This is a genomic window from Mycolicibacter senuensis (assembly GCF_002101885.1).
Lineage (GTDB): Bacteria > Actinomycetota > Actinomycetes > Mycobacteriales > Mycobacteriaceae > Mycobacterium > Mycobacterium senuense.
In genome coordinates, this window is the sequence record NZ_LQPS01000029.1 from 1 (window position 1) to 81,923 (window position 81,923).

An 81,923-nucleotide genomic window follows, 5' to 3' on the forward strand; every position below is an offset into this window, starting at 1 on the left:
TGCACGTCATCTGGCACTGCTGGCAAGACCACCTCGCCTACAACCCCGACAAACACCGAGCGCTCCAGAAAACCCTCGCCCAAAAAGGGGCGGCTTGACATAGGGCTTCTCATGCCGGGTCCTTTCCGAACAAGGTGCGGGCGGCACCGGCGGTGACTACCGAGCCGGTGATCACGATGCCGGTTCCGGTGGTGTCGCCGTCGGAGTCGAATTCATCGACCAGGGCGGTCGCGGTGTCGATGGCGTCCTCGAGCGTGTCGGTGGTTACCACCCGGTCTTCACCGAACCACCGTAGGGCGACCGCGGTCAGCGTCTCGACATCCAGGGCACGCGGGGAACCGTTGTGGGTCACCACGATTCGATCAAAAACCGGCTCCAGGGCGGCGAGGATGCCGTCGGCGTCCTTGTCCCCCAACACGCTGACCACACCGACCAGGAAGCGGAAGCCGAAGTCCTCGGTCAGCGCCTCGGCCAGCACGGTGGCGCCGGCCGGGTTGTGTGCGGCGTCGACGAAGACCGTGGGCGAGCTGCGCATCCGCTCCAGCCGGCCCGGACTGCGCACCGCGGCGAAGCCCGCCCGAACCGTGTCGACGTCGAGTTGGCGTTCCGCGCCCGCCCCGAAGAACGCCTCCACCGCCGCCAGGGCCAGCACCGCGTTGTGCGCCTGATGCTCGCCGTGCAGCGGCAGGAAGATGTCCGAGTACACCCCGCCCAAGCCTTGCAACTCCAACAGCTGACCGCCGATCGCCACTTGGCGGCTGCGCACCGCGAACTCGGAGTTCTCCCGCGCGACCGCGGCGTCGGCACGCACCGCCTGGCTCAGCAGCACGTCCATCACCTCGGGCGTCTGGCGGGCGATCACCGCGACGGTGTCGATCAGTTCGTCCGACGAGCGGTGGATGATGCCGGCCTTCTCCGCGGCGATCGCGGCGACGTCGTCACCGAGGTAGTCGACGTGATCGACCGCGATCGGGGTGATGACGGCGACCGGCGCCTCGACGACATTGGTGGCGTCCCAGCTGCCGCCCATCCCGACCTCCACCACGGCGACGTCGACCGGGGCGTCGGCGAACGCGGCGAACGCCATCCCGGTGAGCACCTCGAACTTGCTCATGGCCGGCCCGTTCTCGGCTTGCGACGACGCGTCGACCATCTGCACGAACGGTTCGACCTCGGCGTAGGTCTCCACATACCTGGCGGGACTGATCGCCGCACCGTCGATCCCGATGCGCTCGACCGCCGACTGCAGGTGCGGGCTGGTGGTGCGCCCGGTGCGGCGAGAAAACGCCGTCAGCAACGCGTCGATCATCCGCACCACCGAGGTCTTGCCGTTGGTGCCGGCGACGTGAATCGACGGATATCCGCGCTGCGGGGAGCCGAGCAGTTCCAGCAGGGCGTTGATCCGGGTCAGGCTGGGTTCGATCTTGGCTTCGCCCCAGCGCTGATCGAGCAGGTGCTCGACCTGCAGCAGCGCCGCGATCTCGTCCGGCGTCGGCTCGCCTGCGCCGACCGAGTGCTCGGTCATGCCAGGACCGAAAGACGCGCGGTGATCCGGTCGACCTCGTCGCGCGCCAACTGCTGGCGGGCCCGGATCTTGTCGACCACGGCTTCAGGCGCCTTGGCCAGGAACGCCTCGTTGCCGAGCTTTGCCGCGGTGGCGACCAACTCCTTCTCCGCAGCGGCGAGATCCTTTTCCAGGCGCCGGCGCTCGGCGGCGACATCGACGGTGCCGGAGGTGTCGAGCTCGACCACCACGGTGCTCGTGCTGTGGGCGGCGCCCAACCGGACCTCGACCGTGGCAGACGGTACGAAATCCGCGCCGGGCTCGGTCAGCCAGGCCTGCGACGCCACCGCGGCCACCTGGGTGGCCAGGTCGGCGTCGTCGATACCGGATAGCCTGGCAGGCACCTTCTGCCGGTCACGCAGCCCCTGGTCACTGCGGAACCGCCGCACCTCGGTCACCAGCTTCTGCATGTCGGTGATCCGTTGTGCGGCAACCTGGTCCAGGACTACTCCGGACGGCTCGGGCCAGTCGGCGATCACCAGCGACGCTGCGCCGGTGAGTTCCTGCCACAGCGTTTCGGTGACGAACGGGATCACCGGGTGCAGCAGCCGCAGCAGCGTGTCGAGCACCGCGGCCAGCACCGCGGTGGTGTGTGCCAGCCCTTGACCCAGCTGGGTCTTGGCCAGCTCGACATACCAGTCGCAGAACTCGTCCCAAGCGAAGTGGTACAGCGCCTCGCAGGCCCGGCCGAACTCGTAGCCCTCGAAGGACGAATCCACCTCGGCGCGAACCTCTTCCAGCCGTCCCAGAATCCACCGGTCGGCATCGGTGAGCTCGTCGAGCGGCGGCAACGGGGCCGGTCGGGCGCCGTTGATCAGTGCGAATCGAGTGGCGTTGAACAGCTTGGTGACGAAGTTGCGCGACGCGCGGGCATGATCCTCGCCGATCGACAGGTCACCGCCGGGGCTCGCGCCGCGGGCCAGCGTGAACCGCAGGGCATCGGCGCCGAAGGCTTCCACCCAGTCCAGCGGGTCGATGCCGTTGCCGCGGGACTTGCTCATCTTGCGTCCGTGCTCGTCACGGATCAGGCCGTGCAGGAACACGTTCTCGAACGGCACCGTGCCGCCCTGCAGGGCGGGATCGTCGGCGACGAAGGTGCCGAACATCATCATCCTGGCGACCCAGAAGAACAGGATGTCGTAGCCGGTCACCAGAACGGTTGTGGGATAGAACTTCTCCAGCTCGGCGGTGGCGTCGGGCCAGCCCATCGTGGAGAACGGCCACAGCGCCGAGGAGAACCAGGTGTCGAGCACGTCGGGATCCTGCTCCCAGCCTTCCGGCGGGGTTTCGTCCGGCCCGACACAGACCTTCTCGCCGTTGGGGCCGTGCCAGATCGGGATGCGGTGCCCCCACCACAGCTGCCGCGAGATGCACCAGTCGTGCATGTCGTCGACCCAGGAAAACCAGCGGGGCTCCAGGCTTTTCGGGTGGATGACGGTGTCGCCGTTGCGCACCGCGTCCCCGGCGGCCTTGGCTAGCGAGGAGACGTTGACCCACCACTGCATCGACAAGCGGGGCTCAATGACCTCGCCGCTGCGTTCGGAATGCCCGACGCTGTGCAGGTAGGGCCGCTTCTCGGCGACAATGCGTCCTTGCTCGGCCAGCGCTTCGCGCACCGCGACCCGCGCCTCGAAGCGGTCCATGCCGTCGAACTGCGTCCCGGTGCCGGTGATCCGGCCCTTGGTGTCCAGGATGGTGGGCATCGCCAGCTGGTGCCGCAGTCCGATCTCGAAGTCGTTGGGGTCGTGGGCGGGGGTGACCTTGACCGCCCCGGTACCGAATTCCGGATCGACGTGCGCGTCGGCGACGACGACGATCTCCCGGTCTGAGAACGGGTGCGCCAAGCTGGTGCCGACTAGGTCGCGATAGCGGTCGTCGTCGGGGTGCACCGCGATCGCGGTGTCGCCGAGCATGGTCTCCAGCCGGGTGGTGGCCACCACGATATGGGGTTGCCCGTCGTCGAGGGAGCCGTACCGGAACGACACCAGTTCGCCCTCGATGTCGTCGTATTTGACCTCGAGGTCGCTGATCGCGGTCTCCAGCACGGGTGACCAGTTGACCAGCCGCTCGGCCTGGTAGATCAGGCCGGCGTCATAGAGGCGCTTGAAGATGGTGCGGACGGCGCGGGACAGGCCGTCGTCCATGGTGAACCGCTCGCGGCTCCAGTCCACCCCGTCGCCGATCCGGCGCATCTGGGTGCCGATGGTGCCGCCGGATTCCCGCTTCCAGTCCCAGACCTGCTCGATGAAGCCGTCGCGGCCGAGTTCCTCCTTGGTCTGCCCTGCGGCGTTCAGTCGCCGCTCCACCACGCTCTGGGTGGCGATACCGGCGTGGTCCATGCCCGGCAGCCACAACACCTCGTAGCCCTGCATGCGCTTGCGACGGGTCAACGCGTCCATCAGGGTGTGGTCGAGCGCGTGCCCCATGTGCAGGCTGCCGGTGACGTTCGGCGGCGGGAGCACGATCGAATAGCCGGGCTTGGTGCTGCCCGGGTCCGCGGTGAAGTAGCCGGCATCGACCCAGCGCTGGTAGATCGCGTCCTCGACCGCACCCGGCTCCCAGGATTTGGGCAGGGGTTCGGTGTTGGCGGCGTCGGGGGTGGCGGTCACCGCTCAATTCTAGGAACGACGGCCCGCCGCACGGCAAAGCCCCCGGACCGGGCCCGGTCCGGGGGCTGGTACAGACTGGCTACTTCTTGCCGCCGAGCAGTCCACCGAGGATGTCGCCGATGGCGCCGCCGGTCTTGCCGCCGATCATGTTGCCCAGGATGCTGCCCATCGACTGGTTCTGGGCCCCGCCGCCGGAGCTCGCGCCGCCCAGGATGCTGCCGAGGATGTCCCCGAGGCCGCCGCCACCGGAGGCCTGCTCTTGGGCCGGCTCGGCCTTCTGGCCGGTCAGTTGCTTGCCGATGTAGGCGAGCACGATCGGCGCGATGATCGGGAGCAGCTTCTGCAGTAGGTCGTTGTTGCCCGCACCGGCGCCCGACAGCGCCGAGGCGACCTGGTTGGTGTCGTTGCCGCCGAAGATGGTCGAGATCACCTGCTGGCCCTCGGCCTGGTCGCCGGCGAACGCGTTGCCCAGCAGCCCCTGGGCCGCGAAGCTGTTGGCTTTGCTGGCGATGTCGTCGGCCTGGCCCGGGTCCTGGGCGTTCTGGCTCAGTCCGCTGACCAGCACCGGCACCAGGGTACGGATGGTGTTGTCCACCTCACCCGAATCGGCGCCGAGCTGCTTGGCGATGTCTTGTACGGGGATCTGCGCGAATAGATCGTCGAGGCCGGCCATGAGAGTTCCACCTTCGTTGCTGGGTGCTGTCGTGACAGCGGTCGAAAACGACATTAGCGGAAAGCGCCGCCGGCCCGCACCGGTCAGTTCAGCCGGGAAACGTCCAGCGTGACACCTGCTGCGCGCAGTCGGGTCAGCAGCGCGTCACCCATCGCGGCAGCGGGCGTGAGCACCCCGAAGCGGTCGGGCAATGCATCGCGGTTCAGCGCCAGCGCCAGCGCACTCTCGGCCAGCATCACCGAGGTCGCCTGGTAGCCGGGGTCGCCCTGCTGCGCCATGACCGCCAGGTAGCGGGCACCGGTGCTCGTGGTGGTGTAGGTCTCGACGCGGTAATAGCCGTTCTCGCGGCGGCTCTGGCTGGGGCCCGTACCCGGCTTGGGCAGCACCCGCTCCACCAGTCGGCGCGGCAGCAACCGGAAGAATCGACTCCCGAGTCCGACGGTGACCGCGCTGAGCCCGGTCGCCAATCCCGACAGCGCCGGAGCCACCGCCGACGAGCCGACGCTCATGTGCTCGGCGTAGCGGAACTGCCGGCCGTAGGCCCACTCCAACAGCCCGTTGCTGCGCCGCACGATCCGGGTGTTGTAGGGCGCCATGACGAAGCCGGCGGTCCAGATGCCGGTGAGTTCGGGTGCGATGTCACTGCCGCGACGCCATGCCAGGTCGGGCTGCGCGCCCAGATCGGGCTCGGCGCCGCGATCGTCACTGAGCGTGTAGGGGTCGAAGAGTTGACGTCGGGCGTCGGCGTCGGTGGAGGCGGTCCGCATCACCTCGGTCATCGAGGCGATGGTGCCGCCGGAAAGACCGCCGGAGAACCCCCGCACGACGAAATCGGTGTCGAGCAGTTCGCCGGCGTCGTCATCGCGGGCCGCGCGGTAGAGCGCGTAGACGCTCAGATCCGACGGGATGGAGTCGAAGCCGCAGGCGTGCACGATGCGCGCCCGGGTGTCGACGGCCTGTTTCTGGTAGGTGTCGATGCTCTCGCGCACGAACATCGCCTCGCCGGTGAGATCGACGTAGTCGGTGCCCGCCGCCGCACACGCCGCAACCAGTGGCATTCCGTATCGCGTGTAGGGGCCGACGGTGGTGATGACCACCCGGGTGCGGGCCGCCATCGCCTCCAGCGACGCCGGTTTGTCGGCGTCGGCCACCACGATCGGCCAGTCCTGCGCTGCGCCGCCGATCTCATCGCGGACGGCGCGCAGTCGCTCCGCCGAGCGGCCGGCCAGCCCGATCCGAGTCTCGCCGCCGGCGCGGGCCAGGTATTGGGCGGTCAGTTTCCCGACGAAACCGGTCGCCCCGTAGACGATGACGTCGAGTTCACGTGGCGTCTCAGACATGGGCTCGACGCTACCCGCCGCACCGGATCCCGGAGACGGCGACGGCGCCGGGCTCATTCGCCCGGCGCCGTCGTCTGGAGGGTCAGCCCCGGCGGCCGCAGACCGGCCACGCGCCGATGCCCTGGCTGCGCAGCACGTTCTCCGCCACCCGGATCTGCTCGGACCGGCTGGCGTTGTGCGGCATGCCGCTGCCACCGTTGGCACGCCAGGTGCCGGCGTTGAACTGCAGACCGCCGAAGTAGCCGTTACCGGTGTTGATCGACCAGTTACCGCCGGACTCGCAGGCCGCGATGGCGTCCCAGTTGACGCTGTCCGCCTTGGCGGTGGCGTCGGACAGCACGACCGCACCGGTGATCATGGCACCGGCGATCGCGGCCATGGTGAGGGGCTTCCGGACGTTCTTCAACATCGTTCCTTTCGCAATGCGCGCGCCGAAGTGCAGCTGGGATGGCCCTCAGGCGGGAGTGATCTTCGAGACGTGCCGTCTAGGTCGGGCACGACAGCGGGGACAGGGGCTGCCCGCCGAGATGACACCCGGCACCGCGGAAGCATTCATGGGGCCGCCCGCGGCCCCGCTCACACGCGGTTCCGTGAATTCAATTTGTTTGCCCTGCATGCGGGCCTGGGGAAACTTACGAAACGTTCATGCGAGAAGTCCAACCGAATGACGCGGGCATCTCGGATGAATAACGAAACCATCACGCCAGCGCTAGGAGCGGTTTTTGCAGGTCATCCGTTGCTTTTAGACTTTCTAAGTGTTGGCCGCGCGGATTGTTCTTCGTGAGTCAAATCACGGACATTTTGTGGGCTGGGCCACTGACGCCGCGCGCCGTTGCCGCGACGGTCCCGCCCCAGCCGTCTCATCTGCCCCGCAACTTGCAGGTCACGGCACATATGGGGTAGGGATCGTGCACGCATCACTGCGGGCGGGACAGTCGGCGATCAGCGTGGCGCATGGGCGAGATCACCGCCACTGCTGTGGGCGGACAATTCGATTGCAGCAGACATCGGCGAGGACGACCTCCGAGCGCGTCGCATACCGGAGAAGACCAGCGTGAGGCATGATTCCTGCTGCACTACAACAGTTTTCGGCGGACCGAGCGGCACTCGGCGGTCGACGACCACCGGAGATCGCCGAGTTTCGATAAAGGACCTATTTCATCGCGATAACACGAACGTCTATTGAAGGCCCCGTAGCGGCGCTGAATCCATTTCATCGCCTCTGCCACCGTATTTGCTGCCCTATTCTCGCCGCTACCGGCAGAAGGCACAGCGGGTGCGGGCTCAGCAGAGGCCGGCGATGTCATCCGGAGAGTTGAGGTTGACCAGCGGCGCCGGATCATCGAGTTCGATTCGCTGCACCGCGACCATGTCGACCAACGCCCCCATCCGGCGCTCCCCACCGGCCACCAGGGCGTCGATGGTGCCGGCCAGTTCCGTGCGATACACCGCGGCCAGGTAGTGGTCCCGGCCCGCCCGGGGCAGCACCACGTCGGCAGCGCGATGGGAGCCGGCGAGCAGGCCGATCAACGCGGGCGTCAGCGACGGCATGTCGACCGCGCAGACGAACGCGCGATCCGCGCCGGCGCGCGCGGCGGCACGCAACCCCAGTCCGACCGCGGGCAGCGGCCCCAGTCCGGGCACCTCGTCGCGCAACACCCGGGCGGGCAGTTCGGGAAGGTCCTGCCCCTGGGCGGCCACCACGAAGACCGGATCGCAGCGCTGGGCGACCACCGATGCCAAGTGCTCGATCAGAGTGCGGCCGTCGAATCGACCGGCCACGGTCAGGGTGGCCTTGTCGCGGCCCATCCGGCGCGATGCCCCACCGGCGAGCACCACGCCGGCCAACCGGCCGGTCATGGCGTCAGGCTCGCCTCAATCCACGGTCCAGGTGTCGCGGCCACGCAGCAGCGCCTGCAGCGCGGCGGTGTCGTGCGGGGCGGCTTGGCGGGCCTCGGCGACCTGCGCGCGTGCCAGGTCGTCGTAGGTGGGCTTGGTGATCTTGCGGAAGATGCCCATCGGGAAGTGCGACAGATCCTGCTCGGAGAGCCGTGACAGCGCGAACGCGTAGGACGAGTCGGCCAGCGTGGCGTCGTGCACGACGATCTGCTCGGCCGAGACGTTGGCGGTCTTGGCCACCTCGAGCCCGAAGCCGGACTTGATCACGCAGTACTCGCCCTCGGCGCCGAAGGTGACCTTCTCGCCCTGCCGGACGTTGATGATGCGGTTCTCCGCACCCTCCTTACGCAGCAGGTCGAAGGAACCGTCGTTGAACACCGGGCAGTCCTGCAGGATCTCCACCAGCGCCGAACCGCGGTGTTCCATCGCACCGCGCAGCACCTCGGTGAGGCCCTTGCGGTCGGAGTCCAGGGCACGGCCGACGAAGGTCGCCTCGGCACCGATCGCCAGCGAGACCGGGTTGAACGGGTTGTCCAGCGAACCGAACGGCGTCGACTTGGTGATCTTGCCGGTCTCCGACGTCGGCGAGTACTGGCCCTTGGTCAGACCGTAGATCCGGTTGTTGAACAGCAGGATGGTGATGTTGACGTTGCGGCGCAGCGTGTGGATGAGGTGGTTGCCACCGATCGACAGGGCGTCACCGTCACCGGTGATCAGGAACACCTTCAGGTCTTCGCGGGCGGTCGCCAACCCGGTCGCGAACGTCGGTCCACGGCCGTGGATCGAGTGCACACCGTAGGTGTTCATGTAGTACGGGAAGCGGCTGGAGCAACCGATACCGCTGACGAAGACCACGTTCTCCCGGCGCACCCCCAACTCCGGCAGGAAGTTGCGCATCGTGTTGAGGATGGCGTAGTCGCCACAGCCCGGGCACCAGCGCACCTCCTGATCAGAGGTGAAATCCTTGGACTTCTGCGGCTCGTCGGTGGTGGGCACCCCGGTCAGGGCGGTCAGCCCCAGCTCGGTGCCTACCAGGGAGCTGGCGGGTTCGGTCCCCAAATCTGATGTCATGAGTTCGCTCCTGCTGTACTGCCCGCGATAGTAACCGCCGCGGCCGTGGCCAGCGACGCCTTCTCGTTCTCCCGCTCGGCCAGCGTGCCGGCCAGCGCGTCGTCAATGATCGCCTCGACCTCGTCGGCGAGGAAGGCCTGACCGGCCACCTTGGTCACCGACTGGATGTCGACCAGGTAGCGGCCGCGCAGCAGCAGCGCCAACTGGCCCAGGTTCATCTCCGGCAGCACCACCTTCGGGTAGCGCCGCAGCACCTCGCCCAGGTTGGCCGGCAGCGGGCTCAGGTGGCGCAGGTGAGCCTGCGCGACCTTGACGCCGCCGCGCCGGGCCCGCCGGCACGCCTCGGCGATCGGGCCATAGGAGCTGCCCCAGCCCAGCATCAGCAGCTCGGCGTCACCGGTCGGGTCGTCGACGGCCAGGTCGGGCACCTTGATGCCGTCGATCTTGGCCTGCCGCAGCCGGACCATCAGGTCGTGGTTGGCCGGCTCGTAGGAGATCGCGCCGGAGCCGTTCGCCTTCTCCAGACCGCCGATGCGGTGTTCCAGGCCGGGGGTGCCGGGGATGGCGAACTGGCGCGCCAGGGTCTCCGGGTCACGCGCGTAGGGCGCGAAGTCCTCCCCGGCCTTGGCCAGGTTGCGCTCGATGGGCTCGATCGCGCTGATGTCGGGGATGCGCCACGGCTCGGAGCCGTTGGCGATCGCGCCGTCGGAGAGCAGCACCACCGGGGTGCGGTAGGTCAGCGCGATCCGGACGGCGTCGATGGCGGCGTCGAAGCAGTCCGACGGCGTGCAGGGCGCCACCACCGCGACCGGCGACTCGCCGTTGCGGCCGTAGAGCGCCTGCAGCAGGTCGGCCTGCTCGGTCTTGGTGGGCAGGCCGGTCGACGGGCCGCCGCGCTGAACGTTGATCAGCAGCAGCGGCAGTTCGGTCATCACGGCCAAACCCAGCGCTTCGGCCTTGAGGGCCAGCCCCGGACCGGAGGTGCTGGTGACGCCCAGCGCGCCGCCGTAGGAGGCGCCGATCGCCGCGCCGATGCCGGCGATCTCGTCTTCGGCCTGGAAGGTCAGCACGTTGAAGTTCTTGTGCTTGGACAGCTCGTGCAGGATGTCCGACGCCGGGGTGATCGGGTAGGTCCCCAGCAGCACCTGGGTGTCGGCCAGTTGGCCGGCGGCGACCACGCCGTAGGCCAAGGCGGTGTTGCCCGAGATCTGGCGGTACTCGCCCGGCGGCAGCTTGGCCGGTGAGATCTCATAGGTGGTGCCGAACGCCTCGGTGGTCTCGCCGTAGTTCCAGCCCGCCTTGAGCGCCAGCACGTTGGCCTCGGCGACATCGGGCTTCTTGGCGAACTTCTCCCGGATGAACTGCTCACTGGTCTCGATGGGCCGGCCGTACATCCACGACAGCAGCCCGAGTGCGAACATGTTCTTGGCCCGCGCGCCGTCCTTCTTGGTCGCACCGATCACCTCGACGGCGCCCAGGGTCAGCGAGGTCATCGCGACCGGGACCACCACATAGTCGGAGAGCGCTTCGGTCTCCAGCGGATTGGCCTCGTAGCCGATCTTGGCCAGGTTGCGTTTGGTGAACTCGTCGGAGTTGACGATCACCATCCCGCCGCGCGGCAGATCGCCGATGTTGGCTTTCAGCGCCGCCGGGTTCATCGCCACCAGCACGTCCGGGCGGTCACCGGCGGTCAGGATGTCGAAGTCGGCGATCTGGATCTGGAACGACGACACGCCCGGCAAGGTGCCCTGCGGGGCGCGGATCTCGGCCGGGTAGTTCGGCTGAGTGGCCAGATCGTTGCCGAACAACGCCGCCTCGGAGGTGAAGCGGTCGCCGGTGAGCTGCATGCCGTCGCCGGAGTCGCCGGCGAAGCGGATCACTACTTTTTCGAGTTTTTGACGCCCGGGCGCCGACCCGGCTCCGTTACCGCTCGGACCCACGGCCCCCGCCTTCCATCACTGTCTGACCACTGTCTGACCGGGCCCGCACAGCGCGGCTGGCGCAACCCACACGTTTTTCTGTCACTGGCAGTACCGATTATTGCACCGTTCTTAGAGACGGTTCGACGCCACACCGTATCGGAACCCCACCGACTTACCGGTAAACCCCGACGTCAGGATGGAGTTCGCGCCCGACCGGGACCAAGAATGTGGTTTTCATCACTATAGGGGGCGGCCGAACTTTAAGAGAAGTTCGCTACCGGCGAGTAACTGTTGTCAACGTCCCGTCGTCGCCAGCGCGTGAACGGCGACACGGTTCTACCGGGTTGGGTCGCAGAGCAATGCTGTTTACCAGCGGCTCCCGCGCCCGCCGCTCGTGTCGCCCCGAGGCGGATCATCGCGTAGGGTGCGGGCCAGATCGACAAAACAGCCCTGGCTCCCACCACCCTAGGACTCGTTACGTGGCAATCAGCCAGGTCGCTAGCTACGCCCATCTCAGCGAAGCCGACGTCGAAGCGCTTGGCCTCGAGCTGGACACGATTCGCCGCGCCGTCGAAGCCTCCCTCGGTGCCAAGGACGCTGCTTATATCCATCGCACGATCATGTTTCAACGGGTGCTGGATGTCGCGGCGCGGTTGGTGATTCACCGTAGCAAGACCGTGCTGGGCTGGACGGTGGGCACGGCCGCCCTCGCGGTGGCGAAGTGCGTCGAAAACATGGAGATCGGCCACAACGTGACTCACGGCCAATGGGACTGGATGAACGATCCCGAGATCCATTCCAACACTTGGGAATGGGATATGACGGCCGTCTCGTCACAGTGGCGCTACTCCCACAACTATTCCCACCACGTGTTCACCAACATCATCGGGATGGACGAGGACATGGGGTTCGGCATCATGCGGGTCAGTCGTGACCAGCCCTGGGGGCCGGGCAACCTCCTCCAGCCGCTGGCCAACCTGGTGTTGGCGGCGATGTTTCAATGGGGCGTTGCCCTGCACACCCTGGCCTCGGGGCGTAGCCGCGCCCTGACCGACGCCGAGAAGTCCGCGGCCACCCGAACGTTCTTCCGCAAAGCCGCCCGCCAGGTGACCAAGGAGTATCTGCTATTTCCCGCGCTCGGTGGACGGCGCTGGCGCCGGACCCTGGCGGCCAACGCCGGCGCCAACCTGATCCGGAACGTGTGGGCGTACCTGGTGATCTTTTGCGGCCACTTTCCCGACGGCGCCGAAAAGTTCGACCCAGCCGTGCTGGAGCGGGAGACCCGCTCCGAATGGTATCTGCGACAGATGCTGGGCTCCGCGAACTTCGACGCGGGACCTGTACTGGGATACCTGAGCGGCAACCTGTGTTATCAGATCGAGCATCATCTCTTCCCCGACCTGCCCAGCAACCGACTGCCGGAGATCGCGGTTCAAGTGCGTGCGTTATGCGACAAGTACGACCTGCCGTACACCACTGGTCCGCTGCCGCGCCAGTACCTGATGGTTGCCCGCACCATTGTCAAGCTGGCACTGCCTGACAAGCTCCCGGCAACCGGCCGAAAAGGCCGCGATTCTCGGCGGCGCCGACTGCGCGCCACCCTGAAACCCTGAAACGGAGCGCCGCGCCCGCTGTTCGACTTAGGCGCTCTTGTCGCGGCGCTCGGAGCGTGATGCCTTGCGGGGCACGATGGTCGGCAACACGTTGTCCTGCACCGTTTCCTTGGTGACCACGACCTTGGCGACGTCGTTGCGGCTGGGGATGTCGTACATCACCGGCAGCAGCACTTCTTCCATGATCGCCCGCAAGCCCCGCGCTCCGGTGCCGCGGTGGATGGCCTGCTCGGCGATCGCCTCCAGTGCGTCGGGTGAGAACTCCAGCTCCACCCCGTCCATCTCGAACAGCCGGGTGTACTGCTTGACCAGAGCGTTCTTGGGCTCCGAAAGGATCTTGACCAACGACTCCATGTCCAGGTTGGTCACCGAGGCCACCACCGGCAGCCGGCCGATGAACTCCGGGATCAGGCCGAACTTGATCAGGTCTTCGGGCATCACCTCGGCGAAGTGGTCGACGGTGTCGACCTCCGCCTTGGACCGGACCTCGGCGCCGAACCCCAAGCCGCGCTTGCCAACCCGGTCGGAGACGATCTTCTCCAGCCCGGCGAAGGCGCCGGCCACGATGAACAGCACGTTGGTGGTGTCGATCTGGATGAACTCCTGGTGCGGGTGCTTGCGGCCGCCCTGCGGCGGAACCGACGCCTGGGTGCCTTCCAGGATCTTCAGCAGTGCCTGCTGCACGCCCTCACCGGAGACGTCGCGGGTTATCGACGGGTTCTCGCTCTTGCGGGCGATCTTGTCGACCTCGTCGATGTAGACGATGCCGGTCTCGGCGCGCTTGACGTCGTAGTCGGCGGCCTGGATCAGCTTGAGCAGAATGTTCTCCACGTCCTCACCGACGTAGCCCGCCTCGGTGAGTGCCGTCGCATCCGCTATCGCAAACGGGACATTGAGCATCTTGGCCAGCGTCTGGGCCAGGTAGGTCTTGCCGCAGCCGGTGGGGCCCAGCATCAAGATGTTGGACTTGGTCAGCTCAACGGGCTCACCGGAGCGGGAGTCCCGGCTCTTCTCGCCGGCCTGGATGCGCTTGTAGTGGTTGTAGACGGCCACCGCCAACGTGCGCTTGGCCGTGTCCTGGCCGATGACGTAGCCCTCCAGGAAGTCCCGGATCTCAGCGGGCTTGGGCAGCTCGTCGAGCTTGACGTCGTCGGCGTCGGCCAGCTCCTCTTCGATGATCTCGTTGCACAGGTCGATGCATTCATCGCAGATGTAGACGCCCGGACCCGCAATGAGCTTCTTGACCTGCTTCTGGCTCTTCCCGCAGAACGAACATTTCAGCAAGTCACCGCCGTCTCCGATGCGCGCCATGGTGCGTGAGGACCTACTTCCTGTTCGCCGTCCGTCGTCGAGGTACCGGTGTCTGGCCCCGACGCTACCCGCTTGTTCCGGTGCGAGGCGACCGATAAGGCCGAATCGCGTCGTTGGTATTCGCTGCTGCCTGTGTGCTCCAAGAACATATCGCCCCAACTGCCCCACCCGGCGCGTGACGCGCTGGCGTGGCGTGAGCGAATCGTCGGCGTTACCCCGCTGTGAGGCGGGCGGCACTGCGGAGCCCTACAGTGGCGAACGTGGGGTTCGCCGTGCCCGACGATACCGTGATCGTCACCGATGGCGGGCTGGCCACCGAACTGGAGGCCCGCGGCCACGTTCTGTCCGGGGACCTCTGCGACCCGCTGTGGTCGGCCCGATTGCTGGTCGACGCCCCCGAGGACATCGCCGCCGTACACGCCGCCTTTTTCGCCGCCGGGGCGGTGATCGCGACCACCGCCGGCTACCAGGCGAGCTTCGACGGTTTCGCCGCCCGGGGAATCGACCGCCGGGCGGCCGCCGGGTTGTTACACCGCAGCGTGGAACTGGCCCGCCAAGCCGGCGGCGGGCCGGGGCACTGGGTGGCGGCGTCGGTCGGCCCGTACGGCGCCGCCCGCGCCGACGCGTCGGAATACGTTGGCCGGTATGGGCTTTCGGTCGCCGAGCTGACAGCCTGGCACCGCCCCCGGCTGGAGGTTCTGGCCGATGCCGGGGCCGATGTGCTCGCGCTGGAGACCATCCCGGACATCGACGAGGCCGAGGCACTGATGCGCCTGGTGTGCGAGGCGGACGCGCCGGCCTGGCTCAGCTACACCATCGATGGCACCTCAACCCGCGCCGGGCAGCCGTTGCGCGAGGCGTTCGCGGTGGCCGTCGGGGTGCCACAGATCGTCGCGGTGGGCGTGAACTGCTGCGCGCCGGGCGATGTGCTGCCGGCGATCGAGATCGCCCGCGAGGTCACCGGAAAGCCGGTGATCGTCTACCCCAACAGTGGGGAAAGCTGGGACGGCCACCGCTGGGTCGGGCCCAAGACGTTCTCGGCGCGGTTTGCCGCGCAGTGGGTCGCCGCCGGGGCCCGCATCGTGGGCGGCTGCTGTCGGGTCGGCCCGGCCGATATCACGGCGATAACCGCCGAAATTGCACTCACGCAGGAGAAGTTCGAGTAGCTACCTGCTTGAATGCAATCTCGCGCGAAAATCAGGCGGTCTGCGCCGAGAGCTTGCGGTACTCCAGCACGGTGTCGATGATCCCGTACTCCTTGGCGTCTTCGGCGGTGAGGATCTTGTCCCGGTCGGTGTCCTTGCGGATCACCTCGGGGTCCTTGCCGGTGTGGCGGGCCAGGGTGGACTCCATCAGGGTCCGCATCCGCTCGATTTCGGCGGCCTGGATCTCCAGGTCGGAGAACTGCCCCTGGATCACCCCGGACAGCGACGGCTGGTGGATCAGCACCCGGGCGTTGGGCAGTGCCATCCGCTTGCCCGGCGTACCGGCCGCCAGCAACACCGCGGCCGCCGAGGCGGCCTGGCCCAGGCAGACGGTCTGGATGTCGGCCCGCACGTACTGCATGGTGTCGTAGATCGCCATCAGCGAGGTGAAGGAGCCGCCCGGGGAGTTGATGTACATGGTGATGTCACGGTCCGGGTCCAGCGACTCCAGCACCAGCAACTGCGCCATGATGTCGTTGGCCGACGCGTCGTCGACCTGCACGCCGAGGAAGATGATGCGCTCCTCGAACAGCTTGTTGTACGGATTGGACTCCTTGACGCCCCAGCTGGAGTGCTCGACGAACGACGGCAGGATGTAGCGGGCCTGCGGTGCGATGGCTCGCAAGGTCTCGGGGTTCATGAGGCATCTCCGTTGACGTGGGCACGGGTGATGATGTGGTCGACGAAGCCGTATTCCAGGGCTTCCTGGGCGGTGAACCAGCGGTCCCGGTCGGAGTCCGCCTCGATGCGCTCGATCGGCTGACCGGTGAACTCGGCGTTGAGCCGGAACATCTCTTTCTTGATGACCGCGAACTGTTCGGCCTGGATCGCGATGTCGGCGGCGCTACCGGTCACCCCGCCCAGCGGCTGGTGCATCAGGATCCGGGCGTGCGGCAGGGCGTAACGCTTGCCCTTGGTGCCGGCGGCGAGCAGGAACTCGCCCATCGAGGCGGCCATCCCCATGGCGTAGGTGGCGACGTCACACGGCGCCAGCACCATGGTGTCGTAGATCGCCATCCCGGCGCTGATCGAACCGCCCGGGGAGTTGATGTAGAGCGAGATGTCCTTGGTGGGATCCTCGGCGGCCAACAACAGGATCTGCGCGCACAGCCGATTGGCGATGTCGTCGTCCACCTGCGACCCCAGGAAGATGATGCGTTCTCGCAGCAGCCGCTCGTATACGGAGTCGACGAGATTCAGACCGGGCTGGCTCACAGTTGGATACCTGCTTTCTCGAGATTCGTATGCCGAGACATGCTTAAGACCCTAACGAACCGGCGCGGCTGGAGGCGGCCCGAACCGGCTTCGTTCGCTTACAGCGTCACTCGTCGGATGCCGCCTCGGCTTCGACCGCGTCGTCCGCGGCCTCGGCCGGCTCGTCGGCGAGGGGCGCCTCGGCCTCATCGGCCTGGCCGTCGGCGCCACCACCGAAGAACTCGGCGGTGTCGATTTCGTTGCCGTCGGTGTCGCTGACGGAGGCGGCGCGCACCGCCGCTGCCAGCGCCATGCCCCGGCGCACGTCGGCGAAGACCGCGGGCAGTTGGTTGTTCTGCTGCAGGAATTGCATCAGCTGCTGCGGCGCGACGCCGTACTGCCGCGACATCAGCACCAGGTGCTGGGTGAGGTCGTTCTGGCCCACCTGGATCTCCAGCTCGTCGCCGAGCGCGTCGAGCAGCAGTTGCGTCTTGACCGACTTCTCGGCCTCGCTGCGGGTGTTGGCGTCGAATTCGGCGCGCGAGGAGCCCTGCTCGGCCAGCGACTCGGCGAACTTGTTCTCGTCGTGCTCGACAGCGTGCAAGGCGTTGTGCAGCGCATTGTCGACGTGGGCCTGCACCACGGCCTCGGGCAGCGGCATCTCCACCTGCTCGACCAGGGCCGCCAGCGTCGCCTCGCGCACCTTCTCGGCCTGCTGGATGCGCTTGGTCCGGCTCACCTGCTCGGTGAGGTTCTCCCGCAGCTCGCCCATGGTGTCGTATTCGCTGGCCAGCTGCGCGAACTCATCGTCGGCCTCCGGCAACTCGCGTTCCTTGACCGACTGCACCGTCACGGTGACCTCGGCGTCCTTGCCGGCCTGCGGGCCGGCCGCCAGCTTGGTGGTGAAGGTCTTGTCCTCACCGGCCGACATGCCCACGATCGCGTCGTCGAGGCCTTCGATGAGCTGACCCGATCCGACCTCGTGTGACAACCCCTCGGTGGCGGCGCCTTCAACCACCTCGCCGTCGACCGTCGCATCCAGGTCGATCGAGACGAAGTCGCCCTCGGCGGCCGGCCGGTCGACGCCGGTCAGCGTGCCGAATCGGGCGCGCAGCGCGTCCAGCTCGGCGTCCACCTCGTCCTCGCCGACCTCGATCGGGTCCACGCTGATCTTGAGCTGCTCCAGGTCGGGCAGCGTGATCTCCGGTCGCACGTCGACCTCGGCGGTGAAGGTGATCTGGTCACCGTCGTCGAGCTTGGTCACCTCGATTTCGGGTTGGCCGAGCGGCTTGAGCTCCGAACTGGTGACGGCCTCGCTGTAGCGACTCGGCAGCGCGTCGTTGACCACCTGCTGCAGCACCGCGGCGCGCCCGAAACGGGCCTCGATGAGCTTGGCCGGCGCCTTGCCCGGCCGGAAACCGGGCAGCCGCACCTGCTGGGCCAGCTGCTTGTAAGTCCGCTGGAAGTCCGGCTCCAATTCGGTGAACGGCACCTCCACGTTGATGCGAACCCGGGTCGGGGTCAGCTGCTCGACGGTGCTCTTCACGGGCGTACTCCTCGATATCGTTGACGGTCTGTCGTGCCGGTGCGGCGCGCGCTGCTGGTCGGGGTGACAGGATTTGAACCTGCGGCCTTCCGCTCCCAAAGCGGATGCGCTACCAAGCTGCGCTACACCCCGCACTGACCAGGCGATCTTACGGCCCGGTGACAACGACAACACAGCCGCCCGCACCTGACGGCCGCGGAGGGAGTGCCAATTGGATTTGAGGTCGGCCACGCCGGTACAGTCTGGCCTGGATATTGCGGGCGTAGCTCAATGGTAGAGCCCTAGTCTTCCAAACTAGCTACGCGGGTTCGATTCCCGTCGCCCGCTCGAAACGGGGATTTTCCCTGGCAGGAAGGCACGCCTATGGGCGGCACCAAGCACGTCCGGATTCACGGGTCGTGCTCGCCGCGCTTCGAACGGGTGCGGTACGAGTTCGAGCGCAATTTCACGCTGCGCGACGAGCTCGGCGCTGCCGTCGCGGCATATGTGGACGGCGAACTCGTCGTCAACCTGTGGGCCGGCTCGGCCGATGTCGACGGTCAGCAGCCCTGGCAGGAGGACACGCTGAGCACCGTGCTGTCCGGCACCAAAGGCTTGACCAGCACCTGCCTGCACCGGCTCGCCGAGGCCGGCGAACTGGACCTGCGGTTACCGGTGGCCCACTACTGGCCGGAGTTCGGCCAGGCCGGCAAGGGCGACATCTCACTGGCGATGGTGTTGGCGCACCGCTCCGGGGCGATCGGGCCGCGCGAACCGATGCACTGGCGCGACGTCACCGACTGGGACCTGGTCTGCCGGCGGTTGGCGGCCGCCGAACCGTGGTGGCGGCCGGGCACCGCGCAGGGCTACCACATGACCACCTACGGCTTCATCATCGGCGAAGTCGTCCACCGCGTGACCGGTATGACGGTGGGCCAGTATCTGCACAGCGAGGTCGCCGGTCCGCTCGGCGCCGAGGTCCACATCGGTGTGCCGGCCGACCAGCAGCCCTACCGCTGCGCCGACCCGGTGGGCAAGCCGACGATCCGGGAGATGCTGGCCTCGGCCGGCGCCCCCAAGCGCCCCACCTCGTTGGACGACCACTCCAAGGCGGGACTGGCGGTGGCGATGGGGTTCGCCCCCGACGACGAGATCGCCACCAATGACCTGACGCTGTGGCGCCAACTGGAGTTCCCCGGCACCAACGCCCAGGTCTCCGCGCTGGGGATGGCCACGTTCTACAACGCGCTGGTGCAGGAGAAGCTGCTCAGCCGGACCGTCATGGACCGGCTGCGGGTGTTGCAGGGCGGCACCGAAACCGATCTGGTGCTCGGGCCCCGAGTCGCCGAACACGGGTGGGGCATGGGCTACATGCTCAATGCCCAGGGGGTCAACGGACCCAACCGGCGGATCTTCGGGCACGGCGGTCTGGGCGGGTCGTTCGCCTTCGCCGATCTGGAGCACCGCATCGGCTACGGCTACGTGATGAACCGGTTCGACCACACCCAGGCCAATGCCGACCCGCGCAGCGTGGTGCTGTCCAACGAGATCTACCGCGCGCTCGGGGTGCCGATTCGTCCGCGGCGCGAAACGGTCTACGACGACTGACGCACTGCGGACTCGCCTAGCCCTGGCAGGACGGGCACCAGAACACGTTACGGGCCTCCAGTTCCGCGGTGCGCACGGTGTTTCCGCACAGCCGGCACGGGTCGCCGGCGCGGCGATAGACGTAGGTGCGTGGCTTTCCGGGTGCGTACGCCGGTGCGCCGTGATCGTCTTCGGGCCGGACCACCACGATGTTGCCGCGCCGCAGCCCGACCTTCATCAGCGCCACCAGATCGGTCCAGATCGCGTCGAATTCCGCTTCGTCGACGGTGGTGCCGGGCCGGTAGGGGTTGATCCGGTGCCGGAACAGCACCTCGCTGCGGTAGACGTTGCCGACGCCGGCGAGCACCGACTGGTCCATCAGCAACGCGGCAATAGTCCTGCGGGACTTGGTAATCCGCTTGTAGGCAAGAGCGGGGTCGGCATCGTTGCGCAACGGGTCCGGCCCCAGCCGCGCGATCACATCGGCGACCTGCGCCTCGTCGACCACCTCACAGGCCGCCGGGCCGCGCAAGTCGGTGCCATAGTCGGCGCCGATCATGCGCATCCGCACCTGGCCGACCGGATCGGGCGCGCCGCCGTCTGCGAGCTGGAACTCGCTGAAGTGACCGTAGATGCCGAGATGCACGCGCACGATCGCCCCGCCGGCGTAGTGGTGGAACAAATGCTTGCCCCAGGCCTCGGCGCGGGTCAGCAGTTTTCCGTCGACGGCCGCGGCACCGGATTCGAAGCGGCCCTGCGGGCTCGACACCGCCACCGGGGCGCCGGCATAGCGGCGCTGATGCAACCGGGCCAGCCGGTGCAGGATGTGCCCCTCCGGCATGTCAGGCCAGTCTGTGCCGCGTCAGGCCGGCGCGCCGGGCACCTGGGGCGCCTCGTGGGTGCGTTCGTAGGCCGCCAAGATGTCGATGCGCCGCTGGTGGCGTTCGGCTTCCGACCACGGCGTACTCAGGAATGCGTCGACGATCGCGAGCGCCTCGGCGGTGGAGTGCATCCGGCCGCCGATGCCGATCAACTGCGCGTTGTTGTGCTCGCGGGCCAACTTTGCCGTCTCGGTACTCCACGCCAGGGCACAGCGCGCACCGGCCACCTTGTTGGCCGCGATCTGCTCACCGTTGCCGGATCCGCCGATCACGATTCCCAGACTGCCCGGGTCGGCCACCGTGCGGGCGGCCGCGGCGATGCAGAACGCCGGGTAGTCGTCCTCGGCGTCGTAGGCGAAAGCTCCGCAGTCGACCGGTTCGTGCCCGGCATGCTTGAGGTGCTCAAGGATCTGCTCTTTGAGCTCGTAGCCGGCGTGGTCGCAGCCGAGGTAGACGCGCATGGCGGTCATTGTGTCAGAGGCTGCGGGTGAGTTTTCGACAGCCCGCACGCCGAACGGGAACCACCCGACACGATTACGGCATGCCGTGTCGTGTGATTCCCGCTCGCCGGCGAGAGCGCATCAGTCGAATTCCGGCGCCTCGCCCCGGCTGCGTTTGAGCTCGAAGAAGTGCGGGTAGGACGCGAACGTCACCGACGCATCCCACAGTTGCCCGGCCTGCTCGCCGCGCGGAATCCGGGACAGCACCGGACCGAAGAAGGCCACCCCGTTGACGTGGATGGTGGGGGTGCCGACGTCCTTGCCGACCGCGTCCATGCCGGCGTGGTGGCTCTTGCGCAGCGCCTCGTCATAGGTGTCGGTGGTAGCCGCATCGGCCAGCTCGGCCGGCAAGCCCACCTCGGCCAGCGCCCCGGCGATGACGTCCGGAAGGTCCTTGTTGTTCTGGTTGTGGATCCGGGTTCCCATCGCGGTGTACAGCGGACGCAGGATCTCGTTGCCGCGCTGCTGTTCGGCGGCGATCGCCACCCGCACCGGACCGAGGGCGTTCTTGAGGCCCTCGCGGTACTCCTCGGAGATGTCGTCGCGGCCTTCGTTGAGCACGGCCAGGCTCATCACGTGGAAGGTGACGTCGATGTCGCGGACCTTCTCGACCTCCAGGATCCATCGGGAGGTGATCCAGCACCACGGGCACAGCGGGTCGAACCAGAACTCGGCGCGTGATCTCTGGGGCGTTTCAACGGGCATGGCGCGATCCTCTCGATCGGGGTGGAGTCACCGTCCGCACACAACTATGCACCCCTGTTCCTATGCCCCGACATCCCAGTCAGCCGGAGCGAAGTCCAGTTCGGGGAGGGTCCACTGCGGTAACGACGGCGTGAACACCTCACTCCCCATACATGTGACTTCGACTCCCCTACATGTGACTTCGCACGGAGAAAAATCCTTGAAAGAAGAGTTTTGTTCATTTATATCTAGACGTGATCCCTTGGGAAAGTTATGCTCAACCTACTTTTTAGCTGAGGCAGAGAGGCCGAGCTGCCCGGGGAGCGGGGATCACGATGACTTCCATTGACCAAAGGCGCAGCACTCAGACCCTGAACACCACTTCCCGGGCACGCGCGGCAAGGCGGATCGCCGCCGCCACCGGTGGGGTCGGCGCATTCTTGGCGTTCGGGATGGGCCCGCTGACGGCCGGTACCCCCCTAGCCCGGGCGGATGTTCTGGATGATCTGTTCGACCCGACCGTGTGGACGACCTGGTCGGATGCCGCGGCCTGGGCGTCCCCGGCCGATGCCCTGCCAGCGCCGGCGCTGGCCACCGAGTGGATGGACTTCTACACCGATCTGCATGCGCAACTGGACGTGATGCTCGCCGATCCCGCCAATGCCTGGTGGCTGGATCTGGTCAACCTGCCTTCGGCGTTGCTGTTCGGCCGGGACCTGATCGGCGACGGCATCGACGGTTTCGATGCGGCGAACACCTCACTGCTGGGATGGACCGGCTGGTTCGGGGATTTCGGTGACGGCGGATTCCTGGCTGGTGACGGTGGCCTCGGCGCGGTCGGGGGCGCCGGCGGAATGGCCGGCGTGTTCGGCAACGGCGGCGATGGTGGCGCCGGCCTGGATGACCTCGACACTATCGGGATCGCCGGTGACGGTGGAGTAGGCGGAGCCGGTGGCTGGCTGTTCGGCATCGGTGGCAACGGCGGCAACGGCGGTTACGCGTCCATCACCGTCCCCGCGTCGGCGTTGGACGCCATCGGCGGTGACGGCGGGGCGGGCGGCGCCGGTGGCTGGCTGTTCGGCGGTGGCGGCAACGGCGGCAACGGCGGCGACGCACACAACTACGGGGACGGTCAGGCCGTAGCCGGTGACGGGGGGGCCGGCGCCGACGGCGGCCACCACGGCTCCGGCGGCGACGGCGGCCACGGCGGTGAGGCGTGGATCGGTAACAGCGCATCGACGCAGGACGGCGTGGGCGGTCACGGTGGAGCCGCCGGTAGCGGAAAAACCGACGGGGGCAACGGCGGCAACGGCGGTGACGTGTGGAACCTCGGGCTGGGTAAAGCCATCGCCGGTGACGGGGCGGCCGGCGGCGACGGCCGCATCGGCGCCGGCGGCAACGGCGGCAACGGCGGCTGGGCGTGGAACCAAAACTTCACGGGGGCGCAGGACGCCGTCGGCGGTCAGGCCGGAGCCGCCGGCACCGGAGCAACCGACGGCGGCAACGGCGGCAACGGCGGCGCCGCGAACACCAACGGAACCGGTCAGGCCATCGCCGCCGACGGTGCGGCCGGCGCCGACGGCGGCACCGGCGCCGGCGGCAACGGCGGCAACGGCGGCCAGGCGACGATCTCCAACGGCACCTCGGCGTGGGATGCCGTCGGCGGGAAGGCCGGAGCCGCCGGTACCGGAGCAACCGACGGCGGCAACGGCGGCAACGGCGGCGCCGCGCTCACCGACGGAACCGGTCAGGCCATCGCCGCCGACGGGGCGGCCGGCGGCAACGGCGGCACCGGCGCCGGCGGCAACGGCGGCAACGGCGGCACTGCGACCCTCGGCAACCCCGGGTCGGCGGGGGATGCCGTCGGCGGGAAGGCTGGAGCCGCAGGTACCGGAGCAACCGACGGCGGATGGGGCGGCAACGGTGGCAGCGCAGTCACCTTCGGGACCGGTCAAGCCATCGCCGCCGACGGTGCGGCCGGCGCCGACGGCGGCACCGGCGCCGGCGGCCACGGCGGATGGGGCGGCGACGCGTCCATCCATAACACCACGTCGGCGCACGATGCCGTCGCTGGGAAGGCCGGAGCCGCCGGTACCGGAGCAACCGACGGCGGCAACGGCGGCAGCGGCGGTGACGCGAGCACCAGCGGGACCGGTCAGGCCATCGCCGCCGACGGGGCGGCCGGCGGCAACGGCCTGACCGGAGCCGGCGGCCACGGCGGCCGCGGCGGCCAGGCGTCCATCCTCAATTCCACGTCGGCGTGGGACGCGATCGGCGGTCAGGCCGGAGCCGCCGGTACCGGAGCAACCGACGGCGGCAACGGCGGCGACGGTGGCAACGCGTTCACCTACGGGACCGGCAACGCCATCCCGGCCGACGGTGCGGCCGGCGCCGACGGCGGCACCGGCGCCGGCGGCGACGGTGGCAACGGCGGCGAAGCGTTCATCGGCGGGTTCGTCGGCGACACTCCGTCGGCGTGGGATGCCGTCGGCGGTCAGGCCGGAGCCGGCGGCACCGGAGCAACCGACGGCGGCAACGGCGGCAACGGCGGTGACGCGACCACCTTCGGGACCGGTCAAGCCATCGCCGGCGATGGGGCGGCCGGCGGCGCCGGCGGCAACGGCGGCAACGGCGGCAACGGCGGTGACGGCGGCAACGGCGGTGACGCGTCCATCCACAACTTGGGGTCGGCGCAGGACGCATTCGGCGGTGACGGCGGCGCCGGCGGTGACGGTACGACCAGCGGCGGCACCGGCGGCGCAGGCGGCACCGCGTCCACGATCGGGACCGGGAACACCATTCCCGGCACCCCCGGGCCGGACGGCACGCCCTGACCTCGTCGACCTGTCGGAGTCACTTGATGCCCGGGAAGCTGCAGCGGGCGACCGGGTGCTGGAAGACTCGCTCGCTGAGTTCACCGTGCAAGACCTGACGGCCACTCGTGGCCCCCGACCGCTGCGGGGCAACTAGGGTTGGCGGGCGTGGCACTTCCTAACCTCACCCGCGACCAGGCCGCCGAACGGGCCGCATCGGTCACCGTCGACAACTACCGGATCGCACTCGACCTGACCGACGGCACCGGCAACCCGGGCGAGCGCACGTTCCGCTCCACCACGACCGTCACCTTCGAGGCACTGCCCGGTGCCGACACCGTCATCGACATCGCCGCCCAGACCATTCGCAGCGCCACCCTCAACGGCCGCCCACTCGACGTGTCGGCCTACGACGAGTCGATCGGTGTCGCGCTGACCGGCCTGGCCGAACACAACGTGGTCGAGATCGACGCCGACTGCTATTACTCCAACACCGGTGAGGGCCTGCACCGCTTCGTCGACCCGGTCGACGACGAGGTGTATCTCTATTCGCAGTTCGAAACCGCGGACGCCAAGCGGATGTTCGCCTGTTTCGACCAGCCCGACCTCAAAGCGACCTTCGACATCACCGTCACCGCACCGCAGCACTGGCAGGTGGTCTCCAACGGCGCCACCACCGCTGTGGATGACGGTGTGCACACCTTTGCCACCACCCCGAAGTTGAGCACGTATCTGGTGGCGCTGATCGCCGGACCCTATGCCCGATGGGATGACGTCTACCGTGACGAGCACGGCGAGATCGGCCTGGGCCTGTTCTGCCGGGCCTCGCTGGCCGAGCACATGGACGCCGAGCGGCTGTTCACCGAGACCAAACAGGGATTCGGCTTCTACCACCGCAACTTCGGCATCCCGTACGCGTTCGGCAAGTACGACCAGCTGTTCGTGCCGGAGTTCAACGCCGGGGCGATGGAGAACGCCGGCGCCGTAACGTTCTTGGAGGACTACGTCTTTCGCAGCAAGGTGACCCGGGCCTCCTATGAGCGGCGGGCAGAGACCTTGCTGCACGAGATGGCACACATGTGGTTCGGCGACCTGGTCACCATGCGCTGGTGGGACGACCTGTGGCTCAACGAGTCGTTCGCGACGTTCGCCTCCGTGCTGTGCCAAAGCGAGGCGACCGAATACACCAGCGCCTGGACCACGTTCGCCAACGCCGAGAAGTCATGGGCCTATCGCCAAGACCAACTGCCCTCGACACACCCGATCGCCGCCGACATTCCCGACCTGGCCGCCGTCGAAGTCAACTTCGACGGGATCACCTACGCCAAGGGCGCGTCCGTGCTCAAACAGTTGGTGGCCTACGTCGGGCTGGAGCACTTCCTGGCGGGCCTGCGTGACTACTTCGCCACACACGCGTTCGGCAACGCGACCTTCGACGACCTGTTGGGCGCACTGGAGAAGGCGTCCGGCCGGGATCTGTCCGGCTGGGGTGCGCAGTGGCTCAAGACCACCGGTCTGAACACCCTCCGGGCGAACTTCGACGTCGATGATGCGGGGAAGTTCACCCGGTTCGCGGTCACCCAGGACGGGGCCGCCCCGGGGGCCGGCGAGACCCGGGTGCACCGGCTGGCCATTGGCATCTACGATGACGGCGGCGCCGGAGGGTTGGTGCGCACTCACCGTGAAGAACTCGATATCGAGGGGCCGGCGACGGCCGTGCCGGGGTTGCTGGGTGTTTCACGCGGCAAGCTGATTTTGGTCAATGACGACGACCTGACCTACTGTGCGCTGCGACTGGACCCGGAGTCGCTGGCGACCGCGCTGGAGCGTATCGCCGACATCGTCGAGCCGCTACCGCGCACCCTGGTGTGGTCGGCGGCCTGGGAGATGACCCGCGAGGCCGAGCTGCGCGCCCGGGACTTCCTGGCGTTGGTGCAGCGCGGCATCGGCGCCGAGTCCGAGGTCGGGGTGGCCCAGCGGCTCCTGCTGCAGGCGCAGACCGCGCTGGGCTTCTACGCCGAACCCGGTTGGGCCGCCGGGCAGGGTTGGCCGGCATTCGCCGACCGGCTGCTGGAGTTGGCCCGCGCAGCAGAGCCCGGCTCGGATCACCAGCTGGCCTACGTCAACGCGCTGTGCACGTCGGTGCTGTCCGAGCGGCACACCGCGGTACTGGCCGCGCTGCTCGACGCCGAGCCGGCGGATCAGGGGTTGGCCGGCTTGGCGGTCGACACCGATCTGCGCTGGCGGATCGTGGTGGCCCTGGCCCGCGGCGGCGTACTCGACGCCGAGGCGATCGACGCCGAGATTCGACGCGACCCCACCGCAGCCGGTCAACGCCAGGGCGCTCAGGCCGCGGCGGCGCGACCGCAAGCGGCAGTCAAACAGGCGGCCTGGCAGCAGGTGATCGAGGATGACACGCTGGCCAACATCACCGGCCGGGCCATCATCGGCGGGATCGTGCAACCCGGCCAGGGCCAGCTGTTGGCGCCGTTCACCGCACGTTACTTCGCGGCGATCCCCGGGGTGTGGGAGCGGCGGTCCAGCGAGGTGGCGCAGACGGTGGTGGTGGGCCTGTATCCGGGCTGGGACGTCAGTCAGGCCGGATTGGACGCCGCTGAGGCGTTTCTGGCCGACCCCGCGGTGCCGCCGGCACTTCGGCGCTTGGTGCTGGAGGGCCGGGCCGGGGTGGAGCGGTCGCTGCGCGCACGTACCTTCGACGGCGCCTGAGCACCGTCGGACCCGTTCCGATCGGGCGGTCGCTCCTACTGGTATCCGCCGTCGGACAAGCCCGCCTCGCTTTCAAAGCTGTTGGTGCCGCCGAGGATGCGCACCCTCGCCTCCTCGGCGAGATAGCGCGCGGGAAACTGTATCGACCCCAGCGCGGCCCACTGCTGGGCGTGAATCTCCTCGTGATGCAGCACCCTGTCCAGGTCCGGCCCACCGGGTGAGATCCGTCCGGCTTCGACGATATCTCGCAGCTTGCGGGCCGGGTCACGTTCGCGATCGACGTTGACCATGAACAGGTCGCCCCACATGGTTCCGGCGCGGCGGCTGAGCTGGGCGTGAAACCGGTTGCCGCCCAATCCCATCAGCAACCCGTTGGGCGTGGTGACCAGACACCCGCCGGTGCTGCAGATGGTCCGGACCGGGTCGTAGCTCCAGCGATTCGCCCGCTGCCGCTGGATGATCCGCTCCAATTCGGCTACACCGTAAGGCGTCTCGGGAAAGTCGTTGCGGGTGCCGCTCCGGCCGTAGCCGGTACCCGCGTTGAGAATGTAGGTCAGCCGTACCGCGTGTCGAGCCTGCTTGCTGCCCGCACCGCGGGGAATCACGAAGAAACTCTGCCCCTGCGGGTCGGTGATCTGCTCCATCGCGTCGAGAGCCCGGAAGCTGTCGCGGGTGATGCGCTGGCGGCGGACGATACCGGCCACCTCCTGTGGGGCGATGGCGCGCCGGTCGAGGTTCGCCAGCCAACTGTGGTGTGCCGGCGAAGCCGATTCCACGGCAGCGCGGTCGCGTCGACCGGGGCTCCCGCGCCAGCGGGAGGCACCCCCAGCCACGTTGGCGACCGAAAAGGCGGCGGCTAGGCCGGGGTGATCCCGGCGCTGAGCACCTGCACCGCGCTGACCAGGCCGTCGATCAGTCTGCCATCGCTGAATGCCGCAGCCGCCGCGGTAACACCCTGCGACGCCGCCACCGGGGCGATGCGGCCGGCCACACCGTCGCCGTAGACCACCTCGATGGCCCGCTGGTCCGGTGAGACCGCGATGAGCACCGCGTCGTTGGGGGTGGGCACCTTCGCCAGGATCTCGCGGGCCTGCGCGGCGGTGTCCGAGCCCAGGTCCCCGATGTAGACGGCGAAACGGGCGTTGGTCTGCCGTGACCCGTAGGTCAGGGCATCATCGAGCGCCACCAGCTCCTTGACCGGGAACGGGTAGTGCAGCGACGCCTCACCCGGCTCGGTGACCCCGGATATCCGACCGCTGTAGGTGATCGCCGATCCGTACGGCAGGTCCGCCGGATCGATCGTCGCGACCTCACCAGTTGCCACTGGCTCCACCCCCCACGCTGAATTCGGACTTGCCGTGACCATGGCCGGCACCGACGGCCTCGTCGGTCGCCGCCCACAGGATCGGTGGATGCGTCCAACGGTCGGCCATCTGATAAACGGCCGCGCGCGGCCCCTTCTGCGACCAGATCCGGGCTGCCAACAGCACGACCAGCACAAGCGGAAGGCCGACGAAGTAGCCGAGGAATGACAACACGCTCACGCCGTAGACGGTATCCCACCGCGATTCGATCAGTGGCGGGAACCCGGGCCCAGGCACCCGCGGGTTCGGTCGGCTCGCCCGAATCAGGCCGTCTGGGCGCGATGGCGGCGCCTTGCGCCCGCGGGGAGCCGTCGTTAGCGTGCACTCAATACCTTCGCCCTGGCGACCAGGACGCGGAAGGACTGCGCCGTCGTTGCAGAAGGGCGATGATCATGGTTCTTGCGGCAGCCGTCCAGCTGGAGGCTGTGCTCGGCGATGTGCGGGCCAATCTGGCCGCCTGTGAGCGACTCGCCGACGAGGCGGGCCGGGCCGGCGCCGAGATCATCGCGCTGCCGGAGTTCTTCACCACCGGGATCGGGTTCGACGAGTCGCTGGCCACCGCCGCGCTGCCGCCCGATGGCGCGGCCACCGAGCTGCTCACCGCACTGGCCCTCCGGCACCGGGCACTGGTGGGCGGGTCATTCCTGTGCCGTGACCCAGACGGCCACGTCCGCAACGCCTACCTGCTCGCCGACCCCGGCGGCGTGGTGGGCCGGCACGACAAGGATCTGCCCACCATGTGGGAGAACGCCTTCTACACCACCGGCGACGACGACGGGGTGCTCACTGCGGCCGGACACCCGGTGGGGGCCGCGGTGTGCTGGGAGCTGATGCGCACCCAGACCGTGCGCCGGCTGCGCGGCCGGGTGGATCTGGTGATGACGGGCTCGGGATGGTGGTCGATCCCGCGCTGGGCGCCGCAGGCGCTGTTCGACCGGCTCGAACGCAACAACGCCGGCACGGCTCGGCTGGCGGCGGCATCGTTCGCCCGGTACGTCGGCGCCCCGGTGGTGCACGCCGCCCATGCCGGCACCCTGACCTGCGCCATGCCGTGGCTGCCGCTGACGTATCGGGGCCACTTCGAAGGCGCCACCCTGATCGCGACCGCCGACGGCACCGTCGTCGCCGAACGGCACGCCGACGAAGGCGAGGGCATCGTCCTCGGTGAGATCACGCTGGGGCGTCAATCCCCCCGGCTCGACCCGCCGGCCGGGTTCTGGCTGCATCGGCGTGGGACGCTGCCGACCACGGTGTGGCACTACCAACGCTGGCATGGCCGTCGCTGGTACCGGCACCACGTATTTCAAGCGACCTAGTTCAGGCGGCGCCTTCGCCGAGGTAGCGCATCCACACCGGATCGAGGTCGTTGATCACCGCCAGCAACCGCCAGTGCTGGCCCTTGGGCGAGGTCGGTACCAGCCGCAACGTCCAGCCGAGTTCGGCCAGCAACCGGTCGGCCTTGCGGTGGTTGCAGGCCGAGCAGGCGGCCACGCAGTTCTCCCAGGAGTGGTCGCCGCCCCGGCTGCGCGGCACCACATGGTCGACGGTGTCGGCCTTGCCGCCGCAGTAGGCGCAGCTGTGCCGGTCCCGGTGCATCAGCGCGGCGCGGGTCAACGGGATCCGGGCGCGGTAGGGCACCCGGACATAGGACCGCAGCCGGATCACCGAGGGCACCAGCACCGACCGGGTCGCCGAATGGATGACCGGGCCGGCCGGGTCGTCGTGCACCACGTCGGCTTTGCCGCAGATCAGCATGACGACCGCGCGCCGCAGTGGAAGCGCGGTCAACGGCTCGAAGGTGGAATTCAGCAGCAGCACCCGGCGCCGTGTCCAGATCGACGCCGCGTCGGCGCCGCCGCCGGAAGTGGCGACCGAGTGCAGGCAGGGGGCAACGGCAAGCCCGGTCAGGCTCGCCGTGGGGGCACCAGGGTTACGGTGGCCCCGTCGTTTCATATCCGGCTTCGGGGACGGTTGTTGCGCTGCGCCATAAATCCTCCGCGGAACAGTTCACCATGATTCGACGCTGGTCGCACGCCTATTTGCTGTGTGTTCTAGCTGTGTGTCTGGCAGGAACGCCCGATGGCCCACAATGGTGGGCGATGCAGCCGATAGAAGAACCTTCGTTTTATGACGCCGTCGGCGGGGCGGAAACCTTCCGCGCCATCGTGTCGCGGTTTTATCAACTGGTCGCCCAGGACGCGATCCTGCGCCCGATGTACCCCGCCGACGACATGGACGGCGCCGAGGAACGGTTACGGATGTTCCTCGAGCAGTACTGGGGCGGGCCGCGCACCTACACCGAACGCCGCGGCCACCCGCGGTTGCGGATGCGCCACATCCCGTACCGCATCGGCCCGCTGCAGCGCGATGCCTGGCTGCGCTGCATGGTCACGGCGATCAACGAGATCGACGCCGAGACCCTCGACGACGCACGCCGCGCCGAACTGTTGGACTACCTGCACTCGGCGGCCGATTTCCTGGTCAACGCACCGATCTGATGGGCGACAGCAGCAGCCCCGACGACCACCCATGGTGGGCTGCCAGTGTGTTCTACCAGGCCTATCCCCGCTCGTTCGCCGACAGCAACGGTGACGGGGTCGGCGACCTGCCGGGAGTGATCGCCCGCCTGGACTATCTGCACCGGCTGGGTATCGACGCGATCTGGCTCAACCCGGTGACGGTGTCGCCCATGGCCGATCACGGCTACGACGTGGCAGACCCCCGCGACATCGATCCACTCTTCGGCGATCTGGGTGCGCTGGACTCGCTGGTGGCGGCCGCGCACGAACGCGGGATCAAGCTGACCATGGACCTGGTGCCCAACCACACCAGTTCGGCGCATCCGTGGTTCGTCACAGCCCTGACATCCGGGCCCGGCAGCCCCGAACGGGAGCGCTACATCTTCCGTGACGGGCGCGGACCCGACGGGGAGCTGCCGCCCAATAACTGGGTGTCGGTGTTCGGCGGCCCGGCCTGGACCCGGGTGACCGATGCGTGCGGCTCCGGCCAGTGGTACCTGCACCTGTTCGACCCGGCGCAGCCCGACCTGAACTGGGACAACCCGGAGGTCATGGCGGATTTCGAGCGAACGCTGCGGTTCTGGATGGACCGCGGCGTCGACGGCTTCCGGATCGACGTCTCACACGGCATGGCCAAGCCGCCGGGACTGCCCGACATGCCTGTCACCGACGTCAAACTGCTGGCGCACCGCGACGACGACCCGCGGTTCAATCAGCCCGGTGTCCATGCCATCCACCGCGCGATTCGCGCGGTCTTCGACGACTACCCCGGCGCGGTGTCCGTCGGCGAGGTCTGGGTGCACGACAACGCCCTGTTCGCCGAGTACGTCCGGCCCGACGAACTGCACCTGGCCTTCAACTTCCGGTTGCTGCAGGCCTCCTTCGAGGCTGCCGAGATCCGAGACGCGATCGACAATTCGCTGGCTGCGGTCGCCTCAGTGGACGGCATCGCGACCTGGGCGCTGGAAAACCACGACGTCGAGCGATCGGTCACCCGCTACGGTGGCGGCGCCGTCGGGCTGGCCCGGGCGCGGGCGATGGCGCTGGTGCTGCTCGCGCTGCCGGGGGCGGTGTTCATCTACAACGGCCAGGAACTGGGTCTGCCCAACGTCGAGCTACCCGATTCAGCGTTGCAGGATCCGGTGTGGGAGCGCTCCGGGCACACCAAGCGCGGCCGCGACGGCTGTCGGGTGCCGATGCCGTGGTCGGGTACCGCGCCGCCGTTCGGCTTCTCTGATCACCCCGACACCTGGCTGCCGATGCCGCCGGACTGGGCGCCGTTGACCGTCGAAAGGCAGCTCGCCGATGGCGACTCGACGCAGCAGCTCTACCGCCGGGCCATCGAATTGCGCAGGGGCCGAGCTGAATTCACCGGACGACAGGTGAATTGGCTGGATTCACCGCCGGGAACGCTGGCCTTCCGGCGCGGCGGGCTGGTGTGCGTGCTCAACGCCGGTGAACATCCGGTGGTGCTGCCCGAGGGCCGGCTACTCCTGTGCAGCGCCCCGGTGGCCGACGGCCTGTTGCCGTCCAACGCCGCGGCGTGGCTGGCCTGACGACCGGATGGCTCACCGGCGACCGGGGACCGACCCGGCCGGCTCAGCGCGTCCAGCGCTGCAGGTACTCGCGATGGTCCGCCGACAGCCGCACCAGCTTCTGCTCGTCGATGCTGAACGCGGCCAACTGGCTTTCGGCGATCACCGCCGGCTTGGAATCCGGTGCGGCACTCACCGAGCGCACCTCGTAGCCGATGGTGAAGTCCACCGTCCGCAGCCGCGAGATCCACATCGTCACCTGCAGCGGCGAGTCCGTCAGCCGCAATTGTCCCTTGTAGGTGACCTTCACCTCGGCGATCAGCAGGCCCACGCTGGTGATGTCGACCGCGAAAGCCGGCGACAGAAACGGCACCCGCGCCTCTTCGAGGAGGGTGACCATGGTCGCGTGGTTGACATGCTGGTACATGTCGATGTCTGACCAGCGCACCGGAACCGCTGCGACGAAACCCGGTTTCACGGCATCGTCGCCGGCGGGTTTGCTCATGACGCCGATCCCCGGCCGCTGGCCCGGGTCATGCTGCGGAGTTGCCGCGCGGCCACCGACAGTGTGGCCAGATCCCGCTGATCTGATTGGTCGATCTGGGTCAAGGTGCGCCGCGCCCGTTCCACCCGTGACCCGTTGGTCGATTCCCACTCGGTGATCTTCTGCATCCCGTCCTCGTCCGGCTCGCCGACCGCCAGTACATCCATGCACAGCGACCGCACCGAATTGTAGATGTCGTCACGGATCGCCAACCGCGCCAAGGCATGCCAGCGGTCTGCACGGGGAAGCTGCGCCACCGCGGTCAGCAGTCCGTCGGTGCCGAGCCGGTCCATCAGCGCGAAGTAGGTGTCGGCGACCTCGGCGGGGTCGCGCTCGGTGATGTCGGCGACATCGATGACGTCGAGCAGGCTGTAGCGGTACAGGCCCATCGCGATGAGGGCGGCAAGATCCTCGGGTACGCCCTGATCGCGGAACTCACCGGTGTGCTTGGCGACGATGGCGGCGTCGGCACCGTGCAGCCACTCCGACATCCGCGGCGTCAATCGCCCGACCTCCTCGGCGAACCGGTTGATCTCGGCGCCCACCGCCAGCGGTTGCGGACGGTAGTTGAGCAGCCAGCGCCCGGCGCGGTCGATGAGCCGACGCAGATCCAGCGTCATCCGGTCGCAGACCGCCACCGGGAGCCCGTCCTGCTCACCGGCCGCCCGGATTCGGCGCCACAGCTCGCCTACCCCGAAGATCGCGTCGGTCGCCACATAGGCGCGTACCGCATCGGTCAGGTCGACGCCGACGTCTTCGGTGATCCGGAAGGCGTAGGTGATGCCGGCGGTGTCCACCACGTCGTTGATCAGCATGGTGGTCACGATTTCGCGGTGCAGCTGGTGCGAGCGGATCTCGGGTGCGTACCGCTCCTGCAGCACGCGCGGGAAGTACTGCGGCAACCGCGCCGCGAACACGTCCTGGTCGGGCATGTCGGTTGCCAGCACCGCCGCTTTGAGGGTCAGCTTGACGTGCGCCATCAGCGTGGCCAGCTCCGGTGAAGCCAGCCCCAGCCCGGCTTCGGAGCGCCGCGCGATCTCCTTCTCCGACGGCAGCGCCTCCAGCTCGCGGTTGAGGCCGCGGTCGGCGACCAGGTGCCGGATCTGATCGGCGTGCACCGGCAGCAGGCTGGCCGCATTGGTCCGGCTGGTGCCCATCAGGTCGTTCTGCGCGGTGTTGTCGGCCAGCACCAGCGCGCTGACTTCGTCGGTCATCGACGCCAGCAGTTGCGGCCGATCGGCGGGGTCGAGCTTGCCGAGCGTGACCAGGGAGTCGATCAGGATCTTGATGTTGACCTCGTGGTCGGAGCAGTCGACACCGGCCGAGTTGTCCAGGGCATCGGTGTTGATCCGGCCACCGGCCAGGTCGAACTCCACGCGGCCCAGTGGTGTGACGCCGAGGTTTCCACCCTCGCCGATCACCTTGGCGCACACCTGGTTTCCGTTCACCCGAACCTGGTCGTTGGCGCGGTCGCCGACGTCGCCGTCGGATTCGCCCTCGGCTTTGACGTAGGTGCCGATGCCGCCGTTGAACAACAGGTCCACCGGCGCGCGCAGGATCGCCCGGATCAGCGCGGGCGGGTTCAGTTCGGTGATTCCCTCGTCGAGTCCCAGTACCGCTCGTACCTGCGGGCTGATCGGCACCGATTTCAGCTCGCGGGGATAGACGCCGCCGCCGGCACTGATCAGCGCCTTGTCGTAGTCGTCCCAACTGGATCGGGGCAGGTCGAACATCCGCTGGCGCTCGGCGAAGGACCTGGCCGCATCCGGGTCGGGGTCCAAGAAGATGTGCCGGTGGTCGAACGCGGCCAGCAACCGGATGTGTTCGCTGCGCAGCATTCCGTTGCCGAACACGTCGCCGCTCATGTCCCCGATCCCGGCGACGGTGAAGTCCTGGGTCTGGGTGTCGACCCCCATCTCCCGGAAGTGCCGCTTGACCGATTCCCAAGCGCCCCGGGCGGTGATGCCCATTTCTTTGTGGTCGTAGCCGACCGATCCACCGGAGGCGAACGCATCGCCGAGCCAGTAGCCGTAGGACTGGGCTACCTCGTTGGCGATGTCGGAGAAACTGGCGGTGCCCTTGTCGGCGGCGACCACCAGGTAGGCGTCGTCGCCGTCGCGGCGCACCACTTCCGGGGGCGCGCTGACCGCGTGGGTGACGTGGTCGACGTTGTCGGTGACGTCGAGCATGCCCGAGATCAGCAGCCGGTAGCAGGCGATGCCTTCCCGACGGGTGGCTTCCCGGTCGGCGCCGGCGTCGCCGGTGGGCACCGGCGGGCGTTTGACCACGAAGCCGCCCTTGGCGCCGACCGGGACGATGACGGCGTTCTTGACCTCTTGGGCCTTGACCAGCCCGAGGATCTCGGTGCGGTAGTCCTCACGGCGGTCCGACCAGCGCAGCCCGCCGCGGGAGACGAACCCGAATCGCAGGTGCACCCCTTCGACACGGGGCGAGTAGATGAAGATCTCGAATTTGGGCCGCGGCAGCGGCAACTCGTCGATCAACCGGGCATCCAGCTTGAACGCCAAGACATCGTGGGCACGAGCCGAGTCCGCGCGGGTCACGAAGTAGTTGGTGCGCAACGTGGCCTGGATCAAGGAGGCGAGCGCGCGCAGCACCCGGTCGGTGTCCAGGCTGACCACCGCGTCGATATCGGCTGCCACATCGGCGGCCGCCGCCTGCGCATCGCGGCTGCGAGACGACCGGGACGGGTCGAACAGCGCCTCGAACAATGCCACCAACGCCCGCGCGGTGCCCGGGCGCTCGTTGAGCACCGAGGCGATGTGACTCTCGCTGTAGGGGAACCGCGCCTGGCGCAGGTATTTGGCGTAGCCACGCAGCACCACCACCTGCTGCCAGGCCAGTCCGGCCCGCAGCACCAGCTCGTTGAACCGGTCGGTCTCGACACGGCCTTCCCAGATCGCAGTGACCCCGTCGGCGAAACGTTGCTGGGCGGCGTCGCGTTCGGCGCCGGTTGCCGGCATCTCGATGCCGGGGTCCGGCGACAGCTTGAACTTGTAGACCCACACGGTCAGGCCATCGGGCCGGGTGACGGTGAACGGTCGCTCCTCGAGTACCACCACACCCATGGACTGCAGCATGGGCAGCAGTTGACTCAACGAGGCACCTCGTCCGCCGAGGAACCACGTCAGCGGGACCGCGTCGCCGGTGCCGTAATCGGAGACCACCAATCGGACCGCGCCGTCGGCCACCGCCTCGATGATCGCGATGTCCTCGACGGCTTCGGCCGGTGTGACAGCCTGCTTGTAGGTTTCGGTGAACGCCGCCGCGTAGTGCTGCGCCTGGTCTTCCACCGGCGTTCCGCCCGCCGCGTCGATCATCCGGTCCGCCCAGGTGCGGCCGGCCTCGGTCAGCCGCGCCTGGATCCGCACCCGGTTGGCCTCGGAGGTGTCGACGGTGCGCGCCTTCGGGTCATTGGGCAGCCGGACCATGAAATGGATCAGCGCCCAGGGGGCTTCGCTGACCCGGGCGCTGTACTCCACCCCGACACCACCGAACTCGCCGGCCAGGATGTCCTCCATCTTCAGCCGGACCGGAGTGGTGTAGCGGTCACGCGGCAGGTATACCAGGCACGACACGAAGCGCCCGGTCCGGTCGCCACGCAGGAACAGCAACGCGCCGCGCCGTGAGCCCAGGTTGGCGACGGCCATCGCCATGCTCAGCAGTTGCTCGGAACTGATCGCGAAAAGCTCTGAGCGCGGGACGGTTTGGATGATGTCGAGGAGTAACTGGCCCGGGTGGCCGGGCTCGCTCTCCGAGAGCGCCAGGGCGTGGCGCACGGTCCGGGAGATGACCGGGATCTCGAAGACGTCGGCGTTCATGGCGCCGGCGGTGAACAGTCCGACGAAACGGTGCGCGACGATGTCCTCGCCGGTGTTCTCCCGGATCACCACCACATAGGTATGTGAGCCGAAACGCATGTAGCTGGGCACGGTGGCCTGTGCCAGCGTCAGCAGGTCGTCACCGGTGAGCATGGGCCGCACCGACTTTCGCGTCTGCAACACTCCCAGCCGGTCGGCGTCGTCCACCAGCACCTGCCCGTCGCGCACGACGCCGCGTTGGTAGCCGAGCAGCACGAAGTGCCCGTCGGCCAGCCAGCGCAGTAGCGCTGCGGCATCGTGGCGGTCCGGCGCGGTGAAGTGCCCCTGCGCGTCGGCTTCGATGTCACCGGCCAGGGTGTTCAGCGCATCGTGCATCGCATGCGAGTCGGCAGCGACCTGGCGGACATCGGCCATCACGTGTGGCAACAACTGTTCGGCTTCGGCCAGGGCCTCACGGCTGACCGACGGCGAGAGCTGAACATGAATCCAGGTCTCCTGGCCGCCCGTACCGTCTGCCGACTTCTCGCCATCCGAGCGTTTGGGTTCCACCCAGCGCAGTTCGCCGTCAGCGTCGCGGCCCACGGTGAACACCGGCGTCATGATGCCGATGTAGGCCACTCCCAGCCGGTGGAGCAGCACCGCGACGGAATCCACCAACATGCCGGCGTGCCCGGTGACCGCTTGCAAAGCGGGGCCGAAACCGGCCGCGTCGTCAGCGGGGTAGACGCGGACCCGGGTCTCACCGGCAGGCCGGTGTTGCGCCAGCCGGGCATGCGCCGCCAGCAACGACGGTGCCGCCACCGCCGCGGCCGAGGGCCGAGCGGCCGAATCCGCTCCGGACCGATCGTCGCCGGCGAGCGCATCGCTGTGCGGGCCGCGGTAGGTGGCGAGATAGGCGTCCGCGACCCAGTCGGGGGTGTCGTACGGCTGATCGGGATCGGGAAACGTCGTCCATGCGGCTGTCCGCCGCTCGGTGGATTCCGTCATCCCCACCCCTCCTGCGCACGTGTCAGCTCCGGCAGCGCCGCTACCGGCCTCACCCTAGTCGCGGGTGAGTCTGCGGTGGGTCACTCGATGCGGACGCGCTGCTTCGGCTCCGAGGCGTTCGACCTTGTTCTCCTCATAGGCGCCGAAGTTGCCTTCGAACCAGAACCACTTGGCCTCCTCGTCGGCATCGCCTTCCCAGGCCAGGATGTGGGTGCAGGTGCGGTCGAGGAACCAGCGGTCGTGGGAGATGACCACCGCGCAGCCCGGGAAGTTCACCAGCGCGTTCTCCAGCGACCCCAGGGTTTCGACGTCCAGGTCGTTGGTCGGCTCGTCGAGCAGGATCAGGTTCCCGCCCTCTTTGAGGGTCAGCGCCAGGTTCAGCCGGTTGCGTTCACCGCCGGAGAGCACCCCGGCCGGCTTCTGCTGGTCGGGGCCTTTGAAGCCGAACGCCGACACGTAGGCGCGCGACGGGATCTCGTTCTGCCCGACCTGGATGTGGTCGAGCCCGTCGGAGACCACCTCCCAGACCGTCTTCTTCGGGTCGATGCCCGCCCGGGACTGGTCGACGTAGCTCAGCTTGACCGTCTCGCCGACCTTGACCGTGCCGCTGTCGGGTTCCTCCAGGCCGACGATGGTCTTGAACAGCGTGGTCTTGCCGACGCCGTTGGGGCCGATCACGCCGACGATGCCGTTGCGGGGCAGCGTGAATGACAGGTCCTTGATCAGCATCCGGCCGCCGAACCCCTTGTCGAGGTGTTCGACCTCCACCACCTGGCTGCCCAGCCGCGGCCCGGTCGGGATCTGGATCTCCTCGAAGTCGAGCTTGCGGGTCTTCTCGGCCTCGGCAACCATCTCCTCGTAGCGCTGCAGGCGGGCCTTGTTCTTGGCTTGGCGGGCCTTGGCACCCGACCGCACCCAGGCCAGCTCCTCTTGCAGCCGCTTCTGCAGCTTGGCGTCCTTGCGGCCGGCCACCGCGATCCGCTCGGCCTTCTTCTCCAGGTAGGTCGAGTAGTTGCCCTCGTAGGGGTAGGCCCGGCCGCGGTCGAGCTCGAGGATCCATTCCGCCACGTTGTCGAGGAAGTAGCGGTCGTGGGTCACCGCCAGGATTGCGCCCGGGTAGCTGGCCAGGTGCGATTCCAGCCACTGCACACTCTCGGCGTCGAGGTGGTTGGTGGGCTCGTCGAGCAGCAGCAGATCGGGCTTGGACAACAACAGCTTGCACAGCGCGACGCGCCGCCGCTCACCGCCGGAGAGGTTGGTCACCGGCTCGTCGGGCGGCGGGCAGCGCAGCGCGTCCATGGCCTGTTCGAGCTGGGAGTCGATGTCCCACGCGTTGGCATGGTCGAGCTCCTCCTGCAGCCGGCCCATCTCCTCCATCAGTTCGTCGGAGTAGTCGGTGGCCATCAGTTCGGCGACTTCGTTGAACCGGTCGAGCTTGACCTTGATGTCGCCGAGGCCCTCCTCGACATTGCCGCGGACCGTCTTCTCCTCGTTCAGCGGCGGCTCCTGTTGGAGGATGCCGACGCTGGCACCCGGGGACAGGAACGCGTCGCCGTTGTTGGGGGTGTCCAGACCCGCCATGATCCGCAAGACGCTCGACTTGCCGGCCCCGTTGGGACCGACCACACCGATCTTGGCCCCCGGCAGGAAACTCAACGTGACGTCGTCGAGGATGACCTTGTCGCCGTGCGCCTTGCGGACCTTCCTCATCGTGTAGATGAACTCAGCCATACCGCGGTGTCGCCTCCTGGTCTCGCGAATTTGCTCGCGGCCCATCCTAGGGGGTCGAGCCAGCGCGGCCGTCGGCCGCTGGTCAGGCGGTCAGGGCCATCCCGTCGGCGGCGTCGGCTTCGTCGGCACCGGCGTCGGGGTCCTCGGCTTCCTCGGCAGGGGCGGCAGCCGGCGGATTGTCGGCCCCGGCGGCGATGATCTTCTCCACCCGGGCCACACATCGCGCCAGATTCGGGCCGACCGCGGTCGCGCGCAGCTCCACCGATGAGCGGCGATTGCCGTCCTTGTCTTCGTATTCGCTGGTGAAGACGGTCCCGACCACGATCACCGGCAATCCCTTGCTCAGCGAGGCACCCACCCCGGTGACCAGCCGGTCCCAGCAGGTGACGGTCAGGAACAGCGAGTTGCCCGTCTCCCAGCTGCCATCGGCGGTGCGCTTGCGCGAGTTGCTGGCGACCCGGAACTTGATCAGTTCGTGCTCCCCCACCCGGCGTCGGATCGGGTCGGTCACGACATGGCCGATGATGGTCAGAGGTGTTTCGTACATGGACGTCTTCCTTTCTGGTTGCGGCGGACGTGATCTGCCCGCTCGTGCTGCATCCATTGAGCGCGCAGCACCCGACAACCAGGCCGGGCAGGCCGCCGCTGTGACGGCCGGCTGTGGAAGGAATACGAACTGGGGATAACCGCGATGGCGGTCCTACACCCGCGGCTTGCCGACCTTCACCGGCGCATCCCAATTCGAGAAGGTGATCACCACGGACTCGTCGGCGCCGGACGCCAGCTTGAGCGCAACCAGGTGATGATCCCCGGTCTCCTGGATCCAGACCGTGCACGACGTCCGTTTGGCGGCCTGCAACTGCGGCACGATCTTCTTCGCCGCGCGGGCCGACACCTGGCCGCTGATCCGGACGGTGTGCACTTCGTCAGTGCCGAGATCGATCGTCTCGCGGCCCTCGACCTCCGGGTCGATGAACTCGGTCAGCATGTCGGCGAGTCCGGTATCCGGGCTCAGGATCGACGCCACGTCGTAGAAGTTCGCGGCCGGCCCGTAGTCGATCCAGCGGCCATCATCTTGCGACACGTAGAGATTGCCGCCGAACACCACGAACTCCACGTAAGCCGGAGCTCCCCGGTACCTGATCTTGGCGTAGCCCTTCGCCGCCTCGGCAGGCTGCCGGGTCACGTCGCCGTCGAGCGCGGTGATCGCCATGTTCTCGATGCTGCTGCTCGCCGACAGACTCAGGTGCGCGCTTTCGACTGCTGCGGTGGTGACGCTGGACTCCTTGAGAATCGCCGCGGCGGTCGGCAGTGGCTCGCTGGCCTTCTTCGAGGACGTGGGCGACGGCTTCGAGGACGTCGCCGATTCCGTGGGCGATTCCGTAGCCGACGACGGTTCGGGGGCCGACGACGTCGTCGGCGCGGAGGTCGGCGCGGTGGTCGACTCGACTGTCGGGGTGACAGCAGACGACGAAACCGACGGCGCGGTTGGAGTGGTGGACGAGCAACCGGCGACCAGGGCAGCGGCGGCACTCGCAACAGTCAGTACGGCGGGGAGCCTGCGCATGCCCGCCATGCTAGGTGCCCTCGAACCGGCGGACCCGGCAGGGGGGCCCGCGCGGCGACGAAACCGTTGGTATACGTTGCTTGCGGTGGATACCAAAGGCCAGTCCGGCAGCGGTGCACACACCGGCCGCAGCACATGGGCACGCGACGAAATCCGGGTTTCGGACCCGAAAGCCATGCAACGCTCGATTGCCGGCACTGCTGTCGGCAACTTCATGGAGTGGTACGACTTCGGCATCTACGGCTTCCTCGCCACCACGCTCGCGCAGGTCTTCTACCCCGGTGACAGCTCCAGCGCGGTAGGCCTGATCGCCACATTCGGCACGCTGGCCGCGGCTTTCGCGGTGCGGCCGTTCGGCGGGATATTCTTCGGCGCACTCGGTGACCGCATCGGCCGCAAGAAGGTCCTGATCATGACCGTCTCGCTGATGGCGATCGGCACCACGATCACGGGGCTGCTGCCGTCGTACGAGGCGATCGGGATCTGGGCTCCGATCCTGCTGATCGTCACCAAGCTGATGCAGGGCTTCTCCACCGGCGGCGAGTACGTCGGTGCGATGACCTACGTCAGCGAACACGCCCCGGACCGCAGCCGCGGGGCGCTGACCGGATATCTGCCGTTGGGCACACTGGGCGGCTACATCACCGGCGCCGGCGTGGTCACCCTGATCCAATCCCAACTGCCGGTGTCCGACATGCTGCACTGGGGCTGGCGAGTCCCCTTCCTGCTGGGCGTGCCGCTGGCCATCGTCACCCTGTACATGCGGCTGCGCATCGATGAATCACCGGCCTTTGAAGAGCTGGGACAGGCCGGCGAGGACAACTCGGTGGCCCGCGAAACCGGGTGGGAGCAGTTCCGGCACACCGTCGTGGGACAGCGCCGGGGACTGTTGATCTGCATGGGCCTGGTGCTGGCGGAGAACGTCACCAACTACATGCTCACCGGATACCTGCCGACATACTTCAAGCAGGTCGGCGGTATCAGCGGCAGCCGCGGGCTGACGATGATCGTGGTGGCCCTGGTGATGATGTTGGTCGTCGTGATGCCGATGGCCAGATTGTCCGACCGCATCGGCCGCAAGCCGCTGCTGTGGACCGGCAGCAGCCTCCTGATCTTCGGCTCCGTGCCGGCATTCCTGCTGATCCGCCACGGTGGAAACTATCCGATCCGGCTGCTCGGTGTGCTGCTCATCGGTCTGATGCTGGTGTGCTTCAACAGCACCACACCGTCGACGCTGCCCGCGCTGTTCCCCACCCAGGTGCGCTTTTTCGCGGTGGCCATCGGATTCAACATCTCGGTCTCGTTGTTCGGTGGCACCACTCCGCTGGTCGCCGAGACGCTGGTCTCGGGAACCGGCAACGTGATGTTGCCGGCCTTCATCCTGATGGCCGCGGGCGTCGTGGGCGCGATCACGCTGTGGTTCACGCCCGAGACGGCCGGGAAAGTACTGCCGGGCTCGGGGCCTTCGGTGGCAACCGAGCAGGAAGCGGACGCGATCGCCGAGACCGGCCTGCGCGAATAGCGGGGTCAGTGCCGCCCGAGAGCGTCGCGGCGAGCCGCCTCGGCCAGCATCGCGTTGTAGGCGGCCAGCTCGGCGTCGTCATCGCGGTCGGCGGAGCGGTCCATCCGTTTCGCGGTCCGGCTGTCACTGCGATGCCACTGCACCAAGAGCGCGATCATCACCATGAGTAGCGGCAATTCGCCGGCTGCCCAAGTGATTCCGCCACCCAGGTGCTGATCTGCGGCCAGGTCGGTGTGCCAGGGTAATCCGAGGCTGGCGTAGAACCACTCGCCCAGCACCTTGTGCATGCCCATCAGCAGCACCCCGAAGAACCCGTGCATGGGCAGCGAGGCGAACACCACCGCCAGTCTGGCCAGCGGTGAGATCGGACGCGGGGTGGGATCCACCCCGATCACGACCCAGTAGAAGAGGTAGCCGCTGAGCATGAAGTGCACATTCATCGCGACGTGCCCCGCATGGCTGCCGACGATCGAGTCGAAGATGGTGGAAAAGTACAGCCCGTAGAAGCCGGCGACGAAGATCACCGCCGCGACGATCGGGTTGGTGAGGAATCGCGACACTCGACTGTGCAGCGCCGCCAACAGCCATTCCCGCATCCCGGGCGGATCGCCGCGGCCGGCGGCCGGCAGCGCCCGCAGCGCCAACGTGGTCGGCCCGCCCAGCACCAGCAGGATCGGCACCAGCATCGACAGCAGCATGTGCACGACCATGTGCATGCTGAACATCGCCGGCATGTAGCGCCCGGTTCCCGAGGAGGTGGCGACCAGCAACGTCGCACAGCCCAGCAGCCAGGCGGTGGTACGGCCCACCGGCCAGGCGTCGCCGCGGCGTCGCAGTCGCAGCACGCCGGCCAGGTAGACGGCCGCCAGCACCACCGCGGCGGTGCCGAAGATCACGTCGAACCGCCAGTCGAACAGGATCCGCGCCACGGTGGGCGGGCCGGCGAAGTCGTAGCCGATCTTCACCATCGGCACCGACGGGTTCAGCACCGGCGGCGGGGGCGGTGGGGTCCGCCCCAGCCCGACCGCGATCCCGAAAGTGGCCGCGAGGATGACGGCCTCGACCAGGGCCAGCCGGATCAGCGCGGCACTCGACGCCGGATCGGTCTGCAGCGCCGCAACCCCACGGCGCCGCTGTTGCCAGCCCAGCACGCCGAGCAGACACAGCGCGACGAACTTGGCCAGCACCAGTCGGCCGTACTCGCTGGTCAGCACGTCCGGCGGGGCGATACGCACCAGCGCGTTGAGCACCCCGGACAATCCCATGGCCACAAAGCACCACAGCGCCACCGCGGAGAACCGCCGCGCCGCCAGACCGGCGTGTTCACCGCCGCGCAGCGCGTGTACCAACAGTGCGAGCAGCCCGCCGGCCCACAGCCCCGCGGCGGCCAGGTGGATCAGCAGGCTGTTGGTGGCCAGGTCGTGTGAGCCGCCGGCCGCCGAGTGCCCGGTCAGGCCCAACGGGATGAGGGTGAACAGCGAACCGGCCAGCAGCACCGGTGTCCAGGACCAGCGCAGCACCGACAGGCTGACCAGGGTCACCGCCGCGGCGAGGACTGCCGTCCATCGCCAGGCGGACGCGGTGTTGATCATCCCGGTCAGCGACCAGGTGGTGGCCGGATTCAGGAACTCCGACAGCGGGTGTCCGGAGACATCGGAGATGGTCAGCGGGACCAGCAGAGCCGCGCACACCGCCCAGATCCCCGACGCCACCGTACCCAGTCGCAGGGCACGGTAGCCGGCGACATCGAGCACGCCGCTGGGTTGTGGCGGCACCAGGAACGCGGCGAGTAGAAACGAGCCCACCGCCAGCACCGCGGCGATCTCGCCGACCGCCCGCACGAACGGCAGGCCCAGGGTGGTCGCCGGCCCCGGATCGGGCAGGCCGGTCACGGTCAGGGCGTCAGCCAACGACAGCGCGGCGATCGCGGCGGCGGTGCCGCCGGCCAGCATCGCCACCCCGGCCAGCACCGGCGCGAACTTGGCCGAGCGGGCGCCGGTGGCCGCAGCAGAGGTCATGGCCCCAGCGTATGGTGCGCGCCCGAAACTGCGCGTATCGAGGCGTCGCGGCGCTATTGGCCGCCCACGCCCCGCCAATGCCGGCGCATCCCGATATCCCTGGCGGCGAATGCCTCCCGGGCGAGCCGGGCGATGTGGTCGGAGTCCTTCAGGACGCCCCGCAATTCGGCCCGGAACGCCCGGCGGCGCTCGGCCAGGTCCGGCGTGTTCTCCAACAGGTTCTGGTCGGCGACGACTTGGCATGCCGTGGCGAACAGCAAAGTCGACACCGACTCACTGCTGCGGACCCGGCCCTGCGCCACGTATTGCCGCCCCACTCCCAGGGCCAGCTGGGTCAGTTCCTGCTCGCCGATGTCGGGCGGCGCATCGCAGAGCACGTCGGCGACGATCTCGTAGGCCTCGAAGAACACCCGCAGCATGACGTCGGAGGTCACCGGGGACTTCTCCGAGAGAATCCCGTCGACCTCGGCCCCGCCGGCGGCGACCCGCGATTCCCAATCGGAGAACCAGGACATCTCCTCGGCGATGTTGTCGCGGAACGTGGCCGAGTCGGCGAAATAGAAATCGAACTTCAGCAGGTCCCTCAACCGCATCGCCTGGGTCCAGAAGGTGTCGAGCCGGTCGCCTTCGCCGCGGCGGGCGTGGGCCAGCGCCAACTCGACGATCGAGGTCTCCAGGAAGGCGTGGATGACCGAGTTGCGGTAGAACGAGGCGGCGTGCTCGTCTTCGGGGGCGATCCGCCACACCGACTCGCGGCCTCCGTCGACGCGGGTGACCGGATGCCCGTTGGACATCGCGTCGACCGCCGCGCGCACCCCGTCGCGGCTGCGCAGCCGCAGCGCACTGGTGGAGATCGGGGTCTGCTTGCGTTCCAAAAAGTCCAGACCGTCTTGCAGCGAATGGTGGATCTGGTCCAGCGTCAACGCCAACCCGTGGGTGGTCAGCAACAGTGCGGACACCAGGCCGGTGGCACTGATCGGGGTGACGCGCTGGATCCGCCAGGCCACCTCGATGGCCATCTTCTGCATGGCCAGCCGCTTGGCATCGGGATCGCTCGCCGCCGGACCGTCGGGGGACCCGAGGTACTGCCGCATCGACACCGCTTCGGGGAAACGCACGTAGATCTTGCCGTAGTTGCGTTCGCCCTGCGCTTTGATGAACCGGTAGAGCCAACGAGCCCCCTCCGGGGTCTTCTCCCCGCCGCGGGCATAGGCGGCGTATTCGTCGGTCTCGTGCAATTGGTCGAAGCTGATCGAAACACCTTGCAGCAGAACATCGTCAGTGCGGTCATCCAGGTAGGCGTCGGCGACGTAGGTCATCAGCCCGAGCTTGGGAGGCAGCATCTTGCCGGTGCGCGACCGGGTTCCCTCGATGGACCAGCTCAGGTTGAACCGCTTCTCCATCACGTAGCCGACGTACTCCTTGAGCACGTACTTGTAGAGCGGGTTGTTGCCGATACTGCGCCGGATGAAGATCACCCCGGAGCGGCGCAGCAGTGGCCCCATCAATCCGAAAGACAGGTTGATCCCGGCGAATACGTGCACCGGCGGCAGCCGGTTCTCGGCCATCGCCACCGGCATGACCGCGCCGTCGATGTAGGAGCGGTGGGAGAACAGCAGCACCGCGGGATGGCTTTCCAGCGCGGTGCGCAGCGCGGCGACCTGATACTCGTCGTAGTCGATCTCGGGGTCGAACCCGCGGCTGAGCATTCGGGTCAGCACACCGACCAGGTCGACCGAGACGCGACTCCACCCGGTGGACAGCTCGTCGAGCATCTTGCCCGCCTCTTCGAGCGTGGCGCCGGGAATGGCCTTCAGTCCGTCGCGAAAACGGGTGGACGCCAAGATCTCGGGCTTGACCAGCCGCGGTGACTTGTACTGCGGTCCCAGGATCCGGTACTCGGCACGCTCCAGCGCCAGCACCGCCCGCCGGGTGACGAAGTGCGCGAAGTCGCGGGGGTTGTCGCCGACGGTGTTCTCGCTCCACTGCTCGCGCAGGTGGGCGACGCTGGCCGGCTCGCCGGCGACCACCCGGGCCAGCGCCGCGTCGGTCCGCACGATCTGGCGTTGCTGACGCTCGCCGGGCCGGTATGGGTTACGGCCGGGCAGCAGCGCGGCCACCCGGGACAGCGCCGACGCTCCAGCCCGCGGCATCCAGAACACCCGCACCGGCAAGATCGAGCGCTGTTCGTCGCGTTCGAGCTGTCCCACCAGCCGGGCCATCGTCGAGGGCGGCCTGTCCGGTTCGAGCGGAAACAGCTCGGCGCGGACATCGGGATTCGCCTGTCGGTACCGATCCAGCCAATCCCTGACCAGGCCGGCCTCCACGTCCGACGACACGAACGCCAACACCAGCGTGTCGCCGGTCACGGTGGGTTCGGAGTGGTCGGCGGGATCGGTGGCCGGTGATGTCGTCACTGCACCTCTTTCGGGCCGGCGGTCTTGTTCGCCTTCGACGCTGTCTTTTTGGCGGCGGCCTTCTTGGCCGGCGTCTTCTTGGCCGCGGCCTTCTTGGCCGGCTTGGGCGACCACCGCGGCAACTCGTCGACCGGCCAGTCGGCCAGCGTGTCCAGATAGAGCTGACGGATCTCCGCGATCCGGTCGGACAGGTTGTCGACTGTCCAGTCCTCGACCGAGATCGCCGGGAACACCGCGACGTCGACGGTGCCCGGATTGGCGCTCATCGAGTCCCGGGCGGCGACCACCTCGGCATTGCGGATCACGATCGGCACGATCGGAATCCCCGCGGCCATCGCGATACGGAACGGCCCCTTTTTGAACGGCCCCACCCCGGTGGTGTCGACGCGGGTGCCCTCGGGGGCGATCACCACCGACAGCCCCCGCTTGGCGCGTTCCTCGACCTCGTGCAGTGATTCCACCGCCGATGCCGCGTCGTCCCGGTCGATGAACACCATCTCGGTCAGCTTTCCCAGCGGGCCGGCGATCGGGTCGCGCTCCAGCTCGCGTTTGCCGACGCTGACCCAGTTGTCGCGCACCAGCGATGCGGTGATGACCGGGTCGACCTGATTGCGGTGATTGAAGATGAACACCGCCGGCCGGCTCGCGGTGAGATTCTCCTTGCCGATCACGTTGAGCTGCACGCCGTTAAGACTCAGCAGCAGATGCGGGAAGAAGGCCGTGAAGAAGTTGACACCCCGGCGCCGGCTGCCGCTCAACAGGCCCAGCCCGATCGCGCCGGCGCCCACCGGCACCATCGATCCCAGCGCGGCGAGGTTGCGCAGCTGACCGACGACGCCACTGCCGCGGCTGCTGAACCGCAGGATCGGCCAGCCCCGCTTGCGCGCGACCGAGGCCATCTTGCCTTCGGGGTTGGTCGGTCTGGGGTTGCCGACCAGATGCATCAACGCGACGTCCTCGTCGCCGTCGGCGTAGAAGTAGCTGTCCTGCAGATCGATGTCGTGCTCGGCGGCGAACTTCTGCACCGCGGCGGCCTTTCCCGGTCCCCACAGGATCGGATCCCGCACATCCCCCGTGAGCACGCCGTTCTCGTCGGTGACGAAGGCGTTGGTGAGGGTGTTGGTGATGCCGAGGAAGCGGGCGACCGGTTCGACCTGGATGGTCAGCGCCGAGGAACTCAGCACCACGGTGTGTCCCCGAGCCTGATGCGCGCGCACCACTTCGCGCATCTCCGGGTAGATCCGTCCGGCGATCTTCTGGACGAACAACCGCTCGCCGATCTCGTCGAGGTCAGTGATCGAGCGCCCCTGCAAGGCCGAGGACGCCTTGGTGATGAGTTGCTCGAATTCGATGCGGCCGAGTTGGTGGTTGAGCCCGGCCTGGATCATGCCGAACAACTCCCCGATCCCCATGTCACGGCTGCGGACTCGTTCCCGGGTGAGGATGACGGCGGTGAAGCCGGCCACCAGGGTGCCGTCGAGGTCGAAGAAGGCGCCGATTTTGGGACCGGACGGGCTGGCGGCGATCTCGGCCACCGAGCCGGGCAGCCGCATGTCACGCGGTGGCTGCGGTGTCTGGTCGTCGGTCATGATGCGGCACCCGGATCGAACGACGCCGCCACGCAGTGCGGCGCAGGCTCACCGGCGAGCGCCAACACCTCGTCGAATCCCTGGACCAGACATGCGCCGAACAGCTTCTCGTCGCGGACCGCAGCGCGGTCGTAGCGGACGGTGATGGTGCACTCACCGCCGCGCGAAATCAACACCACCATCATCGCCACCCCCGGAAGCGGGCCGATTCCATAGTGCCGCAGCACTTTCGCTCCGGCGATGTAGGTTTCACCGGGATAGAACGCCACGTTGCTGGCCTGCACGTCGGCACCGACGACGGACTCGGTCATCTTCTCCAGGACCGGCGTCGGGATGACGCTCAACAGCGGTGCGACGGAGCCGATCACATCCATTGCGGGCTCTTCGCGCCGCCGCGTCATCTGGGACCGGATCCGCTTCATCCGCTCCACCGGGTCGGCGACTCCGACCGGGGCGGCCAGATTCACTCCGGTGAAGCGGTTGCCGCCGGCGGGATCGGCCTCAGCGCGCAGGTTCACCGGGATGGCCATCGGCAAGGTGGCGATCGGGACACCCAGCGCCCGGTGGTAGCGCCCGAGCGCACCGGAGAGCGCGGCCAGGTAGGCGTCGTTGATCGACCCGCCACCTGCCTTGGCGGCCCGGTGCAGATCCGACAGCCCGACGTCGATCGCCTGGGTGCGGCTGGTCAGGCTGCGCCGACGCAGCAGTGGCGAGGGTTCTGCGGCCTGACTCATCACCCGCGCGCTGGACCGGGCGTAGCCGATGGCACCGGCCACCGCCGACAACGGGTCACGCACCGTGCGGGTTGCCATCGACAGCGCACCGAACAGCACATCACGGGTACCGCCGAGCACCGTCGCGGGCAGATGGTTGATGCCGTCGCGCATCAGGTCGTTGGCCGACAGGTCCTGCGGTACCGGTTGCGGCGGCATCGCCCGGGCGGGCGGATCGCGTTCCAGGTCGTAGATCTGTCCGAACATCGCAGCGCCGCCGACACCGTCGGTGACGGCGTGACTCAGGTGCAGCAACGTGGCGGCCCGCCCCCCGGCCAGCCCCTCCACCAGCGTCGCCGACCACAGCGGTCGCTGGATGTCCAGCGGTGATTGCAGACTCACCTCGGCCAGGTCGAGCACTTCGCGCAGCCCGCCGGGTTCGGGCACCCGCAGCCGGCGCACGTGGAAGTCGAGGTTGAAGTCGGGGTCCACCACCCAGCGCGGCGCCGCCGTCGGCAGCGTCGGCACCACGACCTTCTGGCGCAGCCGCAGCACCCGCCGGGAAACGTTCTCGAACAGCCCGCGGAAACGAATCCAGTCCGGAGTGGTGTCGAGCAACTCCAAGCCCATGATTCCCGAACGGGTGCGCGGGTTGGCCTCGCCGCGGTGCAACAGATAGTCGACGGCACCGAGTTCGGTCGGCAGGCCCGCGGCGTCGACCAGGTCACCCACGTGGCGCTCCCGACACCGGTTCACCGTCCGAGCCTGCCCGGCGCACCGACGCTGCGACAACCACGCGCCCCTCCTGATTCACACTGATCACGAACTCCATTCAACGCTAGTTGTTAGCCGCTGGCGACGGGTGTCGATTGTCCAGATCAGGCCTCCGGTGGGCAAAACGAAATACTCTGCTGGCCGGTTGAATTGGAAGCCACATATCGACGGCCCGACGCCGCGTTGCTCGGTCGCCGCCAATCCGGCGCCATCAGCCGATAAACTGGCCTGCAATGCCCCCGTAGCTCAGGCGGATAGAGCACATGACTTCTAATCTTGTGGTCGCAGGTTCGAGTCCTGCCGGGGGCGCACCGAAGTGCAGCACAGGGCCACCTGTCGCGTGACATTGTGTCGGAAACCCGCAATGATGCCGGGTAAACCGGGAAAGGCAGGCTCATGGGCCACGAACGCACCCTCATCCTCTACACGGTCTTCATGATCGCGCTGATTGCGGTGTCCGCCGTGATCATCGCCTGGGTCGCCTGACCGGGTTCGCGATACCGTCATCGTCGATGACACAATCCGATCTCGTCTTGTTCAGCGTCGCTGACCGGGTGGCGTTGATTACCGTCAATGATCCCGACCGGCGTAACGCGGTCACCGGCGCGATGTCGGCACAATTGCGGGCCGCGGTGCAGCGGGCCGAAGCCGACACCGGCGTGCACGCGGTGGTGGTCACCGGCGCGGGCCGGGCGTTCTGCGCCGGCGCCGACCTGTCGGCGCTCGGAGCCGCCACCGAAGACGGCCTGCTGGCGCTCTACGACGGCTTCATGGCGGTCGCGCAGTGCGCGCTGCCCACCGTCGCCGCGGTCAACGGCGCCGCGGTGGGCGCCGGGCTGAATCTGGCACTGGCGGCTGATGTGCGGATCGCCGGCCCGGCAGCCGTGTTCGACGCCCGGTTCCAGCAGTTGGGTCTGCACCCCGGGGGCGGCGCCACCTGGATGCTGCATCGGGCCGTGGGACCCCAGGCCGCCCGGGCGGCGCTGTTGTTCGGTATGCGTTTCGACGCCCGGGCCGCAGTGCAGCACGGGTTGGCCCTGCAGGTCGCCGACGATCCGGTCGACGCGGCGATCACGTTGGCCGCCGGGCCGGCGTCGGCACCGCGGGACGTGGTGTTGGCGACCAAGGCCACGATGCGCACCACGGCGAGTCCGGGAGCGGTGGAGGGCGAGCAGCACGAGTTCGCCAAGCGCACCGAACTGGGTCCGCAGGCGGCGACGGTGGAGTCACCGGAGTTCGCGTCTCGGCTGGCCGCCGCGCGACGCCGCTGAGCCGCGGGCTACAGGTCCAGCAGCGCGGTATCGGGATGTTCGATCAGACCGCGTAGCGCACACAGGAATTCGGCGACCTGTGCACCGTCGGCGACACGGTGGTCAAACGCGCAGGTCAGCGTCATCTGCGGGCGGATGACGACGGCGTCGTCGATGGCGACCGGCCGCGGTTTCAGCGAACCCATGCCCAGGATCGCCGCCTCGGGGTAGTTGATCACCGGCACACCGTCGTCGATGCCGAGGGCGCCGAAGTTGGAGACGGTGAACGTCGACCCCTGCAACTCGGCCGGTTGGAGACTGCCGGCGCGGGCGCCGACGATGAGCCGCGTCACGCAGTCGGCGAGGTCCCGGGTGGTCTTGCGGTGCGCGTCGAACACCACCGGGACCAGCAGTCCACGCGGGGCGGCCACCCCGAAGCCTAGGTGGATGGCACGGTGGGTGCGGACCCGGGGGCCCTCCGGCGCGTCGACCCAGGTCGCGTTGAGCACCGGATGACGGGTCAAGGCGAGGATCACCAGCCGCAGCGTCAGTGTGAACGGCGTGATCGATGTGCCGCCGACGTGGTCGGCAAGGCGGTCGCGCAGCTGCAGCAGATTGGTGCAATCCACCTGTACGGCGGCATGGGCATCCGGGATCTTACTGCGGGACATGGTCATTCGCTCTGCCATCGCAGCCTGCACCCGACTCACCGGACGCAGCTCATCGGCCGACCGGTCGGCGGCCGCCGCGGCCAGCACGCCGTCGGTGGTGATCACGCCGCGCGGGCCCGGTGGCACGCCGCCCAGGTCGACGCCCAACTCGGCGGCGAGCTTGCGGGCGCCCGGCTTGGCTTTGGGTCGGGGGCTGCTCGCGCAGGCTCGGCGGCTGGCGTCGACGGTGTCGTCGGCGCCGTAGCCGACCAACACCGCTGCGCGCACCGGCGGCGTCGCGTCGAAGGGCTGGGGCGCGGACTCAGCCGCCGGACCGGTATCGATCCGCACCAGCGGCGCCCCGACCGCGAGCACATCGCCCTCGGCGCCACCGAGTTCGACGATCCGGCCGGCGTACGGGCTGGGAATCTCCACTTCGGCTTTGGCCGTCTCCACCGAGCACAGCGTCTGGTTGAGTTCCACCTCGTCACCGACGGCCACGTCCCAACTGGTCACCGTGACCTCTTCGAGTCCCTCACCCAGGTCTGGAACCGCGAACGTCGTGATCTGTTCTGTACTCACGGCGCCTCCAGCACACGCTGGACGCAATCCAGCAGGCGGTCGGGTCCCGGAAGCCACAGCCGCTCCAGCCGGGCCGGCGGGTACGGGGTGTCGAATCCGGTGGCGCGCAACACCGGTGCCTCCAGTTCGTAGAACAGTTCCTCCTGAATGCGGGCCGCCAGTTCGGCGCCGTAGCCGAGGTTGCGCGGGCCCTCGTGCAGCACCACGCACCGCCCGGTGCGGCGCACCGATGCCGCGACGGTGTCGAAGTCGAGCGGAACCAGGGACCGCAGGTCGACCACTTCCAGGCTCCACCCGTGTTGCCGTGCACCGATTTCAGCCGCCGACAGCGCGGTGGCCACCCCGCCGCCGTAGGTCAGCACCGTGACGTCGGTACCGGCGCGGCGCACCGCAGCGCAACCGATGCCCGGTTGCGGGTGGGCGGTGTCGACGGCGCCGCGCGCCCAGTACCGCCGCTTCGGCTCCAGGAAGATCACCGGGTCGGGCGCGGAGATGGCATGCCGCAGCAGCCAGTAGGCGTCCGACGGGTCGGCGGGTACCACCACCTTGAGCCCCGCGGTGTGGGACCAGTAGGTTTCGGTGGACTCCGAGTGGTGTTCGGCCGCACCGATTCCGCCGAATGACGGGATTCGGACGGTCACTGGCATCGGGATCTCGCCGCGGGTCCGGGTCCGGTACTTCGCCAGGTGACTGACCATCTGGTCCAGTGCCGGGTAGCTGAATCCGTCGAACTGGATCTCCGGGACGGGCACGAAGCCGCGCACCGCCAGCCCGACGGCGATGCCGATCACCGCCGACTCGGCCAGCGGGGTATCGAAACAGCGTTGCTCGCCGAAGGTTTCGGCCAGGCCCTCGGTCACCCGGAACACCCCGCCCTGCACCCCGACATCGGTGCCGAACACCAACACCTTGCGCTCGGCGTGCATCGCGTCACGCAACGCCCGGTTGAGTGCGGCCACCATGGTCAGCTGTTCGGTACCCGCGTTCGGCCCGGTGCTCGGCACGGTGGCCGGCGAGCGGGTGGGCGGTTCAAGGATCTGGGTCATCAGCGCTCCCTGGCCAGCTCGGCACGCAGCGCCCGGCGCTGCTGCTGCAACTCCGGGGTTAGCTCGGCGAACACCGTGGTGAACACCTCGTCGACGTCGACATCGGCCGCGCCGACCGTCGCGTCCCGCAACTCGGTGCGCAGCCGCTGGGACCGGGCCGCGACCCGGTCCTCGAGGCGCTGCGTCCATGCGCCGGTGTTGCGCAAATAGCTGCGGTAACGCGGGATCGGGTCGAGCGCCGCCCAGCGCTCGAGTTCGGCGCTGCTGCGGTAACGCGTCGGATCGTCGGAGGTGGTGTGCGGGCCGAGCCGGTAGGTGACGGCCTCGACCAGGGTGGGGCCGCCGCCGGTGCGGGCCCGCTCGACCGCTTCGGCCATCACCGCATAACAGGCCAGCGGATCGTTGCCGTCCACCCTGATTCCGGGCATTCCGTAGCCGATCGCCTTGTGCGCCAGTGACGGAGCGGCGGTCTGCCGGCGCAGCGGCACCGAGATCGCCCACTGGTTGTTCTGCACATAGAACACGCAAGGGGCGGCGAACACCGCGGCGAAGTTCAGCGCCTCATGCACATCGCCCTCGCTGGTGGCCCCGTCGCCGACGAACGCGACGGTGGCCGAGTCCTCGCCGAGGCGTTGTGCGCCCATCGCCGCGCCCACCGCGTGCAACGCCTGGGTGCCGATCGGAACCGAGATCGGCGCACAGCATTTCGCAGTGAAGTCCAGTCCGCCGTTCCATGTTCCGCGCCAAGCGGCCGCCAGGTTCCACGCCGGGATGCCCCGGGCGACGAACACCCCCAGCTCGCGGTACTGCGGGAACAGCCAGTCGGTCTTGCGCAGGCATGCCGCGGCGCCGATCTGGGCCGCCTCCTGGCCGCGACAGGAGGCGTACAGCGCCAGTTCCCCTTGGCGCTGCAGGTTGACCAGCTCGGTGTCGAGCTCGCGGGTGAGCACCATCAGTTCGTAGAGCCAGCACAGCGTTTCGCCGGGCAGGTCACGGCTGTAGCGGTTCTCGGCGGTCGGTGCGCCGTCCGGGCCGATCAGCTGCACAGGTTCGAGGGCGACCTGGGGACCGGGAATGCCTGGCAGCTGGCCCATGCGAGCCTCCTTGTGACGCTGCTCTCATTATGCCAGTGAACCCGCGGTTGCCCGTTGACCGTGACCGGTGGCGTCGACGTGTCTGCGGGCCGGTCGTCACACGCTCACGGTTCCGGTGCCGCCCAGCGAATCCGCTATGGCATCGGCCAGCGGTCCGATCTCGGCGGCGGCCAGATCCGAGATGGTGAGGCGGATTCCCGGCGGACTACCGATCCGGAACCGGCTGCCCGGGGCGGCGGCCCAGCCCGCGGCGAACAATCGCGTGATCGCCGCCGACTCGTCCGGTACCGGAATCCAGACGTTGAGCCCCGAACGACCGCGGCAGGCCAGGCCGCGGTCGGCCAGCGCCGCGCACAGCCGGGTGCGTCGGTCGGTGTAGACGGCTTCGGCGTCGGCCACCAGCCGTGTCGCTTTCCGGTCCCGCCACATGCCGACGACGACGTCCTGCAACAGGTGGCTGACCCAGCCCGGCCCCAGCCGCTGCCGGCCGTGTACCCGTTCGATGGTGCGACGGTCCCCGGCCAGCAGTGCCAGCCGCAGGTCCGGGCCGTAGGCCTTGGCCACAGACCGCACGAACGCCCAGTCCCGCACCACACCGGCCAGCGGGTGCAGCGCCACCCCCGCCACCCCGGCGCAGTGGTCGTCTTCGATGAGCAGCACGTCATTGCCGGTTTCGGCCAGCACGGCACGCAGCGCAGCGGCACGCTGCGCCGACATCGCGCCGCCGCTCGGGTTCTGGGCGCGGCTGGTCACCACCACCGCTCGTACTCCGCGGCGCAGCGCCCGGGCCAGGTCCGCGACCAATGGCCCGTCGTCGTCGCCGCCGACCGGTTCCACCACCAGCCCCAGCGCGCCGAGCAGGTCGAGCAGGTTGGCCCACCCGGGGTCTTCGACGGCCACCCGGTCCCCGGGACGCAGGTGAGCCGCCAGTACCCGCTCGATCGCATCCAGTGCGCCCGATGTCACCGCCAGGTGCTCGGCCGCCACGCCGTCGGCTTCCAGGGCGGCCCGGGCGTGGTCGGCCAACTCCGGCGAGACGGGTGGCTGCCCGTACAGCACCGGGGTCACCGGCGGCGACAGCCGAGCGCCGGCGATCGGCAGCAGCGCCGGGTTCGGGTTGCCGGTGGAGAGATCACGGACACCGGCCGGGACCGTCAGGCCGCGTAGCGAGCGCGGTGTGGTCGCCGGCCGATCCCGTATCCGGGTTCCCCGCCGCCCGGCGGTTTCGACGGCTCCGCGGTCGCGCAGCAACCGGTAGGCGGCGGCGACGGTGTTCGGGTTGACGGCGAGCCGACCGGCCAGTTCGCGGATGGGCGGTAGCGCGCTCCCCGGCGCCAGCAGACCGTCGGAGATGCCGGCTTCGATGCTGGCGGCTATCGACTCAGCACCCGCACCGGTAACAGAGTATTGTACCGTCACATAATTGATTATGTACTAGTTCAATACTGAAAGGCAATGGTGATGGCTCGGACTTATGCGCGCACGGACCGCACCACGCCCACCAGGTACCGGGAACGGGCACGCTATGACCACGAGACCGTCCACCGCATCCTCGATGAGGCGCTGATCTGTCATCTCGGTTATCTCGACGAGGGATCCCCGGTGGTGCTGCCCACCACCCACGCCCGCCACCGCGAGGTGCTCTACCTGCACGGTTCCACCGGCAGCGGCCCGATGCTGGCCGCGGCGAAAGACCCGGCGGGGCTGCCGGTCTGCGTCACCGTCAGCCTGATCGACGGCCTGGTGCTGGCCCGCTCGGCGCTGCACCACTCGCTGGCCTATCGCTCGGTGATCATCCGTGGCGCGGCGCGACCGGTGGTTGACCGCGGCGAGAAGCGCGTCGCGCTGGCGGCCCTGGTCGACCATGTGGTGTCCGGCCGCGCCGCCGACAGCAGGCCCCCCAACGACCGCGAGCTGGCCATGACCGCCGTGCTGGCACTGGACCTGGTGGAGGTCTCCGCCAAGGTGCGCAGCGGCGGTCCGGTCGACGATCCCGAAGACCTCGCCCTGCCGTACTGGGCCGGTGTGGTGCCGTTGTCGGTGACCGCCGGATCGCCCCAACCGGCCGGCGACCTCGACCCGGCCGTCTCGCTGCCGCCCTACTTGAGGCCCTACCGTCGAACCGCGCCTACCGGCATTTAGCCGACGACCTCGAAGGTGCCGTGGGCGCCGTTTTCGGCGTGCCGCATGTCGTGGTCCATGAACGGGTAGTGGCCCGGCTCGGGGAAGGTGAGCTCGACGAAACCGCCCTGGGCGGTCGCCAGGTCCAGGACCTGGGAGCCGCCGGCCGGGGCCGAGGGGTCGCCGGGCCGCAGCAGCCAGGCGCCCTCCTTGTAGACGGTGTCGAACTGTGTGCCGACGATGTGGAAGGCGATCGTGTCGCCGGGTCCGGCGTTGACCACCCAGACCCGCACCCGTTCGCCGGAGCGCGCCGGCAGCGGGGCGTGCATGTACTGGGCCGCGGTGCCGTTGAACATCCAGCCGTCGGGTTGTCCGGCGCGGATCGCCGTGGTCTTGGCGTCGGCGTCGGGCGCTCCGGCATAGAGTTGCGCGCCGACCAGGGCGTACTCCCGGTCCACCGCCGACAGTCCGGGCGGGTCGATGATCACCGCGCCGTACATGCCGTTGGCGATGTGCAGCGTCATCGGCGGGGTGCTGCAGTGATACAGCCAGGCGCCGGCCCGTCGCGCGGTGAACCGGTAGACCAGCCGCTCCCCCGGCTCCAGCGTGCGCATCGGTTGGTCCGGTGCGAGCGCCCCGGCATGAAAGTCGATGCCGTGGCCCATGGTGGAGTCGTTGATCAACGTGATCTCGAAGGTGTCCCCGACCCGGCCGTGCAATGTGGGGGCCGGCTCGCTACCGCCGAAGGTCCAGCGGATCTCGCGGCGGCCGGGTGCGACCTCGAGTTCGGCGTCCACGGCGCGCAGTTCCACCCGGTGCACGCCCGGTGTTGCCGGCGCCAACACCGCGTCGTACGGCCGCCATCCCGGCGACGGGTCGACGGCCAGGTTCAGCGTTTCCGGTGTGGGAGCTCGCCCGCCGTGGTCACCGCCGGCGTGCTCGTGGCGTGGCACACCGCCGAGGGCACGGATCGTCATCGTCATCCCGGCAGCCCGGTGGCCGGGCACGTCGCACCAGACGTCGCGGTCCTGCCGGACCACCCCGAGATCGAGCACCGCCGTCTGGCCGCGGCTCAGCCGCGGCGTGTGCTCGCCGGTGTCGACGTGCAGGTCGTGCGGCAGTCCGTCGATGTTGGTGACCCGCAGCACCAGCCGGGTTCCGGCCGGCACCTCGAGCACGTCCGGGGAGAACCGCATGTTGTTCAGCGTCACGTCGACGGTGTGCGCCTCGCCGGCGACGTCGGCCACTTCCGAGGCGGCCGGCGCCAGTGTCAGCGCCGCGGCGACCGCGGCCGCGGCGGCCAGCGCGACCGCCCCGGTCACCGCAGCGGGGTGCGGTTTGATCGTCTCCACGTCGATCGGTCCACGCAGCGCCACCGGCAACGCCAGTCGCAGCGCCAGCAGCACGAAGCTGGCCACCGCGACGGCGGCCAACACCCAGCCGATAACGGGCAACGGCCCGCGCCACGGTCCGGCCACCAGCGGCACGGCAACGTTGATCGCAGCCACCCGCACCTGCCAGCCCTGATCCAGGTAAGCGATGACCGCCTTACGAATCGGCGGTCCGTGGGCCACCAGGATCGGCAGCAGTTGACTGAGGGCGCCGAGCAGGATCTGAGCGACGAAACCGACCGCCAGTAGCGGCAGCAGGGTGTGTTCGACGAATGCGGGCAGCACATCGACGGAGCGGCCCGCGATCAGTGCTACCACCTCGATTACGACGGCCACCCCCAGCCAGCCGGTCGCACCGACCAGCATCCAGGCCGCCGGGCCGGTGAAACTCCGTCCCGGCCACAGTCCGACGATCGCCAGACCGGCTCCGATCGCATAGCCCGCCAGACCCGCCGCAGCCAGCCACCAACTGTCGGCGATCAGGCCCGCGGTGGCGATCGCCAAGCCGGCCGTCAGGGTCGGCAGCGCACGACGGGCCATCGCGAAGCTGCGCGGGGTGATCTTCTCCCGGATCGTGGTGGGCCACAGGGTGAACAGCGTGCCCACCACGGTCAGTCCGATCCAGCCGTAGAGCATCACGTGCACGTGGGTCGTCCACAACCGCGCATACCACCGCGCAACGCCGAAGGCCATGGTGGCGCCGGCCGCCGATCCGATCAGCAGGGCGACGACGGCGGCCAGATAGAAACCGACGAGATAGTCGAAGCGCGCCGAGAGCGCCGACTTCTTCATCGCGATCAACTCCGCGCCGTGCGCGACGCCGACCGCGGCCACGACGGCGCCGCCGAGGCCGGTCAGTGCCTCGGCGTTCCAGGTGACTCCCGCCAGGGTGGCGATCACGCCCGCGTTGAGCACGGCGAGTTTGGCCACCAGGTGCCAGTGCGGCGGATCGGGAACCCGGCACAGCGTCGTGGTGAAGTGCCCCGACCAGATCACGATGGCGTTGGTGGCGGCGCCGAGCAGCAGCGCGTGCACGGGCAGCCAGATCGGGTGCGAGATGGCGTTGTGTCCGATCAGCAGCGCGACCGAGACGGCCAGCCAGGCCAGGACCACGATGTTGGCGCCCAGGAACACCGGCCCGCGCGGCCCGCCCCGGCGGCGGCGCTTCGCGGACGGCGCCGGGGACGGCGGCGACCCCAACTGAATCATGATCGCCAGGCTACGGTGACGGCGCTACCAGGAGAAAGTGCCCTTAGACATCGATAGACATCGATCGCCAACGGGTTGGCCTCCGATCAGTCGGCAACGAACCGCTTCCGGTAGTCCTCCAGGCGTGCAGCGACGTCGTCGGCGTTCAGCCCCAAGTCGGCGGGCTGGTAGTCCACCGTGCCGTAGCGGCCGCGAGGGTGGTCGACGCAGAACTGCGTCATCGCTTTCCGCGCGCGGTCATCGAGCGGTTGGTCGGCCAGTTCGTAGATGGCGGCGACGGTGCCGTCCTCGTCGGCCATGAAGTCCTCGAAGCGCACGTCGATGGACTGCGCCGCCGGCAGCACGTCGCGGTCGGCCAGGCACCCGCTGAGGAGGTCGTCGGCTCGGTCGAACCAGTACGACGAGATCTTGACCGGGTCGGGACGGTCGCATCCCATTCGCGCACCGTAGCTGATCATGGTCGCCATCGACTTCGTCACCTCGACCGGATCCCGGTGGGTGACAACGAAGGTGGCGTCCGGGAAGGTGGCGTACAGCGCCGGGAACTGTTCCAGATGCTGCGGTGATTTGAGCACCCAGCGCTGTGGGCCCCGCAGCCATTGCAGCGCTTGCAGGCTGCGTTTGAGGTAGGCGTATGAGGCGGTCTGGTCGTGTGCCTTGTAGTGCTGCGCGAAGCTCGGCAGAAAGTAGCTGCATTCGAAGAGCATCCCGGAGATGTCGTTGCCCAGCAGTTGGATCTCCTCGTGCGCGTGGTCGACGGTCATGTCGTGCATGCGCTTGAACTCGGGCATCGAGGTGTTGATCAGATCCAGGCCGACGGCGCAGCGATCGCGCCTGGCCTGCGGATCGGGTTCGCCGGGTACGGCTACCGGCTCCAGGCTCTCCCAGTAGGGCAGGTACCGCAGCGCCGGGTCGGCGGCGATCAGGTTGTGCAGATGGGTGGTCCCGGTGCGGGGCAGCCCGCAGATGATGATCGGGCGATCGATCGCGACGTCTTCGATTTCGGGGTGCGCCGCGATCAGGTCTTCCAGCCGTAGCCGGTTGACCAGGTGACCGGCCAGTTGCTCGAACGCCATCATCCGCCCGACGCCCGACAGGTCGGCTTCGTTCACCAGCGACTCGCAAAGCACCTCGAGGCGCTCCCGGAATGCGTTGTCCCCCCAGTTGTCCAGGCCGGTTCGCTCGGTTGCGGTCTGGAGCAACGCCTGCGGGGTCAGTTGCAGCGTGGCACCGTAGCCGGCCATGCCCTCGCGCATCGGCGCAGCGGCGTCGGGGAAGACCGGCCGGGCGAGGTCATCGAGGCGGATCGGCGCCGGGCGCGCCCTACCCGGCTGCGGGCCGCTCATGAGCTCAGCTCCGCGACGTCGACGACTCGGCAGCTCAGCGGGTCCGGGGTTGCCTCCGGTAGGAACCAGCGGAACCAGATCAGGCCCTTCGATCGGCCGGCGGTCGACACCCAGTTCGGATGCCCGGGATCGGTGTCGCTGATCACGATCTGCCACGATCCGTCCGGGGCGTAGCCGACCTGGGCGCCGTTGATGGTGACCCGTTCACGGGTGTGGTCGTAGGTGTGCAGGAACGGATTCCACAGGCACATGTTCCAGAACACGCACTCCGGGGAGGTTCCTTCGACGACCAGGGCCTGACCGGTCTGCAGTTCGTAGGCCCCCATGGCGTAGGCGGCGTCGCCGGCGGCCCAGCCGACGGTGCGGCTCGGGACCGGGTACGGGTCCTGCAACTCGTTGGCCGGCAGCCGCACCGGCGCCATGGCAGCCTGTTCGCGGATCCAGGTCCGCGCCGCACGCATCCGCCGGCTCAGGTCGGCGCGGCTGTCGGGGCGCCGCGGCGTGTCGTCGAGCGCCTCGATCTTCCACTGCGCTCGCCGGTCGGCGTCCGGCTCGGTGAAGTAGTCGCGGGTCAGGATGAAGACCGCGTCGGGTTCGAGCTTGAGCCAATTGCCCTGTTGCTCAGTGGCGCTGATGACGAATTCGAAGTCACCGTCGATGTCGCATCCCAGGTCGCGATCGTTGATCGTGTCGATGATGCGGTCGCTGTAGCGGCCGTCGTCCGGGCCGCCGTAGACCGTCATCGACAGGTAGACCGCGTCGCCGCGGTTGCCGGTGACCCGGTAGCTGCGACCGGGGTCGATCGGCGCCAGCTGGTAACAGGCGTCGGAGTTGTCACCGCCCCACTTCAGGTACGGGCCGATCGCGTCGACCAGGATCGGCTTGTCGGCGTCTCCCCAGATGTAGGCGTCGGCGGCGACCCGCAGCAGGCTCAACGCCCACCGGTAGCCGTCGAGGATGTCGGCCTCCGGCAGCGGCGGATCGGCACCCAGCAGGCGCTGTTCGATCGCGCGAACCTCCTCGATCAGGTCCCCGAATGCCTGAGACAGCTCGTCACTCATCCCGGTTCTCCTTCTTTCTCATTCCCTGCAGCAGCAGGGTGCACAGCCGGTCGGCGGCGGCGTCGACGGTGTCGGTGGCCAAGACCTGGGCGATGTAGAAGCTGGTGCCCACCAATGCGTCATAGGCGATCTCGATATCGATGTCGGCATCCAGCACACCCTGGTCGATGCCGGCACGGACCAGCCCCGCGAACGCGGTGCGGGTGGTCTCGTCGAGCAGCTGCTGGGTGCGGATGAACAGGTCCGGATCCCGGTGCCGGTCGGCCAGGATGCCCAGCGCCGCGGCGGCCACCTCCGGTGAGCGCCAGAACTCGAACACGCCGGCAACGAATTGGCGCAGGTCTGCTTCGAAGTCGCCCGATCTGGTCAGCACGTCACCGACCTCGGCGGCATCGAAGACCGCGTCGAACACCAGGTGCGTCTTCGATGGCCAGCGCCGGTAGACGGTGGGGCGGCTGACGTCTGCCTCGCGGGCGATCGCCTCGATGGACACCTGGTCGTAGCCGTCGCGGGCCAGCAACCGGCGGGCGGCCTCGGTGATGGCCTGCTCGGTGCGCGGATTACGCGGGCGTCCGCGGCCGGTCGGGGCGGATGCTGAATCGGCCGTCACCGGCCGTCCAATCGACTCACGCACCAAAGATTTACATTACGTAACGTAAATAGTCAATGGTGCCCTAGGCGGCACCGCTCAGAAGGCGTAGCGGTGGTACTGCGACATGTTCGCCACCGCCGGAACCAGCGACATCACTTTGCCCAGCGCCCGATAGCGGCGGGGAAGCTGCCCGTAGGTGTCCGACTCGAACCAGCGGACCCATTGCAGCAGCCGGGCGCCCGGCACCGCTGCCAGGATCTCGCGGGGGTCGTTGATCCCCCACTGCAGCTGCGCCCCGGAGCGGCGTACCACGGCGTTGGCCCACTGAGTCTTGATGCCCAACCGGTTGAAGGCGTCGAACTGCAACTCCCCGCTCGGAGCGTGCCCGACCACTCGGCGCAGCAACGCCACGCCCTCGGATTCGTTGAGATACATGGTCAGCCCTTCACCGAGCATCAATGTCGGCCGGCCCGTGGGAATTTCGGCCAGCCACGCCGGGTCGGTGACCGATGCCGCCACCACGTGGTTTTGTTCGCGCGCGGGAAGTAGCCGCCGGCGCAGCTCGGCGACGTCGGGATAGTCGATGTCATACCAGTCGACCCCGTCGCCGGGCTGCAGCCGCAGATAGCGGGCGTCGAGCCCACACCCCACATGCAGCACCACCGCGTCGGGGTTGACCGCCAGGAACTGGCCTGCCCAGGCATCGAAGTGCGCCGAGCGGGTGGTCACCGACGGTGACCGGGCCGCGGTGATCGTGGTCCTGGCCCAGTCGTAGTCGATGCGTGCGACCACCTCCTTGGCGTAGCGATCACCCAGGATCGGTTCGGGCAAGTCGGCGTCCAGCGCTTTGGCGTACAGCGTCGCGAGCATGGTCTGCGGAGCTCCGCTGAGATCCACCCTCGCCTTGTCGGAGGTCATGAACCTCGAGGCTAACGGCGCTGCCGGCCGGACGGAGCGAACTGAACGCCGAGCGGTGTGGTGTTCAGCCCCCGGTCGTTACCCACTGCCGTTCAACGGCTTTGACCAGCGCCGTCAGGGTCGCATTGACCGGAGCCTGCTCCCCCACCCGCGCGGCGGTGCGAACCACGGCGCCGTTGATCACATCGATCTCGCTGACCCGGCGGGCCAGGTGGTCCAGCAGTGCCGACGGTTTGGCGTCCGGCAGCTGCGCCCCGAAGGCCCGCACGTGGGCAACCGGGTCGGTCACGGCGATGCCTATCCCGGCGGCGCCGGCCACCGTCCAGGCCTCGGTGGCCGCGGCGCGGCTGACCGGCCCCATGTCTGCGTCGTCCATGACCTGCCCCACCGTCATGCCGGTCAATGCGCACGGCGCGCTGTAGGCGACGTTGCAGATCAGCTTCTCCCACTGCATCGCGGCGATGTCGGCGACCGCGGCGGCGTCGAAGCCGGCATCGGCCCACACCTGCGCGATCTGCTCGACCGCCCAAAATGGCAGTGCCGCATAGGCTCCGAACCGGACTGCTCGCATCGCGTTGTGGTGCACATGGCCGGGCGCGGGACGTGACGCGCCGAAACCGCTGGCGATGCCGACCGCCACCCGCTCGGCACCCACGATGCCGGCGACGGTGTCGGCCGAGCCCAGTCCGTTCTGGATGGTCAGCACCGGTGTGTCCTCGGCGAGCAGCGGGAGTGCTTGGGCCGCCCCGGCGGCGACGTCGGCGGCTTTGACGGCGAGTACCACCAGGTCCATCGGCTCGGCCGGCGCGTCGGTGGCCGCCCGCATCGCCACCACCTGATCGGGTTGCGGCCCGCTGATGCGCAGACCGCCCCGGTTGATCGCTTCGACGTGCCCGGGTGAGCGGTCCAGGGCCAGTACGTCGTTGCCGGCCGCTGCCAGTCTGGCGGCATAGATCGATCCCATGGCGCCGCATCCGATCACCGCGATCTTCATCCGCTCACCCTCCCATGAGGGCGATCGCGGCGACCAGGCCGGGCTTCTCCTCCAGCCCGAATCCCGGGGCGTCGGTGGGCGCGATGGTGCCACCGGCCAGCACGCAACCGGGCGAATAGCCGCCGAAGGGTGCGAACACCCCGGGATAGGACTCGCAGCCGCCCAAGCCCAGCCCCACCGCGATGTGCAGGTTGATCAGATGGCCGCCGTGCGGGAAAGCGTGACTTCGGTCGAAGCCACCCGCCTCGAGCACGCCGAGCATGCGGGCGTACTCGGTCAACCCGTAGCTGAGACCCGCGTCCATCTGGAAGATGTCGCGGCCCGCGCGCATGCCGCCGTAGCGCACCAGGTTGGTCAGATCGCGCGCCGAGAACAGGTTCTCGCCGGTGGCGACCGCCCCCGGGTAACCGGCGATCACCTCGGCGTTCAACGCGAAGTCCAGCGGATCGCCGGGCTCCTCGTACCAGCGCAGGTCATAGCCGCTCAGCGCCTGCGCCCAGTCGACGGCCGCCGCCGTGTCGAACCGGCCGTTCGCATCCACTGCCACCCGTGCGCCGCTGCCCACCACGTCGATGACCGCCTCGATGCGGTCCAGATCATCACGCATCGACGCCCCGCCGATCTTCATCTTGACCGCGTCATAGCCCAGGTCGAGATAGCCGCGCATCTCGGCCCGGAGCCGGTCCAAGCCGTCTGCCGGGTAGTAGTACCCGCCTGCGGCGTATACCGGAACCGCTGCAGCTGCTTCGTTCCAACCCAAGTCCCGACCGAAGTGTCGGGCGATGGTGCGGTAGGCGGGTTCGTCGGCGAGTTTGGCGTTGAGATCCCAGCACGCCAGTTCCAGGGCCGCCGCCGCACCGGCCCGGTCGCCGTGGCCGCCGGGCTTCTCGTCGGCCAGCGCCTGATACAGCACCCGGGCGGGGTCGATGTGGCCGGCATCGTCGAGCAGCGACTCCGAGTCGGCGCGCAGCACCCGCGGGATCATCCGATCAGCCAGGATGCCGCCTTGGGCAAACCGGCCGATCGAGTTGAAGGCGATGCCGGTCACCGGCTTTCCGTTGCGCATCCGGTCGGTGACGACGGCGACCAGTGACACGGTATGCCGGGAGAAGTCCACCAGTGCGTTGGCGACCTCGCCGCGCAGCGGTACCGATCTCTCGATGATCCGGGTGATGCGCACGCGCCGTCACTCCTGTCGGTAGGCGTTATTCCGCTCGCCGCAGGATAGCCTCCGCGTGCCGCAGCACCGGCGAGTCCACCATCTGGCCCTCGAAGGCGAACACGCCGCGCTCGTACTGTGCCGCAGCGAGCACCCTTCGCGCCCAGTCGATCTTGTCCTCGCCCGGGCGGTAGGCGTCGCGTACCACCGCAACCTGGGTCGGGTGGATGCACACGGTGGCGGCGAACCCGACCGCGGCGCCGTCGAGCGCCTCGGCCCGCAACCCGTCGAGGTCACCGATATTGAGGTAGACGGCGTCGAGCGCGGCGCGCCCGAACGCCGATGCCGCCAGCAGCACCGTCGACCGCGCGTGCCGGGCGAAGTCCCGATAGCTGCCGTCGGCGCGGCGGCTGGAGCCTCCACCCATCGCAGCGACCAGATCCTCAGCGCCCCACATCATCGCCGCACAGGCCTGCGCGGCCGCGATCTCGGTGGAGAACACGACGCCGCGCGGGGTTTCGAGCAGCGCGACCACCTGCCGGGGTGCCAGCGCATCGACCTGGGCGGCCGACTCGGTCTTGGCCAGCATCACCGTCGTGTAGGCGGTGTCGGCCAGCACCGCCAGGTCGTGCCCCTGGTCCTCCGTACCGGACGGATTGATCCGCACCACGGTCCGCTCCGGGTCGAGCGGGTTGTCCCGCAACGCTTCCCGGGCGGCGGGACGGTCGGCCGCGGACACCCCGTCCTCCAGGTCGAGGATGACCACGTCGGCCACCGCGGCGGCCTTTCCGTAGCGCTCCGGACGATCCGCCGGGCAGAACAGCCAGGCCGGTCCGGTCGAGTGCGGGTTCATGCCGACTCTCCCGTCGGCCGCTTGCGCACCAACGTGGTCCGCACCGCGCGGGCCACCACGTCGCCGTGCTGGTTGCGCCCGACATGCTCGAGCGTCACGATGCCCTCCCCGGGACGGCTCTTGGACTCGCGCTTGTCGGTGCAGACCGTCTCGGCGTAGAGGGTGTCGCCGTGAAACACCGGCTTGGGAAACGACACTTCCGAGAAACCGAGGTTGGCCACGATGGTGCCCAGCGTCAGTTGCGCCACCGACAGGCCGACGATCGTGGAGAGGGTGAACATGGAGTTCACCAGGCGCTCGCCACGGAAGCCGGGTTGCCCGGCGGCCCAGGCCGCATCCAGGTGCAGCGACTGGGTGTTCATCGTCAGCGTGGTGAACAGCACGTTGTCGGCTTCGGTGACGGTGCGTCCGGGGCGATGGGCATAGGTGGTGCCGATCTCGTACTCCTCGAACCACAGCCCGCGCTGCTCGACCGTCTTGCCGGCGCCCATCAGCCCAGCCCCAGCGATCGCGCGATCAGCATCAACTGCACCTCGGTGGTGCCTTCGCCGATCTCCAGGATCTTGCTGTCGCGGTAGTGGCGGGCCACCGGATATTCGTTGATGAAGCCGTAGCCGCCGTGGATCTGGGTGGCGTCGCGGGCGTTGTCCATCGCCGCCTCCGAGGAGATCATCTTGGCGATCGCCGCCTCTTTCTTGAACGGCTTGCCCGCCAGCATCTTCGCCGCGGCGTCATAGTAGGCGGTGCGGGCGACGTGGGCGCGGGCCTCCATCCGCGCGATCTTGAAGCTGATCGCCTGGTAGGAGCCGATCGGCTGGCCGAATGCCTCGCGCTCACCGGCGTACTTGACGCTCTCGTCGACACAACCCTGCGCGACCCCGGTGGCCACCGCGGCGATCGCGATGCGGCCCTCATCGAGGATCGACAGGAAGTTCGCGTAGCCGCGGCCCTGTTCGCCGAGCAGATTGGCTTGCGGGACACGGGCGTCGGCGAAGGTGAGCGGATGGGTGTCCGAGGCGTTCCAGCCGACCTTGTTGTAGGCCGGTTCGACGGTGAAACCCGGTGTGCCGGACGGGACGATGATCGTGGAGATCTCCTTGCGGCCGTCGGGCCCGGTCCCGGTGACGGCGGTGACGGTCACCAGCGAGGTGATGTCGGTGCCGGAGTTGGTGATGAACTGCTTGGTGCCGTTGATGACCCACTCGTCGCCGTCCAGCCGGGCGGTGGTGCGGGTGCCGCCGGCATCCGAACCGGCGCCGGGCTCGGTGAGGCCGAAGCCGGCAAGCGCACGGCCGGCCACCAGGTCGGGCAGCCAGGTATGCTTCTGTTCCTCGGTGCCGAATCGGTAGATCGGCATCGCCCCCAGGCCCACCCCGGCTTCCAATGTCATCGCGACGGACTGGTCGACCTTGCCGAGCTCCTCCAGCGCGAGCGTCAGCGCGAAGAAGTCGCCGCCCATACCGCCGTACTCCTCGGGGAACGGCAGCCCGAACAACCCCATCTCGCCCATCTTGGCGATCACTTCGTAGGGGAAGCTGTGCTCTTCGTCGTGTTTGGCGGACACCGGGGCGACGACGGTGCGCGCGAACTCGGCGACCGTGTGCTGCAGATCCTGGTACTCCTTAGGCAGCTCGCCTGCCGTGATCGTCGTCATTGCTGCTCGTCCTCACTTGATTCGGGGATCAGCCGGGCCAATACCTGGTCCACCGTCACCTGATCGCCCACCGATACCAATACCTCCACCCGGCCGCTGATCGGCGCGGTCAAGGTGTGCTCCATCTTCATCGCCTCGACCACCACAACCGGATCGCCCTCGGCGACCGGCGTTTCGGACGCGACGTTCACCGCGATCACGCTGCCCGGCATCGGGCTGACGATCTCGGCGCTGCGCGGACCACCGCCGCGGTTCACCCGAACCAGCTCGGCTTCACGCAGGTGCCAGGTGCCGCGCTCATCGGAGATCCACAGCTGCCCATCGTGCTCGGCGAACGTGTAACAGCGTCGCCGGCCCGCCAGTGTCACCGTCAGCCGGTCGCCCTCGACTTCGGCGCTGCCGCTGTGGATCTCGCCGTCACCGACCTGTACTCGCGCAGCCGTCGCAAGCCCCCACACCGACACCGTCTCCGATCGCAGCGGTGTGCGCATCTCGGTGCGCACCGGTGCCGGCGCGCCGATGCGCCATCCGCTCGGGCTGCCCCACAACGATTTCCGACCGGACAGCGCCCACTGGCGATACAGCCCGCCGGCGGCCAGCACGTCGTCAGGTGCGGGCACCGGCGCGAAGTCGGCCGACCTGGTGTCGAGCAGTTCGGTGTCGAGATCCCCGGCCACCACCCGATCATCGGCGAGCAGGAACCGCAGGAACTCGACGTTGGTCTGCACCCCCAGCACCGCGGTGTCGGCCAGCGCCGCGTCCAACCGTGCCAGCGCCTGCGCCCGGTCGGCACCATGGGCGATCACCTTGGACAGCATCGGGTCGTAGTCGCTGCCCACCACGGTGCCGTCCTGCAGCGACGAGTCCACTCGCACTCCCAGACCGCTGGGTTCGTGCACCGCCAGCACCCGGCCGCCGGTGGGCAGGAAGCCCCGCCCAGGGTCTTCGGCGTACACCCGGGCCTCGATCGCGTGGCCGTCCAACGTGATCTCGTCTTGCGCGAACGGCAGTTTCTCGCCCGCCGCCACCCGCAGCTGCCACTCGACGAGGTCGAGGCCGGTGACCGCTTCGGTGACCGGGTGCTCGACCTGCAGTCGGGTGTTCATCTCCATGAAGAAGAACTCGTCCGGGCGGTCCGCGGAGACGATGAACTCCACCGTGCCCGCGCCGACGTAGTCGACGCTGCGAGCGGTGTTGCACGCCGCCGTCCCGATCCGGTCCCGGGTCGCGGCGTCCAGCAGCGGTGACGGCGCCTCCTCGATCACCTTCTGATGGCGTCGCTGCAGGCTGCATTCCCGTTCGCCGAGGTGTACGACGTTGCCCTGGGTGTCGGCGAGCACCTGAACCTCGATGTGGCGGGGCCGCAACACGAATCGCTCCAGGAACAGCGTGTCATCGCCGAATGCGGAAGCCGCCTCACGCCGGGCGGTGGCCAGCGAAGCCCGCAATCGCGCGGGGTCGTCGACCAGGTGCATGCCTTTGCCACCGCCGCCCGCCGACGGTTTGATCAACACCGGATAGCCGATCTCGGTGGCCGCCGCGGTCAGCTCGTCGTCGGTCAGGCGCGGCTTGGCGATCCCGGGGACCACCGGTACATCGAAGGCGGTGACGGCGTTCTTCGCGGAGATCTTGTCGCCCATAACCTCGATGGCGCGAGCCGGCGGTCCGATAAAGACCACCCCGGCCGCCTCGCAGGCGGCCGCGAATCCGGCGTTCTCGGAGAGGAACCCGTAGCCGGGGTGAATCGCCTCCGCACCGGTCTCGGCGGCGGCCTCGAGCACCTTCGAGATCGACAGGTAGCTGTCGGCCACCGGCGCGGGGCCGAGCCGCACCGCGGTGTCGGCTTCGCGCACATGCCGCGCTCCGGCGTCGGCGTCGCTGTAGACCGCCACCGAACGGATCCCCATCCGGCGCAGGGTGCGGATCACCCGCACCGCGATCTCACCGCGATTGGCTACCAAAACGGTTTCAAACATTGCCACTCACATCCGGAAAACGCCGTAGGAAACCGGGTCCAGCGGCGCGTTGGCGCAGACCGAGAGCGCCAGCCCCAGCACCGTTCTGGTGTCGGCCGGGTCGATGATCCCGTCGTCCCACAGCCGTGCGGTCGAATAGTAGGGATTGCCCTGCGCCTCGTATTGGTCACGAATCGGAGCCTTGAACGCCTCCTCGTCCTCGGCCGACCACGGCTTGCCGGCGGCGTCGAGTTGATCACCGCGCACGGTGGCCAGCACCGACGCGGCCTGCTCGCCACCCATCACCGAAATCCGGGCGTTGGGCCACATCCACAGGAATCGAGGCGAATACGCCCGGCCGCACATGGAGTAGTTGCCCGCCCCGTAGGACCCGCCGATCACCACCGTCAGCTTGGGCACCCGCGCGCAGGCCACCGCGGTGACCATCTTGGCGCCGTGTTTGGCGATGCCGCCGGCCTCGTAGTCGCGGCCGACCATGAAGCCGGCGATGTTCTGCAGGAAAACCAGGGGGATGGAGCGCTTGTCGCACAGTTCGATGAAATGCGCGCCCTTGAGCGCCGATTCGCCGAACAGCACCCCGTTGTTGGCGATGATCCCCACCGGGTGGCCGTGGATGCGCGCGAACGCGGTCACCAGCGTCTTGCCGTATTCGGCCTTGAACTCACTGAACTCGCTGCCGTCGACGATGCGGGTGATGACCTGCCGCACGTCGTAGGGCACCCGCGGATCCGGCGGAACCACGTCGTAGAGCTCGGCGGGGTCATGCAAAGGTTCGATGGAACGTCGTATCTCCCACGGTGTTTCAGACCTCGGACCGAAGGTCTCGGCGATCTGGCGGACGATGCGCAGGGCGTGTTCGTCGTCGTCGGCCAGGTAATCGGTGACCCCGGAAATCTTCGAATGCAGGTCCCCGCCACCGAGTTCTTCGGCGGTCACCACCTCGCCGGTGGCGGCCTTGACCAGCGGCGGGCCGCCCAGGAAGATCGTGCCCTGCTCGCGCACGATGACGGCCTCGTCGCTCATCGCGGGCACGTAGGCGCCGCCGGCGGTGCAGGAGCCGAGCACCGCGGCGATCTGCGGAATGCCCGCCGCGCTCATGGTCGCCTGGTTGTAGAAGATCCGGCCGAAGTGCTCGCGGTCGGGGAACACCTCGTCCTGGCGGGGCAGAAACGCTCCCCCGGAGTCCACCAGATAGATGCAGGGCAGCCGGTTTCCCAGCGCAACCTCCTGGGCGCGCAGGTGCTTTTTGACGGTGACCGGGTAGTAGGTGCCGCCCTTGACGGTGGCGTCGTTGGCCACGATCACGCATTCGCGCTCCGCGACCCGCCCGATCCCGGTGATGATCCCCGCCCCGGGGCACTCGTCGTCGTACATGCCGTCGGCGGCCAGCGGCGCCAGCTCCAGAAACGGGCTGCCCGGGTCCAGCAACCGGTCGACCCGGTCGCGCGGCAGCAGCTTGCCCCGCGACACGTGGCGCTGCCGGGACTTCTCGCTGCCGCCGAGGGCTGCCGTCGCCAGCTTGGTGTTGAGTTCGGTGACCAGCCGCCGGTGTTCGTCGGCGAATGCCGGGGCCGTCATGACACCTTCGAAAGATTCAACGGCGCACCGGTTTTCGCGAGCACCTCATCGACGGCGACACCGGGCGCGGTCTCCACCAACTCCAGGCCCGCTTCGGTGACGTCGATGACGGCCAAGTCGGTGATAATGCGGTCGACGCAGCGGGCGCCGGTGAGCGGCAACGTGCACTGCTCGACGATCTTGGCGCTGCCGTCCTTGGCGGCGTGTTCCATCATCACGATGACCCGGCGCGCCCCGTGCACCAGGTCCATCGCACCGCCCATGCCCTTGATCATCTTGCCGGGGATCATCCAGTTGGCCAGGTCGCCGACCGCTGACACCTGCATGGCGCCGAGCACTGCCACGTCGAGGTGGCCACCACGGATCACCCCGAAGGACACCGACGACGAGAAGAACGACGCGCCCGAGAGGACGGTTACCGTTTCTTTGCCGGCGTTGATCAGGTCGGCGTCGAGGTCCTCGCGGCGCGGGTACGGCCCGACCCCGAGGATTCCGTTCTCCGAATGCAGCACGACACTGACACCGTCGGGGATGTGGTTGGGAATCAAGGTCGGCAACCCGATGCCCAGGTTGACGTATTGCCCGTCTTTCAACTCCGCGGCGACCCGTGCGGCAAGTTCGTCTCTGGACAGGCTCATGACTCGCGCACCGTCTCCCGTTCGATTCGTTTCTCCGGATTCGGTACGTGCACCACCCGGTGCACGTGAATACCCGGGGTGTGCACCTCGGCGGGACAGATCTCGCCCGCCTCGACCAGGTGCTCGACCTGGGCGATGGTGATCCGGCCCGCTGCGGCGCAGTCCGGGTTGAAGTTGGCTGCGGCCTCCCGGTAGACGAGGTTTCCGTGCCGATCGCCCTTCCAGGCGTGCACCAACGCGAAATCGGTGCGGATCGCCCGCTCCAGCACGTAGGTGCGCCCGTCGAAGTCCCGGGTCTCCTTGCGCGGTGAGGCGACCGCCACTCCGCCGGCGCCGTCGTAGCGCCAAGGCAGGCCGCCGTCGGCAACCTGGGTGCCCACCCCGGTCGGTGTGTAGAACGCCGGGATTCCGGCGCCACCGGCGCGCAGCCGCTCAGCGAGGGTGCCCTGCGGGGTCAGCTCCACCTCGAGCTCTCCGGACAGGAACTGCCGGGCGAATTCCTTGTTCTCCCCCACATAGGAGCTCACGGTGCGTCGGATCCGCTTGTGCTCCAAGAGCACCCCCAGCCCGATGCCGTCGACGCCGCAGTTGTTCGAGACGGTTTCCAGATCGGTGACACCGAGCTGTAAAACGGCGTTGATCAGCGCCTCCGGTATGCCGCAGAGTCCGAACCCGCCCACCGCCAGTGACGCGCCGTCGGTCACGTCGGCCACGGCTGCTGCCGCCGTCGCCACGACCTTGTCTATCGCCACTCGCGCCTCCTCATTTTCAGTTAATGTCGATTAACTGACAGCAGAGAATACCATTCTCGCGCTGTCCTGTCAGCCGCCGCCCAGCTGCTCGACCGCCCATCGACGCACCTCGTCCTTACGGACCTTGCCGGTGACCGTCATCGGGAACTCCCCGACCACGCGCAGGTACCGCGGCACCTTGAAGTGCGCCAGTCGGCCGGTGCAGAACTCGCGCAGTCGCTCAATGGTCAGCGGCCCCGCCCCATCGCGCAGCATGACCACCGCCATCAGTTCCTCACCGTAGATTTCGTCGGGCACACCGATGACCTGGGCGTCGAGGATGTCGGGGTGAGTGTGCAGAAACTCCTCGATCTCCCGCGGGTAGATGTTCTCCCCGCCGCGGATCACCATGTCCTTGATTCGCCCGGTGATCCGGACGTAGCCGTCGTCGTCCATGACGGCCAGATCGCCGCTGTGCATCCAGCCTTCGGCATCGATGGCCGCCTCGGTCTTGACCGGGTCGTTCCAGTAACCGGTCATCACCGAATAGCCGCGGGTGCACAGTTCACCGACCTGTCCTCGCGGCACCGTGTCGCCGGTGGGGGGGTCGATCAGCTTGATCTCCAGGTGCGGTCCCACGCGTCCGACGGTCTCCACCCGCTGGGTCAGCGAGTCCCCGACGCGGGTTTGAGTCGACACCGGCGACGTCTCGGTCATGCCGTAGCAGATCGCGACCTCGGTCATATGCATGTCGTCGATCACCCGTCGCATCACCTTCGCCGGGCACGGTGAGCCCGCCATGATCCCGGTGCGCAGACTGGCGAGGTCGTGGTCGGCGAAGCCGGGCAGTTCGAGTTGGGCGATGAACATGGTGGGCACCCCGTAGAGGCTGGTGCAGGCCTCATCCTGCACGGCCCCCAGCGTGGCCGCGGGATCGAAGCCGGGCGCCGGGATGACGATGGCCGCACCGTGACTGGCGGCCGCCAGGTTGCCCATCACCATCCCGAAGCAGTGATAAAAGGGGACGGGCACACAGATCCGGTCCAGCTGCGTATAGCCCAGCAACTCCCCGACCAGGTAGCCGTTGTTGAGAATGTTGTGGTGACTGAGCGTCGCACCCTTGGGGTAACCGGTTGTGCCCGAGGTGTATTGGATATTGATCGGATCTGTGGCCCGCAGCGCTCCGGCGGCGTGCGCCAGTGCCATCGTGTCGATGGGTGTGTCGGCCAGCTCACGCCAACGCGCGCTGTCGATGAACACCGCCTCACGCAGGTCCGGGCATTCTGGCGCCACCTCGCGCAGCAGCGCGACGTAGTCGGAGTTCTTGAACCGCGGAGCAGAGATGACCATCGTGACCCCGGACTGCTTGAGCGCGTAAGCCAGTTCATGGGAGCGGTAGGCGGGGTTGATGGTTACCAGGAGCGCGCCGATCTCGGCGGTGGCATATTGGGTCAGCACCCACTCGGCGCAGTTGGGAGCCCAGATGCCGACCCGGTCACCGGCGGTGATACCCGCCTGCAGCAGACCGGTGGCGAGCCGGCGCACATCGCTACACAGCTCCGCATAGTTCCATCGCCGTCGGGTCGGAAGGTCCACCAGCGCATCGTGATCCGGGTGCGTGCCCGCGGTTGCCGCGAGACAGGCTCCGATGGTCGTCTCCAGCAAGGCCGGCCGGGTCTCGCCGCGAGCATAGGACGCACCGCCGCGCGCCGCGGGCCGTCCCGCCGTTGCCATCAGGCCTCCACCGGTGCCGCCCGGAGCCGGATCGGCCCCGAGGGATGGGTGCTACGTTAGTGACCATTAACTCAGCTGTCCACGACGAGCGGAGCCGAGATGGCAGCATCCGCCCCGGCGGGAAACGACGAGCCGGCCAACCGGCGCAGTCGGCTGAAATCCGATCGGCGTAGCCAGTTGCTGGCGGCCGCCGAGCGCCTCTTCGCCCAGCGAGGCTTCCTCGCCGTGCGCCTGGAGGACATCGGCGCGGCCGCCGGCGTCAGCGGCCCGGCGATCTATCGGCACTTCCCCAACAAGGAAGCCCTGTTGGTCGAACTGCTGGTCGGCATCAGCACCCGGTTGCTCGCCGGGGCGCGCACCGTTGAATCCGGCGGCCGGAGCCCGGACCAGGTGCTGGACGGCCTGATCGAGTTTCATCTCGATTTCGCGCTCGGAGAGCCGGATCTGATCCGGATTCAGGACCGCGACCTGGCTCATCTGCCGGCCGGCGCGCAGCGCCAGGTACGCAGCGCCCAGCGGCAGTACGTCGAGATCTGGGTGGGGGTGCTGTGCGCCCGGTACGCCGGACTGGCCGAACCCGACGCCCGGTTGATGGCCCACGCGGTGTTCGGGCTGCTGAACTCGACCCCCTACAGCGTCAAGCCGGCCGGCGCGAAGTCGGCCGCGCCGGAGCGCTCCCGAGCGGTGTTGCGGGCGATGACCATCGGCGCGCTGGGTGCCGCCGGAATTTCCATGGGCTGACCTGACCGACGACACAGTCGTGGCGGTCCGGCGCAGGTACCCTGCAATCCATGAGGTGGGTATGACCGATCCCTATCGACCGGAAGATTCCGATCGACCCTGGCAACGCAGCGGGACGACCGAGCCGTCGACCTTCGGCTATCCGCCACACGTCGATCCGGCCTACGCGGGCCAGATTCCGTCATACCCGGCCGGCTATCCGCCACAGGCCGCCGACCCGACCGCCCAACTGCCGCGGCAACACTGGGAACCGGCGTCGCCGGGCGGCAGCGCGGGCGGCGGACCGGGGGGCGGCGCCCCGCCGGGCGGCGAGGGCGGCCCGCCGGAACCGCCGCGGTTCCCGAACTGGCTGTGGCTGGTGGCCGGTGCCGCGGTGCTGTTGGTGGTCGGCATGGTGATCGCACTGGTGATCGCCAACGGCTCGGGGCGCAATTCGGCGACGGTCACACCGGTTTCGCCGTTGCCGACGGCTCCGAGCACGCCGATTCCCAAGCGCACCCCGACTACCACGCCGCCACCGCGGTCTTCGACGCCCAGCACCACCCCGAGCACACCGCCCCCAACCACGTCGACCACCGCCGGGGTTCCCGAGACGATCGTCTATAGCGTCACCGGGACCGGCCGGGCGCTCAGCATCGCCTACATCGACACCGGCGGGGTGCTGCAGACCGAGTTCAACGTGACGCTGCCGTGGAGCAAGCAGGTCACGCTCACGCCGCCGGCAACGACCGCGGCGGCGGTCACGGTGGTCAACTTCGGCGAACAGGTCACCTGCTCGGTCTCGGTGGACGGCACCCAGGTGCGCCAGCGCACCGGCTCGATCCTCACGGTATGCGCGGCAGCGGGTTGAGCGGTCAGGCCGCTCGCCGCGGCGCACGCACTCCCAGCATCGCCAGCAATCCGAGCACCAGCACGGTGCACAGCCCGCCCATGCCGGCCCGGTCGCTGTGGAACACGTCGACGAAGACCGAGAACAGCCACGGCGCCAGGAACGACACGGCGCGACCGGTCATCGTGTAGAGCCCGAACGCCACCCCTTCGAACCCCTCCCGGCCTTCCTGCGCCATCCGCAGCAACAGCGTGCGCGCCGAGGACTGGGTCGGCCCGATGAACAGGCAGAGCAGCAGGCCGCAGGCCCAGAACGCCGCCGGGCCCGACAGTGCCATCAGCATGGTCCCGGCGGCGACCATGGCCGCCAGCGACCCGACGATCACCGTCTTGGAGCCGATCCGGTCGTCGAGCAGGCCGCCGGCGACCGCGCCGACCGCGGCCACCACGCTGGCGGCCACCCCGAAGATCAGCACATCGCCGGTTGAGATCCCGTAGACGTTGACGCCGAGCACCGCACCGAAGGCGAACACCCCGGCCAGCCCGTCACGGAAGATCGCGCTGGCCACCAGGTAGAAAACCAGGTTGCGGTCGCGGCGCCATTCGCCGGTGATGTCGCGCCACAGCTGGCGGTAGCCACCGAACAGGCCGAGCCGAGGCGGCGGTGCTTCATCGGCACCGGCAAACCGGTGGGCGCTGAGCAGCAGCGGCAACGCGAAGACAGCCAGCCACCCGGCGGCCAGCAGCATCGCCGACCGCACGTTCTGTCCGTCCTCGACGGGCACGCCGAGCAAGCCGCGTTCCGGGCCGCTGCCGGAGATGAAGCCCACGTAGACCACCAGCAGCAACACCACGCTGCCGGCATAGCCTGCCGCCCAACCGAATCCGGAGATCCGCCCGGAGTTCTGCGGCGTCGATACCTGGCGAAGCATGGCGTTGTAGGGAACGCCGGCCAGCTCACCGCAGGCGGCGGTCACCGCCAGCAGCACCAGCCCCGGCGCCAGGTAGGCGGGCTCATCGCGGATCAGGCTCATCGCCGCGATCAGCACCGCCGCGGCACCGGTCAGCACCGCCAGCGTCACCCGGCGGCGATGCGGCGTCGCCACCCACACTCCGATCAGAGGCGCCACCACGGCCACGGTCACCCCGGAGATCGCCAGCGTGCGGCCCAGCCAGCTGGCCGGCGACACGGGGCCGGGCAGGTCCGCGCCGACGCTGCTGGTCAGATATACCGAGAACACGAACGTCACCACGATCGCGCCCACGGCCGCCGACCCGGTGTCCCACAGCGCCCATGCCACGATCCGCGACCGCCCGGACCTGACCGCCCCCGTGGCATTCATGCCTGGCACTCTACGATTGCCCCATGCCAGTGCCTGCTCCCAACCCGGATGCCCGCGCCGTCGTCACCGGAGCATCCCAGGGCATCGGCGAGGCGCTGGCCACCGAGCTGGCCGCCCGGGGCCACTCACTGATCATCACCGCGCGCCGAGAAGAGGTGCTCGATGCCGTGGCGGCCCGGCTGCGCGACACCTACCGGGTCACCGTGGAGGTCCGGGCGGTCGACCTGGCCGATCCGCCGGCCCGCGACCAGTTCTGCGCCGAACTGGCCGAGCGGGAGGTCTCGGTGTTGTGCGCCAACGCCGGCACGGCGACGTTCGGGCCGATCGCCGACCTGGACCCGGCCGCGGAGAAGGCCCAGGTGCAGCTCAACGCGATCGCGGTGCACGATCTGGTGTTGGCGGTGCTGCCGGGCATGCTGGCACGCCGCGCCGGGGGCATCCTGATCTCGGGTTCGGCGGCCGGCAACTCGCCGATCCCCAACAACGCCACCTACGCCGCGACCAAGGCCTTCGCCAACACCTTCAGCGAGTCGCTGCGCGGCGAACTGCTCAAATCCGGGGTGCACGTGACACTGCTGGCGCCGGGGCCGGTGCGTGCCGAGATGCCCGACGCCGCCGATGCCTCGCTGGTCGACAAGCTGATCCCGGATTTTCTGTGGATCTCCACCCAGCACACCGCCAAGCTGTCGCTGGATGCGTTGGCGCGCAACAGGATGCGTGTCGTGCCCGGGATAACGTCGAAAGCCATGTCGCTGGCCAGCGGGTACGTTCCCCGCGCGATCGTGACGCCGATCGTGGGCGCGGTCTACAAGAAACTCGGCGGGGGCTAGCGGGCCGCCGCCCAGATCAGCGCCGGCGGCGACCGGTGCCCATCGCGCCGCGGGTGATCTGGCCGACCACCACCGTGGTGACCGCGCTCACCACCTTCTTGCCGTCCCGGGTGGTCAGGAAGTGGCTGAGCCAGCGTCCGAAACGCTGCCACCAGCGCAGCCGCTTCGGCTCGGGCACCGTGTCACTGCTGTCCCCTCGCGGAGGCCGGTTGCCCTGTCCGGCAGCCAGTTTCTCGGACAGCATTTCGTACGCTGATTCCCGATCGATGGTCTGGCCGTATTCGGTCTGCAGCGAACTCGCTTTGGCGGCCGCGGTGACGGCGTCGCCACCGATGGCTGCCATCAACGACCGCGGCGCGCGCAGCCGGGTCCATGCGACCGGGGTCGGGGCGCCGCGCTCGGAGAGCACGGTGACGATCGCTTCACCGATGCCCAGCGATGTCAGCGCTGATTCCAGGTCGTACACCTTGGTTTTCGGGTAGGTGCGCACCGTCTTGCTCAGCGCCTTCTGATCGTCGGGAGTGAAGGCGCGCAGCGCATGCTGGATCCGCGCGCCCAGCTGCGACAGCACCGCGTTGGGCACATCGGTGGGCAATTGCGTGCAGAAGAAAACGCCCACCCCCTTGGAGCGGATCAGCTTGACGGTCTGCTCGACCTGGCCGAGAAACGCCTTGGAGGCGTCGCTGAACAGCAGATGGGCCTCGTCGAAGAAGAAGACCAGCTTGGGTTTGTCGAGGTCGCCGACCTCGGGCAGGAAGGTGAACAGGTCTGCCAGCACCCACATCAGGAAGGTGGAGAACAACACCGGGCGTGCCGCCTGGTCGCCGAGTTCCAGCAGCGAGATGATGCCGCGGCCCTGCGGGTCGAGGCGGATCAGATCTTTCGGGTCCAACTCCGGCTCACCGAAGAAGGTGTCGGCGCCTTCGGCTTCCAGATTGACCAGCGCCCGCAGGATCACCCCCGCGGTCGCCGGAGAGACCGCACCCAGCTGCTTGAGCGCCGGCTTGCCCTCGTCGCTGGTGAGATAGCTGATCACCGAGCGCAGATCCTTCAAGTCCAGCAGCAGGTAACCGTTCTCGTCGGCCCAATGGAAGATCAGCCCCAGCGTCGACTCCTGGGTGGCGTTGAGACCCAGCACCTTCGACAACAGGATCGGGCCGAAGCTGGAGATGGTGGCCCGCACCGGCACGCCGATTCCCTCGGTGCCCAGCGACAGGAACTCGGTCGGGAACGCGGTCGCCGCCCAGTCATCGCCGGTGTCGGTGGCGCGCTGGGTGATCTTGTCCCCCGACTCACCGGGCCGCGACAGCCCGGACAGGTCGCCCTTGACGTCGGCCATGACCACCGGGACGCCGGCCGCGGACAGCTGCTCGGCGATCACCTGCAGCGTCTTGGTCTTGCCGGTACCGGTGGCGCCGGCCACCAACCCGTGCCGGTTCAAGGTGGCCAGCGGGATGCGGACCTGCGCGGTGGGGTCGGCGGTGCCGTCGATGACGACCGTGCCCAATTCCAGGGCCTGGCCCTCGGCGGTGTAGCCGGCCGCGATCTGCTGTGCGGCGTTCGCCGCCGAATCGGGACTCACAGGCCACGACATTACTTGGCCGGAGTGCACCGGGATGCGGCCACGGGGGCGGCGAACGGCTAACCTGGGCTACTTGTGAGCGTTGCGCGAGACGAACTGGTCTGGATCGACTGCGAGATGACCGGCCTGGATCTGGGCTCGGACAAGCTGATCGAGATCGCCGCGTTGGTCACCGACGGCGAGCTGAACATCCTCGGCGACGGTATCGACGTGGTGATCCACGCCGACGACGCCGACCTGGACGCGATGAGCGACGTCGTGACCGACATGCACACCCGGTCCGGGCTGATCGACGAGGTCAGGGCTTCGACCGTCGACCTGGCCACCGCCGAGAAGATGGTGCTCGACTACGTCCGAACCCACGTCAAGCAGGCCAAGACCGCACCCCTGGCGGGCAACTCGATCGGCACCGACCGCGGTTTCCTGGCCCGCGACATGGCCGCCCTCGACGACTACCTGCACTATCGGATGATCGACGTCAGCTCGATCAAGGAGCTGTGCCGGCGCTGGTACCCGCGGATCTACTTCGGGCAGCCGGAGAAGGGCCTGGCGCACCGGGCACTGGCCGATATCCACGAATCCATCCGAGAGCTGAAGTTCTACCGCAGCACCGCGTTCGTCGCCCCTCCCGGACCGCCTACCAGCGACATCGCTGCGGTAGCCGCGAAGCTGGGACCGCGCTCGGAGGCGTCGGAGGTAATCGATTCGGTTGCCGAGCGCCCGAGCGGCTAGTATCGACGACGCTGCTCGCTTCGGCAGGCAGCAATGGTGGCTGTAGTTCAGTTGGTAGAGCACCAGGTTGTGATCCTGGGTGTCGCGGGTTCGAGTCCCGTCAGCCACCCCGATGGTCAGGCCCCCTTTCGAGGGGGCCTGACTCGTTTTTCCAGAATGCCGCGGCCGTTCGCGTGACCAGCGCAACACGCGTCAATGTAAGCCCGCGGGATCTCATCAGGAGGGTTTCGAGGCGGTGTGCAACCATACGGCCAACTACGAACCCGAGGGAACCAAAGTGATCGCTGTGCGGGCGTTGGCCGGAATCGGTGCGGCAGTTGCCGTCGTCTATATGACTCTTGTGCCCACGGCCCACGCCGACTACGACAGCTTCTACAAATACCTGGACGACCACGGGACGATGCGGTTCGAATTCCCCGGCGGGCTGTTCGCCAGCGGTATCCAGATGTGCCAGATGCTCCGGGGAGGAGCAACGCCCGACGATATTCGCCGTATGGGCTTCGGCACGGCGATGGATGTCCCGGGCGTGCTGGATGCAGCCCAGCATGAGATCTGTCCCGACACGCTTCGGTAGCCGAATCGTCCCACCGGCGGCGCCTTAAGCCGTCCGGACACATACCCCTCTCTCGATTCCGTGCGTGGCGGCTAGGCCGGTCCGCGGCCACGCAGCTATCACAGTTGATGCTGGCCAGAGCAGCTAGTCAGGCCGTTGGACCGCGTCGGCTCCCGCTCTACGGCCGCCGCAAGACGTGCCACTACTGCGCCTTTGTGTAACGGCACCCGGCGTGCCGGGTTTGGCGTCGAGATTACATTTTGGTTACGGTTCCCTGCGTGCTCACGCAAGGACTGATTGATCTGCGCATGAAATCCACGGTGCTGGCGGCGACGGCTGTGCTGCCCGCCGCCGTTTTCTTGGCCGGCGGTGTCGGCGCTGAGCCGCCGAACAATGACGAGGCGCTGCCTGCGGGTGCCGCCGACGCGCCGCCGCCCCCGCCGGAGGATTTGCCGCCCCCGCCGCCGGAAGACCTGCCTCCCCCGCCACCCGATGTC

Annotated in this window: 66 protein-coding genes and 4 tRNA genes; 20 read left to right on the forward strand and 50 right to left on the reverse strand. The window is 68.5% G+C overall.

The annotated features are described in order from the left end of the window. Nucleotides 1-109: 109 nt before the first annotated feature. From folC to AWC24_RS06915, 8 genes are all read right to left on the reverse strand, one after another. Nucleotides 110-1,525: a bifunctional tetrahydrofolate synthase/dihydrofolate synthase gene (gene folC, locus AWC24_RS06880; RefSeq protein WP_085083312.1), complete on the reverse strand. Its 1,416-nt coding sequence runs from the start codon at nucleotides 1,523-1,525 to the stop codon at nucleotides 110-112. Next, entirely contained in the window at nucleotides 1,522-4,173 is a 2,652-nt protein-coding gene (locus AWC24_RS06885) for a valine--tRNA ligase (RefSeq protein ID WP_085083314.1), read from the reverse strand. Before AWC24_RS06885 ends, folC begins: the two co-directional genes overlap by 4 nt. Before the next feature lie 79 nt (nucleotides 4,174-4,252). After that, nucleotides 4,253-4,846: a DUF937 domain-containing protein gene (locus AWC24_RS06890; RefSeq protein ID WP_085083316.1), complete on the reverse strand. Its 594-nt coding sequence runs from the start codon at nucleotides 4,844-4,846 to the stop codon at nucleotides 4,253-4,255. A gap of 83 nt (nucleotides 4,847-4,929) precedes the next feature. Beyond that, entirely contained in the window at nucleotides 4,930-6,186 is a 1,257-nt protein-coding gene (locus tag AWC24_RS06895) for a saccharopine dehydrogenase family protein (protein WP_085083318.1), read from the reverse strand. An 82-nt stretch (nucleotides 6,187-6,268) separates the two neighbouring features. After that, nucleotides 6,269-6,592: a transglycosylase family protein gene (locus AWC24_RS06900; RefSeq protein WP_174813645.1), complete on the reverse strand. Its 324-nt coding sequence runs from the start codon at nucleotides 6,590-6,592 to the stop codon at nucleotides 6,269-6,271. Nucleotides 6,593-7,470: 878 nt separating this feature from the next. Continuing rightward, entirely contained in the window at nucleotides 7,471-8,046 is a 576-nt protein-coding gene (mobA, locus tag AWC24_RS06905) for a molybdenum cofactor guanylyltransferase (protein ID WP_085083323.1), read from the reverse strand. Nucleotides 8,047-8,061: 15 nt separating this feature from the next. After that, a complete protein-coding gene (locus AWC24_RS06910; RefSeq protein ID WP_085083325.1) occupies nucleotides 8,062-9,156 on the reverse strand; it encodes a 2-oxoacid:ferredoxin oxidoreductase subunit beta in 1,095 nt (364 codons plus the stop codon). After that, a complete protein-coding gene (locus AWC24_RS06915; protein ID WP_085083327.1) occupies nucleotides 9,153-11,096 on the reverse strand; it encodes a 2-oxoacid:acceptor oxidoreductase subunit alpha in 1,944 nt (647 codons plus the stop codon). The genes AWC24_RS06910 and AWC24_RS06915 overlap by 4 nt, the downstream gene beginning before the upstream one ends. A 461-nt stretch (nucleotides 11,097-11,557) precedes the next feature. On the opposite strand from AWC24_RS06915, the gene AWC24_RS06920 reads away from it, so the two are divergent. Then, nucleotides 11,558-12,691 carry a fatty acid desaturase family protein gene (locus tag AWC24_RS06920; protein WP_085083329.1) on the forward strand — a complete coding sequence of 378 codons (1,134 nt, stop codon included), beginning with the start codon at nucleotides 11,558-11,560 and terminating at the stop codon, nucleotides 12,689-12,691. A 27-nt stretch (nucleotides 12,692-12,718) separates the two neighbouring features. On the opposite strand, the gene clpX is transcribed toward AWC24_RS06920, so the two are convergent. Beyond that, nucleotides 12,719-14,002 carry an ATP-dependent Clp protease ATP-binding subunit ClpX gene (clpX, locus tag AWC24_RS06925; RefSeq protein WP_085083331.1) on the reverse strand — a complete coding sequence of 428 codons (1,284 nt, stop codon included), beginning with the start codon at nucleotides 14,000-14,002 and terminating at the stop codon, nucleotides 12,719-12,721. Between the two features lie 260 nt (nucleotides 14,003-14,262). Between clpX and mmuM the strand changes: the two genes are divergently transcribed. Then, a complete protein-coding gene (mmuM, locus tag AWC24_RS06930; RefSeq protein WP_085083418.1) occupies nucleotides 14,263-15,168 on the forward strand; it encodes a homocysteine S-methyltransferase in 906 nt (301 codons plus the stop codon). A 31-nt stretch (nucleotides 15,169-15,199) separates the two neighbouring features. Here mmuM and clpP2 read toward each other — a convergent pair whose 3' ends face one another. The 4 genes from clpP2 to AWC24_RS06950 all read right to left on the reverse strand — a co-directional run bounded on the left by clpP2 (nucleotide 15,200) and on the right by AWC24_RS06950 (nucleotide 18,079). Then, complete coding sequence (gene clpP2, locus AWC24_RS06935; protein ID WP_013828384.1) at nucleotides 15,200-15,847, reverse strand: ATP-dependent CLP protease proteolytic subunit ClpP2; 648 nt, start codon at nucleotides 15,845-15,847, stop codon at nucleotides 15,200-15,202. Continuing rightward, nucleotides 15,844-16,422, reverse strand: coding sequence for an ATP-dependent CLP protease proteolytic subunit ClpP1 (gene clpP1, locus AWC24_RS06940; RefSeq protein ID WP_013828383.1), 579 nt, complete (start codon nucleotides 16,420-16,422; stop codon nucleotides 15,844-15,846). Before clpP1 ends, clpP2 begins: the two co-directional genes overlap by 4 nt. Before the next feature lie 106 nt (nucleotides 16,423-16,528). Next, entirely contained in the window at nucleotides 16,529-17,947 is a 1,419-nt protein-coding gene (gene tig, locus AWC24_RS06945) for a trigger factor (protein ID WP_163705364.1), read from the reverse strand. A 55-nt stretch (nucleotides 17,948-18,002) separates the two neighbouring features. Then, nucleotides 18,003-18,079, reverse strand: a tRNA-Pro gene (locus AWC24_RS06950). Between the two features lie 124 nt (nucleotides 18,080-18,203). Between AWC24_RS06950 and AWC24_RS06955 the strand changes: the two genes are divergently transcribed. Beyond that, nucleotides 18,204-18,274: transfer RNA gene (locus tag AWC24_RS06955), tRNA-Gly, on the forward strand. 36 nt (nucleotides 18,275-18,310) lie between these two features. Further along, on the forward strand, nucleotides 18,311-19,534 hold the full coding sequence (locus AWC24_RS06960; protein WP_085083335.1) for a serine hydrolase domain-containing protein: 1,224 nt from the start codon (nucleotides 18,311-18,313) through the stop codon (nucleotides 19,532-19,534). Nucleotides 19,535-19,550: 16 nt separating this feature from the next. On the opposite strand, the gene AWC24_RS06965 is transcribed toward AWC24_RS06960, so the two are convergent. The 3 genes from AWC24_RS06965 to AWC24_RS06975 form a co-directional block, all read right to left on the reverse strand. Beyond that, nucleotides 19,551-20,354, reverse strand: coding sequence for an Fpg/Nei family DNA glycosylase (locus tag AWC24_RS06965; protein WP_085083337.1), 804 nt, complete (start codon nucleotides 20,352-20,354; stop codon nucleotides 19,551-19,553). 21 nt (nucleotides 20,355-20,375) lie between these two features. Continuing rightward, nucleotides 20,376-20,855 (reverse strand): ribose-5-phosphate isomerase, encoded by a 480-nt coding sequence (locus AWC24_RS06970; protein ID WP_085083420.1) that lies wholly within the window; start codon nucleotides 20,853-20,855, stop codon nucleotides 20,376-20,378. A gap of 120 nt (nucleotides 20,856-20,975) precedes the next feature. Continuing rightward, entirely contained in the window at nucleotides 20,976-21,599 is a 624-nt protein-coding gene (locus AWC24_RS06975) for a mycothiol-dependent nitroreductase Rv2466c family protein (RefSeq protein WP_085083338.1), read from the reverse strand. A 314-nt stretch (nucleotides 21,600-21,913) separates the two neighbouring features. Here AWC24_RS06975 and AWC24_RS22420 point away from each other — a divergent pair, with 314 nt between their 5' ends. Continuing rightward, entirely contained in the window at nucleotides 21,914-24,412 is a 2,499-nt protein-coding gene (locus AWC24_RS22420; RefSeq protein WP_163705366.1) for a PE-PGRS family protein, read from the forward strand. 147 nt (nucleotides 24,413-24,559) lie between these two features. After that, nucleotides 24,560-27,118: an aminopeptidase N gene (gene pepN / locus AWC24_RS06985; RefSeq protein ID WP_085083340.1), complete on the forward strand. Its 2,559-nt coding sequence runs from the start codon at nucleotides 24,560-24,562 to the stop codon at nucleotides 27,116-27,118. A gap of 35 nt (nucleotides 27,119-27,153) precedes the next feature. On the opposite strand, the gene AWC24_RS06990 is transcribed toward pepN, so the two are convergent. The 3 genes from AWC24_RS06990 to ctaJ all read right to left on the reverse strand — a co-directional run bounded on the left by AWC24_RS06990 (nucleotide 27,154) and on the right by ctaJ (nucleotide 28,662). Beyond that, nucleotides 27,154-27,894, reverse strand: coding sequence for a hypothetical protein (locus AWC24_RS06990; RefSeq protein ID WP_234807282.1), 741 nt, complete (start codon nucleotides 27,892-27,894; stop codon nucleotides 27,154-27,156). A gap of 80 nt (nucleotides 27,895-27,974) precedes the next feature. Further along, nucleotides 27,975-28,442, reverse strand: coding sequence for a DUF5130 domain-containing protein (locus AWC24_RS06995; protein ID WP_085083341.1), 468 nt, complete (start codon nucleotides 28,440-28,442; stop codon nucleotides 27,975-27,977). Beyond that, nucleotides 28,429-28,662 (reverse strand): aa3-type cytochrome oxidase subunit CtaJ, encoded by a 234-nt coding sequence (gene ctaJ / locus AWC24_RS07000; RefSeq protein WP_085083343.1) that lies wholly within the window; start codon nucleotides 28,660-28,662, stop codon nucleotides 28,429-28,431. Before ctaJ ends, AWC24_RS06995 begins: the two co-directional genes overlap by 14 nt. A 212-nt stretch (nucleotides 28,663-28,874) precedes the next feature. Here ctaJ and AWC24_RS07005 point away from each other — a divergent pair, with 212 nt between their 5' ends. Beyond that, nucleotides 28,875-29,798, forward strand: a complete 924-nt coding sequence (locus tag AWC24_RS07005; RefSeq protein ID WP_085083424.1) for a carbon-nitrogen hydrolase family protein — start codon at nucleotides 28,875-28,877, stop codon at nucleotides 29,796-29,798. A gap of 1 nt (nucleotide 29,799) precedes the next feature. On the opposite strand, the gene AWC24_RS07010 is transcribed toward AWC24_RS07005, so the two are convergent. Beyond that, nucleotides 29,800-30,435, reverse strand: a complete 636-nt coding sequence (locus AWC24_RS07010) for an HNH endonuclease (RefSeq protein WP_085083345.1) — start codon at nucleotides 30,433-30,435, stop codon at nucleotides 29,800-29,802. Between the two features lie 146 nt (nucleotides 30,436-30,581). Here AWC24_RS07010 and AWC24_RS07015 point away from each other — a divergent pair, with 146 nt between their 5' ends. After that, the gene (locus AWC24_RS07015; RefSeq protein ID WP_085083347.1) at nucleotides 30,582-30,980 is read left to right on the forward strand and encodes a globin; all 399 of its coding nucleotides are present in this window, start codon (nucleotides 30,582-30,584) and stop codon (nucleotides 30,978-30,980) included. Further along, nucleotides 30,980-32,557, forward strand: coding sequence for a glycoside hydrolase family 13 protein (locus AWC24_RS07020; protein WP_085083349.1), 1,578 nt, complete (start codon nucleotides 30,980-30,982; stop codon nucleotides 32,555-32,557). Before AWC24_RS07015 ends, AWC24_RS07020 begins: the two co-directional genes overlap by 1 nt. 43 nt (nucleotides 32,558-32,600) lie before the next feature. Here the strand turns inward: AWC24_RS07020 and AWC24_RS07025 are convergent, their stop codons facing one another. From AWC24_RS07025 to AWC24_RS07045, 5 genes are all read right to left on the reverse strand, one after another. Continuing rightward, nucleotides 32,601-33,014, reverse strand: coding sequence for an acyl-CoA thioesterase (locus tag AWC24_RS07025; protein WP_109560355.1), 414 nt, complete (start codon nucleotides 33,012-33,014; stop codon nucleotides 32,601-32,603). A 23-nt stretch (nucleotides 33,015-33,037) separates the two neighbouring features. Next, nucleotides 33,038-37,909 carry an NAD-glutamate dehydrogenase gene (locus tag AWC24_RS07030; protein WP_085083353.1) on the reverse strand — a complete coding sequence of 1,624 codons (4,872 nt, stop codon included), beginning with the start codon at nucleotides 37,907-37,909 and terminating at the stop codon, nucleotides 33,038-33,040. Between the two features lie 54 nt (nucleotides 37,910-37,963). Next, nucleotides 37,964-39,640: an energy-dependent translational throttle protein EttA gene (gene ettA / locus AWC24_RS07035; RefSeq protein WP_085083355.1), complete on the reverse strand. Its 1,677-nt coding sequence runs from the start codon at nucleotides 39,638-39,640 to the stop codon at nucleotides 37,964-37,966. Nucleotides 39,641-39,722: 82 nt separating this feature from the next. Further along, entirely contained in the window at nucleotides 39,723-40,187 is a 465-nt protein-coding gene (locus AWC24_RS07040) for a single-stranded DNA-binding protein (RefSeq protein ID WP_085083357.1), read from the reverse strand. 153 nt (nucleotides 40,188-40,340) lie between these two features. Continuing rightward, nucleotides 40,341-41,444: an LppX_LprAFG lipoprotein gene (locus tag AWC24_RS07045; RefSeq protein WP_337341296.1), complete on the reverse strand. Its 1,104-nt coding sequence runs from the start codon at nucleotides 41,442-41,444 to the stop codon at nucleotides 40,341-40,343. On the opposite strand from AWC24_RS07045, the gene AWC24_RS07055 reads away from it, so the two are divergent. Then, nucleotides 41,383-42,729, forward strand: a complete 1,347-nt coding sequence (locus AWC24_RS07055; protein WP_085083430.1) for an MFS transporter — start codon at nucleotides 41,383-41,385, stop codon at nucleotides 42,727-42,729. The two genes, AWC24_RS07045 and AWC24_RS07055, sit on opposite strands and share 62 nt — an antisense overlap. Before the next feature lie 5 nt (nucleotides 42,730-42,734). Here the strand turns inward: AWC24_RS07055 and AWC24_RS07060 are convergent, their stop codons facing one another. The 4 genes from AWC24_RS07060 to AWC24_RS07075 are packed head-to-tail and all read right to left on the reverse strand — an operon-like array spanning nucleotide 42,735 to nucleotide 50,198. Beyond that, nucleotides 42,735-44,747, reverse strand: a complete 2,013-nt coding sequence (locus AWC24_RS07060) for a bifunctional copper resistance protein CopD/cytochrome c oxidase assembly protein (RefSeq protein WP_085083359.1) — start codon at nucleotides 44,745-44,747, stop codon at nucleotides 42,735-42,737. Nucleotides 44,748-44,800: 53 nt separating this feature from the next. Beyond that, the gene (locus AWC24_RS07065; RefSeq protein ID WP_085083361.1) at nucleotides 44,801-47,164 is read right to left on the reverse strand and encodes a glycerol-3-phosphate 1-O-acyltransferase; all 2,364 of its coding nucleotides are present in this window, start codon (nucleotides 47,162-47,164) and stop codon (nucleotides 44,801-44,803) included. Further along, nucleotides 47,161-48,753 (reverse strand): HAD-IB family hydrolase/lysophospholipid acyltransferase family protein, encoded by a 1,593-nt coding sequence (locus AWC24_RS07070; RefSeq protein ID WP_085083363.1) that lies wholly within the window; start codon nucleotides 48,751-48,753, stop codon nucleotides 47,161-47,163. Before AWC24_RS07070 ends, AWC24_RS07065 begins: the two co-directional genes overlap by 4 nt. Continuing rightward, on the reverse strand, nucleotides 48,750-50,198 hold the full coding sequence (locus AWC24_RS07075; RefSeq protein ID WP_085083365.1) for a wax ester/triacylglycerol synthase family O-acyltransferase: 1,449 nt from the start codon (nucleotides 50,196-50,198) through the stop codon (nucleotides 48,750-48,752). The genes AWC24_RS07070 and AWC24_RS07075 overlap by 4 nt, the downstream gene beginning before the upstream one ends. A gap of 277 nt (nucleotides 50,199-50,475) precedes the next feature. Here AWC24_RS07075 and AWC24_RS07080 point away from each other — a divergent pair. After that, nucleotides 50,476-50,549, forward strand: a tRNA-Arg gene (locus AWC24_RS07080). 203 nt (nucleotides 50,550-50,752) lie between these two features. Beyond that, nucleotides 50,753-51,511, forward strand: a complete 759-nt coding sequence (locus AWC24_RS07085; RefSeq protein WP_085083367.1) for an enoyl-CoA hydratase — start codon at nucleotides 50,753-50,755, stop codon at nucleotides 51,509-51,511. 8 nt (nucleotides 51,512-51,519) lie between these two features. Here AWC24_RS07085 and AWC24_RS07090 read toward each other — a convergent pair whose 3' ends face one another. The 4 genes from AWC24_RS07090 to AWC24_RS07105 form a co-directional block, all read right to left on the reverse strand. Next, nucleotides 51,520-52,722, reverse strand: a complete 1,203-nt coding sequence (locus AWC24_RS07090) for a dihydrolipoamide acetyltransferase family protein (RefSeq protein ID WP_085083369.1) — start codon at nucleotides 52,720-52,722, stop codon at nucleotides 51,520-51,522. Next, nucleotides 52,719-53,768: an alpha-ketoacid dehydrogenase subunit beta gene (locus AWC24_RS07095; protein ID WP_085083371.1), complete on the reverse strand. Its 1,050-nt coding sequence runs from the start codon at nucleotides 53,766-53,768 to the stop codon at nucleotides 52,719-52,721. The genes AWC24_RS07090 and AWC24_RS07095 overlap by 4 nt, the downstream gene beginning before the upstream one ends. Then, nucleotides 53,768-54,862, reverse strand: a complete 1,095-nt coding sequence (pdhA, locus tag AWC24_RS07100; protein ID WP_085083373.1) for a pyruvate dehydrogenase (acetyl-transferring) E1 component subunit alpha — start codon at nucleotides 54,860-54,862, stop codon at nucleotides 53,768-53,770. Before pdhA ends, AWC24_RS07095 begins: the two co-directional genes overlap by 1 nt. Before the next feature lie 96 nt (nucleotides 54,863-54,958). Beyond that, nucleotides 54,959-56,281, reverse strand: a complete 1,323-nt coding sequence (locus tag AWC24_RS07105; RefSeq protein WP_085083375.1) for an aminotransferase class I/II-fold pyridoxal phosphate-dependent enzyme — start codon at nucleotides 56,279-56,281, stop codon at nucleotides 54,959-54,961. A gap of 42 nt (nucleotides 56,282-56,323) precedes the next feature. On the opposite strand from AWC24_RS07105, the gene AWC24_RS07110 reads away from it, so the two are divergent. After that, nucleotides 56,324-57,004 carry a pyridoxamine 5'-phosphate oxidase family protein gene (locus AWC24_RS07110; RefSeq protein WP_085083432.1) on the forward strand — a complete coding sequence of 227 codons (681 nt, stop codon included), beginning with the start codon at nucleotides 56,324-56,326 and terminating at the stop codon, nucleotides 57,002-57,004. Here the strand turns inward: AWC24_RS07110 and AWC24_RS07115 are convergent. The 15 genes from AWC24_RS07115 to AWC24_RS07185 all read right to left on the reverse strand — a co-directional run bounded on the left by AWC24_RS07115 (nucleotide 57,001) and on the right by AWC24_RS07185 (nucleotide 74,817). Further along, nucleotides 57,001-59,583, reverse strand: coding sequence for a multicopper oxidase domain-containing protein (locus AWC24_RS07115; protein WP_165757715.1), 2,583 nt, complete (start codon nucleotides 59,581-59,583; stop codon nucleotides 57,001-57,003). The two genes, AWC24_RS07110 and AWC24_RS07115, sit on opposite strands and share 4 nt — an antisense overlap. An 86-nt stretch (nucleotides 59,584-59,669) precedes the next feature. Then, entirely contained in the window at nucleotides 59,670-60,929 is a 1,260-nt protein-coding gene (locus AWC24_RS07120; RefSeq protein ID WP_085083377.1) for a sulfotransferase family protein, read from the reverse strand. Further along, nucleotides 60,926-61,990: a DUF1214 domain-containing protein gene (locus tag AWC24_RS07125; RefSeq protein WP_085083379.1), complete on the reverse strand. Its 1,065-nt coding sequence runs from the start codon at nucleotides 61,988-61,990 to the stop codon at nucleotides 60,926-60,928. Before AWC24_RS07125 ends, AWC24_RS07120 begins: the two co-directional genes overlap by 4 nt. Then, on the reverse strand, nucleotides 61,983-62,600 hold the full coding sequence (locus AWC24_RS07130) for a TetR/AcrR family transcriptional regulator (RefSeq protein ID WP_174813618.1): 618 nt from the start codon (nucleotides 62,598-62,600) through the stop codon (nucleotides 61,983-61,985). Before AWC24_RS07130 ends, AWC24_RS07125 begins: the two co-directional genes overlap by 8 nt. A gap of 78 nt (nucleotides 62,601-62,678) precedes the next feature. Beyond that, nucleotides 62,679-63,500 carry a class I SAM-dependent methyltransferase gene (locus AWC24_RS07135; RefSeq protein WP_085083383.1) on the reverse strand — a complete coding sequence of 274 codons (822 nt, stop codon included), beginning with the start codon at nucleotides 63,498-63,500 and terminating at the stop codon, nucleotides 62,679-62,681. 64 nt (nucleotides 63,501-63,564) lie between these two features. After that, a complete protein-coding gene (locus AWC24_RS07140; protein ID WP_085083385.1) occupies nucleotides 63,565-64,494 on the reverse strand; it encodes a ketopantoate reductase family protein in 930 nt (309 codons plus the stop codon). A gap of 4 nt (nucleotides 64,495-64,498) precedes the next feature. Beyond that, nucleotides 64,499-65,674: an enolase C-terminal domain-like protein gene (locus AWC24_RS07145; RefSeq protein WP_085083387.1), complete on the reverse strand. Its 1,176-nt coding sequence runs from the start codon at nucleotides 65,672-65,674 to the stop codon at nucleotides 64,499-64,501. 25 nt (nucleotides 65,675-65,699) lie between these two features. Then, the gene (locus tag AWC24_RS07150) at nucleotides 65,700-66,506 is read right to left on the reverse strand and encodes an HpcH/HpaI aldolase/citrate lyase family protein (RefSeq protein WP_085083389.1); all 807 of its coding nucleotides are present in this window, start codon (nucleotides 66,504-66,506) and stop codon (nucleotides 65,700-65,702) included. Beyond that, entirely contained in the window at nucleotides 66,503-66,997 is a 495-nt protein-coding gene (locus AWC24_RS07155) for a MaoC family dehydratase (protein WP_085083391.1), read from the reverse strand. The genes AWC24_RS07150 and AWC24_RS07155 overlap by 4 nt, the downstream gene beginning before the upstream one ends. Further along, a complete protein-coding gene (locus AWC24_RS07160; protein WP_085083393.1) occupies nucleotides 66,997-68,160 on the reverse strand; it encodes an acyl-CoA dehydrogenase family protein in 1,164 nt (387 codons plus the stop codon). The genes AWC24_RS07155 and AWC24_RS07160 overlap by 1 nt, the downstream gene beginning before the upstream one ends. Beyond that, nucleotides 68,157-70,136, reverse strand: coding sequence for an acetyl/propionyl/methylcrotonyl-CoA carboxylase subunit alpha (locus AWC24_RS07165; protein ID WP_085083395.1), 1,980 nt, complete (start codon nucleotides 70,134-70,136; stop codon nucleotides 68,157-68,159). The genes AWC24_RS07160 and AWC24_RS07165 overlap by 4 nt, the downstream gene beginning before the upstream one ends. A 6-nt stretch (nucleotides 70,137-70,142) precedes the next feature. After that, nucleotides 70,143-71,714 carry a carboxyl transferase domain-containing protein gene (locus AWC24_RS07170; protein ID WP_085083397.1) on the reverse strand — a complete coding sequence of 524 codons (1,572 nt, stop codon included), beginning with the start codon at nucleotides 71,712-71,714 and terminating at the stop codon, nucleotides 70,143-70,145. After that, a complete protein-coding gene (locus AWC24_RS07175; RefSeq protein WP_085083399.1) occupies nucleotides 71,711-72,352 on the reverse strand; it encodes a 3-oxoacid CoA-transferase subunit B in 642 nt (213 codons plus the stop codon). The genes AWC24_RS07170 and AWC24_RS07175 overlap by 4 nt, the downstream gene beginning before the upstream one ends. Continuing rightward, nucleotides 72,349-73,098 carry a CoA transferase subunit A gene (locus AWC24_RS07180; RefSeq protein WP_085083436.1) on the reverse strand — a complete coding sequence of 250 codons (750 nt, stop codon included), beginning with the start codon at nucleotides 73,096-73,098 and terminating at the stop codon, nucleotides 72,349-72,351. Before AWC24_RS07180 ends, AWC24_RS07175 begins: the two co-directional genes overlap by 4 nt. 75 nt (nucleotides 73,099-73,173) lie before the next feature. Continuing rightward, nucleotides 73,174-74,817 (reverse strand): AMP-binding protein, encoded by a 1,644-nt coding sequence (locus AWC24_RS07185; RefSeq protein ID WP_085083401.1) that lies wholly within the window; start codon nucleotides 74,815-74,817, stop codon nucleotides 73,174-73,176. A gap of 99 nt (nucleotides 74,818-74,916) precedes the next feature. Here AWC24_RS07185 and AWC24_RS07190 point away from each other — a divergent pair, with 99 nt between their 5' ends. Continuing rightward, a complete protein-coding gene (locus AWC24_RS07190; protein ID WP_085083403.1) occupies nucleotides 74,917-75,558 on the forward strand; it encodes an SACE_7040 family transcriptional regulator in 642 nt (213 codons plus the stop codon). A gap of 61 nt (nucleotides 75,559-75,619) precedes the next feature. Then, nucleotides 75,620-76,408, forward strand: coding sequence for an MmpS family transport accessory protein (locus tag AWC24_RS07195; RefSeq protein ID WP_109560354.1), 789 nt, complete (start codon nucleotides 75,620-75,622; stop codon nucleotides 76,406-76,408). 4 nt (nucleotides 76,409-76,412) lie between these two features. On the opposite strand, the gene AWC24_RS07200 is transcribed toward AWC24_RS07195, so the two are convergent. After that, nucleotides 76,413-77,729 carry an MFS transporter gene (locus AWC24_RS07200; protein WP_085083407.1) on the reverse strand — a complete coding sequence of 439 codons (1,317 nt, stop codon included), beginning with the start codon at nucleotides 77,727-77,729 and terminating at the stop codon, nucleotides 76,413-76,415. A gap of 23 nt (nucleotides 77,730-77,752) precedes the next feature. Here AWC24_RS07200 and cmrA point away from each other — a divergent pair, with 23 nt between their 5' ends. Continuing rightward, nucleotides 77,753-78,559, forward strand: coding sequence for a mycolate reductase (gene cmrA / locus AWC24_RS07205; protein ID WP_085083409.1), 807 nt, complete (start codon nucleotides 77,753-77,755; stop codon nucleotides 78,557-78,559). 16 nt (nucleotides 78,560-78,575) lie between these two features. On the opposite strand, the gene AWC24_RS07210 is transcribed toward cmrA, so the two are convergent. Next, nucleotides 78,576-80,141, reverse strand: a complete 1,566-nt coding sequence (locus AWC24_RS07210; RefSeq protein ID WP_085083411.1) for a helicase HerA-like domain-containing protein — start codon at nucleotides 80,139-80,141, stop codon at nucleotides 78,576-78,578. A gap of 75 nt (nucleotides 80,142-80,216) precedes the next feature. Here AWC24_RS07210 and orn point away from each other — a divergent pair, with 75 nt between their 5' ends. The 4 genes from orn to AWC24_RS07230 form a co-directional block, all read left to right on the forward strand. Next, nucleotides 80,217-80,873 (forward strand): oligoribonuclease, encoded by a 657-nt coding sequence (orn, locus tag AWC24_RS07215; protein WP_085083414.1) that lies wholly within the window; start codon nucleotides 80,217-80,219, stop codon nucleotides 80,871-80,873. A 36-nt stretch (nucleotides 80,874-80,909) separates the two neighbouring features. Next, nucleotides 80,910-80,982 (forward strand) — tRNA-His (locus AWC24_RS07220). 126 nt (nucleotides 80,983-81,108) lie between these two features. Continuing rightward, nucleotides 81,109-81,447, forward strand: coding sequence for a DUF732 domain-containing protein (locus AWC24_RS07225; RefSeq protein WP_133055708.1), 339 nt, complete (start codon nucleotides 81,109-81,111; stop codon nucleotides 81,445-81,447). 257 nt (nucleotides 81,448-81,704) lie between these two features. Beyond that, nucleotides 81,705-81,923 (forward strand): hypothetical protein (locus AWC24_RS07230; protein WP_207568311.1); only part of this gene is annotated, 219 nt, incomplete at its 3' end.

Excerpts from the sequence above, each read along its gene's own strand:
- folC (WP_085083312.1), bottom strand. The coding sequence starts at position 1,525 with ATGACCGAGCACTCGGTCGGCGCAGGCGAGCCGACGCCGGACGAGATC.
- AWC24_RS06890 (WP_085083316.1), bottom strand. The coding sequence starts at position 4,846 with ATGGCCGGCCTCGACGATCTATTCGCGCAGATCCCCGTACAAGACATC.
- AWC24_RS06895 (WP_085083318.1), bottom strand. The coding sequence starts at position 6,186 with ATGTCTGAGACGCCACGTGAACTCGACGTCATCGTCTACGGGGCGACC.
- mobA (WP_085083323.1), bottom strand. The coding sequence starts at position 8,046 with ATGACCGGCCGGTTGGCCGGCGTGGTGCTCGCCGGTGGGGCATCGCGC.
- AWC24_RS06910 (WP_085083325.1), bottom strand. The coding sequence starts at position 9,156 with ATGACATCAGATTTGGGGACCGAACCCGCCAGCTCCCTGGTAGGCACC.
- clpX (WP_085083331.1), bottom strand. The coding sequence starts at position 14,002 with ATGGCGCGCATCGGAGACGGCGGTGACTTGCTGAAATGTTCGTTCTGC.
- clpP2 (WP_013828384.1), bottom strand. The coding sequence starts at position 15,847 with ATGAACCCCGAGACCTTGCGAGCCATCGCACCGCAGGCCCGCTACATC.
- AWC24_RS06960 (WP_085083335.1), top strand. The coding sequence starts at position 18,311 with ATGGGCGGCACCAAGCACGTCCGGATTCACGGGTCGTGCTCGCCGCGC.
- AWC24_RS06965 (WP_085083337.1), bottom strand. The coding sequence starts at position 20,354 with ATGCCGGAGGGGCACATCCTGCACCGGCTGGCCCGGTTGCATCAGCGC.
- AWC24_RS06970 (WP_085083420.1), bottom strand. The coding sequence starts at position 20,855 with ATGCGCGTCTACCTCGGCTGCGACCACGCCGGCTACGAGCTCAAAGAG.
- AWC24_RS06975 (WP_085083338.1), bottom strand. The coding sequence starts at position 21,599 with ATGCCCGTTGAAACGCCCCAGAGATCACGCGCCGAGTTCTGGTTCGAC.
- AWC24_RS22420 (WP_163705366.1), top strand. The coding sequence starts at position 21,914 with ATGACTTCCATTGACCAAAGGCGCAGCACTCAGACCCTGAACACCACT.
- AWC24_RS07005 (WP_085083424.1), top strand. The coding sequence starts at position 28,875 with ATGGTTCTTGCGGCAGCCGTCCAGCTGGAGGCTGTGCTCGGCGATGTG.
- AWC24_RS07010 (WP_085083345.1), bottom strand. The coding sequence starts at position 30,435 with ATGAAACGACGGGGCCACCGTAACCCTGGTGCCCCCACGGCGAGCCTG.
- AWC24_RS07015 (WP_085083347.1), top strand. The coding sequence starts at position 30,582 with ATGCAGCCGATAGAAGAACCTTCGTTTTATGACGCCGTCGGCGGGGCG.
- AWC24_RS07020 (WP_085083349.1), top strand. The coding sequence starts at position 30,980 with ATGGGCGACAGCAGCAGCCCCGACGACCACCCATGGTGGGCTGCCAGT.
- AWC24_RS07030 (WP_085083353.1), bottom strand. The coding sequence starts at position 37,909 with ATGACGGAATCCACCGAGCGGCGGACAGCCGCATGGACGACGTTTCCC.
- ettA (WP_085083355.1), bottom strand. The coding sequence starts at position 39,640 with ATGGCTGAGTTCATCTACACGATGAGGAAGGTCCGCAAGGCGCACGGC.
- AWC24_RS07040 (WP_085083357.1), bottom strand. The coding sequence starts at position 40,187 with ATGTACGAAACACCTCTGACCATCATCGGCCATGTCGTGACCGACCCG.
- AWC24_RS07055 (WP_085083430.1), top strand. The coding sequence starts at position 41,383 with ATGCAACGCTCGATTGCCGGCACTGCTGTCGGCAACTTCATGGAGTGG.
- AWC24_RS07045 (WP_337341296.1), bottom strand. The coding sequence starts at position 41,444 with ATGCCGAAGTCGTACCACTCCATGAAGTTGCCGACAGCAGTGCCGGCA.
- AWC24_RS07060 (WP_085083359.1), bottom strand. The coding sequence starts at position 44,747 with ATGACCTCTGCTGCGGCCACCGGCGCCCGCTCGGCCAAGTTCGCGCCG.
- AWC24_RS07070 (WP_085083363.1), bottom strand. The coding sequence starts at position 48,753 with ATGACCGACGACCAGACACCGCAGCCACCGCGTGACATGCGGCTGCCC.
- AWC24_RS07085 (WP_085083367.1), top strand. The coding sequence starts at position 50,753 with ATGACACAATCCGATCTCGTCTTGTTCAGCGTCGCTGACCGGGTGGCG.
- AWC24_RS07095 (WP_085083371.1), bottom strand. The coding sequence starts at position 53,768 with ATGACCCAGATCCTTGAACCGCCCACCCGCTCGCCGGCCACCGTGCCG.
- pdhA (WP_085083373.1), bottom strand. The coding sequence starts at position 54,862 with ATGGGCCAGCTGCCAGGCATTCCCGGTCCCCAGGTCGCCCTCGAACCT.
- AWC24_RS07110 (WP_085083432.1), top strand. The coding sequence starts at position 56,324 with ATGGCTCGGACTTATGCGCGCACGGACCGCACCACGCCCACCAGGTAC.
- AWC24_RS07115 (WP_165757715.1), bottom strand. The coding sequence starts at position 59,583 with ATGATTCAGTTGGGGTCGCCGCCGTCCCCGGCGCCGTCCGCGAAGCGC.
- AWC24_RS07120 (WP_085083377.1), bottom strand. The coding sequence starts at position 60,929 with ATGAGCGGCCCGCAGCCGGGTAGGGCGCGCCCGGCGCCGATCCGCCTC.
- AWC24_RS07125 (WP_085083379.1), bottom strand. The coding sequence starts at position 61,990 with ATGAGTGACGAGCTGTCTCAGGCATTCGGGGACCTGATCGAGGAGGTT.
- AWC24_RS07135 (WP_085083383.1), bottom strand. The coding sequence starts at position 63,500 with ATGACCTCCGACAAGGCGAGGGTGGATCTCAGCGGAGCTCCGCAGACC.
- AWC24_RS07140 (WP_085083385.1), bottom strand. The coding sequence starts at position 64,494 with ATGAAGATCGCGGTGATCGGATGCGGCGCCATGGGATCGATCTATGCC.
- AWC24_RS07150 (WP_085083389.1), bottom strand. The coding sequence starts at position 66,506 with ATGAACCCGCACTCGACCGGACCGGCCTGGCTGTTCTGCCCGGCGGAT.
- AWC24_RS07155 (WP_085083391.1), bottom strand. The coding sequence starts at position 66,997 with ATGGGCGCCGGCAAGACGGTCGAGCAGCGCGGGCTGTGGTTCGAGGAG.
- AWC24_RS07160 (WP_085083393.1), bottom strand. The coding sequence starts at position 68,160 with ATGACGACGATCACGGCAGGCGAGCTGCCTAAGGAGTACCAGGATCTG.
- AWC24_RS07165 (WP_085083395.1), bottom strand. The coding sequence starts at position 70,136 with ATGTTTGAAACCGTTTTGGTAGCCAATCGCGGTGAGATCGCGGTGCGG.
- AWC24_RS07170 (WP_085083397.1), bottom strand. The coding sequence starts at position 71,714 with ATGACGGCCCCGGCATTCGCCGACGAACACCGGCGGCTGGTCACCGAA.
- AWC24_RS07175 (WP_085083399.1), bottom strand. The coding sequence starts at position 72,352 with ATGAGCCTGTCCAGAGACGAACTTGCCGCACGGGTCGCCGCGGAGTTG.
- AWC24_RS07185 (WP_085083401.1), bottom strand. The coding sequence starts at position 74,817 with ATGGCAACGGCGGGACGGCCCGCGGCGCGCGGCGGTGCGTCCTATGCT.
- AWC24_RS07190 (WP_085083403.1), top strand. The coding sequence starts at position 74,917 with ATGGCAGCATCCGCCCCGGCGGGAAACGACGAGCCGGCCAACCGGCGC.
- AWC24_RS07195 (WP_109560354.1), top strand. The coding sequence starts at position 75,620 with ATGACCGATCCCTATCGACCGGAAGATTCCGATCGACCCTGGCAACGC.
- AWC24_RS07200 (WP_085083407.1), bottom strand. The coding sequence starts at position 77,729 with ATGAATGCCACGGGGGCGGTCAGGTCCGGGCGGTCGCGGATCGTGGCA.
- cmrA (WP_085083409.1), top strand. The coding sequence starts at position 77,753 with ATGCCAGTGCCTGCTCCCAACCCGGATGCCCGCGCCGTCGTCACCGGA.